Below are 112,486 nucleotides of genomic sequence, written 5' to 3' on the forward strand. Positions count from 1 at the left end.
CCGTGGCGGGCCTGCTTAACGGCGTTCACAAAGAAGTTACGCCCAAACCAGAACACCACCGGAATGGTAAGCGCCAGCATGATCCAGTTGCCGTAGGGCATTTTGTGGAAGAACATGCCAATGATGGCCACCGGAATAGACAAGGCCACTGCCCAGATGGTTTTATGCTTGATGGCGGCGTAGGCTTCCTGCTCGCGGGCCTCTTTGGCCTCTGGGGTGGCTTCCTCTTTCTGAATGAGCATGTCATAGCCCACGCTTTGTAACGCCTGCTGCAGTTTGTTGAGGTCTGTGCCCGGGGCGTACTCTACCAGCACCGTTTTGCCAGCGAAGTTGACGGCTGCGCTCTGCACACCGGGCTGGGCCTGGAGCATAGACTCCACGCTTCCGGCGCAGGCCGCACAGGTCATGCCCTCTACCGGGAAGGTATCTTTGATGGCTTTTTTATCTTTCTGTATCGTTTCCATTTTCAGTATGGATGAGTTTCAATTTCTATTACAAAGATACGGCCCGCAAGAGGCGGGGGCGTTACAGCTTTCTATGGCAAGGTTATATAATTTAAGCAAGGTGGTAGAAATGGACTGAAAGGGCAGTAGAGACAACCCTAAGTGATAGATTGCCCCACCTTATAAAAGAAGAAGCTCCCTCCTTGCCTTAAAGACACGTGAGAGAGCTTCTTCTAGTTTGGGCCTGTTTTGGGAAAAACGGGCTTAAAACGGTTATTCCACTTCTGAGGCGGCCGCCAGAATGGCGCTGAGGCTATCGGTTTTAGGGATAAGGTCCTGGCATACCTCCACGCATTGGCGGCAGACTTCGGCGCAGGCCTGGCAATGGTCATGGGCGTGGCGTTCACACTCAACGGCGCAGGCCTCACAGATCTCTACGCATTGGCGCACCACCAGGCGGGCATGCTCTGAGCCCTTGGAAAGAAAGGAAGCAGTAAGGCTGCAATAGTCGGCGCAGTCCAGGCTCAGGTGAATGCAGCGGGCCATCTTTTTGACATCTTCTTCCTGCAGACAGGCGGTGGCACAGTGGTCGCAGGCAGCAATACAGGCCAGCAACGCATCAATGGCGGGTTTATACTCAGTACGCATAAGACATGAAGGGTTGGTCCTTGTTTCTATACGCGGGTTGGCAAGAAGGGGATTGAACGTTTTAGGGGTGTTTTCCTAAAAACGGGCTCAAAACGGGATTAATGGTATTTCCCGTCTTCCAGGCAGGAATGGCCGTCTGGGCCGCGTTCTGTTTGCAGAGTCACGTGGTTTAATTGGAATTGCTCCCTTAGTTGGGTGCGCATCTGAGCTAACTGGTTTTCCTGGTACTGCTCGTCTACCACCAGGTGGGCGGTAAGGGCATTCTCGGTGCTGCTCATGGCCCAAACGTGCAGGTCATGGATTTCGGCCACGCTGGGCACGCTTTTGAGATAGCTCCTGATGGCCTCCAGATCCACGCCCTGCGGAACGGCATCCAGGGAAAGGTGCAAGGACTCCAGCAACAAGCCCCAGGTGCTCCAGACAATAATGGCCATGATCAAAAGACTGATCACCGCGTCTATCCAGAACCATTGGGTATAGTAAATCACCAGGCCAGCCACTACCACACCCAGACTCACCAGGGCGTCGGCGGCCATGTGCAGGTAGGCACCCTTCACGTTAATATCATGTTCCTTGTCTCTGAAGAAAAGCAGGGCGGTGGCGGCGTTGATGAAAATACCTACCCCGGAGACAATGGAGATTGCGGTTCCGTTAAGGGCCGGCGGCGCGCCCAGACGTTCAATGGCTTCCCAGCCAATGGCGCCCACGGCCAACAGCAATAGCACCGCGTTCAGCAAAGAAACCAGGGTGGTGCTTTTCCCGAAGCCGTAGGTAAAGCGGCCGGAAGGTTTGCGCTGCGAGATCTTAAGCGCGAAGAAGGCCAGCAGCAGACTGATCACATCTGTGAAATTGTGCCCCGCATCTGTGAGCAGCGCCAGGGAATTATACCACCAGCCAGCCCCGGCCTCTACCACTACAAACAGCACGTTCAGCCCTATGCCCACCAAAAAAGCGGTGTTCAGCCTACCCGAAGAAGGCAAGCCGTGGCTATGCCCGTGGGCACCGTGCGCGTGGGAATGTGAGTGGGTTTCTGCCATAGCTAATTAGAGAGTTGGGTTGTACGCAAGAATTGGTCTTTGGGCAAAGAAAAGATTCCCTGGCACGTGATGTGTTATATTATTCTGGCAGCAGTTAACAAGATTTAAGGGTAGGCCGGTGGAACAATAGGAATAGCCAAAAAAGAAACAGCCGGAATTACCGGCTGTTTCTTTTTTTGTGGGGGAAGGATCTTACGCTGCCAGAGAGCGGCAGGCCTCAGCGCAACGTCTGCAGGCCTCAGCACAGCGCTGGCAATGCTCATGGTGATGCTTACCGCACTCAGCGGCGCAGGCCTCGCATACCTCCACGCACTCGCGCAGCAGGTGCTTGCCGTGTTCTGAGCCGCGGGCCAGCAAGGTCATGGTCAGTTTGCAGATATCGGCGCAGTCGCGGTCCAGCATAATACAGCGGGCCATCATCTTTACGTCCTCTTCCTGCAGGCAGGCGGTGGCGCAGTGCTCACATTCTAAGATACACGCCATAAGGGCGTCAATGGCGGGGCGGTTTTGTGAATTGTGCATTTGGTCAGGTTTTAAATGGAACATGAAAAAGGCACATCCACACTCCAGAGTACCTTTGCTGCCCAGAAGAGTATTCTGTAGCAGGTACCTTGGTTTACGCCGTAAGCGGCCAGGCCGTTGTTATATAATTAGCAGCCCAGTTGTATAAAAGTTTAGGCTACGCCAGGTTGTCTAAAGGAAAGCGATTGATGGAAGGGTCTTTTTTATAGTCGGTCACCGAAACTCCGGTCACTTTCCTGAACTGGTTGGAGAGGTGCTGCACGCTGCTGTACTGCAGGCGGTGGGCAATCTCACTGAGGGTTAACTCCCCGTAGGAGATAAGTTCTTTCACCCGCTCAATCTTAAGCCGGATGAGGTATTTCTCCAGGGTGGTGCCCGTGTGCTGCGAGAACACCTTGCTCAAGTGCTGGTAAGACATGGCCAGTTTTTTAGACAGATACACTGAGGTGGTGATGGGCTGGTAGGCTTCCTCCAGTTGGTGCTGGTATTCCAGCAGGGTGGTCTTGATGCGTTCTGTGAGCTGCTCGTCTTTTTCCTGGAGCAGTTCAAAACCGTGGGCCTGCAGCGCGTCTGAGAGCCTGGGCACATCAACTTCCTGCGCAGAAGCCACGGTGGCCTCGCCCAGCTTTACCTCTTGTACGGTAAGGCCCTGGGCCGCCAATACCTTTGCCACGGTGGAAATGCAGCGGGGGCAAACCATGTTTTTGATATGAAGTTGCTGTTGCATAGCGATTATGAGAATAGGTGCCTGGGTGTTAAAATAACGAAGAAACCCCCAAAGAAGTGCACTTGGCGGTTGCCCCGACCTTAGGACTCCCGGGCGCGTACCCTGGGCGCATTTCTTTTTGCCCCTTTAGGTGCGCTTTTTGGTTTCTTGCCAGACAGGCGCATAAACACCCAGTTCACCGAAGGGATAATCACAAAGGCGGCGCCGGCCATCAGAATAAAAATGCCCAGGAACGTGTTGAACAGCCTGAAGATAAAATCATCGGGGAACCCGAAGGTGTATAATTGCAAGGCCATGGACAGCAGCATACTGATAAGGGCGGCCAGGAGCAGGTCGCGGCGCCAGTCCCGCTGGAAAGGGTGCCTTTTAACAGTCTTCGCCATCTCTAAGCCAATGATGCGGCGGTCCACTGGGGCACCATCTGTAAGAGTTCGGCCTGCAGGGCCACGCCATTGTCATCTTCAGAGCGTTGCAAAGATTGCTTGATAAAGTCTGTTAACGGCAGGTTCTGTTCCTTGAGCTCCAGCACAAACTTCTGTAGCACCTGCGGCCGTGGCCCCCATGAACCCAGTGGCTGGAGGGTCTCTGCCTGCAGGGCTATGAGCTTAGGAATGCTTTTGCCGCCGTTGGTAAGGTAGGCATCCATGACCTGGGGCTGCTCTGTGCGCAGAACCGTTTTGAGGGTTACCTTGTCAGTTTGCTCAGACAGGGCGGCCAATACCGGTAAATGGATAGCGGCGTCACCGCACCAACCTTCTGTGAGTACCAGCCAAAGCTGGGGCTGGGGCAGGTTTTGCAGCATGGCCACCAGGTCTGGGTTCAAGGGCGATTGGTAGGTGCGCTCCATAATGGCCAGGTTGTCTTTGGTGACTTTGGCCAGAAAGGCAGATTGCTCCAGACCGGTGGTTTTCTCCTGGGCCACTGCTTGGCGAACCAGGTCCAGGTACTGGAAGAAGGTGTGGCTTTGGGCAACTACCTCAGGGGTGACCACATTGGGTTTGGCTTCTTGCATAATTCTTGACGCGCTAACGTAAATTGGAGGATGGGCAAAGATACGGGAAAGCCCGCTTCTTGCCTAAAATCTAAATTTTAGGAAAAAACAAAAGACCCGGGCGTTTGCCGGGTCTTTTGCGAAAAACAGGCTTAAAACACCCGTGGTCTTCTTACAACTGTAGTTCGGTTATTCTTCTCTTTTGGCGTCTTTCACGTCATCTGCCAGGCTGGCATCTCCGCGATACCCTTCCAGGGTGCTGGCGTTGGGCTGGTTGTTTTTGAATTCTTTGTCAGAGCTATCTGCCCCGCGGGTGTCTGACCAATTGGCGTTAGAGCCCTGCGGACTTTTGGCTTCGGGGTCAAACTTGCCTTTCTTGGCGCCGGCTCCATGGCCTTCTCTGGAGGGAACGTTCTCGCCGCGGGTATTATCTGCGCCGCCGGCTACCGGGCCATCCTGAAACTTAGGTGGGTTTTTGCTGTCAATAGAACTGTCGTTGCCCGGGTGGTTAGGTCTGCCGCTTACCCCGGCCCCAGTGTTCTGGTTTTGGTTCTGGTTGTTGCCGCCCTGGTTCTGGCTGGCCTTGGGGTTTGATCTGGTTTCCGGGGAACCTTCATACGGCGGGTTGTTATTGTGCCGGTTACTGTTGTTAACGTTATCATTCTGGCTTTGGGCATCTTGCCAGCTATCATCTTGGTTTGGTCTATTTTGTTTAGGGCTGTTATCGCTTCCTTTGGTCATGGCTCTTTCTCCTTATGTTTAAATAGTTTGAAATAGTGCTTCTGCTCTGGCCACTGGCGCAGAGTACCCTCTTGTACGGTGACCATAAAGCTTTGGGTTAGCAGCGGTCTTATTTCTGCACCTAATACAGCAGGTTTGTTAGAATATGAACAACGCCTACGCGGTTAACTCAAAACCGAAGAAGCGCGTACTACCTGCTAAAAGGCAATTACCGTCCACTTGCCCAAACGGATTAAACAGAACCTACCACCATGAAAAAGCTATTAATAAGATGTAACCGCCTTGCCTTTACCCTACTGTTGGGCGTTGCCTTGGTCGCAGGGGCCAGCGCCTGCAGCACCGGTACAGATAAAGGAGAAGTGAACGTAGAGGAAAGCGACTTTAAAGATAAAAGCCCTACAGAGCACAACGCCGAAGGCACCTCAGATAACACCGAGGACGTGAAAAACGAGCGCAACCCTGCCAACCAGAAAATCTATGACCAGCAGCAGGAAAAAATGAGAAGCCGCAATGACAGCACCCAAGAGCAAGGGTTTGGGGCCGCAGGCAAAACACAGAACAACAAAGACCAACAGTAACCTTAATACTGTTTCATAGAAAAGCCTGCCCCTTGATGGGGCAGGCTTTTCTGTTTTGGGCCTGTTTTACTAAAAACGTGCTTAGAACAGTCTACCTGAAATAAAAGCCGTTGGGCAGAATACGTACCTGGAAAGAGTCAATGGCGGCTCCGCCGGTAGGTAAGTAACGCACCGCCCAGCCATTAGAGGTATAGCCGCCCACTCCCAGGTAGAGGGTTCCGGTTTCAGGGTCAATGCCCAGGCCGTAGGGGTCACGGTTCAGGAGGGCAGAAGTAGGCGCTGCGGTGGCGGTGGTAGACATGGTGTACACCTTGCCATTGTAGCTGTAGAACAACGTGTTTTTAGCGCTATTGATTACCAATTGCCCGGCACTGCTGGTTCCTGCGGGAAAGTTGAAGGTGGTAAGCGCGTTATTGTTGGCAGGGTCAATTTTAACCAACGCCCCGGGTCCCGAATAACCGCCTCTTAACACCCAGATCTTATTGTTGCCATCCAAAACCAGGTGTTTAGGGGCTTGCCCTACGGTTAGGGTGCTTTCCACTTCATCGGTGGCCGTATTGATAACTGAAACCGTATTGCCCTCGCTGTTTGCCACATAGAGTTTACCATTGTAGAGGAGCAGCCCTTCGGGCAGCAGGCCTACATTAATGGTTTTGGTGACGGTGTTGGTGGCCAGGTTCAGGACAGACACCCGGCCCGTGCCGTTGTACCCCTGGAAGCCATAGCCTACATATTCGGTGACGTAGGCTTTGGTAGCGTTAATGGCCGCCATGTACCTGGGGATTTTCAAGCCATTGATCACGCCCACTGAGGCAAAGGTGTTGGCATTCACTACCTCAATTTTCTCACTGTTGTTCACAGCTATATAGCCCTTGTCTCCTAGAAACAGAATAGATTGGCCGCCATCGCCTAGGGGGCGGCTGTTTACTTGCTTGAATAGCTCAGGGGTAAAGGTTTTGGCATCACGGGAGAGGTAGCTCACCTCTGAGGTAGGAGTGCCAAAACCGCCTTCGTTCAGGATGAAGACCCCTTTCTCATAGGCGCCTTTAGGGCCTTGGGTAGTTTCGTCCTCGTGGTCACAGGAAGTCAGGAAAAGACCTCCTATCAAGAGGAAGGGAAGATACTTTTTAAGCATGGGTACTTTCATAGTTGGTGATAAATAGAAAAAGACAACAAATTGAATTAAGGGTAAGCGGTCCATTTTAGGGCCAGGGAAAGGCTGAAGGTGCGGGGCGGCATGGCCCGGAACGCCATGGTCTGGTAAGTAGTATTGGTGATGTTCTGCACGTGCGCCATGAGCTGTGCCTCCGCCGTTCGCCAGGCGAAGGTCTTGCCCAGGCTGGCATTAGCCAGGGCGTAGGCAGGCAGCCAGTTGTTATTGTCATTGTCTGAGAACCGGCGGTCTGTGATGGTGGCGTCCAGTGAGAGCCACCAGGTCTGGAAGCGGGCTTCGGCCCAGCCGGCTACCTTGTGTTTGGGCACATAAAAAAGTTGGCGGTAGGTGAGCTGCGCCCGGGCGTCCGGCAATTTCTGCTGTGAGATGGTGTAGGCGTAGGCCGCCCCGGCAGACAAGGCTGTCCTCTCGGTTGCCTGATAGCGCCAGCGAGTCTCCAGCTCGGCCCCGTGCCCCTGCACGTTTTGCAGGTTGACCGGTTCTGAATAGCCGGCGGGGGCGGGTTGCCATTGAATCCAGTCCTTTACCCGCAGGCGGTACAGGGTGGCTTCCGTTGAGCCCGTCAGGCGAGATTGGTGGTAGCTATGCGCCACCCCGGCCTCATAGCCCCAACCGCTCTCGGGCCGAAGGCTGGGGTTGCCGCCCGGGCGCCAGAAGCGGTCATTGAGCGTAGGCACCCGGTAACTGCGGGATACATTGCCTTTGGCGGTAAGGGTATGCGCAGGGGTTTGCCAGATATGGTAATTGGCCCCTAAAGTGGGGGTAAGAGGCGGGTTAAAACCTTTCACCCAGGCTTGTCGCACATTCAGGCTCAGTTGAAGCCGGGGCAGTGGGTCATACCGAAGCCAACTGTAGACAGAGAATCGCTGCTCCTCAATGGCGCCATTGTACTCCTTCATATTGGCCTGGAATACCTGGGCTTCGGTGCCCAGTTGTAGAAGCAGGTTGGGCAGCAGGGCCCGTTCGTGTTCCAGTTGGCTTTGGTAGGTATGTACTTTTGACAGGGAGAGAAGGCCATCATCCTGGTAATCCAGGCGGTCTTTGAAGTAGGCCACCCGGGCGGTAGTGGTACCGCGGGCTATTTGGCCTTGCCATTCGCCCATGAGGCGCAAATTCTCATCATGCTGCCGGGCGTGGGTGTTGGCGCTGCCCATGGAAGGCTGAATCTGGCGCTCTGTCTTCACATACCATCCCCTCACAGAAACCCGCTGGTATTGGTTGATTTTATAGTGTACGTCCTGGGCCAGGCTGGTTTGCGAGAAAGCAGCGTTCTGCTGGGTTTCATAGGGCTGGCCAAATGCGGTAATGTTTTTGAACCGGAAATCATTGTCTGCCGCGGTGCGGGTGAAGGAAGAGGAAAGCGCCAGGCGACCATTGGAAAAAGCACCCTGGACCGCACTGCGGCGGTGCCCGAAACTACCAACTTCCTGCTGCACCTGCACCTGCCGGAGCGGCCGGAAAGAGGCGGGGTTTTCCAAAACCACAGTCCCGCCTACCGAGCCGCTTCCGTACAGGGCGCCACTAGGGCCGTGCTGCAGATGCACGTTTGTCTGAGCCGAAGGAGGCAACAGCGCAAAATCAGAGAGACCTAAAGTGGGGAGCGCAATATTGAACCCGTTCCAGAGCACGGCAGTGTGGCTGGCGGTGGTACCTCTGAATGCCACGGTGGCGGTCATGCCGTTGCCGTAGCTTTTAAGGTAGAGCGGGCTGCGCTGCTGCAGCACCTGGGCCAAGGTAATACCCGGCTGGCGTTGCAGTAAAAGGGAATCTACGGTTTGGGTGCGGGAGCCGGCGGCGTATTTGGCATACCGGTTGGCAGAAATAGTAACCCCCTGCAGTTGTACCGTATCTGGCAGAGTAGCCTGCGCAAATGCCCTTTGCGGAGCCAGAACCCCGGCGCAAATGCTTGCCAACGCGCATAAAATAAGATAACGTACCATAACCTCGGCCTGAAACAAAAGCAGAGGAGACCAGAAAGGGAGAAGATGAACGAAAACGCCAGCCCACCAAAGGGGCCACCATCCTTGCTGCTTTTTTTCCCGAAAGCCTCCAAGTGTGTATAAAGGATGTTGGCAGGTCTCCTGGCTCTCTTCTCCGGCCCGGCCTTCCCATCTGGCAAAGCAGACAGTGGCATGTGGTGGGCAGAATGGGTTTGAAGATAACAGTTGCGGGTACAGCTCAGGTATTACACCTGATTCCCTTTTAAGACCGTCTGGCAGAAAGCCGGGGCGGTCACCAATATCGGGGGCAAAGGTAAGGTAAGTTTGCAAAGGGCGCTACCTTGGCCTCAGGAAAATTAATTATTTCTGTTTTAAGCCTGTTTTAGCAAAAACAGGCTTAAAACAGCGTTAGTGTTGGGCGGGCCTGACCAAGGCATGCAACTTTTTATAACGGGCACTAGTTTTTAGCACTGTATTTGCGCTTACCGCTACATTACCATTTACCTCCTCCATGAAACAGATTTTGCTTACCGGCCTCCTTTGCCTCACCTTGCTGGCCTCTTCGCAGGCGCAGACCATCTCTAAGGTGAATTATGATGCCATTAAAAAGGCGGTTACCTCGTCTAAATCAAAGCTCTATTACCCTACGCTGCTCAAACGCTACCAGGCCAATGACACTCGCCTCACCTTAGAGGAATACAAGCACCTGTACTACGGCTGGACCTTCCAATCAGGCTACAACCCTTATAGGCCCAACGACAAGTCTGATGACCTGAACGAGATGCTGCTCTATGAGCGGTTCATGGACATTGTGACTACCGGCAACAAGATTCTGGCCGTAGACCCCTTTAACCTGGACGTACTTTACCTCATGCACATGGCCTATGGCGAGATGAACAAGAAGGTAGACAGCCAGAAATACCTCACCAAGTTTGAGGGCCTAATGGCCGCCATCAAGGCCAGCGGCAACGGGCGCTCGCCCCAGACAGCGGTGGTGCTCAACGCGCCCCGAGATGAGTACATGTTCCTGACGGTAGTAGGGTTAAGGCAGAAAGGTAGACCGCAGCTGCTGGAAAACAAATATGACCTAGTCAACCTACAGACGCCCAACAAGCTCAACCTAACCGAAGTCTATTTTAACATAGAGAAGGCCCTGGCCAAGAAAAGATAAGCGTCTTTAACCTTCGCACCTGGTCACTACAAATTGCTGGGCAGTGCGCTTGCATAAAGGGCATCCCGGCAATTTTTGCTTTCTTGCCGTTACGTCTAATCTTACTTGCTATCTATGAAAAAACTTCTGCTTTCAGTACTGGCCCTGGCGGCGGTTATGGTGGCTTGCCAACCAGGCCCGGGTAAAAAAGAAGATAACGGAGGGAGCGGAGAGAAGGCACAGGTGGCGCTTTGCGAATTCACCGCCACAGACTCGGCTATGGCCGCGAGTCGGTTAACCGGGAAGTGGGAGTTGAAAGGCGTGCAGACCAACTACATGGGCGCCCGTGATGATGAGTTTTTAACCGGCGAGCAGATCACTGAATCCTCTACCCTCATTTTCTTTGAGAACGGCGAGTTTGAGCAGTATGTGAACGGCAAGCGCCAGGGCGACCGGAAACCGTACAAGATTGTGGGCCAGAGCCTGACGCCGGTGGGCTATCAGTTCTGGTTCTGCGACGAGAAAACGCTGGTGCTCAACAATGTGGTCGCCGACGGGGCCACTGATGTCTACGTAAAACAATAGCTCTTTTGCGCCATGCAATTCCCCAAAAAACTCCCCGACGCTTTCTTCGCCCGCCCAGACGTGGTCACTATAGCGCAGGAATTGATTGGCAAATACTTCTTCACCAGCTTTGACGGTATTTTGACCGGCGGCATGGTGGTAGAGACTGAGGCCTACTCCGGAGAAAATGATGCCGCCTGCCACGCGCATTTAGGCCGCCGCACCAAACGCACCCAGATTATGTATGCCCATGGCGGCGTGGCCTACGTGTACCTCATTTACGGCATCTATTCCCTGTTCAATATTGTCACCAACACCGAAGGCTCCGCCGATGCCGTGCTCATTCGGGCGATTGAACCGACGGAGGGGTTAGAGGAAATGCAGCTTCGCCGAGGGCTTTCCAAAATAGAGCCCCGCCTTACCGCCGGCCCTGGCCTGGTCACGCAGGCCCTGGGCATTTCCACCCGCCACAACGGCACCCACCTGCAAGGCAACGAGATCTGGTTTGAGGACCGCGGCACCGTTATCCCGGAAAAAGAAATAGTCGCCGGCCCCCGGGTAGGGGTGGCCTATGCCGGCGCAGATGCCCTATTGCCCTGGCGCTTCAGCCTCAAAGGCAGCAAATGGGTAAGCAAGGCCCAGCCTAAGTATTAATTGTTGATGGTTAATTGCTGATGGTTGTCATGTGGTAATACCGCAATTATAGGCAGGTAGTGCATTCTCAAAAACAATCAGCAATCAACCATCAGCAATCAGCAATCAAACAACTTTCCGGCCCAGAATCAGGATGGGTTTGTTGTGCATATCCGTAGTGGCGAAAAGGTAATCCTCGCCGCCTTCCTTTAATTTTAGCTTCTCTCTGAGTTGGGCCACGGTCAGGGGATAATTACGCACCGTGATGTTGGCTTTTTTGCCGGGTAGCAGTTGGTGCAGTTCTTTGGCCGTAGCCTTGGGGCTGGCAGTGATCTCAAAAATACGCCCCGGAAACGCTGCCTGAAGTTCTGTGGACGTGTAAAGGTGGCTGTTGCGGTGCAGCTTCTGCACTTGGTATTCCTGTGATAGCCACTTGAAGGCACCCGCTTTCAGGAGCGCCGTGTTAGGTTCGTACAGATAGGTAAGCGGTTCAGGGGCGTACACGGCCGTGGCCTGCTCTTCTTGTAGTTTGGTAAAACTCACTTCCTGGGGCGCTTGGCCTGCCCGAAGGTTCACGGCGGTAAGCGCCGGTTCCAGGTTCTCCTCTGCCGTGATCAGATACAGCACTTCCTTCACTTCATTCTGCACAGCCACCACCCAAATGCGCTGCACGCCGGTCAGGTCTTGTAGGGCCAGGTCAATGTCCAACATGGGCGCCGTTTTGAGCAGGACCGCTTTGGCTTTTTGGAGCAGTAAAGGCAGGAGGCCCAGCACGTCTGGCTCGCAGTCCTGGAGCAGGTGCACCCGTTCCTGGCTCTGGCCCCGACGGGCGGGGTCCAGATAGATTACGTCTAAGGGGCTGGATAATTTCTCCAGGAAATCCTCGGCTTCGCCGGAAATCACCTGAATGTTCTGTACCCCCAGCTGCCGATAATTGTAGGTGACCACTTCTGCCAGCTCAGCTTGCCGCTCTACATAGGTCACCTGCCGGAAACGTTGGGCAAAGGCGTAGGCGTCCACCCCGAAGCCGCCGGTCAGATCGGCCAGGGATTCCCCGGAAAGCAATGAAGCCTTGTAGGCAGCCGTTAGGTCAGAGGAGCACTGCTCCACGGAGAGGTTGGCCGGGAACAGCAGGTCCAGGTTGGCGGCCCAGGCCGGTATTTTACCTTTTGCTTTTTGCCGGGCCTTAATCTGCTGGGCCAGTTTGGGCACGTCAATCTCGGGCCATTTCCGGGCCTGCAGCATCATTTTGGCGGGGTCAGCCGTCAGGTTTTCTTGAAGAAAAGTGCGTTCTGCAGGGGAGATAGGTTGGGCCATAGGTTGGGAAAGGTAAGCAGTGTTTTTGGTAGCGTCTGGTTTGGGGCTGTTTTTCTAAAAACACCTTTAAAACGCCCGTTAGGGATTGCGTTGAAGATGACAAACATATTGCGTACCTTTGCGGTTCTTCTGTAAAAACCTGAACTACAATGGTAGAAACGTATTTGAAGTACAAAGTAAAAGATATTTCCCTGGCCGAGTGGGGAAGGAAAGAGATTAAATTGGCCGAGGCCGAAATGCCGGGCCTGATGGCCATTCGTGAGGAGTTCGGTCCAAGCAAGCCATTGGCAGGTGCCCGCATTGCTGGCTGTCTGCACATGACTATCCAGACCGCGGTTCTTATTGAGACGCTGGTTGAACTGGGCGCCGAGGTGACCTGGTCTAGCTGTAACATTTTCTCTACTCAAGACCACGCTGCTGCTGCCATTGCCGCTGCCGGTATCTCTGTTTACGCCTGGAAAGGTATGAACGCAGAAGAATTTGACTGGTGCATTGAGCAGACCCTGTTCTTTGGTGAGGACCGCCAGCCCCTTAACATGATCCTGGACGATGGTGGTGACCTGACCAACATGGTGTTTGACCAGTACCCAGAGCTGGCCGCCGGTATCAAAGGTCTGTCTGAAGAGACTACCACCGGGGTGCACCGTCTGTACGAGCGTATGAAAAACGGCACTTTGTTGATGCCGGCTATCAACGTGAACGACTCCGTGACCAAGTCTAAGTTTGACAACAAATACGGCTGTAAAGAATCATTGGTAGACTCTATCAGAAGAGCCACTGACGTGATGATGGCCGGTAAAGTAGCCGTAGTAGCTGGTTATGGTGACGTAGGAAAAGGTTCTGCCGCTTCGTTGCGTGGTGCCGGTGCCCGCGTGATTGTAACCGAGATTGATCCTATCTGTGCATTGCAAGCCGCCATGGACGGTTTTGCCGTGAAGAAAATGGAGAACGCCATTCCTGAGGCTGACATTGTAGTGACCGCCACTGGTAACTTCAACATCATCCGGGCAGAGCATTTCCTGGCCCTGAAAGACAAAGCCATTGTCTGCAACATCGGGCACTTTGACAACGAGATTGACATGGCTTGGTTGAATGAGAACTACGGCCATACCAAAGACACCGTGAAACCGCAGGTAGACCTTTACACCCTGGAAGGCAAAGACATCATCATCCTGGCCGAAGGCCGTTTGGTGAATTTAGGTTGCGCCACTGGTCACCCATCTTTTGTGATGTCTAACTCTTTCTCTAACCAAACCCTTGCCCAGCTGGAGCTTTGGACCAACTCTCAGGCTTATGAGAACAAGGTCTATACCTTGCCTAAGCACCTGGATGAGAAAGTAGCCCGTCTGCACTTGTCTAAAATTGGCGTAGAACTGGAAGAACTGTCTGCTGAGCAAGCCGCCTACATTGGCGTAGAGGTGCAAGGACCATTCAAACCAGAGTACTACCGTTACTAATATTTCCGTTTCCGGGCCGTTTTCCGGAAAACATGGCTAAAACGCCCGGCTTCTGCAAAGGAGCCGGGCGTTTTGTTTATGGCCTGTCTAGTATTGTAGCCTTTTTTCAAGAGGTATAGGTGGTGACACAAATCAGTAGCAAACCCGTTTTGAGGCTGTTTGCCAAAAACAGGCTCAAAACGCAACGTTGAGAAACTAGTTCATCCGCGCATTCAACAAGGCAATAAGTTACAAAAAGAGCATTTGGGGAGGCTGTACTTTATCTTTCGGGCAAGGTTTTACCCAAATACTGACTAATCCCGTTTTCGCACCAAGTAGCCTTCTGGGCAATGGCGTCTGCCAGAATCTTGTCATTCTCAGCCAGGGAGGTGCGGGCGTTCTCGGGGTGGTAGAGGTGGTAGCCCACGCCGCCGAAGGGCAGGTTGCGGCGTTCTACCCCGGCGTTGAGCAGCCGGATGGCAAATTCGCTGTCTTCACGCCCCCAGCCGGTGATGTCCTCGTTGAAACCGTTCACTTTCAAAACATCACTCCGCCAGAAAGCCATGTTGCAGCCGCGTATAGCCTTGATGTCGGGTCGTTTCTTGGAGGCCAGTCTGGCTAGCACCCCGGAAGAGACGGCATTAAAGCGGTTGATGATCCCTTTGGAGAGAGGCGTGATGTGCCATTGCTTGGTCTGCAGAATCTGTTGGGTGATTTCTGGTTGTAGCAGGACCCGCTTGCCCTGGATAAAGGTTTTGTGGCGGGCCATGCGCTTGTGGCTCTTCACAAAGTCTGGGTGCAACACCATGTCGCCGTCAATGGAGAGGATATACTCGCCGGTGGCTAGGGCCATGGCTTTGTTCCGGATGGCCGCCAACCTGAAGCCCGTGTCCTCGTGCCAGCATTGGCGCAGCGGCACCGGGAAATCCTGCTGGAAACGCTCTATCAAAGCGCGGGTCTCCTCCCGGGAGCCGTCATCGGCAATGATTACCTCGGTGGGCAGTTCATGCTGCCGGGCCACGCTTTTCAGGACTACTTCCAGGGCCTGGGGCCAGTTGTAGGTGGAGATAATGAGGCTGGTGGTCATGCTGCGGTTGGCTTCGTGCAGTTTCAGGTATTTGTAGAAGGCGCCGTTGGCGTTAGAGGCCGAGATCAGGAAGCCCTCAAACCCGTACAGGAACCCCCGCTTGAGAAAATAATTCCTGAAAAAGGTCCAGGCCCCCTTGTAGGTGGCGGTGAACGTCGAGGATTGTTTTCTGAACCGGTTCTCCTGCGCAAACAGGGTAGTGTACTGGTTTAGTTTCTGCAGCAATTCGCCGGCGTTCTTAAAAGAATAGTGCTTTAATATGCCCGGTAGGGTTTCTACCGTTATAGAAGTAGTGATAATGCCTTCATGCACCTCGCGGTTGGTAAAGCCGGTGGTTTTGCGGTTGAACAGTCGCAGCACGTAATCGTTTTCCCAGCCGCAGGCGTTGATTAGCTTCTGGCCGTAGTAGTTATGGCGCAGGAACCGGTAGGCCTTGCCTTGCTGCAGCGGGTGCTGTAAGATGCTCTGCACCAGGGCCGGGGTAAGCACCTCGTCGCTGTCTATAGAGAGGATCCAGTCATGGGTGGCGTAGGAGGCGGCCAGGTTCTTGAGCGGCCCGAAGCCTATGAAAGGCGAGTGGAACACCTTCACGTTGGCAAATTGCCGCGCCACGGCCACCGTATCATCGGTGGAGCCGTTGTCCAGCAGGATGACCTCTGGGAAAGCGGCCAGCGCCGCCAGGCAACGCGGCAACAGGTCTTGGCTGTTCTTGGCAAGAATGGTGACGGAGATAGGCTGAGACATGCGGCGCTGAAGGTGAAATAAGAAGGAAGGCGCTTTAAAAAGCAGCCTTTCTGGGGGCAAGTGTAAACATCTGCCCAAATATTCGTACGTACCTATGTATATTTAATTTCTATATTTGCGTATAGGTACCTTTATCATAAGTGTAAAAGTACAAATTTAAGAGCAATGAGCGAACAGAGAGGGAACACAATGAGCAAAGAGGAAAAGGACGCCCGCTTTGAGGCGGAACTGATGCCAGTCATTTCCCCGCTCTACAACTTCGCCTTTCGTCTTACCCTGGACGAAGATGATGCTAATGACCTGGTGCAGGAGACCTATCTAAAGGCCTACCGCTTCTTTGATTATTTTGAACCCGGAACTAATGCCAAAGCCTGGCTGTTCCGCATCCTAAAGAACTCGTTCATAAACGACTTCCGGAAAAAGAGCAAACAACCCGCCAAAGTGGACTACTCTGAGGTGGAAGGTTACTACAATTCTGAAGACGTTGACGCCGAGGGAGATAGTTCTGGAGGAACCACAGACCTGCGCATGGAAAGTGTGCAGGACCTGATTGGTGATGAGGTGGCGGGAGCGCTCAACTCATTGCCGGTAGACTTCAGAACCGTAATCATCCTCTGTGATCTGGAAGGGTTTACCTATGAGGAAATGGCCAAAATCCTGGACATTCCCATTGGTACCGTGCGGAGCCGCTTACACCGGGCCCGGCACTTTCTGAAAGAGAAACTGGAGAAGTACGCAAAGACGATGGGTTATAATAGCTAACTGGAATTAAATATGATGGGAACTACTACAATGACAGACGAATTGATGGGCGACAACGCCAAAGGGGAGAGCCATGATCCGGATTGTGAGAAGGTGAAAGGCGTGTTTGAGAAGTGGCTGGAAGGTGCCGCTTCCAAAGAAGATGAGGCTTTTCTGGCCGAGCAGTCTGACGAATGCTCTCCGTGCTTTGAAAGCGTTGACAAACAACGGGTGTTTGTACAGTTCCTGAACGCATCACTACGTCGGCCCGGCACTCCGGCCACCCTAGCTGACGCCATTAAATCAAAGATCCACCAAACAGCTTAGTCATAAGCTTCCATACCTAGGATGCAAGGTAAAATCATTATCTTCTCGGCTCCCTCTGGGGCCGGCAAAACAACAATTGTCCGTCATTTAGTAAACGTTCTCCCAGAACTAAGTTTTTCTATCTCCGCCTGCACCCGCGACCGCCGCGGCCGGTCAGAAGTAAACGGCAAAGACTATTATTTCATCACCCCAGACGAGTTCCGTGAGAAGATCGTGAACGAGGAGTTTGTGGAGTGGGAAGAAGTGTATGAAGGCGCTTTTTACGGTACGCTCAAATCTGAGATAGAGCGTATCTGGGCCGAAGGCAAACACGCCATCCTGGACGTAGATGTAAAAGGAGGCCTGAGCGTGAAGCATTTTTATGGAGACCGCGCCCTTGCGGTTTTCGTGAAGCCGCCCTCTATTGAGGAACTCTCCAAGCGCTTGGTGGCCCGCAACACAGATTCGGCCTCCAGTATTTCCAGCCGTATTTTCAAGGCCAAGTTTGAACTGAGTTTTGAAGACCAGTTTGATGAGGTGATTGTGAACGAGAACCTGGAAGATGCCTTCGCCAAGGCAGAATCGCTGGTGCGCGGCTTCCTCAATGAGGTAGACGAGATAGTATAGCTATGCGGGTAGGCCTGCTTTTTGGTTCTTTCAATCCCATTCACGTGGGCCACTTGATCCTGGCCAACTACATGGCCACTAACACCACCCTAGATACGGTGTGGCTGGTGGTAAGCCCGCAGAACCCCTTCAAGCCCAGCAACAGCCTCTTACATGAGTTTGACCGCCTGCACATGGTGCGGCTGGCCATAGCCGATAACGCGGACTTGGGCGTCACGGACATTGAGTTCCGGATGCCCAAGCCCAGTTATACCATTGACACGCTCACCTATCTGCAGGAGAAGTACCCTACCTACCAGTTTGTGCTTATCATGGGCGAGGACAACCTCGCCACGTTCCATAAATGGAAGAACTATGAGCAGATTCTGGAGCGTAATGAAATTCTGGTGTACCCCAGGCCCGGCAGCGCACCTACGCCCCCTATCCTGCAAGGATACTCCAAGATAACCCTGGTGCCGGCGCCCCTGCTGGACATCTCCGCTACCTTCATCCGGAAATGCCTTAAAGAGGGCAAGTCTACCCGCTACCTGCTGCCCGAGGCGGTCCAGGACTACATACACGCCAAAAAGCTGTATCTGTAATAGGTACTGGCAGGCGCCTGCACTCTGGAAAATAACTGCCTTATTCCTATTTCCTGCTTTCTACACTTTTATCCCTAGGGCTTGCCCAGATGATGCTTTGCCATAGCGTGCCTTAGTGTCTTCTTTAAGGTGCTATACTTTATAAGTGGAATTTTGAGCTGGGCTAATCTATTCCTTCTCTTTCTGATCTGGACGGAAGTTTATTGTGAGAGAACCAGGGGCTATCGATTATCTCTAAGACCCTTTCAGGATAACCTGGGATTTTAGCTGGCTTTGCTAGATAAAGTCTCCTTGCTATTATCAGGCGCAAAGCCAACTTACTCTAGTCCTAGGACATGATAAGATAGATTTCTCTTCCCGAATTCCGGCTGTGGAAAATTCTTAATAACCTTAAGAGTCAACTTATCGTAAATACTAAGTTACCCTTTGGTTGTTATGAGAAAAATGCAAATTTAATCCGTATAAGTACTTGGTATACTCAACTAAGTACTGTAATTTGCTCTTCCTCCCAGATTAATCATCTGTCTTATTCTTAATAATGAGCGTCCTCCTATTTCAAGATACATACCTTTCTCTTTACCACGACGATACGTTGTCCTGCATTTACGCTGACTGGCACGGATTCCAAACATTGGCCTCTGTTCAGGAAGGATGTGAGCGGCTTTTGGAAGAGATGGTGCAGCACAATTGCCACAAAGTTCTGAATGACAATACCCGCGTGGAGGGCATCTGGTCCAGCGCCGCAGAATGGGTAGGAACAGACTGGTTCCCCCGCCTGCGACAAGCCGGTATGACCTGTTTTGCCTGGGTGTACTCGCCCAGTATGTTCAGTAGGCTGTCAGCAGATAAATCCTTGCGTTTTACTTATGACACCAGCGGCATAGAGGTGTTTGACAGCATTGAAGATGCCCGCAAATGGTTAGGAGCCATGCTGCTTAAATCTCAGAAATAATGGATGTCCTTGCCTAAAACAGAAAGCCCGCTCTTGGTAGAGCGGGCTTTCTGTTTTAGGGGTGTTTTTAGAAAAACGGGCTTAAAACGGCTTTTCTTAGATAGTCATGATTTCGGCCTCTTTCTTAGAAAGCAGCTCGTCTAGTTTCACAATGTACGCGTCAGTAAGCTTCTGCACTTTGGCTTCGGCGTCTTTCACGGCATCTTCAGAGGTGCCTTCTTTCTGCAGCTTTCTCAAAGACTCGTTCACATCCTTACGGATGTTACGCACGCGAATCTTGCCGCTCTCGGTTTCGTTTTTGGCTTGTTTCACCAATTCCCGGCGGCGCTCTTCGGTTAAAGCTGGAATATTGAGGCGTACGCCGTCGGCTTCCATGTTGGGGGCCAGACCCAGGTCACTGTTCTTGATGGCTTTGCCAATCTCAGCCACCATATTTTTTTCCCAGGGCTTGATCATAAGCGTACGGGCGTCTGGGGCCATTACGTTGGCTACCTGAGAGATAGGGGTGGGCGTGCCGTAATAATCTACGCGAAGGTCTTCTACCATGGAGGGGGAAGCTTTACCCGCTCTGATCTTAGTTAACTCCACGCTCGTGTGCTGCACCGATTTCTGCATGGATTCTTCGGCTTCGCTCAAATAAAAATTAATTTCTTCGGTCATTGGGTTTTCTGATTTAGAAAGATGACTAAATGGTACCGCCGCAGCAAATGCCAAAGGCGGCACTAATTTCTCACTTTATTCTGTAAAATCCACGGCCTGGGCCGCAGCTTCTGCTTACATAGATACCTGGGTGCCTATTTTCTCGCCGTTGATCAAGCGGGCCAGGTTGCCGCGGGTATTGATGTCAAACACCACAATAGGCAGGTTGTTTTCCTTGCAAAGGGTAAACGCGGTCATGTCCATAACGTTCAGGCCCTTTTCAAATACCTCTTCAAACGTAATGTCTGTGTACTTGGTGGCAGTGGGGTCTTTCTCTGGGTCTGCGGTGTAAATGCCGTCTACGCGGGTACCTTTCAAGACCACGTCTGCCTCAATCTCAATGGCGCGTAAGCTGGCGGCAGAGTCGGTGGTGAAGTAGGGGCTACCAATACCAGCTCCAAAAATCACCACGCGGCCTTTCTCCAGGTGACGCAGCGCCCGGCGCCGGATATAAGGCTCACATACCTGCTGGATATTGATGCCAGAAAGCAGACGGGTGTAAACGCCGGCTTTCTCCAGGGCGCTCTGCAAAGCCATGCTATTGATGACGGTGGCCAGCATACCCATGTAGTCTCCCTGCACGCGGTCCAACCCTACAGACTCGGCCTGCACACCCCTGAAAATGTTGCCTCCGCCAATCACCACGGCTACCTGGGCACCCAGGTCAATGGCAGATTTGATTTCTTCGGCGTATTGCACCAGCATGTTGGTATCAATGCCATACTGCTGCTCGCCCATCAAGGACTCTCCGCTGAGCTTCAATAGAATTCTTTTGAATCGCATGCTTCTTATAAAATGAAAAAGTTAATAACAGGTGTATGTATATGTTTTGGGCCTGTTTTGTGAAAAACAGGCCCAAAACGGAAATCTTTAAAAAACAATGAGAACTTGGTTCTTCTCTACGTTCTGCCTTACGTTTACCTTTACGGCGCTGACCACGCCGTCACCCGGAGACTTGATGATGTTCTCCATTTTCATGGCCTCCAGAATAAGGATAGGATCGCCTTTCTTTACTTCCTGGCCCGGCTCTACCTTCACCTCCAGAATAAGGCCCGGCATGGGGGCTTTGATGTCATTCACTTTCTGGACCAGGGCCTCGCCCATGCCCAGGCTTTCCAGCAGTAAGTCCATACGGTCCTGCACCTGCAGCGTATGCAGATTACCGTTCACCTTTATCTTAAAGGTTTTCGTCTCGGGGTTAGCCTCCACCAGTTCAGCGGTGTAGGATTTGCCGTCTTTGATAATATGAAAGGAAGTGGGGGTAAGCGGAAGAAGGTCCCAGGTAAAAGGCGTGTTATTGAGAAGGATTTGGTTTTTCTCTAGCACTACTTGCCACTGAGCAGTAGCTGATTTTACCTGTAGCATGTGGGCAGCGTTAATAAACGTAAATACCGTATGTGTGAATAAATTCACAACTTGAGTCCTCAAAGTTAATAAATCATTACATGAATCACATCGTTTCGCGCGGCTTCTTGCTTATTCTTGCCTGTGGCTCCCTCTGGGGATGTGCCGCAGAGAAACCGGCCGCCCCTGCAGTAGCCGCTGAACCGGTGGTGGCCACTCAAGACACTACTGGCTTAGCTACGGGGCCTTCCACCAGCAAAGGGCCTTATCAACCTTCGGCAGAACGCCTCATAGATTTGGTGCACACTACCTTAAAGGTGAAGTTTGACTGGGGTAAGCAGCATTTGCTGGGCGAAGCCACCCTTACGGTCAAACCCTACTTTTACCCCCAGGACTCAGTGGTGCTAGATGCGAAAGGCTTTGACCTGCACCAAGTCATGCTCCTGAAGGGAAAGCAGGCAACTCCCCTAAAATACGCTTATGACCAGAGCCACCTCACGCTCTACTTGGGCAAGCCTTATACCCGGCATGACACGTTGCAGGTTGTTATCTCCTACACCGCCAAACCCAATGATCTAAAGGTGAAGGGCAGCGATGCTATTCTAGCTGATAAAGGCTTGTACTTCATAAACCCGCTAGGCACCGAGAAAGACATGCCGCAACAGATCTGGACCCAAGGCGAGACGGAGGCTAACTCGGCCTGGTTCCCTACTATAGACAAGCCCAATGAGAAAATGACCCAGGACCTGTTCATCACCGTGGAGAATAGGTTCAAGACGCTTTCTAACGGCGTGCTAGTTTCAAGCCAAAATGAGAAAAACGGGCTTAAAACAGACCACTGGCGCATGACCAAGCCCCATGCTCCTTATCTGGTGATGATGGCCATTGGCGAGTACGCCGTGGTAAAGGGCACCTGGCGGAAGAAGGAAGTGAGCTATTGGGTAGAGCCGGCCTACGCGGGTACGGCCAAGGCTACCTTCGGGCGGACGCCCGCCATGTTGGAATTCTTTTCTAAGAAACTGGGAGTGACGTTCCCGTGGGAGAAGTACGCGCAGGTGGTGGTACGGGACTTTGTGTCTGGGGCTATGGAAAACACCACTGCCTCTACCTTTATGCAGGCCCTGCACCAGGACCGCCGCGAACTACTGGACAAGAACTGGGACCACATCATCGCGCATGAGCTCTTCCATCAATGGTTTGGGGATCTAGTCACTACAGAATCCTGGGCCAACTTGCCTTTGAATGAGTCCTTCGCGGATTACGCGGAGTACCTGTGGGCCGAACACCAGTATGGGCCTGATGAAGCCGCGCTTACCCACCAAACCGCGTTGCTGGAATACCTGGGGGAAGCCAGAACCAAACAGGAGCCCCTCATCCGATACCATTATCTGGACCGCGAAGATATGTTTGACAGCCACTCTTACGCCAAAGGCGGACGCGTGCTGCACATGCTCCGCAAGGAGGTGGGAGACGAGGCCTTCTTTGCGTCCCTGAAGTTCTACCTTACCCAGAACCAGTTTGGTACCACTGAGATTGATAAACTGAGGTTAGCCTTTGAGGAAATCACCGGCCGCGACCTTAAGCCCTTTTTCCAGCAATGGTTTCTGACCCCGGGTCACCCAGAACTGAAGGTAAGCCACCAATTCCAAAACGGAAACTTAAGGGTGCAAGTCACCCAAACCCAGGATATGGTGAGAAGCACGGTCTATCATTTCCCCTTGACGATTGCAATTGCACAGGGAGGAAAATGGAAAGAACAAGTAGTACGTGTAAGCCAGGCCAGCCAAACCTTTGACTTTCCTATGGCAGTGGCTCCGCAAACCGTGGTGCTGGACCCTCGGCAAGATCTTCTGGCCAAGGTTACCCATGATAAGACTATTCCAGAGTGGGCGGTCCAATTCATGACCAGTACTTCTTTCGCGGCGAAGGCTATGGCCCTGGAGGAGTTGAGAGACACCACCCATGTCCAGATAGAGCCTGTCTTATTAAAAGCACTGAAAGATCCCTTCTGGAAAATAAGGTCTACCGGTCTGGAAATGCTGATCACCACAGAGGCCATGCAACGACCCGAGGTGCAGGGCCAGATAGAGGAGATGGCGAAGGCAGATAAAAACAGTAACGTACGGGCTACAGCCATGTATGCGTTAAGTACGTTGCAAGGGCTGCCCAAGGAAATTATAGAAGGAGGGCTCCAAGACAGTTCCTACCAGGTGGTGAGTGCCGCCATCTTCGCCTGGAACCGGGGCAAGCATGACCAGGAGCGCCTGAAACCTTTCCTGACCTACAAAAATCCGGAGGTAGTGAACGCCTTGGCCGCCAGTTTTACAGATGCTCAACAAGAGGAGGTATATGACTGGTTTCTGGAAAACGCCCGCAAAATGAGGGGAAGTGACTTATATTACTTCATTCAGAGCTTTGGCGCCTTCCTTTTGAAAAAAAATATTGACCAGCAGGAGAGGGGTTGGCAAGCCTTGATAGCCATAGTAGAGCGGGAGCAGCAGGAACTAGTGAAACAGACAGCCTTTCAAATGCTTACGATCCTGGCAGAGACCCAGGAAAGGAAAGAAACCTTAGCGAGAATGGCTGAAAAAGACGAAAAACTGCAGCAAGTCTTGAGCACCCAAATGAAATGATTTGAAAAATATTTTGCGAAATGTTTGACACGGAACAAAAAGCCGTTAATTTTGCATCTCCTTAGAACGAAATCAGCGATTGAAGACGGAAAAAGGGTTCTTTGAATAAAGAATGGGGAGATTCCAGAGTGGCCAAATGGGACGGACTGTAACTCCGTTAGCGTAAGCTTTCGAAGGTTCGAATCCTTCTCTCCCCACTCACACATTGATCAGAAATGGAGGCTAGGTTACAGGTTGTCTCTTGAACGTTTCTGATAGTACCAGTAAACAAGCGGGAGTAGCTCAGCTGGTAGAGCGACAGCCTTCCAAGCTGTAGGTCGCGGGTTCGAACCTCGTCTCCCGCTCTTTGAAAGAATGATGCAGCGCAAGCTGCATCATTTCATTATGCCGACGTAGCTCAGGGGTAGAGTACTTCCTTGGTAAGGAAGGGGTCGTGGGTTCAATTCCCATCGTTGGCTCAAGCGGTAATTATTTTTTACACAATCAATACACCGTTTCACCCAAGAACTAAATACTTTCTAAAATGGCTAAAGAAAATTTTGATCGCTCCAAACCGCACGTAAACATCGGTACAATTGGGCACGTTGACCACGGCAAAACAACCTTGACTGCTGCTATTACTCAGGTTTTAGCGGGCAAAGGTCTAGCCGCAAAGAGAGATTTCTCTTCTATTGACAACGCTCCTGAAGAAAAAGAGCGTGGTATCACTATCAATACTTCTCACGTTGAGTATGCAACTGAGAAACGTCACTATGCGCACGTTGACTGCCCTGGTCACGCTGACTACGTGAAAAACATGGTTACTGGTGCTGCCCAGATGGACGGTGCTATCCTTGTAGTTGCTGCTACTGATGGTCCTATGCCTCAGACACGTGAGCACATCCTTTTGGCTCGTCAGGTAGGTGTTCCTGCTCTTGTTGTGTTCATGAACAAAGTGGACATGGTAGACGATCCAGAATTGTTAGAGCTTGTTGAAATGGAAATCAGAGAGCTTCTTTCTTTCTATGATTTCGATGGAGACAACATTCCAGTTATCCAGGGTTCGGCTCTTGGTGGCTTGAACGGCGACGAGAAATGGGTTAAAACCATTGAAGAATTGATGGATGCAGTTGATAACTACATTCCAATTCCTGCTCGTCTGACTGACCTTCCATTCTTGATGCCAGTTGAGGACGTGTTCTCTATCACTGGTCGTGGTACAGTAGCTACTGGCCGTATTGAGCGTGGTATCATCAACTCTGGTGAGCAAGTGGATATCTTGGGTATGGGTGCTGAAGGCTTGAAGTCTACAGTAACTGGTGTTGAGATGTTCCGTAAGATCCTTGACAGAGGTGAAGCTGGTGACAACGTAGGTCTGTTGCTTCGTGGTATTGAGAAAACTGATATCCGTCGTGGTATGGTTATCTGCAAGCCAGGTTCAGTAACTCCTCACTTGAAATTCAAAGCTGAAGTTTACGTTCTTTCTAAAGAAGAAGGTGGACGTCACACTCCATTCTTCAACAACTACCGTCCACAGTTCTACCTGAGAACTACAGACGTAACTGGCGTTATCACTTTGCCAGAAGGTGTTGAGATGGTTATGCCTGGTGATAACATCACTATCACTGTTGAGTTGATCAACAAAGTAGCGATGGAAAAAGGCTTACGTTTCGCTATCCGTGAGGGTGGTAGAACAGTAGGTGCTGGTCAGGTAACTGAAATCCTTGACTAATCTATAAAAATTTACAAGTCCGCCTTACTTAGTTGTAGGGCGGACTTGTTTTTTTATAAAAGAGTTAATACATTTGCACTCCATTTAGACGAATGGCGTGCATTTTTTTACGGGAGTAGCTCAATTGGTAGAGTAGTGGTCTCCAAAACCATTGGTTGTAGGTTCGAGTCCTACCTCCCGTGCATATAGAGTTAATAGCATCAGAATGGGAAAGCTGACAAAATTTTTCAATGACACAAAGGAAGAGATGCAACATAAAGTCTCTTGGCCAAGCTATGCAGAGCTTCAGAAAAGCTCTATCCTGGTTTTGGTTGGGTCACTGGTGTTTGCAGTAGTGGTAGGTGCTATGGATTTTGTGTACGACTCCACCCTGGAATGGTTCTATAACCAATTCTAATATAAGCTGGAGAAAATGGCAGATTTGAAATGGTATGTAGTGCGGGCTGTTTCCGGACAAGAGAAGAAAGCAAAGTCTTATCTTGAAAACGAAGTTGCCCGTCATAATCTAACGGAGATGGTGCCCCAGGTACTGATCCCGTCAGAGAAAGTGTACGAAATGCGGAACGGCAAAAAGCGCGTGAGAGAGCGTAGTTTTTTTCCGGGTTACGTGTTAGTGCATGCAGATATCTCCAATGGGGAGGTAGAGCACTTAATTACCAGTACCCCAGGAGTTATTGGATTCTTAGGCGCCGGAAACGGCAATACAGTAGCGAAACCTGTGCCTTTGCGCATGTCTGAAGTTAACCGCATCTTAGGAAAGGTAGACGAATCAGAAGAACAGGTGGAAACATTGGAGACGCCGTTCATTGTGGGTGAAACCGTGAAAGTAATGGATGGTCCGTTCAACGGATTCTCAGGTACTGTGGAAGAGGTGTTTGAAGAACGCCGGAAATTGAATGTAATGGTAAAGATCTTCGGGCGGAATACCCCGGTAGAACTGAATTACATGCAGGTAGAAAAAGAACAGTAGTAATAAATAATAATGGCAAAAGAAATAAAAGGTTATCTGAAACTTCAGGTAAAGGGAGGCGCCGCGAATCCAGCACCGCCGATTGGACCTGCACTTGGATCAAAAGGTCTTAACATCATGGAGTTCTGCAAGCAGTTCAATGCTAGAACCCAGGATAAGGCCGGCCAAGTATGCCCAGTGTTGATTACAATGTACACTGATAAGTCATTTGACTTTGTAATTAAGACTCCTCCCGCTCCAGTATTGTTGATGGATGCGGCGAAAATCAAATCTGGTTCTAAAGAGCCGAACCGTAATAAAGTAGGTTCAGTGACTTGGGAACAGATCAGAGAAATCGCTGAAATCAAAATGCCTGACCTGAACGCGTTCAAAGTTGAGGCCGCAATGAAATTGGTAGCTGGTACCGCGCGTAGCATGGGTATCACAGTAAAAGGAACGGCTCCTTGGAGTGAGTAATTAAAAAGCAAATGGCTAGAATTTCTAAAAACAGAAAAGCAGTCTTAGCGAAGTATGATGCTTCTAAAGAGTACTCTTTGTTAGATGCAGCAGGCGTAGTGAAAGAAATCACTTTCACCAAGTTTGATGCCTCCGTTGACATTGACGTACGCTTGGGCGTTGACCCGCGTAAGGCTGATCAAATGGTAAGAGGTGTAGTAACACTTCCCCACGGAACTGGTAAAGATGTACGTGTATTAGTGCTTTGCACTCCTGACAAAGAGGATGAAGCAAAGGCGGCTGGTGCAGACTACGTAGGTCTTGACGAGTACATCCAAAAGATTGAAAAAGGTTGGACTGATATTGATGTAATCATCACTATGCCAGCTGTAATGGCAAAAGTAGGTAGACTTGGTCGTATTTTAGGACCTCGTAACCTGATGCCTAACCCTAAAGCGGGTACTGTTACAACTGACGTTGCCAAAGCAGTGAGAGAAGTGAAAGCTGGTAAAATTGACTTTAAAGTTGACAAAACTGGTATCATTCACACTAGCATAGGAAAAGTATCCTTTGGGCCAGAGCAGATTGCTGCAAACGCTACCGAGGTTCTTGCAACCTTGAACCGTCTGAAGCCTTCTTCCGCTAAGGGAACTTATATCAAGAGCATCACATTGTCAAGTACAATGAGTCCTGGTGTAGTAGTTGACAAAAACTCAATTTAACGAGAAGAGATGACACGGGAAGAGAAAGAAATCATTGTACGTGACCTGAGCGAGAAATTAGCTCAAAACCCCTTTGTTTACATCACAGACGCTTCAGAATTGACGGTAGCTACTATCAACAGATTCAGAAGAATGTGCTTTGACAGAGGCATTGAGTACAAAGTGTATAAAAACACTCTGATACGTAAAGCATTTGATACTTTAGATGCAGATACTTCTGCCCTGGATGTAGCTTTGAAAGGTTCTTCTGGACTTTTATTTGAATCTACTACAGGTAACGCGCCAGCCAAGTTATTACTTGACTTCCGCAAGACTGGCGCTAAGAAGCCAGTTTTGAAAGGTGCTTATATTGACAGCAGCGTTTACATTGGTGAGGAGCAGCTGGAAACCTTAAGCAAAATCAAGTCTAAGGAAGAATTGGTGGGCGAAATCATTGGCTTACTACAATCACCTGCTAAAAACGTTATTTCTGCCCTTCAGAGCGGTGGTAATATCCTGGCCGGTTTGGTTAAAACATTATCAGAGAGAGAACAATAATATTTCAATTTTAAAACAACTTTTAATTACTAATAAAAATGGCAGATTTGAAAGCATTCGCTGAGCAGTTGGTTAACTTAACTGTAAAAGAGGTTAATGAACTTGCTACAATCCTTAAGGATGAGTATGGTATTGAGCCAGCAGCTGCTGCTCCTGTAATGATGGCAGGTGGTGCCGGTGGAGACGCTGGAGCCGCTGCAGAAGAGAAAACATCTTTTGATGTTATCCTTAAGTCAGCTGGTGCCTCTAAACTAGCGGTTGTAAAGCTGGTTAAAGAATTGACTGGTCTTGGTTTGAAAGAAGCAAAAGAACTGGTTGACGGTGCTCCTAAACCATTGAAAGAAGGTGTTGCGAAAGATGAAGCAGAGTCATTGAAGAAGCAACTGGAAGAAGCTGGTGCTGAAGTGGAGGTTAAGTAATCTCACATTCACCTTCCATTACCACTAAGGGTTAGACCTGGCAATTTCGTCAGGTCTTTTCCTGTTTGTACCTAGAAATGATTTTCTAGTAATTTCTGCCAGAGAAATAGCAATTTCCCGGCACGACAAAGTTTAAACGTAAAAATCAGACAACTTTGGCTACAAGTAAAACGACAGAGCGGATTAATTTTGCGTCCATCAAGTCGGTAATAGACTACCCAGACTTTCTGGACGTACAGCTACAGTCTTTCCAGGACTTTTTCCAGTTGGAAACCGCTGCCGAGAACCGCACGGAAGAAGGTCTTTTCAAAGTATTTGCTGAAAACTTCCCTATCTCTGACTCAAGAGAGAATTTCGTTCTGGAATTCGTAGATTATCACGTAGACCCACCCAAATATTCAGTTGATGAGTGTATTGACCGGGGGTTAACGTACTCAGTTCCATTAAAGGCAAAGCTTCGTTTGATCTGTAATGATACAGACAACGAGGATTTTGAAACTATAGAGCAGGAGGTTTTCTTAGGAAACATCCCGTATATGACCGAGAAAGGGTCTTTTGTGATCAATGGCGCAGAACGCGTGATTGTTTCACAGTTGCACCGCTCTCCAGGTGTGTTCTTTGCCCAAAGTAAACATACCAACGGTACCAAATTATATTCTGCAAGAATCATTCCTTTCAAAGGTTCCTGGATTGAATTCGCGACTGACGTGAACAACGTTATGTACGCGTACATTGACCGGAAGAAGAAATTCCCGGTTACCACCTTATTACGTGCTATTGGCTACGGAACTGATAAAGACATCTTGGACCTGTTTGGGTTGTCTGAAGAAGTGAAGGCTGATAAGAAAACCCTGAAAGGGGTGGTTGGCCGTAAGCTTGCCGCAAGGGTTCTTCGCACCTGGACAGAAGACTTCGTGGATGAGGATACTGGAGAAGTGGTATCTATTGACAGAAACGAAGTTCTGTTAGAGCGTGACTCAGAAGTAAGCGAAGATGATTTAGACGTGATCATTGATTCAGGAGTGAAATCAATCATCCTGCACCGTGAGAACGTTAACATCGCTGACTACAACATTATCTATAATACCCTACAGAAGGATAACTCCAACTCTGAGCAAGAAGCGGTAGAGCAAATCTACCGTCAGCTTAGAAATACCGAGGCTCCAGACGTAGAAACCGCTCGTGACATTATCCAGAAGTTGTTCTTCTCAGATAAGCGTTATGACTTAGGTGATGTTGGTCGTTATAGAATCAACAAGAAACTTGGCCTTGACAAAAACTGGGAAGCCAAAGTATTGACCAATGAGGACATTGTTCTAATTGTGAAGTACCTGATTGGTCTGATCAACTCAAGAGCTGTAGTAGATGATATTGACCACTTGAGCAACCGCCGGGTAAGAACCGTAGGGGAGCAGTTATATGCCCAATTTGGTGTAGGTCTTGCCCGTATGGCCAGAACCATCAAAGAGCGGATGAACGTGCGAGACAATGAAGAATTCAAACCAGTTGACTTGATCAACGCGCGTACGCTTTCTTCGGTGATCAACTCCTTCTTCGGAACCAACCAGTTGTCTCAATTCATGGACCAGACTAACCCGCTGGCTGAAATCACGCACAAGCGTAGAGTTTCTGCCCTGGGGCCAGGAGGTCTTTCCAGAGAGCGCGCCGGTTTTGAGGTACGTGACGTTCACTATACTCACTACGGTCGTCTATGTACTATTGAAACGCCAGAGGGACCAAACATCGGTCTGATCTCTTCTTTATGCGTACACGCCCGCGTGAACAGCATGGGCTTCATTGAAACCCCTTACCGCAATGTGGTAGACGGGAAAGTAGATATCACCTCTACCGTGAAGTACCTGACCGCAGAGGAAGAAGATACCCACCACATTGCCCAGGCCAACGCCATCATAGATGACAATGGAAACTTTGTGAATGACAAAGTAAAAGGCCGTTTTGAAGGTGACTTCCCAGTAGTAGAGCCAGAGCGCTATACCTATATGGACGTTGCCCCTAACCAGATTGTTTCCGTAGCGGCCTCTTTGATCCCGTTCCTGGAGCATGATGATGCGAACCGTGCCTTGATGGGATCAAACATGCAACGTCAGGCAGTTCCTTTGCTCAGACCACAGGCACCTATTGTAGGTACTGGTCTTGAACTGAGAGCAGCCCTTGACTCCAGAGCCTTGGTAAGAGCCGAAGGCGAAGGATACGTTCATTTTGTAGATGCAGACAAAATCATTATCCATTATGATTTGTCAGACGCACAGAAGCTGGTAAGCTTTGACGCGGAATATGTGACCTATGACCTGATCAAATTCCGTCGTACTAACCAGGATACTTGTATCAACCTCACCCCATTGGTGAAGAAGAACGAGCGGGTTACCAAAGGCCAGCCATTGTGCGAAGGATATGCCACCAACCAGGGAGAACTTGCCTTAGGTAGAAACCTGCAGGTAGCGTTCATGCCTTGGCAAGGATATAACTTTGAAGATGCGATTGTTATCTCTGAACGCGTAGTAAGAGATGATGTCTTTACCTCTATTCACATTGAGGAGTTCGAGCTGGAAGTTCGCGAGACCAAACGTGGGGAAGAAGAGTTAACCTCTGAAATCCCGAACGTAAGCGAGGAAGCCGTTCGTAACCTGGATGAAAACGGTATCATCCGTATTGGTGCCGAAGTGAAAGAAGGCGATATCCTGATTGGTAAAATCACTCCTAAGGGAGAGACGGATCCAACTCCGGAAGAGAAACTTCTTCGCGCCATCTTCGGTGACAAGGCCGGTGATGTGAAGGATGCCTCCTTGAAAGCGCCGCCATCCTTGAATGGAGTAGTAATTGAGACCAAACTGTTCTCTCGTCCTAAGAAAGATAAAAACCTGCGGGCCAAGTCTAAGAAAGAGGTAGAAGAACTGAAGGTGAAATACAACAGCGAACTCAAAGCCGTGAAGAACGTGATGATTGAGAAGCTGGTCGGCTTACTGGAAGGCAAGACTAGCCAGGGTGTCCGTCACCGTTTCGGAGATGAGATCCTGACCAAGGGTGCTAAGTTTGGTAAGAAGAATATCACAGACGCCCTTTTCCCTGACAAGAACCCTTATAAGGATGAAAGCAACTATGCCGTTCCGGAAGAGGTGAACATGTTCAAGGACCTGATTCTGGAAGGCTGGACCGCAGACGAGCAGACAAACCAAATGTTGCTGGAGTTGGTAAAGAATTACACCAAGCGCCGCAATATGATCTCTGCCCGCTTCAAGCGTGACCGCTTCACCCTAGAGGTAGGGGACGAGTTACCAGCCGGTATCGTGCAGTTAGCCAAAGTCTACATTGCCAAGAAGCGTAAGCTGAAAGTAGGGGATAAGATGGCAGGCCGTCACGGTAACAAGGGGGTAGTAGCCCGTATCGTGCGTGAGGAAGACATGCCGTTCCTGGAAGACGGAACACCAATGGACATCGTGTTGAACCCATTAGGGGTACCTTCCAGGATGAACATCGGTCAGATCTACGAAACAGTTCTAGGTTGGGCAGGTTTGAAGTTGGGACGCAAGTATGCCACCCCAATCTTTGACGGGGCCACTGAAGAGCAGGTATCTGCCGAATTGACCGAGGCAGGTGTACCACGTTACGGCCGTACCTACTTATATGATGGTTTAAGCGGAGACCGTTTTGACCAACCAATTACAGTAGGTGTGATTTACATGCTGAAACTTGGTCACTTAGTGGATGATAAAATGCACGCCCGTTCTATCGGACCATACTCGTTGATTACGCAGCAGCCATTGGGTGGTAAAGCCCAATTTGGTGGTCAGCGTTTCGGTGAGATGGAGGTGTGGGCGTTGGAGGCCTTCGGGGCTGCTAACGTATTGCAGGAAATCCTGACCGTTAAGTCTGATGACGTGATAGGTCGTGCCAAAGCCTACGAAGCCATTGTAAAAGGTGACGTATTGCCTAAGCCGAATATCCCAGAGTCTTTCAACGTGTTGATTCACGAACTCAGAGGCCTAGCCTTAGAGATTACGCTGGACTAATAAGCTGTTTTGGAGGAGATTTCAGGAAAACGTGCTCAAAACGCCCGTGCCTGGAATCTCCCTCTTACGCGTTAGAAAGGCCGCACAGTAAAAAGGAATTTTACATATCTAGCAACACATAAAATGGCGTTAGCAAGAAATAAAAAATTAATCCAGGACTTCTCTAAAGTTACCATCAGCCTGGCCTCTCCAGAATCAATTCTGGAAAGATCAAATGGTGAAGTAACCAAACCGGAAACCATCAACTACAGAACCTACAAGCCAGAGATGGGTGGTCTGTTCTGCGAGCGGATCTTCGGACCGGTGAAGGACTGGGAATGCCACTGCGGTAAATACAAGAGAATCCGTTACAAAGGGATTATCTGTGACCGTTGCGGGGTAGAAGTAACAGAGAAAAAAGTGCGTCGCGAGCGCATGGGCCATATTGAATTGGTAGTACCGGTAGCACACATCTGGTACTTCAAGTCATTGCCAAACAAAATTGGTTATCTGTTAGGCTTACCAACCAAGAAGCTTGACCAGATCATTTATTATGAGCGGTATGTAGTTATCCAGTCTGGTATTCTGGCAGAAGACGGCGTGAACGTGCTGGACTTCCTGACCGAGGATGAGTACCTGGACATGATTGACAAGTTGCCGCGCGAGAACCAGATGTTGGACAACCATGATCCAAACAAGTTCATCGCGAAGATGGGTGCCGAGGCGTTACAAATGTTACTGGAGCGCATCAACCTGGATGACCTGTCTTATGACCTGCGTTACTCTGCTGCCCATGAGACTTCTCAGCAGCGGAAAGCGGAGGCCCTCAAGCGCCTGCGTGTGGTAGAGGCTTTCCGTGACGCGGCTACCAGAATTGAGAACAAGCCTGAGTGGATGGTAATCCGCATGGTTCCTGTGATTCCACCAGAATTGCGTCCGTTGGTTCCCTTGGATGGTGGCCGTTTCGCTACCTCTGATTTGAACGACCTGTACCGTCGCGTGATCATCCGTAACAACCGTCTGAAGCGCCTGATCGAGATCAAAGCGCCAGAGGTAATTCTACGGAATGAGAAGCGTATGTTGCAGGAAGCCGTTGACTCCCTGTTTGACAACTCACGTAAAGTGAACGCGGTTCGTGCTGAAGGTAACCGTGCCTTGAAATCGCTTTCAGATATGCTGAAAGGTAAGCAAGGCCGTTTCCGCCAGAACTTACTTGGTAAGCGGGTTGACTACTCTGGCCGTTCGGTTATTGTAGTAGGACCTGAATTGAAACTGCACGAGTGTGGTCTACCTAAGAACATGGCCGCTGAGCTTTTCAAACCGTTCATCATCCGTAAGCTTATTGAGCGCGGTATTGTGAAAACGGTTAAGTCTGCCAAGAAAATTGTAGACAGAAAAGATCCAGTAGTTTGGGATATCCTGGAGAATGTGTTGAAAGGCCATCCAGTTCTGTTGAACCGGGCTCCTACGCTCCACAGACTTGGTATCCAGGCCTTCCAGCCTAAGCTGATTGAAGGAAAAGCGATTCAGCTGCACCCATTAGTAACCACAGCATTCAACGCCGACTTTGACGGTGACCAGATGGCGGTGCACGTTCCCCTAGGACCTGCTGCAATCCTAGAAGCCTCAACTTTGATGTTGGCCTCACACAATATCCTGAACCCTGCTAACGGTGCCCCAATTGCGGTACCTTCTCAGGACATGGTATTGGGTCTATACTATGTAACCAAAGGCAAGCGCACCACTGAGAATGAAGTCATTCAAGGGGAAGGCATGTCTTTCTACAGCGCTGAGGAAGTGATCATCGCCATCAATGAAGGCCGCTTATCTAAGCACGCCTTCATTAAGGTAAGAGCGAAGATATTAGATGAAAGCGGTGAACTGGTAACCAAGTTGATTGAAACTGTAGCCGGAAGGGTACTCTTCAACCAGTTTGTGCCAGAAGAAGTGGGTTACGTAGACGAATTATTGTCTAAGAAGAAATTGCAGCAGATTATCTCCCGCGTGTTCAAAGTAACAGGCATGGCGAGAACTGCGCAGTTCCTGGATGATATCAAAACCCTAGGGTTCCAGTCTGCCTACAAAGGCGGTCTGTCCATGGGCTTGGGTGACATCGTGATCCCGAAAGAAAAAGATATCCTGGTAGAGCAGGCCAAAAAAGATGTGGACGCTGTTTGGGCGAACTACTCTATGGGTCTGATCACGGATAACGAGCGTTACAACCAGGTAATTGATATCTGGACGCGTATCAACAACCAGATCACTGAAACGTTGATGTCTCGTCTTGAGAAAGACGACCAAGGCTTTAACTCCATCTTTATGATGATGCACTCCGGAGCCCGTGGTTCCAGAGAGCAGATCCGTCAGTTGGGTGGTATGCGGGGTCTGATGGCTAAGCCACAGAAATCGTTACAAGGTTCAGTAGGAGAGATCATTGAAAACCCAATTCTATCTAACTTCAAAGAAGGTCTGGATGTAATTGAGTATTTTATCTCTACCCACGGTGCTCGTAAAGGTCTTGCAGATACAGCCTTGAAAACGGCGGATGCGGGTTACCTGACCCGTCGTCTGGTGGACGTATCTCAGGACGTGATCGTGAACGAGGAAGACTGCGGAACTTTACGTGGTCTGGAAGTGAGCGCCCTTAAAGACAATGAGGACATTGTGGAATCACTGTCTGAGCGTATCCTAGGCCGCGTGAACGTGCATGACATCGTTGACCCAATGACCAATGCGGTTATCCTGGAGTCTGGCCATGAAATCACAGAGGAAGTAGCCAGAATCATTGAGAACACCGCCATTGAGAGTGTAGAGATCCGTTCCGTATTGACATGTGAGACCAAGCGCGGTATTTGTGCCAAGTGCTATGGCCGTAACTTGTCTACCGGACGAATGGTGCAGAAAGGGGAAGCAGTTGGGGTTATCGCGGCGCAGTCAATTGGCGAGCCTGGTACTCAGCTTACCCTCCGTACCTTCCACGTGGGTGGTACTGCCTCTAACATCGCGGTAGACGCGGCAATCCGTGCCAAATTTAACGGGGTAGTGGAGTTCGAGGACGTTCGGACTATTGACACAACCAACGCCGAAGGCGAGACTGTGAAGGTAGTAATGGGACGTTCTGGCGAGGTGAAAATCGTGGATCCAACCACTGGTAAGCTGTTAATCAGTAACCACGTACCTTATGGCTCTTTCCTGATTGTAAATGAAGGACAGACTGTTGCCAAAGGAGACGAACTGTGTAACTGGGATCCATACAATGCGGTTATCTTGTCTGAGTTTGACGGTACCATCGCCTACGAGTCTATTGTAGATGGTATCACCTTCCGTGAGGAATCAGATGAGCAGACAGGTCACCGTGAGAAAGTGATCATTGAAACCAAGGATAAAACCAAGAACCCGGCTATTGTTATTAACCCATTGAACGGCGAGCCTAAAACCTACAACATTCCAGTAGGGGCTCACTTAGCAGTGGAAGATGGACAAAAGATCAAAGCGGGTCAGATTATCTCTAAAATACCTCGTGCCATTGGTAAGACCCGTGATATTACGGGTGGTCTGCCACGCGTTACGGAGCTCTTTGAGGCACGTAACCCGTCAAACCCAGCGGTAGTGAGTGAGATTGACGGTGTAGTAACCTACGGTGGCGTGAAACGCGGTAACCGTGAGATCTACATTGAGTCTAAGGATGGGGTGAAGAAGAAGTACATGGTGCCTCTCTCCAAGCACATCCTGGTGCAGGATAATGACTTCGTACGGGCAGGTGTTCCATTATCAGACGGTGCCATCACGCCGAATGATATCCTGAACATCCAAGGTCCCGGCGCCGTGCAGGAATACCTGGTGAACGAGATTCAGGAGGTATACCGTCTGCAGGGTGTGAAGATCAACGACAAGCACATTGAGGTAGTGGTTCGTCAGATGATGCAGAAAGTGAACGTGCTTGACCCAGGTGATACCAGCTTCCTGGAAAACCAGACGGTTGACAAGGTAACGTTCATGGAAGAGAATGACATGATCATTGACATGAAAGTAGTGGAGGATGCAGGAGACTCAACCGCCATGAAACCAGGTATGATTGTGACCGCTCGCCGTCTGCGTGATGAGAACTCCAGCTTGAAGCGTCGTGACTTACGTCTGGTAACCGTGCGTGATGCACAGCCGGCCGTGTCAAGACCAACCTTGCAGGGTATTACACAAGCTTCTTTGGGTACGCAAAGCTTTATCTCGGCAGCTTCCTTCCAGGAAACAACCAAGGTATTGAGCGAGGCCGCTATCAAAGGAAAGGCAGACGAATTATTGGGCTTGAAAGAGAACGTAATCGTAGGTCACTTGATCCCAGCTGGTACAGGCTTACGCGAGTACACCAAAATCATTGTAGGCTCTAAGGATGAGTATGAAGCTCTTACTGCCAGCAGACAAGCAGGGTTGAAAGCAAAGCAAGGGGAACTGCAAGAGAAATAGAAAAATGGCTGCCGAAGAACAACAGGGACAGATCAACATAGAATTAACAGAGGAAATCGCGGAAGGCCAATATGCAAACCTGGCCATGATCGCGCATTCTCACAGTGAATTCGTGTTGGATTTTATCCGGCTCATGCCGGGCATCCCTAAGGCAAAAGTGAAATCAAGAGTGGTGATTACTCCAGAGCATGCCAAGCGTTTCTTGGCTGCTTTGGAGGAAAACATCCTAAAATATGAGCAAAGTTTTGGGGCCATAAAGCAGACGCCAGAGGCCCCAAGCTTTCCTCTAAATTTTGGGGGAACCATTGGCGAAGCCTAAGCCATTAATAATTAATGAATTAAAACTTTGAATTTGCAAAGTAGATTTTATACCTTTGCAAACCCATTTTTGAAGAGAAGAATCTATTTAAAAGTTTAGTAAATGCCTACTATACAACAATTAGTAAGAAAGGGAAGAGAAGCGCTAACATCAAAGTCGAAATCCCCAGCCCTTGACTCATGCCCACAGAGACGTGGCGTGTGCACACGCGTTTACACAACCACACCTAAGAAGCCTAACTCCGCTATGCGGAAAGTAGCTCGTGTGCGTTTGACAAACGGCAAAGAAGTCAATGCCTATATCCCGGGTGAAGGCCACAACCTACAGGAACACTCCATTGTGTTGATCAGAGGTGGTCGTGTGAAAGACTTACCAGGTGTAAGATATCACATCATTCGTGGTGCTTTGGATACAGCTGGTGTAAATGGCCGTCTGCAGTCCCGTTCTAAATACGGAGCTAAGCGTCCTAAACCAGGTCAACCAGCAGCAGCTGCAGGTAAAGGCGGTAAGAAAAAATAATTGAGTTAAGACAATGAGAAAAGCGAAACCAAAGAAGAGAATTCTTCTTCCTGATCCAAAATACAAAGAAACTCTGGTTACCCGTTTTGTAAACTACCTGATGGTAGACGGTAAAAAGAGCGTTGCATACAGGATTTTCTATGATGCCTGTGATTTAGTTGAGAAAAGAACTAAAGAAAGCGGATTAGAGACCTGGAAAAAAGCATTGAACAACATCATGCCAGGTGTAGAGGTGAAAAGCCGCCGCGTAGGTGGTGCCACTTTCCAGGTGCCTACTGAGGTTCGCCCTGACAGAAAGATCTCTCTTGGTATTAAATGGATGATCTCTTACGCTCGTAAAAGAGGAGAGAAAACCATGATGGATAAATTGGCCGGTGAGATTATTGCTGCCGCTAAAGGAGAAGGTGCTGCTGTGAAGAAGAAAGATGACACTCACAGAATGGCGGAAGCCAACAAAGCATTCTCACATTTCAGATTCTAAGAATGGCAAGGGATTTAAGATTTACAAGGAACATTGGTATTGCTGCGCACATTGATGCCGGTAAGACTACTACCACAGAACGTATTCTCTATTATACCGGAAAGTCACATAAGTTAGGGGAGGTACATGATGGTGCCGCTACTACAGACTGGATGGAGCAGGAGCAAGAAAGAGGTATCACCATTACTTCTGCTGCTGTAACGGTAGATTGGAAATACAGAGATCAAAATTACCATATCAACATCATTGATACTCCAGGTCACGTTGACTTTACCGTAGAGGTAAACCGTTCCCTGCGTGTATTAGACGGTCTGGTTTTCTTGTTTAGTGCAGTGGATGGTGTTGAGCCACAGTCTGAAACTAACTGGAGACTAGCTGACAACTACAAAGTTGCCCGTATTGGATTCGTTAATAAAATGGACCGTTCAGGCGCAGACTTCTTAGCAGTTTGTAAGCAAGTAAGAGAAATGCTGGGTAGCAATGCCGTAGCGTTACAGCTTCCAATTGGTGCAGAAGATAACTTTGAAGGTGTTGTTGACTTAGTAAACTTCAGAGGTATCAAATGGAATGAGCATGATAAAGGCATGACCTTTACCGAGGTTCCAATTCCAGATGATATGTTGGAGGAAGCAGAGGAGTACAGAGAGAAACTTCTGGAAGCTGTTGCTGACTATGACGATGCCCTGATGGAAAAATACTTTGAAGACCCAAGCAGCATCACAGAAGATGAAATTCTAGCTGCCTTGAGAAAAGCTACCATTGATATGGCCATTGTGCCTATGGTGTGTGGTTCTTCCTTCAAGAACAAGGGTGTTCAAACTATGTTGGACTACGTGATGGCTCTTATCCCTTCACCAATGGATAAGGAAAACATCATCGGTACCAACCCAGATACAGGGGAGGAAGTTTCCCGGAAGCCAAGTGAATCAGAGCCTTTTGCAGGCCTTGCCTTCAAGATCGCAACTGACCCTTACGTAGGTCGTCTTTGCTTTGTGCGTGCCTATTCAGGTGTGTTGGAGTCTGGATCTTACGTATACAATACCCGTTCAAATAACAAGGAGCGTATCTCCCGTATTTTCCAAATGCACGCCAACAAGCAGAACCAGATCGAAAGACTGTCTGCCGGTGACATTGGAGCGGTAGTAGGCTTTAAGGATATCAAAACTGGAGATACTCTGTGTGACCAAAACGCGAAAATCGTCTTGGAATCAATGGAGTTCCCAGAGCCAGTAATTGGATATGCTATTGAGCCTAAGACTCAGGCAGACTCTGATAAAATGGGTATGGCTATTGCTAAACTGATTGAAGAAGACCCTACGTTACAAGTAAACACTGACGAAGAAACCGGCCAGACTATCTTAAGAGGTATGGGCGAACTTCACCTGGAAATCATTATTGACCGGATGAAGCGTGAATTCAAGGTTGAATTGAACCAAGGTGCTCCTCAAGTAGCTTATAAGGAAACCATCACCAAAATGGTGGAACACCGCGAGGTTTACAAGAAGCAGTCAGGTGGCCGTGGTAAATTTGCTGACATCGTGTTCAACATGGGACCACGGGAAGATGGCAAGCAAGGCCTGGAGTTTGAGAACGCAATTGTAGGTGGTGTGATTCCAAGAGAATTTATCCCAGCTATCCAGAAAGGATTTGAAGAAGCTATGAAGAACGGTATTTTGGCCGGCTTCCCAGTAGATTCAATGAAAGTGCGTTTATTCCACGGTTCTTTCCACGACGTTGACTCTGACTCTCTGTCATTTGAATTAGCGGCCCGCCAAGGCTTTAAAGAAGCAGGTAAGCAATGTGCCCCTAAACTTCTTGAGCCGATCATGGCAGTAGACGTAGTGACTCCAGATGAGTACACCGGACCAGTAACAGGTGACTTGAACAGAAGAAGAGGCTTGATGAAGGGTATGGATACCAAAGGAACCTCAACTGTAGTGAAAGCAGATGTTCCATTATCAGAGCTTTTCGGTTACGTGACAGACTTACGTACCATTACTTCTGGTAGAGCTACTGCTTCCTTGACCTTCTCTCATTATGAGCAAGTGCCTCAGAACTTGGCAGACGGAATCATCGCAAAAATTAAAGGTACTTCGAAATAGTTGAAATAGAATGAATCAAAAGATCAGAATCAAACTGAAATCTTACGATCACAATCTGGTAGATAAATCATCAGAGAAAATCGTGAAAGCGGTAAAAGCAACTGGTGCGATCGTAAGTGGTCCAATTCCATTGCCAACTGAAAAAGACATCTTCACTGTTTTGCGTTCACCACACGTGAACAAGAAAGCCAGAGAGCAGTTCCAGCTTTGCACCTACAAGAGATTGGTAGACATTTATTCTACTTCCTCTAAAACGGTAGATGCTTTGATGAAGCTTGAATTGCCTAGCGGCGTTGACGTAGAAATCAAAGTTTGATAAGTTAGAAAAGCTAAGAAAGGGAGAAGGCAACTTCTCCCTTTTTTTATATCGTTTCTGTTTTAAGCCTGTTTTTTTGAAAAACAGGCTTAAAACAGATTACAATTAGGAAGGAAACAATCCTTCCAATTGGAGACTGGTACTATCATTTAAAAGGAGTATTTCGTTTTGGGCACGTTTTACAAAAAACGCCTTTAAAACAGAATAGCCAGAAGAATTATTGAAAGGTAATATCCGAAATTAAGAAGAGAGCCAAAGAGGTAGTAAGGTTTATTGCTTAAATACCTTACTATCTGAAAACAAATAATTTAGGATAGCTTGTAAAATAAAAATTAAATATAGAACTTTGCACTCCCGAAAAATGAACCCATTTAGCGGCTAAATAATTAATTGTTTAAATAAAAAAGTAGAATGCCTGGAATTATCGGTAAGAAAATCGGAATGACAAGCCTCTTCACTCCTGAAGGGAAGAGCGTGGCCTGTACTTTGATTCAAGCAGGACCATGCGTAGTAACTCAGGTTAAGACGCAAGAAACAGACGGCTATACCGCCGTTCAGCTTGGGTACGGAGAGAAGAAAGTGAAAAGAGTAAGCAAGGCGCTTGCTGGTCACTTCGCGAAAGCCAACACCACTGCTAAGAAAAAATTAGTAGAGTTCAGACTGGAAGATGTAGCTTCTTTCTCTTTAGGAGATGAGGTAAATGTAAACCTGTTTGAGGAAGGTGAATTCGTAGATGTAGTAGGTACTTCAAAAGGTAAAGGCTTCCAAGGGGTTGTAAAGCGTTACAACTTTGCTGGTGTGGGTGGACAAACTCACGGTCAGCACAACAGAGCCCGTCACCCTGGTTCCATTGGTGCCTGTTCATGGCCTTCCAGAGTATTCAAAGGAATGCGCATGGCTGGTAGAATGGGTGGAGACCGAGTGAAGGTTCAAAACCTGCGCATTCTGCGAGTGATGCCTGAGCAAAACGTATTAGTAGTTAGCGGATCTATCCCTGGTGCTAAAAATTCATTTATTGTAGTTGAGAAATAAGATGGAGCTATCAGTTTTCAATAGTAAAGGTGAAGATACTGGAAGGAAAGTAACCCTTCCAGAATCGGTGTTTGGCATTGAGCCAAATGAGCACGCAATGTATCTTGATGTTAAGCAGTACTTGGCTAACCAACGCCAAGGTACGCACAAGTCAAAAGAGCGTGCAGAGGTAGCTGGTTCAACTAAAAAGATAAAGCGTCAAAAGGGAACAGGAGGAGCAAGAGCTGGTTCTATGAAGTCTCCTGTGTTTATTGGTGGTGGCCGTGTATTCGGACCAAAACCAAGAAACTATAGCTTCAAATTGAATAAGAAGTTAAAGGCTTTGGCAAGACTTTCTGCCCTTTCAACATTAGCCAAAGATGAGCGTCTGGTTTTGGTAGATAACCTGAACATTGATTCTCCAAAAACAAAGAGCTTCGCTTCAGTTTTAGCCGGCCTGAAAGTTGGACAGAGAAAGACATTGGTAGTTACCAAAGAGGTAAACGATAATGTGGTTCTTTCTAGCAGAAACATGGCAAAGGTAAAAGTGTCTACTCCAGGAGCTTTAACAACATATGATTTGTTGAACGCTGACAAAGTAGTTTGTTTGGAAGAGTCTCTTTCTGTTTTTGAAGAAATTTACGCAACGAAATAATGAGTATCCTGAAAAGACCATTATTGACCGAGAAGCTTACTGCTTTGAACGAAGTAGGTAAATATGCTTTTGAAGTTGATAGAAAAGCAAATAAGATTGAGATCAAAAAAGCGATCCAATCACGTTACGGGGTAACAGTAGAGAAAATTTCTACTATGAGAACCCAGGGAAAATTAAAGTCCCGCAATACCAAATCTGGTGTTGTAACAGGACGTACGGCATCCTCTAAGAAGGCGATTGTCACTTTGAAAGAAGGGGAAGTAATCGATTTCTATAGCGGTATCTAAGCAAATAAAAGAATGGCATTAAGAAAACTAAGACCAACAACACCAGGTCAAAGATTTAGAATTGCGCCAGCCTTCACTGAAATAACGAAGAGCGAGCCAGAGAAATCTTTGTTGGCATCCAAGAAAAAATCTGGTGGACGCAACAATTCAGGGCGAATGACCATGCGCTATACAGGCGGTGGGCACAAGCAAAGATTCCGTATCATTGATTTCAAAAGAACCAAGTTCGGAGTTCCTGCAACTGTTAAAGCGATTGAGTACGATCCAAATAGAACAGCGCGGATTGCCCTGTTGTACTATGCAGATGGTGAGAAGACCTACATCATTGCACCTGCAGGCTTGGCAGTAGATGCAACGGTAGTGTCAGGACCAGGAGTAGCCCCAGAGGTAGGTAATGCGTTGCCACTTTCTGATATTCCACTAGGTACTATTGTTCACAACATTGAGTTAGCGCCTGGTCAAGGTGCCGTACTGGCAAGAAGCGCAGGTGCTTATGCTCAGTTGGTAGCCCGTGAAGGCCGCTACGCCACCCTGAAGTTACCTTCCGGTGAGATGAGAATGGTATTGGTAAACTGTATGGCCACTGTAGGCACAGTTTCTAATGCCGACCATATGAACGTGAAGCTTGGAAAAGCTGGCCGTAGCAGATGGATGGGTATCAGACCAAGAGTAAGAGGTGTCGCCATGAACCCTGTCGATCACCCAATGGGTGGTGGTGAAGGTAAGTCTTCAGGCGGTCACCCAAGATCACGTAATGGTCTTTACGCCAAAGGTCAAAAGACCAGAAACAAAAATAAATTCTCTGAGAACCTGATTGTTAATAGAAGGAAGAAATAAGTAATGGCAAGATCATTAAAAAAAGGGCCTTATATTGACTTCAGGCTCGATAGAAAAGTGCAGACAATGGATGAGTCTGGAAAGAAGTCAGTGATCAAAACCTGGTCACGTCGTTCCATGATCTCTCCAGATTTCGTTGGTCATACGTTTGCTGTCCATAACGGGAATAAATTCATCCCTGTGTATGTAACAGAAAACATGGTAGGTCACAAACTAGGCGAATTCGCTCCTACCCGAAACTTCAGAGGCCATATTGCTAAGAAAGATAAAGGTAAAAGATAATGGAAGCGGTTGCTAAATTAAACAATGTACCAAGCTCACCGCGTAAGATGAGATTGGTAGCGGACATGATCCGTGGTAAAAGAGTTACCCAAGCATTAGGGTTACTTAAGTTTACTGCAAATGCAGGCGCTCCAAAGTTGGAGAAACTTCTTTTATCTGCTTTATCTAACTGGCAAGCAGCTAACGAAGATGCCCGCATTGAAGATGCTAATCTATTTATCAAAGAGATTAGAGTAGATGAAGGAAAGATGCTGAAGCGCTTACGTCCTGCTCCCCAGGGCCGTGGCCACAGGATCAGAAAGAGATCTAACCACGTAACCCTTGTGATTGATTCAAAAGTGGAAGTGGAGACAGTTGCAACATCTACCTCTAACGAAGCCAAATAGTTAAAATGGGACAAAAAGTTAATCCAGTAGGCCTAAGACTAGGTATTGTTAAAGGCTGGGACTCTAATTGGTTCGGAGGAAAGGATTTCGCAGATAAGCTGATTGAAGACGAGAAAATCCGTAAATACATCCTTGCCCGTATTCCAAAAGGAGGTATTTCCAAAATCATCATTGAGAGAACCCTTAAGAGAATCACCATCACCATTAACACAGCCCGTCCAGGCGTGGTAATTGGAAAAGGTGGCCAAGAAGTTGATAAAATTAAGGAAGAGCTGAAGAAGATCACCAGCAAGGATGTTCAGATCAATATTTTTGAGATCAAACGCCCTGAGTTGGATGCCAAATTGGTAGGAGAGTCAGTAGCACAGCAGTTGCAGGCCCGTATCTCTTTCAGAAGAGCTATGAAGCAAGCCATTGCTTCTGCCATCAGAGTTGGTGCCGAAGGTATCAAGATCCAAGTTTCAGGCCGCCTTGGTGGTGCTGAGATGGCCCGTACCGAGCATTACAAAGAAGGACGTACTCCTCTGCATACTTTGCGTGCTGATATTGATTATGCATTATCAGAAGCTCAGACCGTGTACGGTAAACTGGGTATCAAAGTGTGGATCTTCAAAGGAGAGGTTTTTGGAAAGCGTGACTTATCTCCTAATGCTGGTCAACAAAGTGGTGGTCAATCTGCTGGTCCTCGCAACGAAAGAAGTGAGAGAAGTGGAAATGATCGCGGCGATCGTAGAGACAACAACCGCAACAAACGTCCTGGTGATGGAAACCAGAAGCGTAGCGGTGGTGGCCCTAACAAGCGCAAGTAGTTGTTCAACCTTTAGGTAATTTAAGAAATGTTACAGCCAAAACGGACTAAATATAGAAAGATGCAGAAAGGCCGGGTAACCGGTCTTGCTCACAGAGGAAGCACAATCTCCTTTGGTTCTTTCGCCATTAAATCATTAGAAGCCTCCTGGATCACTAGCCGTCAAATTGAAGCGGCCCGTATCGCGATGACTCGTGCTATGAAACGTGAAGGCCAGGTTTGGATTCGTATTTTCCCTGACAAGCCTATCACCAAAAAGCCTGCAGAGGTTCGGATGGGTAAGGGTAAAGGATCTCCGGAGTACTGGGTAGCCGTAGTGAAACCTGGTACAATTATGTTTGAATCTGATGGAGTATCTCTAGAAGTAGCTCAAGAGTCGTTGCGACTGGCTGCTCAGAAGCTACCAGTTAGAACTAAATTTGTAGTACGTAGAGATTACGTTGAGAAATAGTCATGAAGCAATCAGAAATTAAAGCTCTTTCACTGAATGAAGTGAAAGAGCAACTTACCGCTGAGAGAAACAACCTGCAGAACCTGAAGTTCGCGCATGCTATTTCTCCTCTTGAGAATCCAATCAGAATTAAGCATACAAGAAAAACCATCGCCAGACTAGAGACGCAATTGCGTTCTTTAGAGCTCAATGGCTAAATAGAAAAACCATGGAGACGAGAAATCTAAGAAAAGAAAAAACTGGACGCGTGGTAAGTAACAAGATGGACAAGTCCATCACCGTTATGGTAGAAAGCAAAGTGAAACACCCTATTTACGGGAAATTTGTTTCCAAGTCCAAGAAGTTCATGGCCCATGACGAGAACAATGACTGCGGTATCGGTGATACTGTCCGCATCATGGAAACCCGTCCTTTGAGCAAGAACAAGTGCTGGCGCTTAATTGAAATCGTAGAAAGAGCTAAATAAGATGATACAACAAGAATCAAGACTTACTGTTGCTGATAACAGCGGAGCAAAAGAGGTTCTGTGCATCCGGGTACTGGGTGGAACAGGCAAGAAATACGCCTCTGTGGGTGATAAAATTGTTGTTACCGTAAAATCTGCTCTTTCTTCCGGCAACGTTAAGAAGGGAACTGTTACCAAGGCGGTAATTGTTCGGACCAAGAAAGAAGTTCGTCGTAAAGACGGATCTTATATTCGTTTTGATGATAATGCTGCGGTATTATTGAACAACAACGATGAGCCACGTGGTACGCGTATCTTCGGGCCGGTTGCCCGCGAGTTGCGTGAAAGACAGTTTATGAAAATTGTTTCTTTGGCTCCTGAAGTATTATAAACACGAGAAGAGATAACAAGATGTCTAAACATAAACTTCATGTGAAGAAAGGTGATACCGTAAAGGTAATCGCTGGTGATGATAAGGGTAAAACTGGAACAGTTACCTCTGTGCTTACAGAAAAGCAGAAGGTGGTAATTGAAGGCTTAAACCTGGTATCTAAACACCAAAAGCCAAGCGCTAAAAACCCTAACGGAGGAATCGTTAAGCAAGAGGCACCTATCCACGCCAGCAATGTGATGTTGGTAGAGCCGGCTACTAATGAAGCTACCCGTTCAGGAAAGAAGCTTAACAATGATGGTAAGCTACAACGTTATTCCAAAAAAACTGGAAACTTAATCTAACATGGCAGCTAGACTAAAAGATAAGTATACAAAAGAGATCGTTCCTGCATTGAAAGATAAATTTCAATACAAGAGCATCATGCAAGTGCCAAAGATTACAAAAATCAGCATTAACAGAGGTATTGGTAATGCGGTGGCTGATAAGAAACTGGTAGATATTGGAGTAGACGAGCTCACAATCATTGCAGGACAGAAAGCGGTTCAAACCAAAGCTAAAAACTCTATCTCTAACTTTAAGTTGAGAGAAGGTATGCCAATTGGGGCCCGTGTTACTTTGCGTGGCGAGAGAATGTACGAGTTCCTTGACCGTTTGGTAACTGTTGCTCTTCCAAGGGTACGTGACTTTAAAGGTATCAATGATAAAGGATTTGACGGACGTGGTAACTACACCTTAGGGGTTAAAGAGCAAATCATTTTCCCTGAGATCAGCATTGATAAAATCAAGTCAATCGCGGGTATGGATATTACTTTCGTTACTACCGCTTCTACAGATGAAGAAAGCCTGGAGTTATTGAGAGCTTTTGGTTTACCTTTCGCAAATTTAAAGAAATAAGAAAATGGCTAAAGAATCAGCAAAAGCAAGAGAGCTCAAAAGACAAAAGTTAGTAGCGAAATATGCTGCTAAAAGAGCTCAGTTAAAAGCTGCTGGCGATTATGAAGCTCTAGATAAATTGCCTAAAGACGCCTCACCCGTACGTTTGCACAACAGATGTAAATTGACCGGAAGACCAAGAGGTTATATGAGGAAGTTTGGTATCTCTCGCGTTACGTTCAGAGAGATGGCTTCTGCCGGCAAGATTCCTGGGGTAACGAAGGCTAGTTGGTAATTATTACTCCTATCATTATTATAGTTAGGAAAACATTAGTATCTTTGCGGCTCCTTAAAAAGAGCGGAATCTAAAATTATAGTCTAATGCATTCAGATCCGATAGCAGATTATTTAACTAGACTACGGAATGCCATCAAGGCAAATCACCGGGTAGTTGAAATTCCGGCTAGCAAAATAAAGAAAGAATTAACCAAGGTTCTCTACGAGAAAGGTTATATTCAAAGTTACAAGTTCGATGATAGTTCAGTTCAGGGCAGCATTAAAATCGCCTTGAAGTATGATCCAGCTACTAAGCAGTCTGCTATCGTGAAGCTTGAAAGAGTCAGTAAGCCGGGACTCCGTAAGTATGTGCATCTTGATGAGATGCCACGTGTGTTGAATGGTTATGGTGTAGCCATCCTTTCAACCTCCAAAGGTGTCATCACAAACAAAGAGGCAGTTGGCCTTAATGTGGGTGGTGAAGTATTATGTTATGTGTATTAATTAAGTAGAGATGTCACGGATAGGAAAACTGCCCATCACGCTCCCACAAGGTGTTGAGGTGTTGGTAAACCAGGATAACCTGGTAACAGTGAAAGGACCTAAAGGAACACTTACTGCTCAAGTTGATACTGATATCAGTGTAACTTTGGAAGATGGCGTTCTTACTGTAACACGTCCTACTGAACAGAAACGTCACAAAGCCCTTCATGGGTTATACCGTTCTATTATCAATAACATGATAATTGGTGTAAGCACCGGTTATAAAATGTCTCTTGAATTAGTTGGGGTAGGTTTTAAAGCTACTACGGTTGGACAAAACCTGGAATTAGCCCTGGGATATTCACACAATATCTACGTGGGTCTTCCTCCTGAAATCTCTGCAAATGCAGTGACTGAAAAAGGTAAAGCTCCAGTTATCCACTTAGAAGGAATTGATAAGCAGTTGATTGGTCAGGTTGCCGCTAAAATCCGCTCGTTACGTAAAGTGGAGCCTTACAAAGGTAAAGGTATCCGTTTCGTGGGTGAGGTTGTTAGAAGAAAAGCTGGTAAAACTGCTTCTAAATAAGAAAGAAAATGGCATTCGATAAAGCAAAAAGAAGACTGAGAATCCGTCGCAGTATCCGTAATAAGGTTTCTGGAACGGCTCAGCGTCCACGTCTGTCTGTCTTCAGAAGCAATAAGTTTATTTATGCGCAGCTGATTGATGATGTGAATGGAGTAACATTAGCAAGTTCTTCATCTGCTACCACTGAAGGAACTACCTCTTCTACCAAGATTGAGTCTTCTTCTTCTGTAGGTCGTGATATAGCAGCAAAAGCCCTGGAAAACGGTATTACTGAAGTAGTATTTGACAGAGGTGGATACCTGTATCACGGTAGAGTTAAATCATTAGCAGAAGGAGCCCGTGAAGCGGGTCTTAAATTCTAAGAACATGTCTAAATTAAATATCAGAAGCATCAAAGCAAGCGAAATCGAGCTGAAAGAGCGCGTAGTAGCTATCAACCGGGTTGCCAAAGTGGTAAAGGGCGGTAGAAGATTTAGCTTCTCTGCCATTGTGGTAGTTGGTGATGGTAATGGTGTGGTTGGCTATGGCTTAGGTAAGGCCAATGAGGTAACTGATGCAATTGCCAAAGGGATTGATGATGCAAAGAAGAATTTGGTGCGTGTACCTATGTACAAGCACACTATTCCTCACCCTATGGAAGGTAAATTCTCTGGAGGTTTTGTGTTGATCAAACCTGCCGCCCCAGGTACAGGTGTACTAGCCGGTGGTGCTATGCGTGCCGTGTTGGAAAGCGCCGGTATCAAAGACGTGTTAGCAAAGTCTAAAGGCTCTTCTAACCCGCACAACGTGGTGAAAGCAACTTTTGACGCATTGTCAAAACTGCGTGATCCATTGGTAGTTGCGCAGCAACGTGGAATCAGTTTACAACGCGTATTCAACGGGTAATCATGGCAAGTGTAGAAATCACCCAAATCCAAAGTATTATTGACCGTCCTGAAAGACAGAAAAGAACCATGAAGGCTCTTGGTCTTGGTAAAATCAATAAGACGGTTACAAAGGAGTTAACCCCTCAAATTGCTGGAATGGTTAACCGAGTACAACATTTAGTATCTATTAAGGAGGTCTAAAATGAACTTAAGTAATTTAAAACCTGCAGAAGGTTCTACAAAGAACCGGAAAAGAATTGGTCGTGGTACCGGTTCTGGTAGAGGTGGTACTTCTACCCGCGGACATAAAGGAGCTAAATCTCGCTCAGGTTATTCATCTAAAGCAGGTTTTGAAGGTGGTCAGATGCCTTTGGTACGCCGAGTTCCTAAATTCGGTTTTAAGAACATTAACCGCGTTGAGTATACTGCTGTTAACCTTGACGTACTCCAGAGCCTGAGCGCTAAGTCTGGATCTAATGTTATTGACTTTGCTGTTCTTCGTGAAAACGGGTTGGCTTCTAAAAATGACAATATCAAGATCCTGGGAAGAGGAGAATTAACAGCTGCAATTGAAGTGCATGCCCATGCATTCTCTCAGACTGCAGTTGAAGCAATTGAAAAAGCAGGCGGCAAGGTTGTGACTCTGTAACAGATGAAGAAGCTGATTACTACGATTAAGAATATTTTTGCGATTGAAGATTTGCGAGTTAGAATCCTAAACACTTTAGGATTCATCGCAATTTTCAGATTAGGTTCCTATGTGGTTCTTCCCGGTATTGATCCAAATCAATTGAAGGGGAGTTCGCAAGGAATTTTAGGTCTTCTTGATGCATTTCTAGGGGGAGCATTTAGCAATGCTTCCATCTTTGCGTTAGGCATCATGCCCTATATTTCTGCTTCCATCGTTTTACAGCTTCTAACCATTGCGGTTCCTTATTTCCAGAAATTGCAGAAAGAGGGAGAGTCTGGCCGTAAGAAAATCAACCAATATACCAGGGTGTTAACAATCGTTATCACGCTGGCTCAATCTGTTGGTTTCTTAGCTACCATAAATGCTGCGGCTATTAGCCCGGCGGTCGCTGGTCCTCTTTTCACTATTTCTTCCATGATTATCCTTACTGCAGGAACAATGTTCTGTATGTGGTTAGGAGAGAAAATCACCGATAAAGGGATCGGTAACGGTATTTCCATGTTAATCATGATTGGTATCGTTTCTCGTTTACCTGGTGCACTGGCGGGGGAAGCCTTGGCTTTGGGCTTAGGAAAATCCCTGATCTTCATCATTGAATTACTAGTTCTGTTCTTTGTGGTGATGAGTGTGGTAATGCTTACCCAAGCCATCAGAAGAATTCCAGTACAATATGCCAAGCAGGTAGGAGGCAGTGCTTCCTTACAAGCAGGTCAGCGTCAATTCATTCCTTTAAAAGTGAATGCTGCGGGTGTAATGCCTATCATCTTTGCTCAGTCATTGATGTTCTTACCTGGTATGATTGCCTCATTTTGGAGAAACGAAAGTGATATGGCCAATGAAATTGGTAACGTCTTTTCTGACTACACCTCTTGGCAGTATAATCTTTCGTTTGCTGTATTGATTATCGTTTTCACTTTCTTCTATACAGCCATTAGTGTTAACCCAAATCAAATCTCTGATGATTTGAAGCGGAGCGGTGGTTTTGTACCAGGCGTGAAACCAGGTATTGCTACCTCTGAATATATTGATGAGATTTTAACCCGCATCACCTTTCCTGGTGCCTTGTTCCTAGCGGTGGTGGCAATCTTGCCTTCTATTGCAATGTTATTTGGCATAACCAGAGAGTTTGCAGCCTTCTTTGGAGGAACATCACTTATCATTTTGGTAGGCGTAGTTTTAGATACATTGAACCAAATAGAAAGCTATTTGTTAATGCGTCATTACGACGGAATGATGAAATCTGGAAAACTCAGAGGGAGATCAAAAAATATAGCCGTTGCTTCTTAAGGAATGATTATTTACAAAACGGAAGAAGAAATTGAGCTTATAAGAAAAAGTGCTAACATCCTCAGCCAGGTGCACGGTGAAATAGCCAAGCACGTGGTAGAGGGTGTTACAACCTTAAAGTTGGATTCCGTTGCTGATGAGTTTATAAAGGACCATGGCGGAATTCCCTCCTTTAAAGGATATAATGGATTTGAGCATAGCTTGTGCATCAGCTTAAATTCTGCCGTAGTTCATGGCATACCAAGTAAATATTCTCTGCAATCTGGAGATATAGTATCTATAGATTGCGGAGTTTTTTTTCAAGGTTTCCACAGTGATAGTGCCTTTACCCACGCTGTAGGGGAAGTAGAGCCTGAAGTAAAGGAATTACTTTTACGTACCAGGGAATCACTGAACAAAGGTATTGAGCAAGCTGTAGCCGGTTCCCGAGTTGGTGATATTGGTTTTGCCATTCAATCTCACGTGGAGCAGTTTGGGTACGGTGTAGTGAGAGAGCTAGTTGGTCATGGAGTTGGCCGTAGTTTACATGAAGGCCCTGAAGTTCCTAATTATGGAAAAAGAGGGCAAGGAATGAAATTACAGGAAGGTTTGGTGCTGGCTATTGAACCAATGGTTAATTTAGGATCCAGACACGTGGTTCAAGAGAACGACGGGTGGACCATAAGAACCAGAGATAAAAAACCTTCTGCGCATTTTGAACACACTGTTGTGGTGAGAAAAGGAAAAGCTGAGATTTTAACAACTTTTGATTACATAGATAAAGCACTAAATTAATACATGGCTAAACAGTCTTCCATCGAACAAGACGGTACCATCATTGAGGCACTATCCAATGCAATGTTTCGGGTAGAATTAGAAAATGGCCATCAGGTTATTGCTCACATTTCCGGAAAGATGCGGATGCACTACATCAAAATCCTTCCTGGCGATAGAGTAAAATTGGAAATGTCTCCTTACGACCTTAGTAAAGGTAGAATTGTTTACAGATACAAATAAGCAGATGAAAGTAAAAGCGTCAGTTAAGAAGCGCAGTGAAGACTGCAAGGTGATCAGACGTAAAGGCAAGCTTTACGTGATCAACAAAAAGAATCCACGTTATAAACAAAGACAAGGTTAATTATTAAAACATGGCTAGAATAGCAGGAGTTGATATTCCAGATAACAAAAGAGGCGAAATTGCCTTGACGTACATTTATGGCATCGGCCGTAAATTGTCACAGTCTATTTTGGTGAAGGCTGGGGTGGATCTTGACACAAAAGTTAAGGATTGGACAGAAGAGCAGGCGGGTGAAATCCGTAACGTAATTGCTTCTGAGATCAAAGTTGAAGGTGTTCTTCGTTCTGAAGTACAATTGCACATCAAGCGTTTGATGGACATCGGTAGCTACCGCGGTTTACGTCACAGAAAAGGTTTACCAGTTAGAGGTCAGAGAACCAAGAACAACTCTAGAACTCGTAAGGGTAAGCGTAAAACTGTTGCAAATAAGAAGAAGGCATCTAAATAATTAAACGACAATGGCTCAGAAAAGAAAAGACAAAGCCAAGAAGCGCGTGGTTGTGGTGGAGCCTGTTGGTCAGGTACACATCAAAGCTTCTTTCAATAATATTATCATCTCTGTTACTAACAACAATGGCCAGGTTATTTCCTGGGCTTCTGCTGGTAAAATGGGATTCAAAGGGTCTAAGAAAAATACTCCTTATGCTGCTCAAATGGCGGCCGCCGATTGCGGTAAAGTTGCCTATGAAGCTGGTATGAGAAAGGCTGAAGTGTTTGTAAAGGGCCCAGGAGCTGGACGTGAGTCAGCTATCCGGACTATGCAAAATGTGGGTATCGAAGTTACTTCTATCAAAGACGTGACTCCGCTTCCTCACAACGGATGCCGTCCTCCAAAGCGCAGAAGAGTTTAAGGATCATATTTAGTAGTAGAACATGGCAAGATATACAGGCCCTAAGAGTAAAATCTCTAGAAGATATAACGAACCAATTTTTGGACCAAGCAAAGCCCTAGCAAAAAAGGCTTATGGTCCAGGTCAACATGGCCGTGGTCGTAGAAAAAAGCAATCTGAGTATGCTATCCAGTTGATGGAAAAGCAGAAAGCCAAATACATCTATGGTGTATTGGAGAGACAATTTGCTAATTTGTTTGATAAAGCTGCCCGTAAGAGCGGTATTACCGGTGAGAACTTATTAGGCCTTCTTGAGGCTAGATTAGATAACACTGTTTACCGTTTAGGTATTGCTCCAACAAGACGTGCTGCACGTCAGTTGGTTAACCACAACCACATTCAGGTTAACGGTGGGGTTGTTAACATTGCTTCTTACACCCTGCGTCCTGGTGATGTAGTAAGTGTACGCGAGAAGTCTAAGTCATTAGAAGCTATTACTACCAGCTTGTCTGCTCGTAATGCCCGTCAATTCACCTGGTTAGAGTGGGATGCCAACCTGATGGCTGGTAAATTCATCGCTCCTCCTCAGCGTGATCAGATCCCTGAGAAAATTCAGGAGCAGCTGATTGTCGAGCTTTACTCTAAGTAATGAGTTCTAATTTTAAGTGTCAACCTTAAACCAGCAATCATGTCAATATTAGCCTTTCAAATGCCAGAGAAAGTCGTGATGGAGAAATCCGATGACTTTAATGGGCAGTTTGAATTTAAGCCGCTAGAAAAGGGCTATGGTGTTACCATTGGGAATGCGCTGAGAAGAATTCTTCTCTCCTCATTGGAAGGCTTTGCCATCTCCAGCATCCGTATTCCTAGTGTGCTCCATGAGTTCTCTACCATTGAAGGTGTGGTTGAAGATGTCTCTGAGATTATCCTGAACCTGAAAATGGTTCGCTTCAAGAAGATTGGTGACCTGGTTGATGATAAGATCACTGTAAGCATCAGTAAACAAGATACCTTTACGGCCGGAGATATTAACAAATTCTCTGGTTCGTTTCAGGTTTTGAACCCTGACCTGGTGATTTGTCACCTTGATCCTGAAGCCTCTTTTGAAATTGAAATGACCATTCAAAAAGGAAGAGGGTATGTACCTGCAGAGGAGAATAAGCCAGTAGACCAAGTGTTCGGGCAGATTTCTATTGATGCTATTTTCACTCCTGTAAAGAATGTGAAATTCAGCGTTGAGAACACTCGGGTAGAGCAGAAGACGGACTACGAGCGCCTTTTGCTTGAAATTACCACAGACGGATCAATTCACCCGGAAGATGCCTTGAAAGGTGCTGCCAATATCTTGATCCAGCACTTTATGCTTTTCTCTGACAACACCATGACTTTTGAAACAGTGAAACCTGAAGAGGAAGAAGCTGTAGACGAAGAAATGCTGCACATGAGAAAAGTGCTGAAGACCCCTCTGCATGACATGGATCTTTCAGTACGTGCCTATAACTGCTTAAAGGCAGCAGATATCAGAACTCTGGGAGATTTAGTTCAGTTGGATCTTTCTGATATGATGAAATTCCGTAACTTTGGCAAGAAGTCTCTCACTGAGTTGGAAAACCTGGTGGCAGAGAAAGGCCTTAACTTCGGGATGGATATCTCCAAGTACAAATTAGAAGAAGATTAGTAATCCTACGGCATAATTCCCGATCCCGTAAAGGTTGATCGACGGTATGCACGTGCACAATCAATTAAATGAGACACGGTAAAAAAAACAATCACTTAGGTAGGACTGCTTCCCACCGCGCCGCTATGTTGTCTAACATGGCCGCTTCGCTTATTCTTCACAAACGTTTAGTTACTACGGTAGCCAAAGCCAAAGCCCTACGTAAGTATGCTGAGCCTTTGCTGACAAAAGGTAAAAGCGATACCACCCACTCTCGCCGTACTGTATTTGCTTACTTACAAAGCAAAGAAGCCGTGAAAGAGTTGTTTGATGGAATCGCCGCTAAAATCGCTGGTCGTCCTGGTGGATACACCCGTATCATCAAAACCGGAACTCGTTTAGGTGATAACGCTGAAATGTGTATCATTGAGTTAGTGGACTACAACGAAGATCTGCTTTCTACAAAAGGTGCTGAAGGTGCTGGCAAAGCCAAAACCAGACGTCGCTCTTCCGGTAAGAAGAAAGAAGGTGCTGCTCAGGCAGATGCTTCTACTCCAGCCGCTGAAGGTGCTGCTCCTGCTGAGAATGTGGATACTCCAGCAGCTGAATAACGAAAATGCAATAATTTATGAAAAGGGATACGAGATTACTCGTATCCCTTTTTTATTTTTGCTACATATTTAATTAGAATGAAGATTCATACAACAACTGATGCAGTATTGGTGCTGGAAGACGGCACCTTCTTCCGGGGCAAGAGCTTAGGGAAAATTGGTACCTCTGGTGGGGAAATCTGTTTCAATACAGGAATGACCGGATACCAGGAAATTTTCACTGATCCTTCTTATTATGGGCAGGTTGTCATTACCACCGTAGCGCACGTGGGTAATTATGGCGTACAGCCAGAAGAGGTTGAATCTAATAACATCCAGATCAAGGGGCTTATCTGCAAAGAGTTCTCGCACCACTTCTCCAGAAAGACCGCTGAGGGTTCTCTTCAGGAATACTTTGAAAAGGCCGGTATTGTAGGGATCTGCGAGATTGATACCCGTGAACTGGTGCGGTACATTCGGGACAAAGGCGTGATGAATTGTATCATTTCCTCTGAGGTATTGGACGTGCCAGCTCTGCAACAGCAATTGAATCAGATCCCTTCCATGGACGGTTTGGAGCTTTCCTCCAAAGTCTCTACCACTTCCGAGTATGATTTGCCCGCGGCTGAAAAGCGTTTCAAAGTAGCTGTTCTGGATTTAGGGGTTAAGCGCAATATCCTGAACAACCTTACTAACAGAGGCTGTGAATGCCGGGTATTCCCTTACGGTACTTCTTTTGAGGAAATGGAAGCCTGGGGCCCAGACGGGTATTTCATCTCCAATGGCCCCGGTGACCCAGCAGTTACTACTGAGGCCATGAACAGCGTGGAGCAGATCCTGAAGGTGGAAAGACCTATGTTTGGTATTTGCATGGGTCACCAGATCCTGGCGCAGGCCAACGGTATTCCTACCTATAAAATGCACAACGGCCATAGAGGCTTGAACCACCCAGTGAAAAACCTGGTGACGGGCCGTAGTGAAATCACCTCCCAGAACCATGGGTTTGCGGTAGACGCAGAGGCGGTTAAAAACAACCCCAACGTAGAGGTCACCCACATTAACCTGAATGATAACACCATTGAGGGAATCAGGATCAAGAATAAACCAGCGTTCTCTGTGCAGTACCACCCTGAGTCTTCCCCGGGGCCGCATGACTCTGAGTACCTGTTTGACCTCTTTGTGGAGCTAATGGAAAAAGACAAGAAGAATTCATAAACAAAATAGAATACTATGAGCTTAATTGAAGATATCAAAGCCCGTCAGATTTTTGACTCCCGTGGTAACCCAACCGTAGAGGTAGATGTGATTACGCAAAACGGTATAGTAGGCCGCGCCGCTGTTCCTTCCGGGGCTTCTACCGGTAAGCACGAAGCCGTAGAACTGCGTGACAATGATAAAAGCATGTACATGGGCAAAGGTGTTTTGCAGGCCGTGCAAAACGTGAACACCATCATTGCCGATGAACTGGTAGGTTTCTCTGTGTTTGAGCAGAGCCTGCTGGATAAGTTCATGATTGAGATTGACGGCACTCCTAACAAAGCCAAATTAGGTGCTAATGCCATTTTAGGTGTTTCCCTGGCTGCTGCTAAGGCCGCTGCCAAAGAAGCAGGTCAGTCTTTGTACCGTTACGTAGGTGGTGTAAACGCCAATACCCTGCCGGTGCCAATGATGAACATTTTGAACGGTGGTAGCCATGCAGACAATTCCATAGACTTCCAGGAGTTCATGGTAATGCCTGTGGGTGCATCTTCTTTCTCTGAGGCGCTTCGTTGGGGGACTGAGGTATTCCATCACCTCAAAGAAGTTCTGAAGAAAAAAGGCATGTCTACTAACGTAGGCGATGAAGGTGGTTTTGCCCCTAATATTGGGTCTAACCAGGAAGCCATTGAGGTAGTATTGCAGGCCATTGAAGCCGCGGGCTACAGACCAGGTGAGGATTTCATGATTGCCATGGATGCCGCCGCTTCTGAGTTCTATGACGCCTCTACCGGCCATTACCACTTCAAGAAATCTACCGGTGATAAACTGACGTCTTCTGAGATGGTAAACTTCTGGACCGACTGGTCTAAGAAATACCCCATCATCTCTATTGAAGACGGTATGGATGAAGACGACTGGACCGGCTGGAAAGCCTTAACAGATTCTATTGGCAGCACGACGCAGCTGGTAGGAGATGACTTGTTCGTGACCAACGTGAAGCGTCTGCAGCAAGGCATTGACCAGCAGACTGCCAATGCCATCCTGATCAAGGTAAACCAGATTGGTACCTTAACTGAAACCATTGACGCTATTAATCTAGGTCGCAGAAACGGCTATAAGAGCATCATGAGCCACCGTTCCGGAGAGACTGAAGACAACACCATCGCTGACTTAGCAGTGGCTTTGAACTGCGGTCAAATCAAGACAGGTTCAGCTTCGCGCTCAGACAGAATGGCCAAGTACAACCAGTTGCTCCGTATTGAGGAAGAACTGGGTGAGGTTGCCTACTTCCCGGGCAGAAAGATGTAAATAGCAGGGAGGCCATTCTAAATTGGATTCTGTTTTGGGCCTGTTTTAAAGAAAATGGGCTTAAAACGAAATTTCAAGAATAGATGCCTTCTGGTATAGATACCTTCTGGAAACTTTGTAAATTCATGGCGGCAAGCGAGAGCTTGCCGCCATTTTTATGTAGTTTACCCCATGTTGGCACGCGTACCCAAATTTTTCAGAAGCTTTTATTTTCTCACTACCCTGGCGTTTCTGGTCTGGATGTCTTTCTTTGACTCCAATGATTTCCTGACCCAGTTCCAAACCAGTCGCAAACTCTCCATCCTGGAAGAGGAGCGGGACTATTATGTAGAGAAGATTGCCGAAGTGCAGAAAGATCGCCGTGAGCTGATGAGTAATCCCCAGTTGCTGGAGAAATTCGCGCGGGAGAAATACCTCATGAAGAAACCCACTGAAGACCTTTACCTGATTGTAGTAAAAGAGGAGGAGGAAAAGTAATTCCTTCTTACCCATAAACGCAGAACGCGCAGCTCTACCAAGGGCTGCGCGTTCTGCGTTTATGGGCTAGGCGTTTTGAGGCCGATTTTAGAAAAACGGCCTCAAAACAGGTTATTCAATTTTCTTGCCGGTCATGGCTTGTTTAATGGAGATCTGCATCACCCGCTCCGCAAAGGGGCTGGTTTGTTCCTCCAAAATGTCTACCGCTTTCAGGATAGTGTCTTTATCGCCAGAAGGCAGAGCATCTTTCAGGTTCTGCAGGTTCTGGTGGGTTAGGGCTATTTCCTCAGGGGTGAGGTGCTCTGCGTTTTTCTGCACAAAACGTTCTACTTGGTAGATCATTTGCTCACCAGTGGTACGGGCCTCAATGACCATGCGGGTGTTCACGTCTTCGCGGGCGTGGGTGATGGAATCCATGAGCATCTGCTCTACTTGGGCATCCGTTAAGCCGTACTGGGGTTTCACTTCCACTTCCTGGCGCACACCAGAGCGCAGTTCAATGGCCTCTACTTTTAGAATGCCATCGGCGTTCAGGATAAAGTTCACGTCTACCTTCGGGAAGCCGGCGGGCATGGCCGGTATGCCTTTCAGGTCAAACTCAGCCAGCTTACGGTTTTCCTTTACCAGGTCACGCTCGCCTTGGTACACACTTATCTTCATGTTCACCTGCCCGTCTACCGAGGTGGTGTACTGCCGCCCGGCTTTGGTAGGAATCTTGGAGTTACGCGGAATAATGGAGTCCATGAGGCCGCCCATGGTTTCAATGCCCAAGGTGAGCGGGGTCACGTCCAGCAGCAGAATGTCTTTGCGGTTGCCGGCCAGCACATCTGCCTGAATGGCGGCGCCCAGGGCCACCACTTCATCTGGGTTCAAAGAGTTGTTGGCCGGTTGCCCGAAGAAATCGCTTACGGTTTGGTACACCAGGGGCACCCGGGTAGACCCACCCACCAGAATAACGGTGTCTATCTGCTCTGGCTGCAGGCCCGCATCTTGCAACGCCCGCTGGCAAGAGGCCATGGTACGGTCTATAATAGGCGTGCTAAGGGTCTCAAAGGTGTGCCGGTCTAAAGTCAGGTCAAAGTCTCCTAACTGGGTGCTGAAGGTGTCCTGGTTACTGAGGGTTTTCTTGGCTTCCTCGGCTTGGAGGCGCAGTGCCTGAGACAAATTGGCGTCCTGTGCGACCAGGTCGGTCAGCAAGGTATTCTGCAGCAACCAATGGTTGATGATGGCGCGGTCCAGGTCATCGCCGCCCAGGTAGGTGTCACCATTGGTGGAAAGGACCTCAAAAATGCCTTGGTGAATGCGCAGGATGGAAATATCAAAGGTGCCACCACCCAAGTCATAGACGGCTATGGTGCGTTCCTCGGTCTGGTCCAGGCCAATACCGTAGGCCAAGGAAGCCGCCGTGGGTTCATTCACAATACGCAGTACCTCTAGCCCTGCCAGTTTGCCGGCGTCACGGGTGGCTTGGCGTTGGGAGTCATTGAAGTAGGCGGGTACGGTGATCACGGCCCGGTTCACCGGGGTTTTGAGAGCATGCTCGGCACGGGCCTTCAGTTCTTTCAGAATCTCGGCGCTTAGCTCAATAGGCGAGTAGAATTTATCCTGCACGCGTATTTTCACCAGCCCTTCAGAGTTGTCGTCAATGATCTTATACCCGAAGTTCTCTTTGTGTTCCCCCAGATCCTGGTACGATTTGCCCAGCAGGCGCTTTACTGAGTAGATGGTGTTGGCCGGGTCGGAGATCAGGTACTCTTTGGCGGCATCGCCTATGAGAACCTCGCCGTTGGCGGCAAAGTGCACCACTGAGGGGACAATGCTACCCAAGCCCTGGTCATTAATGGCAATAGGCACATGGTCTTCTGGGTGCATGTACGCAACCAAGCTGTTGGTGGTACCCAGGTCAATGCCCACAATCACTTCTTCCTTTTGAATGGAAGCCGTGGTTAAGTTTATAGATATTTTAGCCATGCTGTCTTTTTTTAGAGGGCGCCCGCAGGCTTCCCGGCGCAAAAGTACGAAGAATTAGCCTGTTAACAGGAGTACGGTTTCCTACAGGATAGGTAAGCGGAGAATTTCGCGCTGGAAAGAGAACGCCAGGACAGATAGGCCACGGACTCTGCCGCAAGGTGGAAAGGAGGCGCGAGGCGTTTTAGGCCCGTTTTTGTAAAAACGTGCCTAAAACGCTACTCGCAGCCCAGCAGTTGTGTAGACCCAATGGGCGCGCCGGGAGGAAGCTCTTTATGCAATTGCGGTTTGGCCTCCAGAGGTTTTTTCATGCGGTCCAGGGCCAGCAGGGCATTTGCTTTTATAGCCTGATCAGAAGACTTGGCGGTTTTTTTGGCTTGTTTCTCTAAGTGTTGAAGGTGCAGATGCGCGGCAGCCCGGGCTGGGTAGGCGGCGTTTTCATTCTGGGAAAGAGCCAGTAAGTGGGTAAGTACTAACTGCTGGGTTAATAGTTGCACTTGGCCGGCCAATCCAGAAGCGGGTTTATCGCCCCAGGTTTGGGAAATGATCTGATCCAATACCTCGTCCAGCCCCAGTTTACTGCCGCGGGCTTTCAACTCAACCAGACGTGCCGCACGCTCAGGGTGGAACAGGAAAGACAGCGTGAAATCTGCCGAAGCCTCTGCCGCCGCCAAGGGGTCAAAGGTAAGCCCGGTGCGTTTGTCAAACAGTTCCCGCGTGGGCGACCAACCTGCCGGACGGGGCGGAATAGCGGCGATGATCTTTTCGGGCAGGGCCAGGACCGTTGGTTGCAAGGTGGCCAGCAGGGCGTCCAGGGCTTTTTGCTGCTCCGTATCAGAAACCAGTTCAGTCACCAATTGCCCATCGCCGCGCGAGGCGTAGGTGTAGTTCACGCCGCCCACCACTTTGGCGGCCGCTTCTACCTGGTAGCGGTGATAATTGTAGATGGGCACCAGCGCATCTTCCAGCATGGCCATCGGCACGCCGGGTTTAATGTTGTTTATCCCAAAGCGGTCCAGAGCTTTCTGCCTTACAGCCAGCACGTGCCGGAGCTCCTCGGCGGCGTTGGCGCCGTTGTCCCAGAGATGGGCCTGGGGGTGGGCGCCACCGGGCGCGCGGGCATCGCGGTCTGAGATGAACTGCAGGCCCCGGGCATGGCCCTGGCGCAGCAATTGGTCTAAGGCCAGTTTTTCATGGGTACCGGTAGGGAAATGCTGGTAGCCATAGGTCACGGCCAGTTTGTCCCAGTCGCCAATGCCCACAGCGTAGGCGTTAGAGAGATCTAGCTCGCCGGCGGAAGTCAGGTTGACGGTGGGGTGGGGATAATCCATGACCGAGGCGCGGTTATTTACGCTGGCGGCGTAATTGTGCATAATGCCCAGCGTGTGGCCCAGCTCATGCGCTGACAGCTGCCGAAGCCTCGCCAGCGCCAGCTTCATCATCTCGGGGTTAGCGGGTTTGCCTTCTTCATAGGGCGCCAGTAACCCTTCGGCAATCAGGAAATCCTGGCGCACGCGCAAAGAGCCCAGGCTCACGTGGCCCTTGATGATTTCGCCGGTGCGTGGATCAGTGACGGAGGCGCCGTAGCTCCAGCCTCGCGTGCTGCGGTGTACCCACTGAATGACGTTGTAGCGCACGTCCATGGGGTCTGCCTCTACGGGCAGAATCTCCATCCTGAAGGCGTCTTTGTAGCCGGCGGCGTCAAAGGCCTGCGCCCACCAGCGGGCACCTTCCAGCAGGGCGGTTCTGATAGGTTCAGGGGCGGCGTGGTCAACGTAATACACAATGGGTTTCACGGCCTCAGACACGGGCGCGGCCGGGTTCTTCTTCTGGAGCCGGTGCCGGGCAATAAACCGTTTGGTAATAGGTTCATCCACAGGTGTACTGAAATCCATGTACTCTATCCCGAAGAAACCGGCCCGCGGGTCCATGGCCCTAGGGGTGTAGTTGCTGTCTGGTAATTGAATAAATGAATGGTGTTGCCGTAGGGTAATGGCTTGCGCCGAAGGCGTGACGCTGCGCACAAAATTGCCGGCGTCATCACCACCGGTAAACGTAAGCGTGGCCTCAAATTCTGAGTTCTGCGGGAAGTTCTTGGTGCGCGGCAAATACATCACAGACCGGGCAGGGTCTAACCGGTAGGTGCCCTGGCGCGACCGCCGGATGCTGCCTACCACATCATGGGCGTCACGCAGCAGAAACTCGGTGGCATCAACCAGCACCTTGCCGCCTTCCGTGGCCTCTACCTTGAAACCCCACAACACAGACTGCGCGAAGGATTGGGCCACGGCCTGTTCCTCGGCGGGGTTTCCGTTCATGGCGCGGTAGCGTTGGTTGGGTTCTATAAGCAGCACCTTAGGTCCTACCTTCTGGAAATACACCACATGCTCGCCGCCCAACTGCCCGCGGTCTAGCCCAATATCATTGGAGCCCAACCCGGCCGCCAGCGAGTTCACGTACAGGAACGGCTGATCCAGCTTGTCAATCTCCAGCAGAATACGGCCGGTGGCCTCGTCCCAGTAGAAGGGGAAGTAGCCGTTGTATTTCTGCATGCTGGCGGTTTTAGTGGCCAGGCCGGCTGGTTTGTTTTGGGCCTGGAGGTGGGTGATGGCCAGAAGGACGAAAAGAAAGGGGAGGAGCGTTTTGCGCATGTTTTGGAAAAGTAAGCCTAAAACGGAATATGCCGGATAAGGTAGTCAATTATGAACATAGGGGCAAGGCTATGTTTAAGCGGCAGCCACGCCTTTGCTTTTGGAAGGCGCTGAGAACGTGGGATATTAAATATTAGAATAAATATATATTTACGACGAAATTGATGTGAACCTCTGTCTTTCTCTTGTTTCAAATGCCGCTCGTCCAGACCTCCTCGTCTATCAATACCAGAAAACACTCCTGGCTGGCCATTTTTGCCGGCTACCTGGTCTTGGCCCTTACCTACCACGCCGCCGAGTACGCCATGCGGTTCCACCAGCATATTCCTTTGTTTCTGGGTTTGATGCTGGCCGTTTTGCCGGTAGGCTATTTGGTGGCCCGGCTCCAGGGCTTCAGGGGCCTGAAAGCCTGGGGGCTGCAGTTAAATAAGAAATATGCGCTTCTGCTGGGCTTGGGCCTGGGGCTGGGCTTGCTGGTAAATGGTCTGGCTTTTGCCGTACGGCTCTGGATGGGTATTGAGGTAGTGACCTTGGTTCCGGAGGTTTCAACGTTGGTTAGCCAGATCTTGATTTTTGCGGCCGGCACCTTTCTGCCTTCTCTGGCAGAGGATATTCTGACCAGAGGCTACCTGTTCGGGCACCTTCAGGGCAGGTTAAGCAGGTGGGGCTTTGTACTGGTGTCTTCAACGGTTTACGTCCTGAACCATGTCTATTCCCTGAATGACGGTTTCCCTAGCCTGGCTTATCTGTTTGCGCTAGGCATTATGCTGGCTATACCGTTGGTCTATACCAAAAACCTGTGGTACACCGTGGGCGCGCACTGGGCCGGCAACATCGTGTACCGCGTGGGGCAGGATGTTCTTACCGTAAAAGAAGGACCGTCTGCGTTTTCAGGCACGTGGGAACTCACCTTCTTTGTGCTTCTGTTGGCGGCGATCAATTACGGGGTAAGTAAAAGGATAGGCAGAAGGCTGCGTGTGCGGTAGCAGAAAAGGCGTTTTAGGCCTGTTTTTCTAAAAAGTGGGCTTAAAACAGCAGCGGCCCCTTTCTCCAGAAAGGGGCCGCTGCTGTTTAGAAAATGGATAAGGCTGGGTGGGTGATACCCTCCGTTTTACAAAACCTCTATTCCCACCACCTCTTTGATCTTATAGTAATTTTTGGCCGAAGGAATGAAAACCTCAATTTCCTGCCAGGTGAGTTTCAACTTTTTGTTCGTGAATTTTTTGGAGTCGGTGATGAAGCCCTCTGAGCCCGGGAACTGTCTGAGCCAGATGAAAGACTTTTCATTATTGGTATTATCCGTGAGCACAAAGTAGTTGAAATCCTTGGTGTCAATGCGTTTTAAAGTGCCTTCAGTAGCTCCGGTAGTTACCCCTGCGTTGTTGCTCTGGGCCATTTTCATGGAGAGACCAATGAAGGGTTGGCAATTATCCTTAAAGAGATTCTTGCCCACCTCTTCGCCTAATTTCCGCATGGCCACCTGGTCTGAGATATTGAGGTTTCTCTCTTCTGCTAACTGAATTACTAGATTCAACTCTTTAGAAAAGCAATCCATGAAAGCCTTTTCGGCGCTGGGCTTATCTGTTAGTTTCTCCAGGTCAACCTTGCCTATGCAGCCGCATAAATTATCTGAGATTTTTCTTTCAGTGGCACTAAGCGTGACTTGCCCGTTGGCGAAGGATAAAAGGGAACAGTAAAAGAAAGTAAGGAGTAAAAGTTTTTTCATGTAAATGGTGAATAGATAGAATATTGAGTTAATACTATAAAGGTAGGTAAGATTATAGAACTGTTTGTGATGGGGAAGCGCTAAAAGTCCGTTTCGGGGCTGTTTTTCCAAAAACAGCCCCGAAACAGCTCTACCTACAAAGTCACGCCAAACTTTTCGCCCAAGCCCTCCAAATCCTTCACCACCGGCGGCAACAACGGAATGCCGTCTACCATCCGCTGTTCGGTGAAGAGGCGCTCTAGGTCGCCGGGGATGAGCACCTGGTGGCCTTCCTTGGCTTTAGAGCTCCGGAACCGAGTAATCCAGTTGTCCATGTGCTGCTTGAAGTCATCGGCGGGCCGGAAGGCGTCTACGCGCATGGCCCCGAAGAAGTGCCCGATGCCTTCGCCCACCGGGTCTGCGGGCGGGGCCAGGAAGCTCACGAACGGCGGCACCCACGGCCCATAGTTGGCCCCCGATAGCACCGCCGAAAAAATGTCTACCACGGCACCTAGCGCATAGCCTTTGTGGCTGCCGGTGTCGCCGCCCAGCGGAAGCAGGGCCCCGCCGTCTTTTAGTTCATTGGGGTTGGTGGAAGGCGAGCCGTCCAGGGCCTGAATCCAGCCATGCGGGGCCTCCAGGTTCTTGCGCTGCAGCATCTCCAGCTTGCCGTTGGCGGCGGTGGTGGTGGCTAAATCGGCCACGAAGGGCGGTTGGTCTTTGGCCGGAATAGCCACGGCAATGGGGTTGGTGCCCAACAGGCGTTCCAAGCTATACGTAGGGGCTACCAATGGGCTGGCGTTGGTCATGGCCATGCCAATCATGTCATGCTCCAGGGCCTTCATGGCGTGGTACCCGGCTATCCCGAAGTGGTTGGAGTTCTTAACCGCCACCCAGCCGCTGCCGGCAATCTTTGCTTTCTCAATGGCAATCTGCATGGCTTTGGGCGCCACTACCAGACCCAGGCCGCCGTCACCGTCTACGGTGGCGGTGCTGAGGGTTTCGTGCACAATGCGCACGGTGGGCGTGGCGTTGATGCGGCCGGCTTCCCAAAGGCGCACGTAGCCAATCAGGCGGGCCACGCCGTGGGAGTCCACGCCCCTTATATCAGCGGAAAGCAGGGTCTCGGTGGCGGTTTGGGCATCTTCGGGCGGGCAGCCCATGGCCAGGAAAATCTGACGGGAGAAATCAAAAAGTCGTTGGTAGGAATACATGCGCAAATTCTGAAAGTGACGGCCAAAGGTACGGGAAACCCAGAGAAAGATTACTGCGGAAATGTTTCCTTTGTGCTATCTTCCGGCATCGCCCCACCTAAACCCTCCGTTATGAAATCCCTCCCGTATTGCCTTTGCCTTTTGATCAGCTGTTTTGGGCACGTTTTTCCAATTTCGGCCCAAAAGCAGACCTCTATCACCACTGATGTAAAAGCCGTCACTGTGTTCCTGAATAGGGCGCAGGTCACCAATACCGGTAAAACCACCGTAGAGCCCGGCGTGACCGAACTGGTGCTGGAAGGTTTGCCTACCCAATTGGACGAGCGCAGCGTGCAGGTAAACCCTACGGGCAGCATTACCTTGCTTTCAGTGCGCTATGAGCAGAATTTTATGCAGAACGCCACCAAACCCAAAGACCTGGAACGGCTGGAAGATTCCCTGGAGAGCTACAATGGCCGCATCAGGTCGCTCAACGACCAGCGCGAGGTACTCCAGAAGGAAGAGGCCTTATTACAGGCCAACCAAAATGTAGGCGGCACAGATGCCGGTATCACCGCCGCCCGCCTCAAAGAGGTAGCCGACTTTTACCGTACGCGCTTATTGGCTATTAAAAAAGAAATTCAACTAGTAGACGCACGGCAGGCCATTCTGCGTGACCGCCAGAACCAGTTTAACAGCCAGGTAAACCAATTCCGCCGCACCCAGCAGGCCAATAACCGCGTGATTGTGGCGGTGCAGGCATCGGCACGCGCGCAAGTAGGGCTGGAAGTTTCTTATATGGTGTTCAATGCTGGCTGGGAACCTATCTATGACCTACGGGCCAGCGGTAGCCAGGGGCCAGTGCAACTTCAATACAAAGCCAACGTGCGCCAGAATACCGGCGTGAACTGGAACAACGTGCAACTCACCCTAGCCACCACCAACCCCGCTGAAGGTGCTCAAAAGCCGGAACTGGATCCGCAACGGATTAGCATTTTGCAGCAGCCGCCTGTTAAATTGAGAGGAAAGTCCACCGCCTCGATGGTGAAAATGGAGGATGATAATCAATCGTTAAATGAAGTGGTGGTGGTAGGGTATGGCGCACAGAAAGCCAAAAGTACTTCTGATTTCACCCAAGCCGTAGCCACCACTCTCGCCGCTGAATTCAAAATCGGGATTCCGTTCAGTGTGCCGTCAGACGGGAAGCCGCACACCGTAGACATCCAGCAGCACAGCCTTACTACCTCCTACGCCCACATGGCCGTGCCCAAACTGGACCCCACCGCTTTTCTGGTGGCCTACCTCACCAACTGGGAGAACCTGAAGCTCTTGCCCGGGCAAGCCAACGTATTCCTGGCCGGCACCTTTACCGGTAAATCCTTCCTTAACCCGGAGCAGACCCGCGACACGCTTACCCTTTCCCTGGGCCGGGACCAGAACATGGTGGTGCAGCGCGAGCGGATGAAGGATTACCAGAAACGCTCCACCTTGGGCAGCAACGTCAAAGAGCAGTTCGGCTACGAAATCAGCCTCCGCAACACCAAAGCCCAACCGGTGACCATTACCATAGAAGACCAGATTCCGGTAAGCACTACCTCAGAGATTGAAGTAGAAGACCTGGATACCAACGGCGGAAAGCTAGATAAGGAAACCGGGAAGGTGACCTGGCAGGTGGCCTTGAAACCGAATGAGACGGTGAAGCGCACGCTTAAGTATGTGGTGAAGTACCCTAAGAATAAGCAAGTAGCGGGGATTTAAGTTTTATGCTTTTGCCCTAGCAGGGTTTGGATAAGGAATTTGCTTTTGCCTTGGAGAGTAGTTATGCTGGTGTTGGAGTTCCTAAGGGCCAATAACCTAGACTGCCTCTCCTTGGCTATAAACGTGTGCACGACTTTCCGCCTGCTGCTGGCGTGGTGTCTGCTGTTGCCTTAAGTCCTTATGCTGTATTGTTTCATGGTTTCCCTCCGAGCGCTCACGGCCGCGAGGCCCTGTCTTTCCCCTCGCACTGCCCTTGCGGCCGAGTTGTAGTCTATTCTTAGTTAAGCCACTGCAGGGCCACAAGCGAGGCGCTCGAAGTAAAGACTGGAATCGGGCAATGCGTGTTGGTAATTGTAGTTGAGTTATTGGCGTTTTGGGCACGTTTTCCCAAAAACAGCCCCGAAACGCACTGCAGCCTCACAAACCGCAATATCCTTTACAAAACGCTGACTCCCCCCTTGAGGGGGCGAAGGGGGTGTTTACACCAGCAGACATTTCCCTGGTTCAAGTTTCCAACTTGGACCTATCATTTCGGGAAGTTTCCAACTTCCCTGAGGCCTAGGCCTCACTTTACGCATATCGTCCCCTTTGAAGGGGGTAGGGGGATGACTACTACTGCACATCAAACCAATTTCCTGACCATTCCTAAAAACACCTCAAAACCACTTCAAAACCAGTCTTACCACCCTCCCAAATCCTTCACCCCAAGCAACCAACATCCTTAATTCTGCATCTTCCTGGTAAATACCTCCCGGATCGTTTTTTCTGGAACGGAATTTGCCTTTCTTTTGAATATTGGAAAATGCTAATATTATGAAAGCACACCTACTCTCGTTTTTCCTGGTATCGCTGCTTCTTTGGAGCAGCCAGGCCGGGGCCCAGTCTAAGGTGCTCTATGAGCAGAACAGACTGGAGACGCTCACTTTGTCCAGTTTTGAAAACGCAGAGTTGGCCGCTATTGCCACTGACCTGGGGAAAACCAATACCCACCGTTCTGGTAAGTTGCTGCTGCCCTTAGAGTTTGACCAACAGGAAAAGATAACCCGCGAGGGCGATTTGCTACTCCTGCGGGTGGGCGTTAAAAACATGCGGGTGCGGGAGCAAGTACTTTACCGCGACTTTGATTTCGCCGATCTATTAACCCCTACCGTACTGTTTGCCAAGGTGCAGTTGCTGGGCAAAGAAGACAAAATCTTGCAGACCATTGAGGTTTCTAACAAGGCCATCGGTCAGGACGGTTCTTCGGTGTTGGTGCAAACCTCCGTGAGAGATACCTCTGGGTTTGACGGGTTCAAGCTGCGGGTAGTAGAAAAGAAACTGTCTTTTTCTTCTGACAACCGAAGCGCCGTCCAGCAGCGCATTGCCCAGATCAAACGCTACTATGACACAGATGCACGCCTGGCCCAACTCTCCCGCGACCTGCAGACCATCAACCCCAATGACATTGACCACTTGGGCCAGCAAATAGACCGGTTCAAGGAAATGGAGCACGCCCTGCACCGCCTGTTAGACAACCGCCTGGACCGCGAGCTGGACCTGAACCGCCATGACCCTATCCAGCTGAAACGCAGGGGAAATGACCTGAAAAACCGGTTCGGGGAGCGTCGTCTGGCCCTTGACCAGATGTGGGCCCGACTACCCGAAATATTTTACACCCGCGGGCTGGAACTGACTATGAACGGAAACGCCCGCGCTGGCCGTGAGTTCTTTGAACGATCGCTGCAAGCAAACCCGGCTTTTGCGCCCTCGCATCTGCAACTGGCCCGCCTTGATTTTAAGGAAGGCTATTTGAAAGAAGCCAGCCAGCGCACCCGCGAGCTGTTAAACCGCATGCAAGTAGATCCTGAAACCCACCGTTTTGGTCAGGAACTGGCCCTTGACATTCAGAATGCCTACGTCCGCCAGGGCGAACAGCTCAACAACCAAGGCAAGTACCGCCAGGCTCTGGAGCAGTTTGAACAAGCCCGTGATTTTTGCCGCGGCATTTCCAGCTTTCGTTGCCGGTCAGAACTCTGGGAAGAGGGCATTGCCTTCGCCAAAAGCGGCATCTATGACAACCTGCTGCGCGATGGACGCCAGGCCTTGAACCAGAAAAACCTGGGTCAGGCCGAAAAGCTGGCCAAAGAGGCCCAGCAGTATGCCCGCAACAACAAAACCGCCATTGACTCAGATGCCGCCGCTGTTACCTTGCTGCGCGAGGTGCAGCAACAGGTGTATTTAAACCACATGGCAGATGGGCGCGGGGCTTTGCAGCGCAGCCAGTTCAAAGCCGCGTTGCAGGCCTTTGAGCAGGGCAAGAGCCTGGCCAGTGATTTCAATTTAACGGTACAGCCAGACGCAGATCACTTGCTTCGGCAGGCGGCCCGTCCGGTTATCCTGGAAATGATTGCCCAGGGGCAGTCACAGGCCAACGCCAACCAATTGGCCCAGGCCCGCACCGTGGCAGGCCAGATCACCAACCTGCAGATACGGTATGGGCTCATCAATGACAAGGTGTTGGACGGCAAGTTCAGGGACCTGAACAAAGGAATCTTCTCGCAGGAATGCGCCAACGCACAAGCGGCCTATGATCAGCATTATCAGCGGTCTCTGCAGTACAGCCAGGAGCGCAACTTCCCCCAGGCGGCTGCAGAACTGGACCTAGCCCTGGCGTCAGCGAAAGTGAACGGCGGCTGTGCCATCTCGCCGGCTACCGCCGAGGTGGAACTAACCCGCATTGACGCCCCCGCCCATTACCAGGAACTGCTGCAGAAAGCCAATAGCCTCATCAGCCAGAACAACATGCCCGAAGCGGTGAAAATTTACCAGGAGGCTGGCTGGTATTTTGAGGCTAGGGAAGTTTCGCGGTTCGGGCTGAGCCATGCGCCCTTGCTCACCTATACCTTAGGGCAAGAAAACAAAGGCTTCGTGGTGGAGGTGGCTAAGCATGCCGCTGCTTCAGGAGATGCCACCGGTGCTATTGCCTTAGTCAAACGCCTGGCAACCCTGAAATACAGCACCTATAACCTGAACCAGCTGCAAGAACACATTGGTGAGCAGCTGGCCATCAGAGACGCCCAGGCTAATCCCCAAGCCAATTACAAAGCCCAGGCAGAAACCTACACCAACGGCTCCAAAGACCTCAAGAAACTGCGGAAAGCCTACGAGAAGAAATTCAAGAAATTGACCTAACACCTAAAGCAAAAACGCCTCCTTAGATTATGGGGAGGCGTTTTGCTTTTAAGAGGTGGGGGTAAAGCGCAGAAGTATTGGTGATTGTCCCTAAGGGACCTAACAACCGCGGGTGGTTTTAAAGCGGGAGTGGATGCAATTCCGGTTGCTCCAAAGACCTCGAAGTGTGCGTAGCTCCTACGAGTGTCTCTGCCTATACCTTATTGCTGCAGCAACTCCGCCAACATCCCTTCTTTTAAAGCATACGCAGACACCCGTATTTTCTCCAAGTTATACTTCTCCAGAGTCCAGTCAATAGCTGTTACGGCTACCACAATCATATCTACCCGCATGGCCAGCATACCGGGAATAGCCAGACGCTCCTGGCGGGTTTTTCGGGTGAGTTCCTTGAATTGCCGCTGAAAATTGGAAAGAGCCAGGGTCAAGTCTGGAGAGCCATCTGGGTCCCGGGCCAAACCCTGGGCCGCCAGGTCCATATCTACCAGGGTGTCAAAAGTGCCAGAGGAGCCAATCAACACCTCAGGTTGGTGTTGCAGCACGGCGGCTGTAAGCTTCTGTAGGTGGTCTTGCAGATAATGCCGGATGGCTTTTATTTGAGCCGGAGTAATGGGTTGTTCCTGGTCGGGGTAGAATTGGTCCAGCAGGCGCTGTGCCCCAATCTCAAAGCTTTTTTTCCAGAGAATGCCCCTGTCAGAACCTATAATGAATTCCACGCTGCCGCCGCCAATGTCCATGACCAAGGCTGGTTTGGCTCCAATCTCCATGGCCTGCTGAACACCTTTGAAAATAAGTTCGGCCTCGCGGGCACCAGAGATGATCTCTACCTCAATGCCCGTTTGATCTCTGATGGCCTGTACCACTTCGGGCCCGTTTTTAGCATTGCGCAGGGCACTGGTGGCAGTGGCTTTTACGACGTCTACCTGGTGTTGGTCCATGGTGGCCTTGAATTCCTGCAGGGCTTTCAGGCCGCGTTCACGGGCCTCTGGCGTGATCTCCCCTTTGCTAATACCTCCTTCGCCCAGCTTTACCGGAACTTTGGTTTTGTACAGTGTCTGCTGCGCGCCATCTGGGTCAAGGGCGACAATAAGCAGGTGAAAGGTATTTGTTCCAAGGTCTATAAGAGCGTATCGGCGGGACATCTATAAGTAGGAATTAAGAATTAGGAGTATACGACTGGTGAATAAAGGTTATACCCAGTTGTTTCCTCTTAGTTTTAGAATTAGTACAGCTAAAATAAAATGGAAAACCAGAATGCAAAAAGCTGTCATTTTTAACCTTTTTTTATTTCCCGCCTTATCCAAAATAATTCCATAGAATGGAAATTGAAGAATGGCGAGAATCATAAATGGAATGGTGATAGTGCGAAGAAAAAGAATTGAAACTAAACCAACTGGGAATAAGGTAATAGCTGGTTCATACCAGCCATGCCCACCACCTGCAAGAGCCATGGCCATTATCAGCAGCAGTGGGGTGATCATAGAAAGTCTTATGGTCCATTTCAGGGACATCTCTACTCTTTTCTTTCTTTCAAGTTTTACTTCTCAGAACTGAATCTAAAGAACGTGCCCAGTGGCAATTTGCGTTTTCCGCGGTCCTCCAGATAAAGTTCGCCCAGTTCTTCGTTCTGCACAGTCTTCCCGAATGAACCTCTGACAAGGTTGTCTAGGATGAGGGCCGAGTAGCCCAAAGAGTAAAGGTTGATGACGAAGAAATTGTTCTCGTGGTCCAGCAGTTGGGAGCAGAGTTTGATGAGTTCGTTGATCTGCTCTTCCAGGAGCCATTTCTCGCCGTCGGGGCCGCGGCCGTAGGCGGGTGGGTCCAGGATAATGCCCTGGTATTTATTGCCGCGTTTTACCTCGCGGCGGGCGTATTTCATGGCGTCTTCCACCAGCCAGCGTATGTTATCCAGGTTACTGGCTTCCATGTTTTCGCGGGCCCAGAAGTTTACTTGTTTCACACTGTCCAAGTGCGTGACATCGGCACCGCCGGCGTTGGCCGCCAGAGACGCGCCGCCTGTGTAGGCAAACATGTTCAATACCTTGGGTTTGCCGGGCAACGCTCGGGTGCGGTTATAGATAAACTGCCAGTTGGGGTCCTGCTCGGGGAACAAACCCACGTGCTTGAACGAAGACAATCCTAGTCTAAAACGCAGTTTCAGATCATGGTACCGGTAGTTAATAAACCACTGCTCGGCCATGCCTTTCTTGAGGGTCCACTGACCTTTCTCAGCGTTTCCTTTTTCGCGCCGGAACGTGGCTTGTGCCAGGCGGTCCCACTCCTGGTCAGAGAGGTGTTTGTCCCAGGCGGCCTGGGGCTCTGGGCGGGCCAGCACGTAGTCGCCAAAACGCTCCAGCTTCTCAAAGTTGCCGCAGTCTATCAGTTCATAATCGGTCCAGGCGCTGGTGGTCAGGAAAGAATACATAGGGTCATGGGTGGTGAAGGGACAAAGGTACGGTTTTGCGGCGTGCCCTGCAGTCCAAACCTTTCTACTGCAAAAGAAAAGAATGCGTTTTGAGCCCGTTTTCTGTAAATTAGGCCTAAAACAGCAGCGAAGGGCCAAGGCGCAAGTTGGGATTACGCGTAAAAATTTGTTACTTTTCAAGTTCGTACTGGCAACGCTGCCGCCGTTAAGCAGCCGTAACGCACCATGAATCTTACTTTCTATAAATACCAGGGCACCGGCAATGACTTTGTGGTGCTGGACAACCTCAACCACGAAATCAGCCTCACGCAGGAGCAGGTGGCCTTTCTCTGCGACCGTCGCAAAGGCGTGGGTGCCGACGGCCTGATGCTGCTCCAACCCAAGGAGGGCTATGATTTTGAGATGGTATACTACAACGCCGATGGCCGCGTGGGCTCTATGTGCGGGAATGGCGGGCGCTGCCTGGTGGCCTTTGCGCAGTTTCTGGGGGTGGTAGATAATGAAGCGTATTTCATTGCCTCAGACGGGCCGCACCAGGCCCACCTGAAAGACGGTCTGGTGCACCTGCAGATGAAAGACGTAGACGCCATTGAAGACCTGGAAGAAGCCTGTTTTATGAATACCGGCTCGCCGCATTACGTCAAGCAGGTAGAGGCGCTGGCAGACCTGAACGTGTTTGCCCAAGGCCGGGCCATCCGGTACTCAGACCGCTTCAAGGCCGAAGGGACCAACGTGAATTTTGTAGAGCATTTGCCCCATAATAAACTGTCTGTGCGCACCTATGAGCGCGGCGTGGAAGACGAGACGTTTTCTTGCGGTACCGGCGTAACCGCCTGCGCCCTGGCCGCTAGCCGGGCTGGGTATGAAAGCCCAGTGTCTGTGCATGTGCTGGGCGGCGAACTGCAGGTAAGCTTTGAGAAAGAAGGCGCCGGCTTTAAAGACGTGTTCCTTATTGGCCCGGCGGTGCAGGTGTTCAAAGGCGAAATCACGCTGTAAAACTCTATTCCCCACCTTCCAGAAACCCAATGGCCGTCCCTTCCTGTTCGCTGATAGTAGCTACCTATAACTGGCCCGCCGCCCTAAACCTTTGCCTGCAAAGCGTAGCCCGGCAGACGGTGCTGCCCAAAGAGGTTTTGATAGCCGATGACGGGTCTAGGGAAGAGACCAGGCACTTAGTGGAGCGCTTGCAGAAAGACTTTCCGGTGCCCTTGATCCATGTATGGCAACCAGACAACGGGTTCCAGAAAACCAAGATCCTGAACCAGGCCATCGCCCGCGCCAAAGAGCCTTACATAGTGCAGGTAGACGGTGATGTGATTCTGCATCCCAAGTTTATCAAAGACCATCTAACGGTAGCCTCCCCGGGCCGTTTTCTGGCCGGAGGCCGAATCAATCTCTCCGAGGAAAACACCAAAGAAGTGCTGGCCAACTCCACCGTTTTCTTCGGGTTGAAGGAGATCCTAAAAACCAGTAATCTGTTCAACGGCCTGCGCAGCGGTTTCCTGCGCCGCCTGCTGGCCGACCGCTATAAACTCAAGGGCAAAAACAAGTACTACGCCAAGGGCTGCAACATGTCTTTCTGGCGCGAAGATTTGCTGCGCGTGAACGGCTATAATGAAAGCTATACCGGCTGGGGCCCCGAGGACAGTGAACTGGCCGCCCGGCTCATGAATGCGGGCATCAAAAAAAGGTCTTTGAAAATGGGTGGCGTGCAATACCACCTGCACCATACCTATGTAGACGCCAGCCGCAAAGCCATCAATGAAGAACTGCTGCGCACCACTATCCAGACCAATATCACCTACTGCGCGCAAGGTGTAGATCAGTACCTGTAACGGCCTTACATCTACCGTATCTGTGTTTGGCGTTTTAAAGGTGTTTTTCTAAAAACAGGCTTAAAACGGGTTTGCGACTTCGGCGGTAAAATCATGAAAGCAGCCTCGGTTTTCATGGTGATAGAATGAAATCCACTAGCTTGCAACCGGGCAGTGAATGTAACCGTTTCCAAGGCCCGTTTTCCAACGCAAAATCATGCTGCACACAGACCGAATTTACCTGCGCGCCCCAGAGCCTACAGACCTTGACTTTCTCTACCTTTTTGAGAATGACACGGTGCTCTGGCCCGTCAGTTTATCGGTGGCGCCTTTCTCCCGAGACGCGCTTCGGCAGTACTTAGAAAATGCTTCGCTTGATATTTATGCCGCCCGGCAACTCAGGCTCATGGTCTGCCTGCAGGAGGAAGCAACCGTTATTGGCACCATAGATTTGTTTGACTTTGAGCCGCTGCACCAACGGGCCGGTATCGGCATTGCTCTAACGCCCAACTATCAGGGCAAAGGCTACGGTCAGGAAGTGCTGCAGCTCCTGGAAACTTACTGTGCGCAGGTGCTGCAGATGCACCAATTGTATTGTTCTGTTACCCAGTCAAATAGCAGTAGCCTGCGTCTGTTCAGGGGAGCAGGATACCAGGAAATTGGGATAAGAAAAGAATGGCTGAAGACGCCGGGAGGCTGGCAAGATGTGGTGGAGTTCCAGAAGCTCCTTTCTTGGAACGACTGAGTTATTTTCCAAGTTGCATTATTCCCAGCAAGAATGCGGCAATTGGTTTATTTCTCGTTTTTAGTGCGCATTAATACGGTATTTCTCATATCCGGTCTGGTTTGTTGCGCATGTTGCATTAGAATATAGCCTTTTTCTAGAATTCACCGTATGCTAGGTTAAATATAAAAAGAGAGGCCTTCACGCTTCTTTTTTGTTGAACCCACACTTCATAACCGGCTTTCGTATATGTCTGAATTTGATTCTGATTTCATCCCCGGCGGGGGAGGAAACTTCTTGTCGTCTGAACCAGAGGTAACAACTTCTACTGCGTACATTTCTTCTGTAACCAATACCCCAAAGGTGACCCCTAATCCTACTTCAGAAAGTAGCCTGGAGGCATTTCTTTCCTCCGTCTCAAGTATTGTTTGTTTCTCCCACCTGCGTTGGGATTTTGTCTACCAGCGCCCGCAGCATTTGCTGTCACGTTTCGCCAAACACACCCACCTTTACTTTTTTGAGGAGCCGGTGTTTACAGATAATGCTATTCCGCGCTTGGAGACCCATGAGCGCGAGAACGGTCGCCTCACACTCATAGTGGCGCAACTGCCGCACGGCCTTACCCCAGAAGAATCAGACGCCAAACAGATTGAGCTGCTCAATGAGTTTATGGCTGCGCAAGACCTGGACAACACGGTATTCTGGTACTATACGCCCATGGCCCTGGAGATTTCCCGCCACTTCACGCCAGCCTTAACCGTGTTTGACTGCATGGATGAACTTTCGGCCTTCAAATTTGCGCCGCCCAGGTTACTGGAACTGGAAACCGAGATGATGGAAAAAGCCGATGTGGTTTTCACTGGTGGGCAAAGCCTTTATGAAGCCAAAAAGCACAGACATGCCCAAATCCACGCCTTCCCCAGCAGCATAGACAAGGCGCATTTTGCGCAGGCCCGCCAACCCCAGACTGAGCCCGCTGACCAGGCTAATATCCCATACCCGCGCATGGGCTTCTTTGGCGTGGTAGATGAGCGCTTTGACATTGAGTTGCTGCGTGAGGTTGCCACCGCGCGCCCAGAGTGGCAGTTCGTGATCATTGGGCCCGTAGTGAAAATTGACCCGGCCATTTTGCCTAACAGCGCCAACATCCATTACCTGGGCGGAAAGTCTTACCAGGAACTACCTGCCTACCTGGCTGGCTGGGATGTGGCCATGCTGCTGTTCGCGCACAATGAGTCTACTAAGTTCATCAGCCCCACCAAAACGCCTGAGTACCTGGCGGCCGGTAAACCGGTAGTGTCTACCTCTATCAGAGACGTGGTACGTCCATACGGCGAGCAGAACCTGGTGCAGATAGCAGACGGCGCCCAAGCCTTTGAGGCGGCCCTGGAAAAAGCTCTTCTGCAGAAAGAGGACAAAAACTGGATGGCGCGTACAGATGAATTTCTGGCCGGTGTATCCTGGGATAAGACCTGGCAGAGCATGGTACGCCATATGCAGAACATCCACCGGGAGAAAAAGGGGAACGCCTAAGTAAGGGAATCCCAGATAGAAGAAAGACTGGAAAAGTAACGATATAAAATTCACAGACTATGTTTGATTACCTGATTGTAGGGGCCGGTTTTGCCGGCAGTGTACTGGCCGAGCGCCTGGCTACTTATTCCAATAAAAAAGTATTGATTATTGATAAGCGTTCGCACATTGCGGGCAACGCCTATGACCATTATAACGAGGATGGCATTCTCGTGCACAAGTACGGTCCGCACATCTTCCACACCAACTCCAAAGAGGTGTTTGAGTACCTGGGTCAGTTCACCGAGTGGCGCCCATATGAGCACCGCGTACTGGCCAGCGTTGACGGTCAACAAGTGCCTATGCCCATTAACCTGGACACCATCAACAAACTGTATGGCTTAAGCCTTACCTCTTTTGAGCTGGATGAGTGGTTTGAGTCGGTGGCCGAAACCGTGCCCGTGATCAAGACCTCAGAAGACGTGGTGGTGAGCAAAGTGGGCCGTGAGTTGTATGACAAGTTCTTCAAGAACTATACCCGCAAGCAGTGGGGCATGGACCCGTCTGAGCTGGACAAGTCGGTGACCTCACGGGTACCTACCCGCACCAACCGCGATGACCGCTATTTTACAGACACTTACCAGGCCATGCCGTTGCACGGCTTTACTAAGATGTTTGAGAAAATGCTGGACCATCCCAATATCAAGGTCATGCTCAACACAGACTACCATGAGATCATTGACATGATTCCGTTCAAGGAGATGATTTACACCGGTCCGGTAGATGAGTACTTTGACTTTAAATATGGCAAGCTGCCGTACCGTTCCCTGGAGTTCAAGCATGAGACCGTGAACAAGGAAGTATTCCAGCCGGTGGCCGTGGTGAACTACCCCAATGAGCAGTTGTACACCCGCGTGACGGAGTTTAAATACCTGACCGGGCAGCAGCACCCCAAAACAAGCCTGGTGTATGAATTCCCTAAAGCCGAGGGAGATCCATATTACCCCGTGCCAAGACCTGAGAACGCCGAGCTGTACAACCAATACAAAAAACTGGCAGACAGCACCCCGGGCGTGCATTTTGTGGGCAGATTGGCTACCTACAAATACTACAACATGGACCAGGTAGTGGCTCAGGCCCTTACCCTGCACAAGAAGTTAACCGAGAAAGATAAAGTGCGAGTGACAGTGGTAGATGGCCAGGATGTCTTGCCCAAAGTGGTGCGCGAGGCTTTAAATGGAAGTTCCACCAAAGTGAGCACGAATGGCAAACATTAACCTTTGGGGCGGCGTTGAGTGTACCGTAAACCGGGTAGGGGAACAGTACTTTGATCAGCTAGCCCAAAGTGGACATACGCACCGTCTAACCGACCTGGACCTGTTCGCGGGTTTGGGTATCCAGAAGATACGGTACCCGGTTCTTTGGGAGCATGTGGCCCCTGAAGACCCTACCCAATACAACTGGACCTGGGCCACCGAGCGACTTAATAAGCTCCGTGCCCTCAACATAGAACCTATAGTGGGGCTGCTGCATCATGGCAGCGGCCCGCGCTATACCAACCTCCTGGACCCTGAGTTTCCGCAGAAATTTGCCGCCTACGCCAAAGCGGTGGCGCAACAGTTTCCGTGGGTCACTCAGTACACTCCCATCAACGAGCCGCTCACTACGGCCCGGTTCAGTGCCCTCTACGGTTTGTGGTACCCGCATGCCAAAGATGACGCCTCCTTTGCCCGGGCACTCATGAACCAGATCAACGGCACGCGTCTGGCCATGCAGGCCATTAGAGAGGTGAACCCCAACGCCCTTCTGGTCCAGACCGATGACCTGGGCTATTCCCACAGCACCTCCACCATGCAATACCAGGCAGACTTTGAGAACCACCGCCGGTGGCTCACCTGGGATCTGCTGTGCGGCAAGGTAGACCAACAGCACCCGCTCTGGAATTATCTGCGCTGGGCCAAGGTGCCCGAGGAAGAGTTGCTGGAAATGGTAGCAAATCCTTGTCTGCCTGATGTCATCGGAATTAATTACTATGTAACCAGTGAGCGCTACCTGGACGAACACATCATTGATTACCCCTGGCATACGCACGGGCAGAACCACCGTCACCGCTACGCAGATGTAGAGGCCATACGGGTACCAGACGCCATGCCTTTGGGTATCCAGAACATTCTGGCCCAGGTGTGCGAGCGCTATGATCTGCCAGTAGCCGTTACCGAGGCCCACTTGTGCTGCACCCGTGAGGAGCAGATGCGCTGGCTGGCCGAGGTCTGGGATGCGGCCGTATTCTTGAAAAACCAAGGCAAAAACGTGTTGGCCGTCACCGCTTGGTCCCTGCTGGGGGCCTTTGACTGGAATAGCCTCTTAACCGAGCAGCGCGGCCACTATGAACTGGGCGTGTTTGATATTAGAACCGGCACCCCTGAACCCACCGCCGCGGCTACCCTGCTGCAAACGCTGGTGAAGGGTGGTGAGCGGCACCCGGTACTGGAAATTGACGGCTGGTGGAAACGCACCTGCCGCAGTATCTATCCGCCGGTACCGGAAACCTCTGAAAGCTGGAACCTGATGACCAACCTACAAACACCAGAAGATCAGCCCCAGCTTAAGCCGCTCCTGATCACCGGAGCCACCGGAACGCTGGGTCGTGCCTTCGGGCGAATCTGCGATGCCCGCGGTATTCCGTATGTGCTGTTGAACCGCCAGGAGATGGATATTGCTAACCAGGCCTCGGTAGAGGAGGCGTTGCAGCAGTATCGGCCGTGGGCCGTCATCAATACCGCCGGTTTTGTACGCGTAGATGACGCAGAGCGTGAGCAGGAAGCCTGTTACCGTGAAAACACCGACGGGCCGGCTACACTAGCCAAGGCCTGCCAGGCAGTTGACTGTAAACTGGTAACCTTTTCCTCAGACTTGGTCTTTGACGGGGCTAAACAAACCCCTTACCTGGAAGCAGATACCCCTAACCCGCTCAATGTTTATGGCCACAGCAAAGCGCAGGTAGAAATGCAAGTGCTGGAAATACTACCCCAAGCCCTGGTGATCAGGACCAGCGCCTTCTTTGGGCCCTGGGATGAGCATAACTTTGTGTACCATGCCCTGCGGGCGATGGCGCATGAGGAGCCGTTCCAGGTTGCGGAAGACCTGTCCATTTCGCCCACCTTCGTGCCTGATCTGGTGAATACCACGCTGGATTTGTTGATAGATGAAGAAAGTGGCATTTGGCACGTGGCCAACCAGGGTTCTTATACCTGGGCCGAATTGGCAGAACTGGCGGCCAACCTGGCAGGCATCAACGCCGAGCCCTGGTTACAACGGGTGCCGCAGACATTCTTTAACTGGCCTGCTGCCAGACCAAGCTATACCGTGCTGGAGACCAATAAAAGAGCTGTGCTACCTTCCGTAGAGGACGCCCTGCTGCGTTACCTGCACACGCATGAATTTTCATTCCGGCCGGTTTTTGCAAACCAGCCAGAAGAAGTGGAGGAAGAAAACCTTATCTCCGCCCGGGGAGCGTAGTCATTTTTCTGCTATACCCGTTTTGGGCCCGTTTTTGCGAAAACAGGCTCAAAACGGGTTTTTCTTTTGCCTGTCTCCCAATCTCCAGCGCACGTCTTTCTAGTTCATTCCATCCCTTGCCCGGTATCTGTTTTAAGCTCGTTTTTAGGAAAACAGGCTTAAAACAGAAGTCCGGCAAGGGAGGGCTGGATATTTTTCTAAAATTTTAGGCTTTATCTGCCATCCCGTCAGGCATGGGGCACTAATGCAGGGATGGTATTGTTTTGGCTAGATAGAAAATTGTCGGAAAAACCGCGTATTTTTGAAATTGAATCAAGTACATCTTAAATAGTAGTTTATGTTTGACTTTTTTGGGAAGACGGTCGCCAAGATTTTCGGAACCAAGTCGGATCGGGATATCAAGGGCGTGATGCCGTATGTGGGACTCATCAACCAGGAGTTTGCCAAATTGGCCACCCTCACAGATGACCAACTCCGGAACCGTACGCAAGAGGTGCAAGCCGCCATTGCCGCCCGTCTCAAACCCATTGATGATAAAATAGCCGCGCTCCACCTGCGCATTGAGAACGAGCAGGATCTGGACATCGCCCAGAAAGAGGAGATCTTTGTGGAGATTGATGAGCTGGAGAAGGAGCGCAACAAAGACCTGGAAGTGGTGCTCATGGAAGTGCTGCCCGAGGCCTTTGCCATTGTCAAGGAAACCGCCCGTCGTTTCAAAGAAAATGGTCAACTGACTGTTACCGCCACTGACCTGGACCACACCTTCGCGGCCCGCAAACCCAACGTGCAGATCAATGGTGACCAGGCCGTTTGGGCCAACCGCTGGAATGCCGCCGGTACTGAGGTAGTCTGGGACATGCTCCACTATGATGTGCAGCTGATTGGTGGTATTGTGTTGCACCAGGGCAAGATTGCCGAGATGGCCACAGGGGAGGGAAAAACGTTAGTAGCTACCTTACCTGCCTTCTTGAACGCCCTGGCCAAACGCGGCGTGCACGTGGTAACCGTGAACGACTACCTGGCCAAGCGTGACTCTGAGTGGATGGCGCCTTTGTTTGAGTTCCATGGTATCACCATTGACTGTATAGACAAACACCAGCCTAATACAGACGCCCGCCGCCAGGCCTATCTGGCAGATATCACCTACGGTACCAACAACGAGTTCGGGTTTGACTACCTGCGCGACAACATGTCCCGTGAGCCGGGTGAGCTGGTGCAGCGCAAGCACCACTACGCCATGGTGGATGAGGTAGACTCCGTGTTGATTGACGATGCCCGTACTCCGTTGATTATTTCCGGCCCTGTGCCGCGAGGCGATGAGCATGAGTTCTACGTGTTGAAACCGCGTGTGGCTGCCCTGGTAGAAAATCAGCGCAAGCTGGTGGGAAACTACCTGGTGGAAGCCAAGCGCCTGATCAAAGAGGGAAATGACAAAGAAGGCGGTCTGGCCTTGTTCAGAGCCTTTAGAGGTCTTCCTAAAAACAAGCCGTTGATCAAATTCCTGAGCGAGACCGGCGTGCGCCAGATCTTGCTTAAGACCGAGGCGTTCTACCTGCAGGATCACTCCCGCCAGATGCCAGAGGCCGATGCGCCCCTGTACTTCACCATTGACGAGAAGCATAACCAGATTGAACTCACCGAGAAAGGCATTGACCTGATCACCGGCCAGGGTGAAGACCCGAACCTATTCATCTTGCCAGATATCGGAACCGAGATCGCCAATATTGAAAACCATAAGGAACTGTCTGCGGAGGACAAACTGCACCAGAAAGAGCACCTGATCCAGGAGTACCAGGACAAGTCGCAGCGCGTGCACACCATCAACCAGTTACTTAAGGCCTATACCCTGTTTGAGAAGGACACCGAGTACATCGTGACTGATGACCACAAGGTGAAGATCGTAGATGAGCAGACGGGCCGCGTAATGGAAGGTCGCCGGTACTCAGACGGCTTGCACCAGGCCATTGAAGCCAAGGAAAACGTGCGCGTGGAAGACGCCACCCAAACCTACGCTACGGTTACTTTGCAGAACTACTTCCGGATGTACCACAAGCTGGCCGGTATGACCGGTACGGCAGAGACCGAAGCCGGTGAGTTCTGGGAGATTTACAAGCTGGATGTGGTAGTAATCCCTACCAATCGTGTAGCCCAACGTAAAGACGAGCACGACAAGGTTTACAAGACCATTAGGGAGAAATACAACGCCGTTGCCGAAGAGATCCAGGAACTGACCAAAGCCGGGCGTCCGGTGCTGGTAGGTACCACTTCGGTGGAGATTTCTGAATTGGTAAGCCGTATGCTCAAGATACGCGGTATTCCGCACCAGGTCTTGAACGCCAAGCAACACCAGCGTGAGGCTGAGATTGTAGCCGAAGCCGGTAAGCCGAGCACCGTGACCATTGCCACCAACATGGCCGGCCGTGGTACGGATATTAAACTTACCCCGGAATCTAAAGCCGCCGGCGGATTGGCCATTATTGGTACCGAGCGCCATGAGTCGCGCCGGGTAGACCGCCAGTTGCGTGGTCGTTCAGGCCGCCAGGGTGACCCGGGATCTTCGCAGTTCTTCGTGTCTCTGGAAGACAGCTTAATGCGTCTGTTCGGTTCTGACCGTATTGCCCGCTTAATGGATAGAATGGGTCTGGAGGAAGGCGAAGTGATTCAGCACTCCATGATTACCAACTCCATTGAGAGAGCCCAGAAGAAAGTAGAGGAAAACAACTTCGGGACGCGTAAGCGCCTGTTGGAGTATGATGACGTGATGAACGCCCAGCGCGAGGTGGTGTACAAACGCCGCCGCAACGCCCTCTACGGGGAGCGTCTGGAGCTGGACATCTGGAACATGATCTATGACACCGCAGAGGACATTGTACAGACCTACAAAGCCACCGGTAACCATGAGGACTTCCTGCTGCACATCATTAGAGTGTACGGGTTCAACTCCACTATCACGGCGGCAGAACTGACCGGGCAATCGGTAGACGTGCTCATGGACCGTCTTTACAATGAAGCCCTGGACTTCTACCTGGCTAAGAGTCACCAGATCATGGAGCAGTCTGCCCCTATCATGGCAGATATCTACCAGAACCGCGGGCCAATGATTGAGAACATTGCCGTACCGTTCACAGACGGCCGCAAGCAGATCACCGCCGTAGCCAACCTGGAGAAAGTAGTGAACAGCCATGGCAAAGAGCTAATCAAGACCGTAGAGAAAGTGATCACGCTGGCCACCATTGACCAGGCCTGGACTCAGCACCTGCGCGAGATGGATGACCTGAAGCAAAGCGTGCAGAATGCCGTGTACGAGCAGAAAGATCCGTTGTTGATTTACAAGTTTGAGTCTTTTGAGTTGTTCAAACGCATGATCAGCAAGGTGAACGAGGAGACTGTTTCCTTCCTGTTCAAGGCAGATTTACCCGTGCAGCAGGAGCAACCGGTACCGGTGCAGGAAGCCCGCCAGACGCAGGCCCCCAGACCACCGCGCTTGCATGAGCAGAAGGAAGAAGTACACTCTACCTTAGAGGAAACTATTCCGGATATGCCGCAGCAGGCCCCGGCCCAAAAGCAGGCCCCCGTACGCGTGGAGAAAACAGCCGGCCGTAATGACAAGGTAAGCGTGCAGTACATGGACGGCCGCGTGCTCAAAGACGTGAAGTTCAAGAACGTAGAAAACGACTTGCTTAATAACCGTTGCATCATCATTGAAGATTAACGTGCAAATAGAGCCGGAACAGAGCCTGGCGCCGTACATTGACCATACGGTGCTCAGGCCTGATACCACCCAGGCCATGGTGGAACAACTGTGCCAGGAGGCAGCTGAGCACCACTTTGCGGCGGTGTGCGTGCCCCCCTGTTTTGTAAAGCAGGCCGTGGCCGCTTTGCAGGACACCGGCGTGGAGATTGCCACCGTGATAGGTTTTCCGCTGGGGTATCAGTTAGCCAAAGTGAAGTTCTTTGAGGCCCACCAGGCCTTAACGGAAGGCGCCACCGAGATTGACGTGGTCATGAACATTGCAGCCTTCAAGTCTGGCAAGCATGAAGAAGTCATGTCTGAGCTGCAGGAGCTAAGCACCCTGTGCCACTTCAAAAACGCCATCCTGAAGGTGATTATTGAAACCGCCTTGCTGTCACCGGAGGAGATCGTGCAGGCCTGTCACCTATGCGTAGAGGCCGAGGCTGACTTTGTGAAAACCTCTACCGGTTTTGCCGCCAGCGGTGCCAAGGTGGAAGACATTCTTTTGATGCGGTCTACCCTGCCAACCCACATCAGGATCAAGGCCTCGGGCGGAATCAAAACCAAGGACGCCGCCCTTGCGTTGGTGAAGGCGGGAGCAGACCGGATAGGAACATCCTCCGGCGTTTCATTGCTATGAGATTGACACAGATGACCTATAGATTTTTTACCATCCTGTGCCTGGGCGCCATGATGAGCTGTGCCGCTACCAGCGGGGGAACTACTGGTGGCACCAGAACCACGCCCGCAGAAACCAAAGCGACAGAGAAAGGCGGTACGGCCACCCTCATAGACACCAAAAAATACCTGCCTACATTCCCTGCGGCTTCGGCTGGAGGAGCTGCTCCTGTGGCTATGACGGTGCCCACGCATCACGTGCGCAACCAGGTCAACCTGCTTATGGATAGCGTAGTACAGGTGAACAAAAACATCAGGTACGCGGCCGGTTATCGCATTCTGGCCTACACGGGCAATGAGCGCAAAGCGGCCATGGACCTTAGAAACAACATTATCCAGCGCCTGCCAGAGGAGAAGGACTACCTTACCTACAAACAGCCTACTTACCAACTCAAGATAGGGGACTTCCTGACCCGCGTGGAAGCACACGCGGCCTTGATGAAAATCAAGGACTTGTTGCCTAACGCCCTTTTGGTACCCGAGACTGTGAATATTCCTAAGTAGGCCAATTAGTCTTTACCCGGTTGAAAAATCTCTTCCGCCGTTTCAGAGCCGTTTTCCCAAAAACAGCCTTGAAGCGGCGGTTTTCTTTTAGTTGAAATCGGCGGCGGTGATGGTGAGCGAGTAAGTGGCTTCATAGCTCTTCTCTTTGCGGTATTGCCAGTTCCTAGAGGCCGTGAAATCAGTTTTGGGGTTAGAGAACTGCCGGGTTCCGGTTACAAACAGGCTTTTGAAGTAAGACATACGGGGCTTAGCCTTCTCAAAATCGAAAACCATGCCTTCATCCGTAGACCCACTTCGGCTCCAGACGGTCATGGATTGGCCCGGGGAGATGACACTTTCCAGGATGGGGTTGCCGGTGAGTTGCACCGCTGCCGCGTCTAGTTCCAGCCGCACCTGCAGGTTTTCTGTAGTGTCATTCTTTATCTTGTAGGTATAGTGCGGCTCCTTGTCTGGCCAAAGAAGGTCGCAGCCAGAAAATACCAACGTGAATGTGCAAGCCACGGCCAGGAGCAGGAACTGTTTTTTACGGGAAGAAGACATGCCAGGTAGAGATTAAGCTTTTACATAACAGGCGCAGCGTACCGGCCTATGCCAAAAAGTGCCTTTGGTTAGTAGGCTATACGTAAGCCTGCTATAACGTTTGTCCTTTCCGCCCTTGGCTGTTTTGGGCCTGTTTTCCCAAAAACAGGCCCAAAACAGCAGAAATTTTTTCTAGTTACCTTTGCCTTTCAGCTTAACCTAGTTCCCATGCAAGACCTTTCCCGCCGCATTCAGGCCCTGGCCAGTCAGTATGCCCATGACACGGTGGCCACGCGCCATCACCTGCACCAGTACCCTGAGCTTTCCTTTCAGGAGCATGAGACCTCGGCCTACGTGTTTCAGAAGCTGCAGGAATATGGCCTGCAACCGGAACGCATGACGGAGACGGGCATAGTGGCACTGGTCAAAGGCCGTAACCCAGAGAAAGCCACTACCGCCCTGCGCGCCGACCTGGACGCTCTGCCTATTCTGGAAACAAATGAGGTGGCCTACAAGTCAAAACGGGAAGGGGTGATGCATGCCTGCGGCCATGACGTGCACACGTCTTCGCTGCTTACCACGGCCCGCATTCTGCAGGAACTACGCCATGAGTTTGAAGGCACCGTCAAGCTTATTTTCCAACCCGGTGAGGAGAAATTCCCCGGGGGAGCGTCTTTGATGATCAAGGAGGGAGTGTTGGAGAACCCGGCACCCGCCAGTATCATGGGGCAGCACGTGTTTCCTTTGCTGTCGGCGGGTAAGGTAGGGTTCCGGTCTGGCATGTACATGGCCAGTGCAGATGAGATTTACGTGACCGTGAAGGGCAAAGGCGGCCACGGCGGCTTGCCCGAGCAACTGGTAGACCCGGTCCTCATGACAGCGCATTTGCTGGTGGCCCTGCAGCAGATTGTCAGCCGACGCGCCAATCCCAAGATTCCCTCGGTGCTGTCCTTCGGGAAGGTGATAGCAGAGGGCGCCACCAACGTGATACCCGGGGAGGTAAAACTGGAGGGTACTTTCAGAACCATGGATGAAAACTGGCGGGCCGAAGCCAAAGTGCTGATGAAAAAGCTAGCCGAAGGCCTTTGCGAAAGCATGGGCGGCTCCTGCGAGTTCACCATCATGGATGGTTATCCATTCCTGAAGAATGACCCGGCCCTGGTGGCCCGGGCCCGGGCTGCGGCAGAAACCTATCTGGGCACTGAGAATGTAGTGGACCTGGATATGTGGATGGCCGCTGAAGACTTTGCCTATTACTCCCAGATTACCCCCGCCTGCTTCTACCGGTTAGGCACCCGCAATGAAGCGCAAGGCATTACTTCAGGCGTGCACACACCCACCTTTAACATAGATGAAGACGCCCTGGAAGTAGGCAGCGGCCTCATGGCGTGGCTAGCTATTCAGGAATTGCAGGTGCTTGCCTCAGAATAAAACCCCATCCATCTGCTATTCTAAAAGGACCTTGTAGGCAGACTTAAAAGAGGGAATGTAGCTACTACTGTTTAGGCTTCTCTGGAAGATAAAAAGCGTTTCGGGCCTGTTTTTGGAAAAACAGGCCCGAAACGCTTTTCTCGTTTTTTACCTAAATGCCTAGCTCTACCTGAAGCCTCAGAATCCAGGCGTCTTGGGTGTCATGGGCAATGGGCAGGAAATCCTTGGTTTGGTAGGTGAGGTCAGACTGTAGTTTGATGCGGTGCCAGCGCAGGTAATAGTTGGCCGCCAGCGTGTACTGCTTGGTTTGCTGCACCAGCTTTTCTACCGCTGCGTTGGGCGTGATCACCGAGTAACGGCCGGCCAATTCAAAATGACTGGGGAATTGGTAGCTCAGTTGCCCGTTGTAGCCATGGCCGGCAAACACGAAATCAGTCTCGTTGTCTTCGGTGGGTTTTGTGAAAACGGGGGTACCGGCCGTGCGGCGGTTAAATTCATGGTAGGTGGCCCAGCCGTTGTACTTGAACACCATATCTGCTATGAGCGACTGCAGGTCAGTGAAGCCGGGCAAGGGGCGCCCAATCTGGCCGCCGGATCGGTAGGCGTTGTCATTCTCAGAAAAGGAAACCCCCACCGACAGCTTAGGCGTAGGCTCCCGGACCCAGTCGCCTTCAAAATAGTCACCGCCCATGGTGAATTCCCCGAAGGGAAGGGCCTCTACGCGGCCGGTATAGGCCACCCCAGAGCCTTTAATGGGAGAGGCGTTGCGGCCATCGCCGTTAGAAATGGCGGCCTGCAGATGGATAGGCATGTTGCCGAGCTGGTTTTTATAGAAAGCGAAAAGGCCAAAATCGCGGTCCAGGGTGAACGTGGCGTTGACAATAGAGCGGTCTACAAACTGCTGTTCGCCGGAGGAAATTACCCGTTGCCGGTTGCCGGGCAGTTTGCTTTGGCCCAGACCTATCTTCAGGTTGGGGGTGAACTGGTAAAAGACAATGGCATCTCTGATGATCTGTGGGTGCTCGGAGTTTTCCAGGTCCATGTCGCCGGGCGAAAAGCCCAACTGCAGGGAATAGGTAAGTTTCTTGCTGATCAGAAAGCCAGAGGAACGCAGCCGCAGCCGCTTGATGTAACCGCCATGCGAGGCCAGACCCAGGTCGCTGCCAGATTGGGTCTGGAAATCGGCCCGGTTCTGCATCCTGAACCTGAGGCTGATGCCAGCCGAGGTGTCCCGGGCCAGGATCCTGATCCCCTCCTTCTGGTCCAAAACCACATCGGCGTAGTTTTGCTGATGGTCTTGGGCGAAGGTAGGTAGGCCAATTATGCAGAAACAGATCAAGGCAAGGAAAACGTGTTTTTTCATAGGGGTAGAGGAATTGGTAATGGGTAAGGCGTTGCTTTTGACTTGGCCAGGCATGCAGGGTTTTAGGTTATAGGAGGCAGTGGCGTAAAAATGAAAGGCAAGAAGGTCAGCAAAACCGGAAAGAAACTGAAATGAGGAATTACCTTTTGGTTGAGCACAAGCCAAGAGACAGCTAATTTACCCAGAAAGTAGGAAGGAAGAAGTAATGCAAGACAAAATGGCTGATTTTTAAAAAATAGCCTGGTGATTATAAGACGTAATGGCTGAATTTTAGGGATGGTATAGATTTTATAGCATAAGAGGTAGCCAATTGATATACACCTAACATTATAAAAAGAATGACTCTTATAAACCAATCACCCACTTTGAACCACAGACCACTAGCGTTCCAGCAGTTGTTAGACGGCCTTTTCCAGGACCAATTGCCCACCAGCCGTAAAGGACAAGGCTTTACCCCAGCTGTAGACCTTTGGGAAACCCAAGCCGGGTATGAACTAGAGATGGCCTTACCGGGCCTTAAAAAAGAAGAGCTAAGCGTAGAGTTTCAGGAAGGCGTGTTAACCGTTAGCGGCACACGGGCTCTTGAGAAAACAGACCAGGAAAGAAAATACCACCGGGTAGAAAACCTATACGGGGCCTTTAAGCGCTCTTTCAAATTGCCCGAGCACGTAGACGGAAGCGCCATTGAGGCCCAATTGGAGAATGGGGTATTACGGCTGTCAATACCTAAGGTAGCGGAGAAAGTAATGAAGCGCCAAATCACCGTAAAGTAACCAGGCCAAACTGCCAAGTGTTAAAAGGAGTCTGTTGGGCTCCTTTTTGGCTTGGTCTTTGTTTACTTTAACATACTAGTTTTACTATTTTAGCGTTTCTTCCGTAACAATTAAGAAACAGACTGTAAGACAGATAAACCAATTTATTTATTAACTTTTTAGCTTACCTGAAATATGAAAACGAAACAAGTAATGTTTGGTTTGTTGCTTTCTGCTTTGGTAGGCGGAGGGGTGGGCGTTGGTAGTTACAAACTACTGGAAGATGATGCGCCTGCCGCTGGGCAGCAATTACCAAATACCAACGTGCGCTATACCAGTGATATGCGCACCTCTACCGTTACCGTGCCAGAAGGCATCAACTTTGTAACCTCCGCTGAACTGGTGACTCCTGCCGTGGTGCACGTCACCACTGAGTACAACGTGCAGGCTAGCCGTGGGCAAAGCCAGATCAATCCATTTCTGCGTGATTTCTTCGGAGATGATTTTGAAGGATACCAGCAACGTCCGCAGGGGCCGGCCCAGGGCTCAGGCTCAGGGGTGATTATTGCCTCTAACGGCTACATTGTGACTAACAACCACGTAATTGACCGCGCTGATAAGATTCAGGTAATCCTGGATGACAAACGCACCTTTGAGGCTACTTTGGTGGGTACAGACCCTAACACAGACATTGCCCTCTTAAAAATTGGGGCAGAAAACCTGCCGGCCCTTCGCTACGGCAACTCAGATAATGTGCGCGTAGGCGAATGGGTGCTGGCGGTAGGTAACCCCTTCAACCTGAACTCTACCGTAACAGCCGGTATTGTAAGTGCCAAAGGTCGTAACGTGGGTATTCTGCAGGCCGCCGGTAACATGAGCGTAGAGTCTTTCATTCAGACAGACGCCGCCGTGAACCCTGGTAACAGTGGGGGCGCCCTGGTAAACCTGAACGGAGACCTGGTGGGTATTAACACCGCCATCGCCTCGCAGACGGGTACTTTCTCTGGCTATTCTTTTGCGGTGCCTTCTTCTATTGTGAGCAAGGTAGTAGATGACCTGCTAAAATACGGCGAGGTACAGCGCGCGCTCCTAGGCGTGCAGATGCAAGAAGTTGACGCCGAGCTGGCCAAAGACAAGAACCTGAAAACCCTGAATGGGGTGTACGTAGCTGAGTTCTCTGAAGGTAGTGCCGCCAAGGCCGCCGGACTGGAGAAAGGTGACGTGATCACCGAGATCAACGGCGTGAAGATTAACACCGGTGCCCAATTGCAAGAACAGGTGACCCGTTACCGTCCTGGTGATAAGATCAAGGTGAGTTACCTGCGCGGCGGATCCAGTAAAACGGCCAACGTTACCCTGCGTAACTCTAACGGCAGCACTGAGATTGTGAAACGTGACCCTAAGGCCAGCAGATCCTTAACCATAGACGGTGCCAAGTTTGAGGCAGCCAGCAAACAGGATCTGAACAAACTGGACTTGACCGGTGGGGTGAGAATCAATGGAGTGCAGGGAAGCGCCTTCGCCGAAACCGGCATGCGGGATGGCTTCATTATTACCAGCATTGACAAGAACCCTATGAATACGCCAGAAGACGTGCAGAAGGTCCTGAAAACTACCAGACGGGGCGGACTCCTGATTGAAGGGGTGTACCCAGACGGCCGGAGAGCTTATTACGCCATTGGCCGCTAGTTTTTGCCTAACTTTAGAAAAACAGGCCTAAAACGGCTTTAAGAAAAGCTCCTGCCATTGGCGGGAGCTTTTTGTTTTTGTATCTTACCAGAAAGGCCTATACTAGGGCTTTTATTCGCATTTACGTCCAGAATTAAACCTATTACCCCTATGCACCACACTATTTCAGATATATTGTCTTCCCTGGGCATTCAGGAGACCAATGCCGCCTTTAGCACCGGTTTGAACTGGGGCGCAGGCAGCAGCGGTCAGACCCGGGCTATCCATTCCCCCACCAACGGCAAATTGATTGCCCAGGTGACCATGGCCTCTGAGCAGGACTATGAACAAGTGATCACTACCGCCCAACAGGCATTTCAGGAGTGGCGTACCTGGCCGTCGCCTAAGCGTGGCGAAGTGGTGCGGCAGATAGGGCAGAAGCTGCGCGAGCACAAGCGGGCCCTGGGTACCCTGGTGAGCTATGAGATGGGCAAGATTATGCAGGAAGGCCTGGGCGAGGTACAGGAGATGATTGACATCTGTGACTTCGCGGTAGGGCTTTCACGGCAACTGCACGGCTATACCATGCACTCAGAGCGGCCTACGCACCGCATGTATGAGCAGTACCACCCGCTAGGCATTGTGGGCGTTATCTCGGCGTTCAACTTCCCAGTGGCCGTGTGGAGCTGGAACGCCATGCTGGCCGCCATCTGCGGCGATGTGGTGGTTTGGAAACCTTCAGAGAAAACCCCACTTACGGCGGTGGCCTGCCAGCACATTATCCAGGAAGTGCTTAAGCAGAACCACGTGCCCGAAGGCGTCTTCAACATGATCATAGGCGATGCCTCCATCGGCAGCAAAATGGCCCATGATGAGCGCGTGCCCCTGATCTCTGCCACCGGTTCTACCCGCATGGGCAAGAAGGTAGGAGAGGCCGTAGGCGCCCGCTTGGGCAAATCACTGCTGGAGTTGGGCGGTAACAACGCCATCATCCTAACCCAGAACGCTGACCTGGAAATGGCGCTACGGGCCGTGGTATTTGGCGCGGTAGGCACCGCCGGCCAGCGCTGCACCTCTACCCGCCGCTTGATCATCCATGACAGCATCTATGACGAGGTAAAAGAGCGCCTGCTCAAAATCTATCCTAAACTGCCTATTGGTGATCCTCTCAAAGAGGAAATCCTAGTAGGGCCGCTAATTGACAAAGACGCCGTAACTGCGTTTCTCAAGGCGCTGGAGGAAGTACAGAAAGAAGGAGGAGAACTGCTGACCGGCGGAAAAGTGCTGGAGGGCGAGGAATACGCCACCGGAACCTACGTAACCCCGGCCATTGTAGAGGCCCAGAACCATTACCACATGGTGCAGGAAGAGACGTTTGCGCCCATTCTGTACCTGATCAAATACAGCGGCGAGGTAGAAGAGGCTATTGCCATCCAGAACGGGGTGCGCCAGGGCTTGTCTTCGTCCATCTTCTCCACTAACCTGCTGGAAACCGAAGCCTTCCTGAGCCACTGGGGTTCTGACTGCGGCATTGCCAACGTGAACATTGGTACCTCGGGCGCCGAGATTGGCGGGGCCTTTGGCGGGGAGAAAGACACCGGTGGCGGACGTGAGTCGGGATCAGATGCGTGGCGTTTTTATATGCGCCGGCAAACGAATACCATCAACTTTGGGCGGGAGTTGCCGCTGGCCCAGGGCATTCGGTTTGAGTTTTAGGCTGCGGCAGGCTTGGTCTTCGGTATCCTGAAATCCGTAAACATATGGTCAGGGTCTTTGTTGTGTAAACGAGAGTACGTTCTTTGAGTACCCACTAGTTCAAATCACCCAACCCATGGATTCTTCCATTAAACAAGCGCAAAAGCAAGGCGAACGCTACGCCGTCAAAGCCACCCTAGTCACAGAACTGGGCCTGGCCCTGCTGTCCTTTACCCTGCTGCTGCTGGCCACCCATTCGGCCCAGGTTTTCTGGGACATTATCACCTACCTGGGGGCTGTGAATGTGGCGGTGTTTGTGGTGGCGAGTGTGCTGTTTGCCTATCTGGTGGGCCGAAATGCCGGCGTAAAGATTTTGGTGAAGAAAAGGCGGTATGCCTGGGTAGGCCTGTTTTCTGGGTTGAAGGTGGTGTTTTTCTCTACCTTGGTTTGCGTGGCAACGGCCCTGCTGGTGCAGTCGGTCATGGGTCCCCTGGAGCTGGGCTGGCTGGTGGACTTTATCATGAAGCCTTTCGCCTGGGTTGCCTTGCTGTGTCTGGTGCCGGTGGCGCTGGCTGGCATCTGGTACGGATACACGTTACGTAGAAGCACTGAACGCCCGTAAGAAAATACAAAGCTTAAATAAGAAGAAAGCCTCCCGGTCTGCATGGCCGGGAGGCTTCTTACGTTTTGAGGGTGTTTTGGCCAAAACAGGCTTAAAACGGAATGGCGTGCGCTGCGTTAATTTCCTAAAGCCCGTTCTTCTTCTTACCTTTTCTCCTGTACCAGCCCTTACGCCATGTCTGCCCACGCCCGCCTTGCTGCCTTCCAGAAATTGATTACTAACCCCATCAAGTTCCGGCTATTCCTGTTCAAGAACCTGCCCATGGCCTACCTGGCGGGCATACGCGTGAAAAGCCTCACGGAGCAACAGGCGCAGGTCACCATCTCCTACGGCTACCTTACCAAGAACCCGTTTAAGTCTATCTACTTTGCCTGCCTCTCTATGGCCGCCGAGATGGCCTCTGGCGTGCTTTCCATGATGTACCTATACCAGGCCAACCCCTCGGTATCTATGCTGGTGGTAAGCCTGGAAGCCGATTTCAGCAAGAAGGCGGTGGGCACGGTTACGTTCACCTGTCAGGATGGCGATGCTATTGCCGCGGCCGTACTTCAAACCCAGGAAACCGGACAGCCTACCAGCGTGCAGGCCCTTAGCGTGGGCCACAATGCGAACGGCGAGGAAGTGGCTCGCTTCCGGGTGACCTGGTCATACAAGGCCAGAACGGCAAAGGCCTAACTCTTGCGGCTGGTTTTCTTCAGGAACTGCTTTACTTCTTTCTGGAACTGGGCATTCTGCTCCAGGTAAATCACGTGCCCGCCCGGCATGGAAACCACGGTTTGGTTCGGGAATTTAAAGCTTTGGTAGTGGTTGGGTCCAATGGAGAAATCCTGTTGCCCGGCAATGACCAACACCGGCATTTTTAGGTATCTAGAAACCTCGGTGAAATCCTGGAAGTACTCTGGGTAAGTAGACCAGGACTGCCCGAAGCTGTAGTTCTGGGGACGTTTGGCGTCTTCCTGGTTCATTTTCTCCAAGCCTTCTGATGTGGTGTACATGAGTTGGTGGTAGGCGTTCTTCTCGTTCAGGGCATTGATAATATCCATGAAACGGTCAAAGATGGGGCGTTTGGTATCCAGGAAAGGAGCGGGGTCAGCGGGCTTGAGAATCTCCAGGCCCTTGTCTATCTGCACCTGCGCCGAGGCCTTCAGGTTTAGCGTGGCGCTCAGCAACACCATGCGGGAAACCGTCTTCGGGAAATAATAGGCGTACTCCGTGGCCAGAATGCCGCCGAAGGAGTGGGCCAGCACCGTCCAGGCAGGGAACCCAAGCTGTTGCCGCACCTCGTCAAAATCAAGGACAGTTCGCCTTAGGCTATAGTTGCCGGACGGGGCTTTCCCGGAACGGCCCGAGCCCCGCTGATCTACATAAATCATCTGCAGAGAATCTTCCAGGGTATTCAAACCCAGTACCTCAAACGAGTGGCTCCAGGCACCGGGTCCGCCATGGATGAACAGGCACGGTTTGCCCTTACCAGATACCTTCACATACAGCTCGGTTCCGTCACTCATGGTCAGGCGCAGTTCGCGTGGGGCGTTAGCGGCAGTGGTTACCTGGGCTTGGGCAAAGCCTCCGCAAATAACCAGTAACAGCAGCAGAAAAAAGGAGCGGATCTTCATGGCTTTTAAATTTTGTGCGAAATTGGTAAAAATCTTGAATAAATAAAGAAAAGTAAGGTTCAACGGAAAATTTCGGAACCTGGTGCAACCCTTGCCTTTTCGGCTTGTCTTTAGAGTAGAAATTAGGGAACAAGCGTGTGGGTCTGCAGACTCAAAAAGGGGTTGGTGTTGTTCCAGTTGGGTTGCTGTAAGTGAAGTGCATCATGATGAGGCTTAAAAAGTAACAATTTGGAGACGCTGGAATATACTGACGTAAACGCGCAGGTGGTAGCCCGATGTAAGGAGGGGGACCGAAAGGCGCAGTATGAGCTCTATAAGCTCTACAGTAAATCTATGTTCAACGTGAGCATGCGCATCACCAATGATTACACAGAGGCCGAAGACGTCTTGCAGGAATCGTTTCTGAGCGCGTTTAGGGAACTGCACTCCTTCAAAGGCGATGCCACCTTTGGCAGCTGGCTTAAGCGCATTGTCATTAACAAGGCGATTACCAAAGTGCGCAGCCGGCGCCTGCAGGTAGTGCCCATGGAGGAGCACCAGGATTTTGCCGAGGAGGCCCCTGACTATGACCAGGAGGAAATGGACTACAAGGTGGACTGCATCAAGAAAGCTATTCAGGCATTGCCAGACGGTTACCGGGTGGTGCTCACGCTGTACCTGCTGGAAGGCTATGACCACGGCGAGATAGCCGAGGTGCTGGGCATAAGTGAAGCCACCTCCAAATCACAGTACAGCCGGGCCCGCAAGAAATTGCTGACCCTCATGAAAGAAGAAACGTTTCTTGCCTGATTTCTAAAAAACGAACCTAAAACAGAAAGCCAAAAGCTTTAACAGCCATGAGTGACAAACTAAAAGACTTTGTACAGGCCCATAGAGAGGAATTTGACTCTTTCACGCCCCGCCCAGATCTGTGGCAGGACATAGCCGCCGAGCTTCCAGCAGGGCAGACCGCCCCGCAAGAGGCATCTGCCCCTGAAGCCAAGGTCTTCTCCCTGAACTGGAACACCGCTTGGCGTTATGCCGCCGCCGTGGCCCTGTTGGTAACGGCGGCCTTTGTCTTGCGCTACCTAAGCGTAAACAACGGCCAACCATCTGCGCCTTTGGCCGCCAACGGCCAGCCCGTGACCCTGGAGAAGATAGCCCCTGAGCTGCGCCAGATGGAAACGCGGTACGTGCAGGTGATTGAGAAAAAAGAGTCCAAACTAAAGGCCATGGGCGCCGAGGTACAGTTTGCCGAGCTGGATTCTGCCTACAATGAACTCAAAAAAGAGCTTTACACCACCCCCAACAAAGAAGTGCTGCTACAGGCCATGGGCGACAACCTTAAAATGAGGATAGCCCTGCTCAACCAACAATTGGAGGTAGTGGAACATAAAAACAGTGATAAAAAATTGCGTGCGCTATGAAACTACCCATATCTAAATTGCTGGTTTTCCTGAGCTTCTGGGCGGCGGTTCCTGCCGTACAGGGCCAAACGGTGAAACAGAAGGCCGTCTGTGAAGAGGCGGTAAAGGAACACCTAAGAATAAATCTAAGCGAGCTGGAAGCCGGCTCCCTGAAGCTTGCCTTGGAGTCTTTGCCAGCCGTAAACCAAGAATTGGCGGTTCTGGCAGCCAATGGCAAAGTAATTACCCTGCAGCATTTGGCGCCGCTGGCTTCCTTGCCGCCCCTCCCAGAAATTCCGCTGCAAACCGGTCCTGCCAAATCCATGGAGGCAGACCCTAACGCCCAGCCGCCTTTCTCCACCACCAAAGTGAAGAAGATTGACCGCTCCTTTAAAGTAGACCGCTCAGATAAGCTGGCCATTGAAAACCAGTTTGGTAGGGTAGAGGTGCAGACCTGGGGCAAGAATGAGATGGCCGTAGAGGTGACCATTATCTCGCGCGCCGCCACTGAGGAAAAAGCCCAGGAGATTCTGGACAAGATCAACGTGCGGGTAAACGAAGACCGCGGCAACAACCTTATCTCGTTTACCACAGAGCGCGAACCCATGCAGATTCGCTCTAGCAGCGAGAAGGCCTTTGAGATCAACTATCTGGTGAAAATGCCAAAGGCCAACCCCTTAAGGGTAAGCAACAAATACGGCACGGTGCAGGTGCCAGACCTGGATGGCCCCACTGAGTTAGAGGTGAAGTATGGCACACTTACGGCTGGCCGGCTCAACAACGCCAGAAATAATGTGCAGTTGGCCTACAGCGGGGGAGAGTGCCAGGTAGACTACATGAAAGGCGGCGACCTGAACGTGAAATATTCCCGCCTTCGCCTTACCGCCGCCGATGACATCAAGACCAGCACCGGTTACAGCAGCATCACTATTGACAAGGTAGAGACCCTTACTATTGAGAGCCGCTATGACACCAGGTTTTCCTTGGGCAGCGTGGGGCAGATTACCGGTAACGGAAGCTACTCGGGCATCAAGATTGGTAGTCTCAAAGAATCGGCAAGCCTTAACATGAAATACTGCTCTGGGTTTGAGATCGCCAACGTGGCGCCTAGCTTCAAAAACCTGAACCTCACCGCCGGTTACACCGGTATGGCCCTGGGCTTCGCCGATAATTCGGCCTTCAACTTTGAGGTGGAGACGCAGTACGGCAGCCTTAAAATGGACCAGGACCTGGCCAGTTTCAGCTTTAAGGAAGTAAGGAACACTTCCAGTTCTTACAAAGGCAAATATGGCAAGTCCTCGCCTAGAGGTACGGTAAACGTCAACAGCCGCTACGGTAGCGTGGCTTTCAGGTAAGAAAAGTATAGGTTTAATAATAGGGAAAGAGCGGGCCGCAAATGGCCCGCTTTTTTTATACGGCTGTTTTTAGGCTATTTTTGTAAAAACAGGCCCAAAACGTGCTGCCATGGAAAATATACCCAATTCCCCTATTCATGCCTCCCAGGCGCCTGCCCCGGTGGGCTTGTACCCGCATGCCCGCAAGGTAGGCAACCTGCTGTTTCTCTCAGGCGTGGGGCCCAGGGTGAAAGGCGAGCAACAGATTCCCGGCGTCACCCTGGATGCAGATGGCCACATTGCAAGCTATGACATAGAGGCGCAGTGCCACTCAGTGTTCAAAAACGTACGGACCATTCTGGAGGAGGCCGGCTCTGCCTGGGAAAACCTGGTGGACGTGACCGTGTTCCTGACCAACATGAAGGCAGATTTCCAGACCTACAACCGGCTGTACGCCGAGTATTTCAAAGACTGCCAGCCCTGTCGTACCACGGTAGGGGTAAATGCCCTGCCTACGCCCATTGCCATTGAACTCAAGTGCATTGCCACTATCTAGGTGAAAATTAGTGCCGTGCCGCAATAACTTCCGTAGGTTTGCCTCTAAATAAGAGAGACTTTCTGTTTTGAGGGTGTTTTTAGGAAAATGGCCCCGAAACAGAACCTAACGTACCCAGCCAGAGAGCCCTACTTTGTCTACCTTTTTTGAAGCTTTTCCGCCCTTACTACTTCTATGCAAAATACCCCAGAGTTGCTGTTTGCTGAGCGCCAGCAGCGCTTTTTCGCCGCCGAAGAACGGCAAGCCCTTACTTACCGCTGGGTGGGTTGGCTGCGCCTTGCTTTTTTTGTAGGGGCTGCGGTAGGTGGCGCTGCCTTGTTGTATTACGGGCATGCCATAGCCGGGCTCTCGGTGCTTTTTGGTGGGTATTTCATTTTTGCGGCCCTTATCCATTGGCACAACAAGATTGAATACGCCCGCAAGCACCAACTGTACCTGGGCCTGATCAACCGCGCCGAGCAGGAACGGCTCCAAGGCGATTTGAAAGACCTGCCCAACGGTGCCCAGTTTGAGGAGCCCAGCCATTACTACGCCGCCGACCTGGATGTTTTCGGGCATAATTCCCTCTTTCAGTTGCTCAACCGGGCCGTGACCCTTTTAGGCCAGCAGCGCCTAGCCGAATGGCTGAAAACCCCGGCCCCGGCCCCGGAGATTTTGGCCCGCCAGGAAGCCGTGGCCGAGCTGGTGCCCGATCTTGAATGGCGCCAGAACCTGCAGGCCCGCGCCATGCACCACCACCGCAAAACCCAGCAACTACCCCAGCCCTTTTTACTTTGGCTGCGCCAACCCAATTTTTTCAAGGGCAAAGCCTGGCTGGTTGTAGCTACGTTTCTGCTGCCTTTGCTTACGCTGGCGGCCCTTGTATACTGGATAGAAGGCCACTCGCATTACCCGTTCCTGGCATTGGTGGTGGTACAGTTTCTGGTGGCGGTGAAATTCCAGCGCCAGCGCGATGAGTATTATGAGGAAAGCAGCGGCATGTATGAGACCCTGCGCAGTTACACAGACATGCTGGTGCACATTGAGGGCCGGTCTTTCCAGAGCGCGCGGGCCCGGCAGCTGCAGCAGGAGCTGAACATAGACGCCAAACCTGCCTCTGAGCACGTGCGGCAACTGGCTTCCATCATTCAGTACTTATCGGCCCGCCTTAACACCTACCTCAACTTTATCCTCAACCACGTGCTCATGTGGGACTTTATCTGGATGTGGCGCCTGGAACGCTGGAAACGCTCTATGTCTGGCAGCATTGGCCAGGTTTTGAACGCCGCCGCCGAGTTTGAGGCCCTGGCCAGCCTGGCGGCTTATCAGTTTGCCAACCCAGACTACGCCGTGCCGCACATCAGCCAGGAACCTTTCCTGTTTGAGGCCCAGGAGGTAAGCCACCCGCTTATCTTCAGCGCCAGCCGCAAGGCTAATAGCATTTCCTTTCAGGGGGCGGGGCACACGGTTTTGATTACGGGGTCCAACATGTCGGGTAAGAGTACCTTTCTGCGGGCAGTAGGGGTGAACATGGTGCTGGCGTTTACCGGGGCGGCCGTCTGCGCCCGGAAGCTGGCTGTTTATCCAGCGCTGGTCTATACCAGCATGCGCACCGAAGACAACCTGGCCGAGAACACCTCTTCCTTCTACGCCGAACTCAAACGCCTGAAGATTCTCATAGACCTGACGGCCACGGGGCAGCCTGTGTATTTCTTCCTGGATGAGATCCTGAAGGGCACCAATTCCCATGACCGGCATGAGGGGGCCATGGCCCTGATCAGGCAGCTGCATCAGCGGCAGGCGGCGGGGTTTGTGTCTACCCATGACCTGGAACTGGGCAATATGGAACAGGAGTTGCCGGGTTCGGTGGAGAACTTCAGTTTCAACAGTTACTTTGAAGACGGGCAACTGCGCTTTGACTATACCCTGCGGCCAGGCATCTGCCAGAGCTTTAACGCCAGCCAGCTCATGCGGCAGATGGGCATAGAGATGTAGTTTAGGGCTGTTTTTGAAAAAACGCCCCTAAAACTGCTTTATTGGTTATTCGCCCATGCGTAGGTCCTGTTATCTTTGTCTTTTTCTTTTACCAATTTTCCCTATTAGCCCATGCGTATTGTCGCTGATATTCCCCATCCTGAAATAAAGATCACCCTGCTTTCCTGGAACGACAAGTACCTGCTTAAACTGGAGTTGGGCCCATTTGAACAGACTTACAAAGTAAGTGAGATGGAAGTAACGGGAGGGGATGAAGAAGTGAAAAAATGGTTGGACGAGCCTTTCCTGGAGGCAAGCATTGAGCTGTTTCTGGCCATGCGTAAAAACCTGCATGAGGCCCGCCGCCGTCACGATTTCTAGGGAGTAATCCGTATTTATACTTATTTTTCTCCCAGCCTATGGAAAATGCCTGGGAGAACTTGCAAAAGCAAAAACCTTGTCCTACTTTCAATGCAAGACAGACAACAAGTGACTATTCTATAATTCACGGTGCCGTTAATTGGGGTTGCGGTGCATGTCTCTTACAGCTATATGCAGATAGGATTAAGCAAACATATAAAGATTTCCTATCGGGCAGATATGCAAACGGTCATTATCCGTTGGCAACAGCCTGTCACTTTCACAGAGTTTAAGATAAACTGCCTGGCCATTCTGGCGTTGGCCAAAGAAAACAGCGCCAACTCCTGGCTGCTGGATTGTAGGTCTAAAGGGGAAATTACCCAACAGGAGAGTGACTGGCTTACCCATGAATTCTATCCCAAAGCCATTGAGCAGGTAGCGTCCCAGTTGGTGGTGGCCTGGTTATTGACCCCCCGCCAAATGCAGCGCCTCACAGAAGGAGCCTCTCTTTCGGCGGTGACCCTGGATAATCCCGTTATCCGGAGAAAAGCCTTCATGACCGAGCAAGATGCCGTGAAATGGCTGGAGGAATCTTTGGCAGAATTGGAGCAGAAGAACATTCCGCGGCGGTCCTAGAACCAGTATCCCTTCTTTTTCTTTCTTGACTTCCTGGTTTTGGCCCTGGGCTACGCCTTCTTGAATTGTGGCCGTTTTCCTTTTTCCTGCCCGACTCTTGGGCCTATCCTTCCTCTACTTTCTTTTTAGCTGTTGTCAAAGCTGAAGGCGTTTTAGGCCTGTTTTTCATAAAATAGGCTCAAAACGCAAATGCCTGGCACCTTGCTTTGGGAAGAAGTCCTTTCCATTACCTTTGCAACGGCTAAGAATACTGCTGCTACCTAAGTGGTATAACCAAACAGGGGCGGGCACTTGCGGTACTCCCTTGTCTAACCCGTAAACCGTTCGCACGTTATGCTCAAAATTCTAGTTCTTCTGGGTCTGCTAATTTCCTGGCAGGCCTCGGCCCAGTTGGGTACTTTGAAAGAGAGCCTGATCACCAAAAGTAAATTACTGGGCCAGGAGGTGGCCTACTCGGTGTACCTACCCGCCGATTATGATCACTCTAACCGGCGGTATCCGGTCCTCTATTTGCTGCATGGGTACTCTGATGATGAAACCGGTTGGGCGCAGTTTGGGGAAGCCCACCTAATTGCGGGGCGCATGATGCAGACTGGTGAGGTTCCGCCAATGATTATTGTCATGCCAGATGCGGGGGTAACCTGGTACCTGAACAGCCAGGACGGGAAAGTGCGGTATGAAGATTTCTTTACCCAGGAGTTCATCCCGCACATTGACGGCAAGTTCAGAACCCGAAACGCCAAAGAGTTCAGGGCTATTGCCGGGCTTTCCATGGGCGGATACGGGGCTCTGCTCATGGCGTTGAAACACCCTTCGCTTTTTGCCGCCGCTGCGCCCCTCAGTGCCGCCGTCTGGACAGATGACCATTTCAAAAGCATGGAAGACGCCTCCTTTAATCGGTTTTTCGGCAATATTTTTGGGCCTAACCCTTCCGGAGAGTCGCGCCTGAATGCGCACTGGTACCAAAACTCGGTCCTGAAACTGGTGGAAACTACTCCCTTGGAGTCACTTAAAAAAATACGCTTTTACATTGACTGCGGCGATGATGACTTTCTGATCAAAGGTAACATGGCCCTGCACTCCGCTATGATAGACAAGAAAGTGCCGCATGAATTCAGGGTGCGTGACGGCGGCCATACCTGGACCTATTGGCGGACAGCCCTCCCAGAAGTACTCCGGTTCGTGGGCGAAAGCTTCCATAGGTAAAGAGGGAACACATTTATAAGTAGAGGAGCCAAGAGGCGTTTAGGGCCTGTTTTCTTAAAAACAGGCCCTAAACGCCTCTTGTTTGTTTCTGAACTGGGCTGGACCTGTGGGCAGTGCGGAATAGAAAATCTTATATACCAAAAACACAGTATAAGTAAGCAAACCAGGTACGCACCTGCCGGGCAGGGGCGTGTATTATTTTCTACCTACGCACTATGATTCAAGTAAACGAACTTACCCTAAACATACCAGATACCACCAAGCCCCGCGTGGTGATCATTGGAGGCGGATTTGGAGGAGTGAATTTGACAAAAAAACTTAAGGGGAAAGAATTTCAGGTGGTCATGTTTGACCGCCAGAATTACCACGGCTTCTGGCCCCTGCTTTACCAGGTGGCTACCGCCGGACTGGAACCCGATGCCATTGCGGAGCCCTTACGGAAGCTATTTGACAAGGAGTATGAGGACTTTCATTTCCGGCAGGTGCGCGTGACGGGCATTAACCCGGTTACCAAGACGGTTTCTACGGTAGTGGGCGATATCTCCTATGATTTTTTAGTTATAGCCACCGGCACCAAGCCCAACTATTTTGGCAATGAACAGATAAAGAAATACGCCTTTCCGTTGAAGGAAATACCTGAGGCCCTGAATCTTAGAAGCCAACTGCTTCAGTCTTTTGAACAGGCTAATATGATCACAGACCCAGAGCTTCGCCAAAGCCTCCTGAACTTTGTGATTGTGGGCGGCGGGCCTACCGGGGTAGAACTGGCGGGTGCCTTGGCAGAAATGCGCCGGCACGTATTGCCCAATGATTACCCTGGCATGGATTTCAGTAAGATGAACATTCTATTGGTAGAAGGCATGGACCGCGTGTTGCCACCCATGGACCCCAAATCAAGCCAGAAGACCCGTGAATACCTGGAGGAGATTGGCATCGTGCTAAAGCTTAATACGTTGGTGGAGTCTTATGACGGCCAGACAGTTACCTTTAAAGGAGGAGAGCAGATCAAAACCAATACTTTAATATGGGCGGCAGGCGTTTCTGGGGCCCAGATTCCCGGGCTTCCGCCCGAAGCAAGTGAGCGGGGCAGGTACCTGGTGAACCAATATAACCAGGTGGTAGGCTTCCCAGATATTTTTGCCATTGGAGATATTGCGCTCATGCGGTCTGAGAAATTCCCGAAAGGCCACCCGGGTGTAGCGCAGCCCGCTATCCAACAGGGAAGGCATTTAGCCAAGAACCTCTATCGCATCCTCAGGAAGGAATCTCTGGAGCCGTTTGAGTATTTTGACAAAGGCTCACTGGCTATTATTGGACGTAACCGGGCGGTGGCAGATTTACCCAAGAACCTGCACCTTAGCGGTTTTATTGCCTGGATTGCCTGGCTCTTTGTCCATATCTATTATCTGATTGGGTTTAGGAACAAACTGGTGGTTTTGAGTAACTGGGTTTATAAGTTCTTTACCTATGAGAACGGAACCCGTATTATCATCAGGCCTTTCATCAGACAAGATGATGTGGCCGGGCAGGCGTTCGTGAAGAAGTATGACGTAGATTAAAGCTATTCCTTCTTACCAGATAGTATTAACTATAAAGGAGGTAGCACTAAAAGGAGATTAGAAATTAAACAACCGAGCTCGCCCTCACTGCTATACTTAAGGTATAGCGGTGAGGGCGAGCCTTTTAAGGAGAAACCGAGATAGGAGGAGAGGGGCTGTAGGTATTATTTTCCAATGCCATCATTTGATAGTTCATCCTATTCCTGAGGGAATTCTTTAAACTTTTTGGGCAGGTTAGTAGCGCTCGGCTTGCCAAATGTTAAATATCAGTTCTTATTACATCTAGCGAATAAAAACTTGAACTTTACTGTTTTAAAAAAGCTTACCTTTGTAACAATCCCCCCTCTACTACCTAACTACTTACTTTTAAGTAATCTTTGATTATTTAGGTAGAATATAAAAAATTAGTAAAATATTTAAATAAAATTCTGTAAGTTCGGTACATAAATACTCGGCTCCTGTAGATTTTGGATCATATTTAAGGTGATTTGGCTTATTTGAATTTTATAAGACACCACTGAGACCAAAAGATGGTTTTGGATATGAAATTTCTGTTTGTTAACACGTTGACCTATAAGTTTTTAGTAAAAGTGTTTCTGGCAGATAATCCCTCTTTTGGCCTTTATCATCCTTTTTAGATTGCAGTAGATTGTAGTGCCACTTTTAGAATAGTTTATTTATAAAGTTTGTTTGTAAACCAATAAATTTCAAAGCCATGAAAGAAAAAGCCACCTTTCTAAGTTACATCTCAGCTGAGAAAAGATTGAGAAAAGAGCAATTGAAGAATAAGAACGCTGCCAAGTCTGGCAACCAACCTTCTGCCTCTGAAAAGCCTCATCCTTCTGACAATTTTTCAGTAGCCCAAGCTTCTTATAATTTCTAGAAGCAGACTAGAGCGGCGTGGCCGACGCTCATGGCGAAAGTTTCCTGCCTTTCCGCGTACGTAGAGGTGTACTTAGCCAAATGATCTAACTTTCTCTGTCTTACTAAAGGTGGCCTTTGGATAAGGCAGAAGCTGTATATCGCTGGAGATAACAAACAACCTGATACCTGTAGGCATTGCCCTATAATAAGAAACCCCGCGGTGTTGACCGCGGGGTTTCTTATTATAGGTACTGTTGTAAGCAGGATTACTTATCCAATAGCAACACGCTTGAACTCAGTTACCGTCATGCCTTTGTTGGCGTTGTCCAGCAACTTGGCAATAGTCAAGGAAGGATCCTTCACAAACTCTTGGTTCAACAGGGTGCTTTCTTTGTAGAATTTGTTCAGCTTGCCTTGGGCAATTTTCTCCAGCATTTCTTCTGGCTTGCCTTCGGCACGGGCCTGCTCTTTTCCAATCTCAATTTCACGCTGGATGGTGTTGGCATCAACTCCGTCTTTGTCAACGGCAATTGGTTTCATAGCAGCAATTTGCATGGCTACGTCTTTGCCCAGGTCAGATACTTCTTTGCCGCCAGTATTGGTCAAACCAACCAATACCCCTAATTTACCATTAGAGTGGTTGTAGGCTACTACTTTCTCAGCTTTGATAGTCTCATAAGAAACTACGTCAATTTTCTCGCCAATCTTACCCATCAGGTCAGTGATGTGGTCTTGCAGCGAACGGCCATCTGCCTGAAGCGTAGCCAGTAAGTCTTCTTTAGAGCCAGAGGTGTTGGCAACGGCAGCAGCCAGAACGGTTTGCGCCAGGTTTTTGAAGTCTTCTACTTTAGATACAGGCTCAGTTTCGCAGGCAAGTGCTACCACTTTCCCTACGGTACCGTCTGCGTTTACGTTGGTTAACACCGCGCCTTCAGAAGTGGCATTGTCAGCACGCTTGCTGGCAATCTTCTGACCTTGCTTGCGGAGAATATCTTTGGCGGTTTCAAAATCACCATTCGCCTCGGTAAGGGCTTTTTTGCAATCCATCATACCTGCGCCAGTTTCCTGACGAAGTCTGTTTACATCTTGTGCTGTAATAGCCATTGTTCTTTTATTAAGAAATACGGATAATAAGATTCAATAGGAGGGTGCGGCTTAAGGGAAAGCGGCACCGTTTGCGTTAAAAAGAAACTGAACACTAGTGGCTATGCTTCCTAATGTTCAGTTTCCTTTACAGTGCGCTTAAGAGATGAGAAGCTTATTCAGCCTCAATTTTCTCCTGGATGCCTTCTTCTTCTGAACGTTTTCTGTCAGAATCTTCTTTGTCAACCTTACGCTCAGAAAGACCTTCTTCAATGGCTTTGCCAATCAAGGAAGTGATCAACGCGATAGATTTAGAAGCATCATCATTTGCCGGGATTGGGAAGTCTACCAACTCTGGGTTAGAGTTAGTATCTACAATCGCAAATACGGGCAAGTTCAGCTTTTGGGCTTCTTTGATAGCGATAGACTCACGCTTCACGTCTACAATGAACAAAGCAGCTGGGAGACGAGACAGGTCAGAGATACCACCTAACACACGGTCAAGTTTCTCACGCTCACGAGACAACATCAAACGCTCACGCTTTGCCATGGCGGCGTACGCAGTGTTTTCTTTTACCATTTTGTCAATAGTTGACATTTTCTTCAAAGACTTACGAACAGTCTGGAAGTTAGTCAACATACCACCCAACCAACGGTCAGTCACATAAGGCATCTTCAGGCGCTTGGCCTCTTCTGCTACTATGTCCTGGGCTTGTTTTTTAGTGGCGACAAACAAAATCTTGCGGCCAGACTTAGCAATCTGCTTAATAGCGGAGATAGCCTCATCCAGGGAAACCAAGGTTTTGTTCAGGTCAATAATGTGGATACCGTTTTTCTCCATGAAAATGTATGGAGCCATTTTAGGATCCCATTTTCTGGTAAGGTGACCAAAGTGTACACCGGCGTCCAGTAATTCTTTATATGTGGTATTAGCCATGATATTTTTACAGCTGATAAAATATTAACGTTTAGAGAACTGGAAGGAACGACGGGCTTTGCGCTTACCGAATTTCTTACGCTCCACCATACGGGGGTCACGCGTTAAGAAACCTTCTTTTTTCAGGGCTGGACGGGTCTCAGCGTTTTCTTCCACCAAAGCCTTGGTGATAGCCAAACGAAGGGCTTCTGCCTGACCGGCAACGCCACCGCCTTTGATATTCGCCTTGATGTCGTATTTGCCAACCGCGTCAATCAGCGACAATGGCTGCTGAACGATGGTTTGCAATACTTCACTAGGGAAGTATTCCTTGATATCTCTATCGTTAATAGTGATATTCCCTTGCCCTGACGTCATGTAAATGCGCGCCACCGAGGTTTTTCTTCTACCAGATGTATTGAGAATTTCCATTAAATATGTCTAGATTATTATTTTGTAAGTTTTACTTGAACTGGCTGTTGCGCCTCATGCGGATGCTCCACACCTGGGTACACAAACAGGTTTCTGAATTGCTCACGGCCCAGACGGGTTCTTGGCAACATACCTCTTACCGCACGCTCTACTAATAAAGTAGAAGATTTGGCTTTCAACTCACGGGGAGTAAACGTGCGCTGACCACCTGGGTATCCAGTGTGTGTCACGAAGGTTTTCTTATCCCACTTCTTACCGGTCATACGAACTTTGTCCGCATTGATCACGATCACGCTATCGCCGCAGTCAGCGTTAGGAGTGAAAGAAGGCTTGTTTTTGCCGCGAAGAATCATGGCAATCTGAGAGGCCACACGGCCAAGGGTTGAGTCTCCGGCGTCTATCACTACCCAGCCTCTATTTGCGGCCGCCTTATTAACTGATAGCGTCTTATAACTTAAATGGTCCATTGTAAATGGTTAATGGGTGAAAAAATAAAGTATCTCTACTTTGAAAAATGGTCACAAAGATAGGAGTAATTTTTTGCAGGTGCAACCTCCAGTTTAGATTATTCCCTTGAAAATCATATGATTTCAGAAGGGAAGCGGCTGTTGGCTATTTTCTTCCTCTGTTATTGAGGCTAGTGCCGTTATTAATAGCCCTGCCGTGTTGGTTGTTTTTCTGACGCCGTTGGTGTTTATAGGGGCCGATGACCCAGACTGCCCCTAGTTATAAACTTGTGCACGCCTTTCCGCCTGCTGCTGGCGTGGCGTCTGCTTTAGCCTTAAGTCCTTATGCCTGGTTGTTGCATGGTTTCCCTCCGAGCGCTCACGGCCGCGGGGCCCCGTCTTTCCCCCTCGCACTGCCCTTGCGGCCGAGTTGCAGTTATCTTTTAGTTAAGCCCCTGCAGGGCCACAAGCGAGGCGCTCGAGGTAAAGACTGGAACGGCGGGAATGCGTGGGAAGGTAATTAGTGTAAGAGGTTGTTGGTGTTTTCGACACGTTTTCTCGAAAACAGGCTCAGAACGCACTATTGCCTCACAATCCGCAATAACCCTTTACTAAACGCAGACTCTCCCCTTGAGGATTGCCCGAACGAGAGTTCGAGGCAGCGAGCGCAGCTCTGAAGAGGGGTGTTTACATCAGCAGATATCTCCCTGGTTCAAGTTTTCAACTTGGACCCAGGGCCTCACCCAAGCATATCGTCCCCCTTTGAAGGGGGTAGGGGGATGACCACTCTTGCAGATTAACCCAACTATTTTGAGCCTGCTTTTACAAAAACAGGCCTAAAATGCATTTACTGCTCTCCGTCTCCAACCAGATTACCCGTTCTTTCTCAACAGTTTCACCAATACCTCAAAATCCTTAGGGTATTCTGCAGTAACCAAGATAAGTTCGCCGTTCAACAAGGTAAAGCCTAATTGGGAAGAATGCAGGGCGAAGCGTTTGATGACAGGTTGTTCCTCGGTGTCTTTGGCCAGGTTAAACTTGCGCTTGAGACTGGAAAGGTACAGGGGCTCGCCACCGTACATCACGTCCTGCACAATTGGGGCTTTCAGGAACATTAAGTGCAGCCTGATTTGGTGCATACGGCCGGTGATAGGACGGCATTCCAGCAGGGTATGGCGGCCGTATTTCTCCAGGGTGGTGAAGTAGGTCTGGGCAGGTTTTCCTTTGTAGGCGAGTTTGGCAATGCCTTTCAGGCCGGGCTGGATGGCGCGGTCCACCAGTAGGTCCTGGAACTCATGGCTGCCCCAGGCCACGGCGTGGTAAATCTTCTGTACCTGGCGGTTCTCAAACTGCATGGAAAGGTGTCGGTACGCTTCGGGGTTCTTGGCGATGGCCAGACAGCCCGAGGTCTCCTTGTCCAAACGATGGCAGGCCTGGGCATCGTCATGATACTGGCGGGCCAGGGTGAGAAGGTTAGTGGCGTTGAAAGAACGGTCTTCCAGGGTAGACAGGAACGGGGGCTTGTTGACCACGATAAAGTCTTCGTTCTCAAAAATTATAAGGTCGCGGAAAGCGGGTAATTTCATAAATACAGGTACGTGAAGCCGGGTCTGCCGGTCTGTTTTGCGGCCGTTTTTGTAAAAACAGGCTTAAAACAGACAACAATCCTAAATCTGCCGCAATTTACCTAAATTATTTGGGGTATCTGTTTAGAGGGCCTTCGGGGCGAAATGACCGGAAGCGGATGGCGCCTTTGATAACTTAAACCGGAGCGTGGTGCCTTGGCCTACCTCACTTCTAATGGCAATGGTAGATTTATGGGCCTCCAGAATGTGTTTGGCAATGGCCAGCCCCAGACCAGAACCGCCGCCAGAGGTATCGCGGGAGCGGCTTTTGTCAATGCGGTAAAAACGCTCAAAAATGCGCGAAAGGTGTTCTTTAGGAATACCCGGGCCATCGTCCCGCACGGTAACCGCGGTCTTCTTGCGGGTATCTTGGAGCGAAACCCAGATGTTGCCGTTGGCCGTTCCGTATTTAATGGCATTGTCCATGAAATTAATCAGCACCTGCTTAATGCGGCTTCTGTCCCCTAGCACCAGGTGGGTCTCTTTAGGTGGGTTGAGCAAGTGGAGCGTCATGTTCCTGGACTGGGCTTTCTTCTCCAACTGCTCAAACACTTCCTGGGCCAGGTCATTTATGTCAAAGGGAGCGGTTTTCATCTGAATTACGCCGTTCTCCAGCTGGGTGATGGTGATCAGGTCCTGCACCAGGGTGTCAAGGCTGTCCAGGCTTTTGGCGGCTTTCTGCAGGAACTTGTCGCGCACGCGCTCATCATCCATGGCCCCGTCCAGGAGGGTATGGATAAAGCCTTGGGCCGCGAAGATGGGGGTCTTGAGTTCATGGGAGACATCGGCCAGGAATTCGCGGCGCATGGCCTGCAGGCGCTTGAGCTCCTCAATCTCCTTCTGGTTGCGCTCCGCCATGAGGTAAATCTCATCTTTAATGCGCTTGAGCGGGTCTGACCTAAATAGGAATTTGTTGCTCATGCGCTTGAAATCCTGGCGCTTGAACTGCTCCATGCCGGCGTAAATGTTGTTGATTTCCTTAAAGATCAGGGCCTCATAGGAGAAGTATACCAGCAGAAAGCACGCCGAGAAGGTAAGCGCCAGGGCCAGTACCTGTTGCTTGAACCCCAACTGGGGCGAAATAAACAGGTAGGCGGCTATGATACCGGCCACCAGTACCGAGATGAGAATGGCAATACCCTGGGAGCTGAGCCTTACTTTGTAGCCTTCAGGCTTAGTCTGTGTTGAATTTGTAGCCAACGCCTTTAATAGTCTTTATCTGGTCTTCGCCTATTTTCTCACGTACCTTTCTAATGTGCACATCTACCGTACGCGGAATCACAAACACGTCATTGCCCCACACGTTATTAAGCAATTCATCACGGCTGAACACCTTGTTGGGGGTGGCCGCCAGAAACGCCAGCAACTCAAACTCTTTCTTGGGTAGCGTGATTTTCTGCTCTCCTTTGGTAACGTTGAAACTGGTGCGGTCAATACGCAGGTCGCCAATCTCAATGGTAGCCACTTGTTCAGGGGTCTGGCTGGTGTCGCGGCGCTTGAAGGCCGCCAACCGGCTTATAAGCGCCCGGGGTTTTATGGGCTTCACAATAAAGTCATCGGCCCCAGCCTCAAAGGCGGCTACCTCAGAAAACTCCTCACTGCGGGCGGTCAAAAACAGAATGTGGGTGTCTTTGAACTTGGGGTTTTCCCGCAGGTGCCGGCAGGCGGTAATGCCGTCCATGACGGGCATCATCACATCCAGCAGGATAATGTCTGGGTTGAATTTCCGGGCAATGTCCAGGGCTTTCTGCCCGTTTTCGCCGTGCGCTACCTCATAGCCCTCTTTCTCCAGGTTGTATTGCAATAATTCTACAATGTCTGGGTCATCATCTACTACCAGAATCTTGTATTTAGCCGGTGTCTGCATAAAGAAGGCGGTTAGTAAGGATTATAAAACCAAAGGAAATCTCTTATTGACAGGCCAAAGATACACATTGCATGTTACCAGAATGTTATGTGTTGTTTTTACGCCCGCCCCGAAAACCTGGCCCTGCAAAATGTAAACGGTTAGGGGACAGGCTGTACAGAAATGGCCCAGAAACAGGAAACCCTGAAAGGCCAATAAAGCTTTTCAGGGTTTCCTGTCTTAGTCTTGAGGTTCAAGGTCAGCCCTTAATCCGCTCAATATTGCCGGTGGCGAAGTGATAGGAAATTTCTGTCGTGCCTATTTTTCTGATTCTGCCAGATAAGTCATAGTCTATGTCATCGTCTCCAATTCCATTCATGCGGCCGTGGCTATCGTATGAAATTTCAGCGTTCCCTACTTTGCTTATTCTGCCCTGCAAGTCATAAGAAACCTCCAGGTTGTTTACCTGCTCAATTCTTTGCTGCGCGTCATAAGACAAGGTACCCTGGCCATTGATCACGTAGGTGATGATAGTGCCTTTCTGGGAAAGCAAAAGGCTTATACCAGATTTAGTGATGGAAAAGGCGGGGCTGAAATCCTGCACAGGAGGATTGGTGCCGTAATTCTTGGCGGTGCTCTTGCCAGCGATTAGAAAGAAGACAGCAAGGGCCAGCGCGAAAAGGTAGGTTTTTCTCATAGGGCAAGGGTTAGGGTAAGTGTTCTTTGGTTTAGAAGCAATTACCGCACCACATTCAGTTTACCTTGCAGGCCAGAGTACTTGTAAAGGTCTACTTTTATGGCACCCACAAACATTTTCGCTTCAAACATAACCGGTACTTTGTTCACGTCATCAGAGAGGTAGACCGTGATGGCGTCTTCGCCGTCAAACAATTTGTTAGAGGGCATGCGCGGTACC

Annotated in this window: 118 protein-coding genes, 4 tRNA genes and 1 riboswitch (2 of these 123 only partly in view); of the genes, 88 read left to right on the forward strand and 34 right to left on the reverse strand. The window is 50.0% G+C overall.

Translation table 11 applies throughout. The features are described 5' to 3' along the window. From ACYVJQ_RS02865 to ACYVJQ_RS02900, 8 genes are all read right to left on the reverse strand, one after another. A protein-coding gene (locus ACYVJQ_RS02865) for a heavy metal translocating P-type ATPase (protein WP_460891566.1) crosses the window boundary here: on the reverse strand, positions 1-464 show its beginning. It extends 1,774 nt beyond the left edge of the window; the window shows 464 of its 2,238 coding nt (coding positions 1-464); the start codon lies at positions 462-464; the stop codon falls past the left edge of the window. A gap of 252 nt (positions 465-716) precedes the next feature. Next, a complete protein-coding gene (locus tag ACYVJQ_RS02870) occupies positions 717-1,091 on the reverse strand; it encodes a four-helix bundle copper-binding protein (protein WP_460891567.1) in 375 nt (124 codons plus the stop codon). Positions 1,092-1,189: 98 nt separating this feature from the next. After that, positions 1,190-2,128 carry a cation diffusion facilitator family transporter gene (locus tag ACYVJQ_RS02875; protein WP_460891568.1) on the reverse strand — a complete coding sequence of 313 codons (939 nt, stop codon included), beginning with the start codon at positions 2,126-2,128 and terminating at the stop codon, positions 1,190-1,192. 192 nt (positions 2,129-2,320) lie between these two features. Beyond that, positions 2,321-2,650: a four-helix bundle copper-binding protein gene (locus ACYVJQ_RS02880; RefSeq protein WP_460891569.1), complete on the reverse strand. Its 330-nt coding sequence runs from the start codon at positions 2,648-2,650 to the stop codon at positions 2,321-2,323. Positions 2,651-2,807: 157 nt separating this feature from the next. Further along, complete coding sequence (locus tag ACYVJQ_RS02885) at positions 2,808-3,377, reverse strand: helix-turn-helix domain-containing protein (protein ID WP_460891570.1); 570 nt, start codon at positions 3,375-3,377, stop codon at positions 2,808-2,810. Positions 3,378-3,457: 80 nt separating this feature from the next. Beyond that, complete coding sequence (locus tag ACYVJQ_RS02890; protein WP_460891571.1) at positions 3,458-3,760, reverse strand: hypothetical protein; 303 nt, start codon at positions 3,758-3,760, stop codon at positions 3,458-3,460. A gap of 2 nt (positions 3,761-3,762) precedes the next feature. Then, positions 3,763-4,389 (reverse strand): thioredoxin family protein, encoded by a 627-nt coding sequence (locus tag ACYVJQ_RS02895; protein WP_460891572.1) that lies wholly within the window; start codon positions 4,387-4,389, stop codon positions 3,763-3,765. 168 nt (positions 4,390-4,557) lie between these two features. Continuing rightward, a complete protein-coding gene (locus tag ACYVJQ_RS02900; protein WP_460891573.1) occupies positions 4,558-5,109 on the reverse strand; it encodes a hypothetical protein in 552 nt (183 codons plus the stop codon). 251 nt (positions 5,110-5,360) lie between these two features. Here ACYVJQ_RS02900 and ACYVJQ_RS02905 point away from each other — a divergent pair, with 251 nt between their 5' ends. After that, complete coding sequence (locus ACYVJQ_RS02905; RefSeq protein ID WP_460891574.1) at positions 5,361-5,687, forward strand: hypothetical protein; 327 nt, start codon at positions 5,361-5,363, stop codon at positions 5,685-5,687. Positions 5,688-5,778: 91 nt separating this feature from the next. Here ACYVJQ_RS02905 and ACYVJQ_RS02910 read toward each other — a convergent pair whose 3' ends face one another. Beyond that, complete coding sequence (locus tag ACYVJQ_RS02910) at positions 5,779-6,822, reverse strand: YncE family protein (protein ID WP_460891575.1); 1,044 nt, start codon at positions 6,820-6,822, stop codon at positions 5,779-5,781. Positions 6,823-6,869: 47 nt separating this feature from the next. Beyond that, on the reverse strand, positions 6,870-8,801 hold the full coding sequence (locus tag ACYVJQ_RS02915) for a TonB-dependent receptor (RefSeq protein ID WP_460891576.1): 1,932 nt from the start codon (positions 8,799-8,801) through the stop codon (positions 6,870-6,872). A 114-nt stretch (positions 8,802-8,915) separates the two neighbouring features. After that, a riboswitch (cobalamin riboswitch) is annotated at positions 8,916-9,116 on the reverse strand. A gap of 196 nt (positions 9,117-9,312) precedes the next feature. Between ACYVJQ_RS02915 and ACYVJQ_RS02920 the strand changes: the two genes are divergently transcribed. The 3 genes from ACYVJQ_RS02920 (at position 9,313) to ACYVJQ_RS02930 (ending at position 11,169) form a co-directional block, all read left to right on the forward strand. Then, entirely contained in the window at positions 9,313-9,972 is a 660-nt protein-coding gene (locus tag ACYVJQ_RS02920; protein WP_460891577.1) for a DUF4919 domain-containing protein, read from the forward strand. Between the two features lie 114 nt (positions 9,973-10,086). Continuing rightward, positions 10,087-10,536, forward strand: a complete 450-nt coding sequence (locus ACYVJQ_RS02925; protein ID WP_460891578.1) for a hypothetical protein — start codon at positions 10,087-10,089, stop codon at positions 10,534-10,536. Between the two features lie 12 nt (positions 10,537-10,548). Next, positions 10,549-11,169, forward strand: coding sequence for a DNA-3-methyladenine glycosylase (locus ACYVJQ_RS02930; RefSeq protein WP_460891579.1), 621 nt, complete (start codon positions 10,549-10,551; stop codon positions 11,167-11,169). 105 nt (positions 11,170-11,274) lie between these two features. Here the strand turns inward: ACYVJQ_RS02930 and ACYVJQ_RS02935 are convergent, their stop codons facing one another. Continuing rightward, positions 11,275-12,465, reverse strand: a complete 1,191-nt coding sequence (locus ACYVJQ_RS02935; protein WP_460891580.1) for a THUMP-like domain-containing protein — start codon at positions 12,463-12,465, stop codon at positions 11,275-11,277. Positions 12,466-12,614: 149 nt separating this feature from the next. Here ACYVJQ_RS02935 and ahcY point away from each other — a divergent pair, with 149 nt between their 5' ends. After that, complete coding sequence (gene ahcY / locus ACYVJQ_RS02940) at positions 12,615-13,922, forward strand: adenosylhomocysteinase (RefSeq protein WP_460891581.1); 1,308 nt, start codon at positions 12,615-12,617, stop codon at positions 13,920-13,922. Between the two features lie 259 nt (positions 13,923-14,181). Here the strand turns inward: ahcY and ACYVJQ_RS02945 are convergent, their stop codons facing one another. Beyond that, positions 14,182-15,732, reverse strand: coding sequence for a glycosyltransferase family 2 protein (locus ACYVJQ_RS02945; protein WP_460891582.1), 1,551 nt, complete (start codon positions 15,730-15,732; stop codon positions 14,182-14,184). A 165-nt stretch (positions 15,733-15,897) separates the two neighbouring features. Here ACYVJQ_RS02945 and ACYVJQ_RS02950 point away from each other — a divergent pair, with 165 nt between their 5' ends. The 5 genes from ACYVJQ_RS02950 to ACYVJQ_RS02970 all read left to right on the forward strand — a co-directional run bounded on the left by ACYVJQ_RS02950 (position 15,898) and on the right by ACYVJQ_RS02970 (position 18,939). Further along, complete coding sequence (locus ACYVJQ_RS02950) at positions 15,898-16,494, forward strand: sigma-70 family RNA polymerase sigma factor (protein WP_048919276.1); 597 nt, start codon at positions 15,898-15,900, stop codon at positions 16,492-16,494. Between the two features lie 12 nt (positions 16,495-16,506). Continuing rightward, the gene (locus ACYVJQ_RS02955) at positions 16,507-16,800 is read left to right on the forward strand and encodes a hypothetical protein (protein ID WP_460891583.1); all 294 of its coding nucleotides are present in this window, start codon (positions 16,507-16,509) and stop codon (positions 16,798-16,800) included. Between the two features lie 21 nt (positions 16,801-16,821). Continuing rightward, positions 16,822-17,406 carry a guanylate kinase gene (gene gmk, locus ACYVJQ_RS02960; RefSeq protein WP_460891584.1) on the forward strand — a complete coding sequence of 195 codons (585 nt, stop codon included), beginning with the start codon at positions 16,822-16,824 and terminating at the stop codon, positions 17,404-17,406. Between the two features lie 2 nt (positions 17,407-17,408). Further along, positions 17,409-17,987 carry a nicotinate (nicotinamide) nucleotide adenylyltransferase gene (gene nadD / locus ACYVJQ_RS02965; RefSeq protein ID WP_460891585.1) on the forward strand — a complete coding sequence of 193 codons (579 nt, stop codon included), beginning with the start codon at positions 17,409-17,411 and terminating at the stop codon, positions 17,985-17,987. A 631-nt stretch (positions 17,988-18,618) separates the two neighbouring features. Then, the gene (locus ACYVJQ_RS02970) at positions 18,619-18,939 is read left to right on the forward strand and encodes a hypothetical protein (RefSeq protein ID WP_460891586.1); all 321 of its coding nucleotides are present in this window, start codon (positions 18,619-18,621) and stop codon (positions 18,937-18,939) included. Between the two features lie 96 nt (positions 18,940-19,035). Here ACYVJQ_RS02970 and frr read toward each other — a convergent pair whose 3' ends face one another. The 3 genes from frr to ACYVJQ_RS02985 form a co-directional block, all read right to left on the reverse strand. Continuing rightward, entirely contained in the window at positions 19,036-19,599 is a 564-nt protein-coding gene (gene frr, locus ACYVJQ_RS02975; protein ID WP_460891587.1) for a ribosome recycling factor, read from the reverse strand. Between the two features lie 114 nt (positions 19,600-19,713). Continuing rightward, positions 19,714-20,421: a UMP kinase gene (pyrH, locus tag ACYVJQ_RS02980; protein WP_048919282.1), complete on the reverse strand. Its 708-nt coding sequence runs from the start codon at positions 20,419-20,421 to the stop codon at positions 19,714-19,716. 87 nt (positions 20,422-20,508) lie between these two features. Further along, positions 20,509-21,003: a biotin/lipoyl-containing protein gene (locus ACYVJQ_RS02985; protein ID WP_460891588.1), complete on the reverse strand. Its 495-nt coding sequence runs from the start codon at positions 21,001-21,003 to the stop codon at positions 20,509-20,511. Between the two features lie 80 nt (positions 21,004-21,083). On the opposite strand from ACYVJQ_RS02985, the gene ACYVJQ_RS02990 reads away from it, so the two are divergent. From ACYVJQ_RS02990 to ACYVJQ_RS03240, 51 genes are all read left to right on the forward strand, one after another. Beyond that, a complete protein-coding gene (locus ACYVJQ_RS02990; protein WP_460891589.1) occupies positions 21,084-23,615 on the forward strand; it encodes a M1 family aminopeptidase in 2,532 nt (843 codons plus the stop codon). Positions 23,616-23,729: 114 nt separating this feature from the next. Then, positions 23,730-23,812: transfer RNA gene (locus ACYVJQ_RS02995), tRNA-Tyr, on the forward strand. Positions 23,813-23,886: 74 nt separating this feature from the next. Next, a tRNA-Gly gene (locus tag ACYVJQ_RS03000) sits at positions 23,887-23,959 on the forward strand. A 42-nt stretch (positions 23,960-24,001) separates the two neighbouring features. Then, positions 24,002-24,073: transfer RNA gene (locus ACYVJQ_RS03005), tRNA-Thr, on the forward strand. A gap of 65 nt (positions 24,074-24,138) precedes the next feature. Further along, positions 24,139-25,326, forward strand: a complete 1,188-nt coding sequence (gene tuf / locus ACYVJQ_RS03010) for an elongation factor Tu (protein ID WP_460891590.1) — start codon at positions 24,139-24,141, stop codon at positions 25,324-25,326. Positions 25,327-25,435: 109 nt separating this feature from the next. Next, positions 25,436-25,508 (forward strand) — tRNA-Trp (locus ACYVJQ_RS03015). Between the two features lie 23 nt (positions 25,509-25,531). Further along, on the forward strand, positions 25,532-25,723 hold the full coding sequence (secE, locus tag ACYVJQ_RS03020) for a preprotein translocase subunit SecE (RefSeq protein ID WP_460891591.1): 192 nt from the start codon (positions 25,532-25,534) through the stop codon (positions 25,721-25,723). Positions 25,724-25,738: 15 nt separating this feature from the next. Beyond that, positions 25,739-26,296 (forward strand): transcription termination/antitermination protein NusG, encoded by a 558-nt coding sequence (nusG, locus tag ACYVJQ_RS03025; RefSeq protein WP_048919287.1) that lies wholly within the window; start codon positions 25,739-25,741, stop codon positions 26,294-26,296. Between the two features lie 12 nt (positions 26,297-26,308). Beyond that, positions 26,309-26,752, forward strand: coding sequence for a 50S ribosomal protein L11 (gene rplK, locus ACYVJQ_RS03030; protein ID WP_460891592.1), 444 nt, complete (start codon positions 26,309-26,311; stop codon positions 26,750-26,752). Between the two features lie 11 nt (positions 26,753-26,763). Next, the gene (rplA, locus tag ACYVJQ_RS03035) at positions 26,764-27,453 is read left to right on the forward strand and encodes a 50S ribosomal protein L1 (protein ID WP_460891593.1); all 690 of its coding nucleotides are present in this window, start codon (positions 26,764-26,766) and stop codon (positions 27,451-27,453) included. A gap of 9 nt (positions 27,454-27,462) precedes the next feature. Next, positions 27,463-27,990 (forward strand): 50S ribosomal protein L10, encoded by a 528-nt coding sequence (gene rplJ, locus ACYVJQ_RS03040; protein ID WP_460891594.1) that lies wholly within the window; start codon positions 27,463-27,465, stop codon positions 27,988-27,990. Positions 27,991-28,028: 38 nt separating this feature from the next. After that, on the forward strand, positions 28,029-28,409 hold the full coding sequence (rplL, locus tag ACYVJQ_RS03045) for a 50S ribosomal protein L7/L12 (RefSeq protein ID WP_460891595.1): 381 nt from the start codon (positions 28,029-28,031) through the stop codon (positions 28,407-28,409). Positions 28,410-28,564: 155 nt separating this feature from the next. After that, the gene (rpoB, locus tag ACYVJQ_RS03050) at positions 28,565-32,437 is read left to right on the forward strand and encodes a DNA-directed RNA polymerase subunit beta (protein ID WP_460891596.1); all 3,873 of its coding nucleotides are present in this window, start codon (positions 28,565-28,567) and stop codon (positions 32,435-32,437) included. Between the two features lie 123 nt (positions 32,438-32,560). Further along, positions 32,561-36,877 (forward strand): DNA-directed RNA polymerase subunit beta', encoded by a 4,317-nt coding sequence (gene rpoC / locus ACYVJQ_RS03055; protein ID WP_460891597.1) that lies wholly within the window; start codon positions 32,561-32,563, stop codon positions 36,875-36,877. Between the two features lie 4 nt (positions 36,878-36,881). Beyond that, complete coding sequence (locus ACYVJQ_RS03060; RefSeq protein WP_460891598.1) at positions 36,882-37,196, forward strand: DUF3467 domain-containing protein; 315 nt, start codon at positions 36,882-36,884, stop codon at positions 37,194-37,196. A 102-nt stretch (positions 37,197-37,298) separates the two neighbouring features. Next, positions 37,299-37,715, forward strand: a complete 417-nt coding sequence (gene rpsL / locus ACYVJQ_RS03065) for a 30S ribosomal protein S12 (protein WP_048919295.1) — start codon at positions 37,299-37,301, stop codon at positions 37,713-37,715. A 13-nt stretch (positions 37,716-37,728) separates the two neighbouring features. Then, positions 37,729-38,196 carry a 30S ribosomal protein S7 gene (rpsG, locus tag ACYVJQ_RS03070; protein WP_048919296.1) on the forward strand — a complete coding sequence of 156 codons (468 nt, stop codon included), beginning with the start codon at positions 37,729-37,731 and terminating at the stop codon, positions 38,194-38,196. A 2-nt stretch (positions 38,197-38,198) separates the two neighbouring features. Then, positions 38,199-40,298: an elongation factor G gene (gene fusA / locus ACYVJQ_RS03075; protein ID WP_460891599.1), complete on the forward strand. Its 2,100-nt coding sequence runs from the start codon at positions 38,199-38,201 to the stop codon at positions 40,296-40,298. A gap of 10 nt (positions 40,299-40,308) precedes the next feature. Continuing rightward, the gene (gene rpsJ, locus ACYVJQ_RS03080; RefSeq protein ID WP_048919298.1) at positions 40,309-40,614 is read left to right on the forward strand and encodes a 30S ribosomal protein S10; all 306 of its coding nucleotides are present in this window, start codon (positions 40,309-40,311) and stop codon (positions 40,612-40,614) included. Between the two features lie 411 nt (positions 40,615-41,025). Continuing rightward, positions 41,026-41,646 (forward strand): 50S ribosomal protein L3, encoded by a 621-nt coding sequence (gene rplC / locus ACYVJQ_RS03085; RefSeq protein WP_460891600.1) that lies wholly within the window; start codon positions 41,026-41,028, stop codon positions 41,644-41,646. Between the two features lies 1 nt (position 41,647). Further along, positions 41,648-42,280 carry a 50S ribosomal protein L4 gene (gene rplD, locus ACYVJQ_RS03090; RefSeq protein WP_460893581.1) on the forward strand — a complete coding sequence of 211 codons (633 nt, stop codon included), beginning with the start codon at positions 41,648-41,650 and terminating at the stop codon, positions 42,278-42,280. Then, positions 42,280-42,567: a 50S ribosomal protein L23 gene (gene rplW / locus ACYVJQ_RS03095; RefSeq protein WP_048919301.1), complete on the forward strand. Its 288-nt coding sequence runs from the start codon at positions 42,280-42,282 to the stop codon at positions 42,565-42,567. Before rplD ends, rplW begins: the two co-directional genes overlap by 1 nt. A 12-nt stretch (positions 42,568-42,579) precedes the next feature. Next, complete coding sequence (gene rplB, locus ACYVJQ_RS03100; RefSeq protein WP_460891601.1) at positions 42,580-43,404, forward strand: 50S ribosomal protein L2; 825 nt, start codon at positions 42,580-42,582, stop codon at positions 43,402-43,404. A 3-nt stretch (positions 43,405-43,407) separates the two neighbouring features. Then, entirely contained in the window at positions 43,408-43,686 is a 279-nt protein-coding gene (gene rpsS / locus ACYVJQ_RS03105; RefSeq protein ID WP_460891602.1) for a 30S ribosomal protein S19, read from the forward strand. Then, positions 43,686-44,072, forward strand: a complete 387-nt coding sequence (gene rplV, locus ACYVJQ_RS03110) for a 50S ribosomal protein L22 (protein WP_460891603.1) — start codon at positions 43,686-43,688, stop codon at positions 44,070-44,072. The genes rpsS and rplV overlap by 1 nt, the downstream gene beginning before the upstream one ends. 5 nt (positions 44,073-44,077) lie before the next feature. Further along, the gene (gene rpsC, locus ACYVJQ_RS03115; protein WP_460891604.1) at positions 44,078-44,881 is read left to right on the forward strand and encodes a 30S ribosomal protein S3; all 804 of its coding nucleotides are present in this window, start codon (positions 44,078-44,080) and stop codon (positions 44,879-44,881) included. 27 nt (positions 44,882-44,908) lie between these two features. Then, complete coding sequence (gene rplP / locus ACYVJQ_RS03120) at positions 44,909-45,331, forward strand: 50S ribosomal protein L16 (protein ID WP_048919306.1); 423 nt, start codon at positions 44,909-44,911, stop codon at positions 45,329-45,331. Between the two features lie 2 nt (positions 45,332-45,333). Next, entirely contained in the window at positions 45,334-45,528 is a 195-nt protein-coding gene (rpmC, locus tag ACYVJQ_RS03125; RefSeq protein WP_048919307.1) for a 50S ribosomal protein L29, read from the forward strand. Positions 45,529-45,539: 11 nt separating this feature from the next. Continuing rightward, positions 45,540-45,797 carry a 30S ribosomal protein S17 gene (gene rpsQ / locus ACYVJQ_RS03130; RefSeq protein ID WP_460891605.1) on the forward strand — a complete coding sequence of 86 codons (258 nt, stop codon included), beginning with the start codon at positions 45,540-45,542 and terminating at the stop codon, positions 45,795-45,797. Position 45,798: 1 nt separating this feature from the next. After that, positions 45,799-46,167, forward strand: a complete 369-nt coding sequence (gene rplN, locus ACYVJQ_RS03135; RefSeq protein WP_048919309.1) for a 50S ribosomal protein L14 — start codon at positions 45,799-45,801, stop codon at positions 46,165-46,167. A gap of 20 nt (positions 46,168-46,187) precedes the next feature. After that, positions 46,188-46,511 (forward strand): 50S ribosomal protein L24, encoded by a 324-nt coding sequence (gene rplX, locus ACYVJQ_RS03140; protein WP_048919310.1) that lies wholly within the window; start codon positions 46,188-46,190, stop codon positions 46,509-46,511. Position 46,512: 1 nt separating this feature from the next. Further along, entirely contained in the window at positions 46,513-47,064 is a 552-nt protein-coding gene (rplE, locus tag ACYVJQ_RS03145) for a 50S ribosomal protein L5 (protein WP_460891606.1), read from the forward strand. A gap of 4 nt (positions 47,065-47,068) precedes the next feature. Then, positions 47,069-47,338: a 30S ribosomal protein S14 gene (gene rpsN / locus ACYVJQ_RS03150; protein ID WP_048919312.1), complete on the forward strand. Its 270-nt coding sequence runs from the start codon at positions 47,069-47,071 to the stop codon at positions 47,336-47,338. Between the two features lie 86 nt (positions 47,339-47,424). Further along, positions 47,425-47,823 carry a 30S ribosomal protein S8 gene (gene rpsH / locus ACYVJQ_RS03155; RefSeq protein WP_460891607.1) on the forward strand — a complete coding sequence of 133 codons (399 nt, stop codon included), beginning with the start codon at positions 47,425-47,427 and terminating at the stop codon, positions 47,821-47,823. Positions 47,824-47,833: 10 nt separating this feature from the next. Then, positions 47,834-48,388, forward strand: coding sequence for a 50S ribosomal protein L6 (gene rplF, locus ACYVJQ_RS03160; protein ID WP_460891608.1), 555 nt, complete (start codon positions 47,834-47,836; stop codon positions 48,386-48,388). Between the two features lie 8 nt (positions 48,389-48,396). After that, a complete protein-coding gene (gene rplR / locus ACYVJQ_RS03165) occupies positions 48,397-48,750 on the forward strand; it encodes a 50S ribosomal protein L18 (protein ID WP_460891609.1) in 354 nt (117 codons plus the stop codon). A gap of 4 nt (positions 48,751-48,754) precedes the next feature. Further along, positions 48,755-49,273 carry a 30S ribosomal protein S5 gene (rpsE, locus tag ACYVJQ_RS03170; RefSeq protein ID WP_460891610.1) on the forward strand — a complete coding sequence of 173 codons (519 nt, stop codon included), beginning with the start codon at positions 48,755-48,757 and terminating at the stop codon, positions 49,271-49,273. A gap of 2 nt (positions 49,274-49,275) precedes the next feature. After that, entirely contained in the window at positions 49,276-49,455 is a 180-nt protein-coding gene (rpmD, locus tag ACYVJQ_RS03175; protein WP_048919317.1) for a 50S ribosomal protein L30, read from the forward strand. Position 49,456: 1 nt separating this feature from the next. Continuing rightward, positions 49,457-49,903, forward strand: a complete 447-nt coding sequence (gene rplO, locus ACYVJQ_RS03180; RefSeq protein WP_460891611.1) for a 50S ribosomal protein L15 — start codon at positions 49,457-49,459, stop codon at positions 49,901-49,903. A gap of 3 nt (positions 49,904-49,906) precedes the next feature. Continuing rightward, on the forward strand, positions 49,907-51,232 hold the full coding sequence (secY, locus tag ACYVJQ_RS03185) for a preprotein translocase subunit SecY (protein ID WP_460891612.1): 1,326 nt from the start codon (positions 49,907-49,909) through the stop codon (positions 51,230-51,232). Between the two features lie 3 nt (positions 51,233-51,235). Then, entirely contained in the window at positions 51,236-52,006 is a 771-nt protein-coding gene (map, locus tag ACYVJQ_RS03190) for a type I methionyl aminopeptidase (RefSeq protein WP_460891613.1), read from the forward strand. Positions 52,007-52,009: 3 nt separating this feature from the next. Further along, positions 52,010-52,228, forward strand: coding sequence for a translation initiation factor IF-1 (infA, locus tag ACYVJQ_RS03195; RefSeq protein WP_048919321.1), 219 nt, complete (start codon positions 52,010-52,012; stop codon positions 52,226-52,228). A gap of 4 nt (positions 52,229-52,232) precedes the next feature. Continuing rightward, a complete protein-coding gene (gene ykgO / locus ACYVJQ_RS03200; protein WP_071885446.1) occupies positions 52,233-52,349 on the forward strand; it encodes a type B 50S ribosomal protein L36 in 117 nt (38 codons plus the stop codon). A 10-nt stretch (positions 52,350-52,359) separates the two neighbouring features. Continuing rightward, positions 52,360-52,737 carry a 30S ribosomal protein S13 gene (gene rpsM / locus ACYVJQ_RS03205; RefSeq protein ID WP_048919322.1) on the forward strand — a complete coding sequence of 126 codons (378 nt, stop codon included), beginning with the start codon at positions 52,360-52,362 and terminating at the stop codon, positions 52,735-52,737. A 10-nt stretch (positions 52,738-52,747) separates the two neighbouring features. Next, positions 52,748-53,140, forward strand: a complete 393-nt coding sequence (gene rpsK / locus ACYVJQ_RS03210; protein ID WP_123127710.1) for a 30S ribosomal protein S11 — start codon at positions 52,748-52,750, stop codon at positions 53,138-53,140. 22 nt (positions 53,141-53,162) lie between these two features. Next, complete coding sequence (gene rpsD / locus ACYVJQ_RS03215) at positions 53,163-53,768, forward strand: 30S ribosomal protein S4 (protein WP_460891614.1); 606 nt, start codon at positions 53,163-53,165, stop codon at positions 53,766-53,768. 39 nt (positions 53,769-53,807) lie between these two features. Continuing rightward, a complete protein-coding gene (locus ACYVJQ_RS03220; protein ID WP_460891615.1) occupies positions 53,808-54,797 on the forward strand; it encodes a DNA-directed RNA polymerase subunit alpha in 990 nt (329 codons plus the stop codon). A gap of 68 nt (positions 54,798-54,865) precedes the next feature. Continuing rightward, positions 54,866-55,387, forward strand: a complete 522-nt coding sequence (gene rplQ, locus ACYVJQ_RS03225; RefSeq protein ID WP_460891616.1) for a 50S ribosomal protein L17 — start codon at positions 54,866-54,868, stop codon at positions 55,385-55,387. 78 nt (positions 55,388-55,465) lie between these two features. After that, a complete protein-coding gene (carA, locus tag ACYVJQ_RS03230) occupies positions 55,466-56,581 on the forward strand; it encodes a glutamine-hydrolyzing carbamoyl-phosphate synthase small subunit (protein WP_460891617.1) in 1,116 nt (371 codons plus the stop codon). Between the two features lie 15 nt (positions 56,582-56,596). Further along, positions 56,597-57,874 carry a phosphopyruvate hydratase gene (gene eno, locus ACYVJQ_RS03235; RefSeq protein ID WP_460891618.1) on the forward strand — a complete coding sequence of 426 codons (1,278 nt, stop codon included), beginning with the start codon at positions 56,597-56,599 and terminating at the stop codon, positions 57,872-57,874. Positions 57,875-58,045: 171 nt separating this feature from the next. Next, the gene (locus tag ACYVJQ_RS03240) at positions 58,046-58,351 is read left to right on the forward strand and encodes an FtsB family cell division protein (RefSeq protein WP_460891619.1); all 306 of its coding nucleotides are present in this window, start codon (positions 58,046-58,048) and stop codon (positions 58,349-58,351) included. Positions 58,352-58,462: 111 nt separating this feature from the next. Here the strand turns inward: ACYVJQ_RS03240 and hscA are convergent, their stop codons facing one another. Together hscA and ACYVJQ_RS03250 are read right to left on the reverse strand one after the other, a co-directional pair. Beyond that, positions 58,463-60,322, reverse strand: a complete 1,860-nt coding sequence (hscA, locus tag ACYVJQ_RS03245; RefSeq protein WP_460891620.1) for a Fe-S protein assembly chaperone HscA — start codon at positions 60,320-60,322, stop codon at positions 58,463-58,465. A gap of 215 nt (positions 60,323-60,537) precedes the next feature. Next, positions 60,538-62,970: a zinc-dependent metalloprotease gene (locus tag ACYVJQ_RS03250; RefSeq protein ID WP_460891621.1), complete on the reverse strand. Its 2,433-nt coding sequence runs from the start codon at positions 62,968-62,970 to the stop codon at positions 60,538-60,540. A gap of 194 nt (positions 62,971-63,164) precedes the next feature. On the opposite strand from ACYVJQ_RS03250, the gene ACYVJQ_RS03255 reads away from it, so the two are divergent. Beyond that, positions 63,165-63,956 carry a lysostaphin resistance A-like protein gene (locus tag ACYVJQ_RS03255; protein ID WP_460891622.1) on the forward strand — a complete coding sequence of 264 codons (792 nt, stop codon included), beginning with the start codon at positions 63,165-63,167 and terminating at the stop codon, positions 63,954-63,956. A gap of 125 nt (positions 63,957-64,081) precedes the next feature. On the opposite strand, the gene ACYVJQ_RS03260 is transcribed toward ACYVJQ_RS03255, so the two are convergent. Both ACYVJQ_RS03260 and ACYVJQ_RS03265 read right to left on the reverse strand, forming a co-directional pair. Then, positions 64,082-64,696, reverse strand: a complete 615-nt coding sequence (locus ACYVJQ_RS03260) for a hypothetical protein (protein WP_460891623.1) — start codon at positions 64,694-64,696, stop codon at positions 64,082-64,084. Positions 64,697-64,830: 134 nt separating this feature from the next. Beyond that, positions 64,831-65,889, reverse strand: coding sequence for an Ldh family oxidoreductase (locus ACYVJQ_RS03265; RefSeq protein ID WP_460891624.1), 1,059 nt, complete (start codon positions 65,887-65,889; stop codon positions 64,831-64,833). Positions 65,890-66,000: 111 nt separating this feature from the next. Between ACYVJQ_RS03265 and ACYVJQ_RS03270 the strand changes: the two genes are divergently transcribed. Together ACYVJQ_RS03270 and ACYVJQ_RS03275 are read left to right on the forward strand one after the other, a co-directional pair. Continuing rightward, positions 66,001-67,626 carry a DUF4139 domain-containing protein gene (locus ACYVJQ_RS03270; RefSeq protein WP_460891625.1) on the forward strand — a complete coding sequence of 542 codons (1,626 nt, stop codon included), beginning with the start codon at positions 66,001-66,003 and terminating at the stop codon, positions 67,624-67,626. A gap of 813 nt (positions 67,627-68,439) precedes the next feature. Further along, positions 68,440-70,797 (forward strand): tetratricopeptide repeat protein, encoded by a 2,358-nt coding sequence (locus ACYVJQ_RS03275; protein WP_460891626.1) that lies wholly within the window; start codon positions 68,440-68,442, stop codon positions 70,795-70,797. A 200-nt stretch (positions 70,798-70,997) separates the two neighbouring features. Here ACYVJQ_RS03275 and ACYVJQ_RS03280 read toward each other — a convergent pair whose 3' ends face one another. Genes ACYVJQ_RS03280 through ACYVJQ_RS03290 form a run of 3 tightly spaced genes read right to left on the reverse strand, consistent with a single transcriptional unit; the run spans position 70,998 to position 73,219 of the window. Further along, on the reverse strand, positions 70,998-71,936 hold the full coding sequence (locus tag ACYVJQ_RS03280) for a Ppx/GppA phosphatase family protein (RefSeq protein WP_460891627.1): 939 nt from the start codon (positions 71,934-71,936) through the stop codon (positions 70,998-71,000). A gap of 48 nt (positions 71,937-71,984) precedes the next feature. Then, positions 71,985-72,275 (reverse strand): hypothetical protein, encoded by a 291-nt coding sequence (locus tag ACYVJQ_RS03285; protein ID WP_460891628.1) that lies wholly within the window; start codon positions 72,273-72,275, stop codon positions 71,985-71,987. 56 nt (positions 72,276-72,331) lie between these two features. Then, entirely contained in the window at positions 72,332-73,219 is an 888-nt protein-coding gene (locus ACYVJQ_RS03290) for a class I SAM-dependent methyltransferase (protein WP_460891629.1), read from the reverse strand. A 225-nt stretch (positions 73,220-73,444) separates the two neighbouring features. On the opposite strand from ACYVJQ_RS03290, the gene dapF reads away from it, so the two are divergent. From dapF to ACYVJQ_RS03335, 9 genes are all read left to right on the forward strand, one after another. Then, positions 73,445-74,215 carry a diaminopimelate epimerase gene (gene dapF / locus ACYVJQ_RS03295; protein ID WP_460891630.1) on the forward strand — a complete coding sequence of 257 codons (771 nt, stop codon included), beginning with the start codon at positions 73,445-73,447 and terminating at the stop codon, positions 74,213-74,215. A gap of 29 nt (positions 74,216-74,244) precedes the next feature. After that, the gene (locus ACYVJQ_RS03300) at positions 74,245-75,054 is read left to right on the forward strand and encodes a glycosyltransferase family 2 protein (protein WP_460891631.1); all 810 of its coding nucleotides are present in this window, start codon (positions 74,245-74,247) and stop codon (positions 75,052-75,054) included. Between the two features lie 196 nt (positions 75,055-75,250). Then, on the forward strand, positions 75,251-75,778 hold the full coding sequence (locus ACYVJQ_RS03305; protein ID WP_460891632.1) for a GNAT family N-acetyltransferase: 528 nt from the start codon (positions 75,251-75,253) through the stop codon (positions 75,776-75,778). A gap of 228 nt (positions 75,779-76,006) precedes the next feature. Further along, a complete protein-coding gene (locus ACYVJQ_RS03310; protein WP_460891633.1) occupies positions 76,007-77,290 on the forward strand; it encodes a glycosyltransferase family 1 protein in 1,284 nt (427 codons plus the stop codon). Between the two features lie 59 nt (positions 77,291-77,349). Further along, a complete protein-coding gene (gene glf / locus ACYVJQ_RS03315) occupies positions 77,350-78,546 on the forward strand; it encodes a UDP-galactopyranose mutase (protein ID WP_460891634.1) in 1,197 nt (398 codons plus the stop codon). Then, positions 78,533-80,788, forward strand: coding sequence for a family 1 glycosylhydrolase (locus ACYVJQ_RS03320; RefSeq protein ID WP_460891635.1), 2,256 nt, complete (start codon positions 78,533-78,535; stop codon positions 80,786-80,788). The genes glf and ACYVJQ_RS03320 overlap by 14 nt, the downstream gene beginning before the upstream one ends. 337 nt (positions 80,789-81,125) lie before the next feature. Continuing rightward, on the forward strand, positions 81,126-84,500 hold the full coding sequence (gene secA, locus ACYVJQ_RS03325; RefSeq protein WP_460891636.1) for a preprotein translocase subunit SecA: 3,375 nt from the start codon (positions 81,126-81,128) through the stop codon (positions 84,498-84,500). A gap of 1 nt (position 84,501) precedes the next feature. Beyond that, on the forward strand, positions 84,502-85,161 hold the full coding sequence (gene deoC, locus ACYVJQ_RS03330) for a deoxyribose-phosphate aldolase (RefSeq protein WP_460891637.1): 660 nt from the start codon (positions 84,502-84,504) through the stop codon (positions 85,159-85,161). Positions 85,162-85,172: 11 nt separating this feature from the next. Further along, positions 85,173-85,703, forward strand: a complete 531-nt coding sequence (locus ACYVJQ_RS03335) for a sporulation protein (RefSeq protein WP_460891638.1) — start codon at positions 85,173-85,175, stop codon at positions 85,701-85,703. Positions 85,704-85,790: 87 nt separating this feature from the next. Here the strand turns inward: ACYVJQ_RS03335 and ACYVJQ_RS03340 are convergent, their stop codons facing one another. Then, entirely contained in the window at positions 85,791-86,243 is a 453-nt protein-coding gene (locus tag ACYVJQ_RS03340) for a hypothetical protein (protein ID WP_460891639.1), read from the reverse strand. A gap of 207 nt (positions 86,244-86,450) precedes the next feature. On the opposite strand from ACYVJQ_RS03340, the gene ACYVJQ_RS03345 reads away from it, so the two are divergent. Continuing rightward, entirely contained in the window at positions 86,451-87,653 is a 1,203-nt protein-coding gene (locus tag ACYVJQ_RS03345; RefSeq protein WP_460891640.1) for a M20 metallopeptidase family protein, read from the forward strand. Between the two features lie 151 nt (positions 87,654-87,804). Here the strand turns inward: ACYVJQ_RS03345 and ACYVJQ_RS03350 are convergent, their stop codons facing one another. Then, positions 87,805-89,070 carry a porin gene (locus ACYVJQ_RS03350; protein WP_460891641.1) on the reverse strand — a complete coding sequence of 422 codons (1,266 nt, stop codon included), beginning with the start codon at positions 89,068-89,070 and terminating at the stop codon, positions 87,805-87,807. 311 nt (positions 89,071-89,381) lie between these two features. Between ACYVJQ_RS03350 and ACYVJQ_RS03355 the strand changes: the two genes are divergently transcribed. The 5 genes from ACYVJQ_RS03355 to ACYVJQ_RS03375 all read left to right on the forward strand — a co-directional run bounded on the left by ACYVJQ_RS03355 (position 89,382) and on the right by ACYVJQ_RS03375 (position 94,428). Continuing rightward, entirely contained in the window at positions 89,382-89,789 is a 408-nt protein-coding gene (locus tag ACYVJQ_RS03355; protein WP_460891642.1) for an Hsp20/alpha crystallin family protein, read from the forward strand. 174 nt (positions 89,790-89,963) lie between these two features. Next, positions 89,964-91,457, forward strand: coding sequence for a Do family serine endopeptidase (locus tag ACYVJQ_RS03360; RefSeq protein ID WP_460891643.1), 1,494 nt, complete (start codon positions 89,964-89,966; stop codon positions 91,455-91,457). A 150-nt stretch (positions 91,458-91,607) separates the two neighbouring features. Continuing rightward, the gene (gene amaB / locus ACYVJQ_RS03365; RefSeq protein ID WP_460891644.1) at positions 91,608-93,152 is read left to right on the forward strand and encodes an L-piperidine-6-carboxylate dehydrogenase; all 1,545 of its coding nucleotides are present in this window, start codon (positions 91,608-91,610) and stop codon (positions 93,150-93,152) included. A gap of 115 nt (positions 93,153-93,267) precedes the next feature. Then, positions 93,268-93,753, forward strand: coding sequence for a hypothetical protein (locus ACYVJQ_RS03370; protein ID WP_460891645.1), 486 nt, complete (start codon positions 93,268-93,270; stop codon positions 93,751-93,753). A 174-nt stretch (positions 93,754-93,927) separates the two neighbouring features. Then, positions 93,928-94,428 (forward strand): DUF4442 domain-containing protein, encoded by a 501-nt coding sequence (locus ACYVJQ_RS03375; protein ID WP_460891646.1) that lies wholly within the window; start codon positions 93,928-93,930, stop codon positions 94,426-94,428. Here ACYVJQ_RS03375 and ACYVJQ_RS03380 read toward each other — a convergent pair. Next, positions 94,425-95,369 (reverse strand): alpha/beta fold hydrolase, encoded by a 945-nt coding sequence (locus ACYVJQ_RS03380; RefSeq protein ID WP_460891647.1) that lies wholly within the window; start codon positions 95,367-95,369, stop codon positions 94,425-94,427. The genes ACYVJQ_RS03375 and ACYVJQ_RS03380 overlap by 4 nt on opposite strands. 228 nt (positions 95,370-95,597) lie before the next feature. On the opposite strand from ACYVJQ_RS03380, the gene ACYVJQ_RS03385 reads away from it, so the two are divergent. The 9 genes from ACYVJQ_RS03385 to ACYVJQ_RS03425 all read left to right on the forward strand — a co-directional run bounded on the left by ACYVJQ_RS03385 (position 95,598) and on the right by ACYVJQ_RS03425 (position 104,358). Next, positions 95,598-96,158, forward strand: coding sequence for an RNA polymerase sigma factor (locus ACYVJQ_RS03385; protein WP_460891648.1), 561 nt, complete (start codon positions 95,598-95,600; stop codon positions 96,156-96,158). 47 nt (positions 96,159-96,205) lie between these two features. Then, positions 96,206-96,775, forward strand: coding sequence for a hypothetical protein (locus ACYVJQ_RS03390; protein ID WP_460891649.1), 570 nt, complete (start codon positions 96,206-96,208; stop codon positions 96,773-96,775). Continuing rightward, positions 96,772-98,109 (forward strand): DUF4097 family beta strand repeat-containing protein, encoded by a 1,338-nt coding sequence (locus tag ACYVJQ_RS03395; protein ID WP_460891650.1) that lies wholly within the window; start codon positions 96,772-96,774, stop codon positions 98,107-98,109. The genes ACYVJQ_RS03390 and ACYVJQ_RS03395 overlap by 4 nt, the downstream gene beginning before the upstream one ends. 109 nt (positions 98,110-98,218) lie before the next feature. After that, positions 98,219-98,644: a RidA family protein gene (locus ACYVJQ_RS03400; RefSeq protein ID WP_460891651.1), complete on the forward strand. Its 426-nt coding sequence runs from the start codon at positions 98,219-98,221 to the stop codon at positions 98,642-98,644. A gap of 174 nt (positions 98,645-98,818) precedes the next feature. Further along, positions 98,819-100,618, forward strand: a complete 1,800-nt coding sequence (locus tag ACYVJQ_RS03405) for a MutS-related protein (RefSeq protein WP_460891652.1) — start codon at positions 98,819-98,821, stop codon at positions 100,616-100,618. A 111-nt stretch (positions 100,619-100,729) separates the two neighbouring features. Then, positions 100,730-100,978 carry a hypothetical protein gene (locus tag ACYVJQ_RS03410; protein WP_460891653.1) on the forward strand — a complete coding sequence of 83 codons (249 nt, stop codon included), beginning with the start codon at positions 100,730-100,732 and terminating at the stop codon, positions 100,976-100,978. A gap of 171 nt (positions 100,979-101,149) precedes the next feature. After that, entirely contained in the window at positions 101,150-101,593 is a 444-nt protein-coding gene (locus tag ACYVJQ_RS03415) for a hypothetical protein (RefSeq protein WP_460891654.1), read from the forward strand. A 333-nt stretch (positions 101,594-101,926) separates the two neighbouring features. Next, positions 101,927-102,799 (forward strand): alpha/beta hydrolase, encoded by an 873-nt coding sequence (locus ACYVJQ_RS03420; protein WP_460891655.1) that lies wholly within the window; start codon positions 101,927-101,929, stop codon positions 102,797-102,799. Positions 102,800-103,014: 215 nt separating this feature from the next. Then, the gene (locus ACYVJQ_RS03425; protein ID WP_460891656.1) at positions 103,015-104,358 is read left to right on the forward strand and encodes an NAD(P)/FAD-dependent oxidoreductase; all 1,344 of its coding nucleotides are present in this window, start codon (positions 103,015-103,017) and stop codon (positions 104,356-104,358) included. A 1,134-nt stretch (positions 104,359-105,492) separates the two neighbouring features. Here the strand turns inward: ACYVJQ_RS03425 and tsf are convergent. The 9 genes from tsf to ACYVJQ_RS03470 all read right to left on the reverse strand — a co-directional run. Continuing rightward, the gene (gene tsf / locus ACYVJQ_RS03430; protein WP_460891657.1) at positions 105,493-106,326 is read right to left on the reverse strand and encodes a translation elongation factor Ts; all 834 of its coding nucleotides are present in this window, start codon (positions 106,324-106,326) and stop codon (positions 105,493-105,495) included. A gap of 154 nt (positions 106,327-106,480) precedes the next feature. Then, on the reverse strand, positions 106,481-107,242 hold the full coding sequence (rpsB, locus tag ACYVJQ_RS03435) for a 30S ribosomal protein S2 (protein ID WP_460891658.1): 762 nt from the start codon (positions 107,240-107,242) through the stop codon (positions 106,481-106,483). A 24-nt stretch (positions 107,243-107,266) separates the two neighbouring features. Further along, positions 107,267-107,653, reverse strand: a complete 387-nt coding sequence (gene rpsI, locus ACYVJQ_RS03440; protein ID WP_048919361.1) for a 30S ribosomal protein S9 — start codon at positions 107,651-107,653, stop codon at positions 107,267-107,269. Between the two features lie 17 nt (positions 107,654-107,670). Next, complete coding sequence (gene rplM / locus ACYVJQ_RS03445; protein WP_460891659.1) at positions 107,671-108,120, reverse strand: 50S ribosomal protein L13; 450 nt, start codon at positions 108,118-108,120, stop codon at positions 107,671-107,673. 851 nt (positions 108,121-108,971) lie between these two features. Beyond that, on the reverse strand, positions 108,972-109,685 hold the full coding sequence (locus ACYVJQ_RS03450; RefSeq protein WP_460891660.1) for an RluA family pseudouridine synthase: 714 nt from the start codon (positions 109,683-109,685) through the stop codon (positions 108,972-108,974). Positions 109,686-109,808: 123 nt separating this feature from the next. After that, a complete protein-coding gene (locus tag ACYVJQ_RS03455; RefSeq protein ID WP_460891661.1) occupies positions 109,809-110,924 on the reverse strand; it encodes a sensor histidine kinase in 1,116 nt (371 codons plus the stop codon). Further along, positions 110,899-111,591 (reverse strand): response regulator transcription factor, encoded by a 693-nt coding sequence (locus tag ACYVJQ_RS03460; protein WP_460891662.1) that lies wholly within the window; start codon positions 111,589-111,591, stop codon positions 110,899-110,901. Before ACYVJQ_RS03460 ends, ACYVJQ_RS03455 begins: the two co-directional genes overlap by 26 nt. A gap of 238 nt (positions 111,592-111,829) precedes the next feature. After that, positions 111,830-112,267, reverse strand: coding sequence for a hypothetical protein (locus ACYVJQ_RS03465; protein WP_460891663.1), 438 nt, complete (start codon positions 112,265-112,267; stop codon positions 111,830-111,832). A gap of 41 nt (positions 112,268-112,308) precedes the next feature. Further along, positions 112,309-112,486, reverse strand: the final stretch of a protein-coding gene (locus tag ACYVJQ_RS03470; RefSeq protein ID WP_460891664.1) for a DUF3108 domain-containing protein. 632 nt of this gene lie beyond the right edge of the window; the window shows 178 of its 810 coding nt (coding positions 633-810); its start codon lies beyond the right edge, outside the window — the gene reads right to left on this strand; it ends in the stop codon at positions 112,309-112,311.

The sequence above is a fragment of the Rufibacter soli genome, from assembly GCF_054781795.1.

Bases quoted from the DNA above. Each gene is read 5' to 3' on its own strand.
- ACYVJQ_RS03400 (WP_460891651.1), top strand. From the start codon at position 98,219: ATGGAAAATATACCCAATTCCCCTATTCATGCCTCCCAGGCGCCTGCC.
- rpsM (WP_048919322.1), top strand. From the start codon at position 52,360: ATGGCTAGAATAGCAGGAGTTGATATTCCAGATAACAAAAGAGGCGAA.
- ACYVJQ_RS02880 (WP_460891569.1), bottom strand. From the start codon at position 2,650: ATGCACAATTCACAAAACCGCCCCGCCATTGACGCCCTTATGGCGTGT.
- ACYVJQ_RS03240 (WP_460891619.1), top strand. From the start codon at position 58,046: ATGTTGGCACGCGTACCCAAATTTTTCAGAAGCTTTTATTTTCTCACT.
- nusG (WP_048919287.1), top strand. From the start codon at position 25,739: ATGGCAGATTTGAAATGGTATGTAGTGCGGGCTGTTTCCGGACAAGAG.
- rplR (WP_460891609.1), top strand. From the start codon at position 48,397: ATGGCATTCGATAAAGCAAAAAGAAGACTGAGAATCCGTCGCAGTATC.
- ACYVJQ_RS02900 (WP_460891573.1), bottom strand. From the start codon at position 5,109: ATGACCAAAGGAAGCGATAACAGCCCTAAACAAAATAGACCAAACCAA.
- ykgO (WP_071885446.1), top strand. From the start codon at position 52,233: ATGAAAGTAAAAGCGTCAGTTAAGAAGCGCAGTGAAGACTGCAAGGTG.
- rpsS (WP_460891602.1), top strand. From the start codon at position 43,408: ATGGCAAGATCATTAAAAAAAGGGCCTTATATTGACTTCAGGCTCGAT.
- gmk (WP_460891584.1), top strand. From the start codon at position 16,822: ATGCAAGGTAAAATCATTATCTTCTCGGCTCCCTCTGGGGCCGGCAAA.
- rplJ (WP_460891594.1), top strand. From the start codon at position 27,463: ATGACACGGGAAGAGAAAGAAATCATTGTACGTGACCTGAGCGAGAAA.
- ACYVJQ_RS03320 (WP_460891635.1), top strand. From the start codon at position 78,533: ATGGCAAACATTAACCTTTGGGGCGGCGTTGAGTGTACCGTAAACCGG.
- rpsN (WP_048919312.1), top strand. From the start codon at position 47,069: ATGGCTAAAGAATCAGCAAAAGCAAGAGAGCTCAAAAGACAAAAGTTA.
- rplM (WP_460891659.1), bottom strand. From the start codon at position 108,120: ATGGACCATTTAAGTTATAAGACGCTATCAGTTAATAAGGCGGCCGCA.
- ACYVJQ_RS03375 (WP_460891646.1), top strand. From the start codon at position 93,928: ATGTCTGCCCACGCCCGCCTTGCTGCCTTCCAGAAATTGATTACTAAC.
- ACYVJQ_RS03280 (WP_460891627.1), bottom strand. From the start codon at position 71,936: ATGTCCCGCCGATACGCTCTTATAGACCTTGGAACAAATACCTTTCAC.
- rplQ (WP_460891616.1), top strand. From the start codon at position 54,866: ATGAGACACGGTAAAAAAAACAATCACTTAGGTAGGACTGCTTCCCAC.
- rpsI (WP_048919361.1), bottom strand. From the start codon at position 107,653: ATGGAAATTCTCAATACATCTGGTAGAAGAAAAACCTCGGTGGCGCGC.
- rplB (WP_460891601.1), top strand. From the start codon at position 42,580: ATGGCATTAAGAAAACTAAGACCAACAACACCAGGTCAAAGATTTAGA.
- rpsD (WP_460891614.1), top strand. From the start codon at position 53,163: ATGGCAAGATATACAGGCCCTAAGAGTAAAATCTCTAGAAGATATAAC.
- ACYVJQ_RS02875 (WP_460891568.1), bottom strand. From the start codon at position 2,128: ATGGCAGAAACCCACTCACATTCCCACGCGCACGGTGCCCACGGGCAT.
- ACYVJQ_RS03060 (WP_460891598.1), top strand. From the start codon at position 36,882: ATGGCTGCCGAAGAACAACAGGGACAGATCAACATAGAATTAACAGAG.
- rpsE (WP_460891610.1), top strand. From the start codon at position 48,755: ATGTCTAAATTAAATATCAGAAGCATCAAAGCAAGCGAAATCGAGCTG.
- rpsB (WP_460891658.1), bottom strand. From the start codon at position 107,242: ATGGCTAATACCACATATAAAGAATTACTGGACGCCGGTGTACACTTT.
- rpmC (WP_048919307.1), top strand. From the start codon at position 45,334: ATGAAGCAATCAGAAATTAAAGCTCTTTCACTGAATGAAGTGAAAGAG.
- ACYVJQ_RS03380 (WP_460891647.1), bottom strand. From the start codon at position 95,369: ATGAAGATCCGCTCCTTTTTTCTGCTGCTGTTACTGGTTATTTGCGGA.
- ACYVJQ_RS02915 (WP_460891576.1), bottom strand. From the start codon at position 8,801: ATGGTACGTTATCTTATTTTATGCGCGTTGGCAAGCATTTGCGCCGGG.
- ACYVJQ_RS03285 (WP_460891628.1), bottom strand. From the start codon at position 72,275: ATGATCACCCCACTGCTGCTGATAATGGCCATGGCTCTTGCAGGTGGT.
- tsf (WP_460891657.1), bottom strand. From the start codon at position 106,326: ATGGCTATTACAGCACAAGATGTAAACAGACTTCGTCAGGAAACTGGC.
- ACYVJQ_RS03275 (WP_460891626.1), top strand. From the start codon at position 68,440: ATGAAAGCACACCTACTCTCGTTTTTCCTGGTATCGCTGCTTCTTTGG.
- ACYVJQ_RS03395 (WP_460891650.1), top strand. From the start codon at position 96,772: ATGAAACTACCCATATCTAAATTGCTGGTTTTCCTGAGCTTCTGGGCG.
- rplL (WP_460891595.1), top strand. From the start codon at position 28,029: ATGGCAGATTTGAAAGCATTCGCTGAGCAGTTGGTTAACTTAACTGTA.
- map (WP_460891613.1), top strand. From the start codon at position 51,236: ATGATTATTTACAAAACGGAAGAAGAAATTGAGCTTATAAGAAAAAGT.
- rplE (WP_460891606.1), top strand. From the start codon at position 46,513: ATGGCAGCTAGACTAAAAGATAAGTATACAAAAGAGATCGTTCCTGCA.
- rpoC (WP_460891597.1), top strand. From the start codon at position 32,561: ATGGCGTTAGCAAGAAATAAAAAATTAATCCAGGACTTCTCTAAAGTT.
- ACYVJQ_RS02930 (WP_460891579.1), top strand. From the start codon at position 10,549: ATGCAATTCCCCAAAAAACTCCCCGACGCTTTCTTCGCCCGCCCAGAC.
- ACYVJQ_RS03415 (WP_460891654.1), top strand. From the start codon at position 101,150: ATGCAGATAGGATTAAGCAAACATATAAAGATTTCCTATCGGGCAGAT.
- secA (WP_460891636.1), top strand. From the start codon at position 81,126: ATGTTTGACTTTTTTGGGAAGACGGTCGCCAAGATTTTCGGAACCAAG.
- rplK (WP_460891592.1), top strand. From the start codon at position 26,309: ATGGCAAAAGAAATAAAAGGTTATCTGAAACTTCAGGTAAAGGGAGGC.
- rpsQ (WP_460891605.1), top strand. From the start codon at position 45,540: ATGGAGACGAGAAATCTAAGAAAAGAAAAAACTGGACGCGTGGTAAGT.
- ACYVJQ_RS03410 (WP_460891653.1), top strand. From the start codon at position 100,730: ATGCGTATTGTCGCTGATATTCCCCATCCTGAAATAAAGATCACCCTG.
- ACYVJQ_RS03310 (WP_460891633.1), top strand. From the start codon at position 76,007: ATGTCTGAATTTGATTCTGATTTCATCCCCGGCGGGGGAGGAAACTTC.
- ACYVJQ_RS03305 (WP_460891632.1), top strand. From the start codon at position 75,251: ATGCTGCACACAGACCGAATTTACCTGCGCGCCCCAGAGCCTACAGAC.
- ACYVJQ_RS03360 (WP_460891643.1), top strand. From the start codon at position 89,964: ATGAAAACGAAACAAGTAATGTTTGGTTTGTTGCTTTCTGCTTTGGTA.
- secY (WP_460891612.1), top strand. From the start codon at position 49,907: ATGAAGAAGCTGATTACTACGATTAAGAATATTTTTGCGATTGAAGAT.
- ACYVJQ_RS03390 (WP_460891649.1), top strand. From the start codon at position 96,206: ATGAGTGACAAACTAAAAGACTTTGTACAGGCCCATAGAGAGGAATTT.
- ACYVJQ_RS02925 (WP_460891578.1), top strand. From the start codon at position 10,087: ATGAAAAAACTTCTGCTTTCAGTACTGGCCCTGGCGGCGGTTATGGTG.
- ACYVJQ_RS02910 (WP_460891575.1), bottom strand. From the start codon at position 6,822: ATGCTTAAAAAGTATCTTCCCTTCCTCTTGATAGGAGGTCTTTTCCTG.
- rpmD (WP_048919317.1), top strand. From the start codon at position 49,276: ATGGCAAGTGTAGAAATCACCCAAATCCAAAGTATTATTGACCGTCCT.
- eno (WP_460891618.1), top strand. From the start codon at position 56,597: ATGAGCTTAATTGAAGATATCAAAGCCCGTCAGATTTTTGACTCCCGT.
- ACYVJQ_RS02985 (WP_460891588.1), bottom strand. From the start codon at position 21,003: ATGCTACAGGTAAAATCAGCTACTGCTCAGTGGCAAGTAGTGCTAGAG.
- ACYVJQ_RS02950 (WP_048919276.1), top strand. From the start codon at position 15,898: ATGAGCGAACAGAGAGGGAACACAATGAGCAAAGAGGAAAAGGACGCC.
- ACYVJQ_RS03465 (WP_460891663.1), bottom strand. From the start codon at position 112,267: ATGAGAAAAACCTACCTTTTCGCGCTGGCCCTTGCTGTCTTCTTTCTA.
- ACYVJQ_RS03405 (WP_460891652.1), top strand. From the start codon at position 98,819: ATGCAAAATACCCCAGAGTTGCTGTTTGCTGAGCGCCAGCAGCGCTTT.
- dapF (WP_460891630.1), top strand. From the start codon at position 73,445: ATGAATCTTACTTTCTATAAATACCAGGGCACCGGCAATGACTTTGTG.
- hscA (WP_460891620.1), bottom strand. From the start codon at position 60,322: ATGGCTAAAATATCTATAAACTTAACCACGGCTTCCATTCAAAAGGAA.
- ACYVJQ_RS03250 (WP_460891621.1), bottom strand. From the start codon at position 62,970: ATGCGCAAAACGCTCCTCCCCTTTCTTTTCGTCCTTCTGGCCATCACC.
- glf (WP_460891634.1), top strand. From the start codon at position 77,350: ATGTTTGATTACCTGATTGTAGGGGCCGGTTTTGCCGGCAGTGTACTG.
- pyrH (WP_048919282.1), bottom strand. From the start codon at position 20,421: ATGCGATTCAAAAGAATTCTATTGAAGCTCAGCGGAGAGTCCTTGATG.
- ACYVJQ_RS03450 (WP_460891660.1), bottom strand. From the start codon at position 109,685: ATGAAATTACCCGCTTTCCGCGACCTTATAATTTTTGAGAACGAAGAC.
- ACYVJQ_RS02885 (WP_460891570.1), bottom strand. From the start codon at position 3,377: ATGCAACAGCAACTTCATATCAAAAACATGGTTTGCCCCCGCTGCATT.
- rpsJ (WP_048919298.1), top strand. From the start codon at position 40,309: ATGAATCAAAAGATCAGAATCAAACTGAAATCTTACGATCACAATCTG.
- ACYVJQ_RS02935 (WP_460891580.1), bottom strand. From the start codon at position 12,465: ATGGCCCAACCTATCTCCCCTGCAGAACGCACTTTTCTTCAAGAAAAC.
- ahcY (WP_460891581.1), top strand. From the start codon at position 12,615: ATGGTAGAAACGTATTTGAAGTACAAAGTAAAAGATATTTCCCTGGCC.
- rplC (WP_460891600.1), top strand. From the start codon at position 41,026: ATGCCTGGAATTATCGGTAAGAAAATCGGAATGACAAGCCTCTTCACT.
- rplD (WP_460893581.1), top strand. From the start codon at position 41,648: ATGGAGCTATCAGTTTTCAATAGTAAAGGTGAAGATACTGGAAGGAAA.
- ACYVJQ_RS02945 (WP_460891582.1), bottom strand. From the start codon at position 15,732: ATGTCTCAGCCTATCTCCGTCACCATTCTTGCCAAGAACAGCCAAGAC.
- ACYVJQ_RS02895 (WP_460891572.1), bottom strand. From the start codon at position 4,389: ATGCAAGAAGCCAAACCCAATGTGGTCACCCCTGAGGTAGTTGCCCAA.
- rplO (WP_460891611.1), top strand. From the start codon at position 49,457: ATGAACTTAAGTAATTTAAAACCTGCAGAAGGTTCTACAAAGAACCGG.
- amaB (WP_460891644.1), top strand. From the start codon at position 91,608: ATGCACCACACTATTTCAGATATATTGTCTTCCCTGGGCATTCAGGAG.
- ACYVJQ_RS03370 (WP_460891645.1), top strand. From the start codon at position 93,268: ATGGATTCTTCCATTAAACAAGCGCAAAAGCAAGGCGAACGCTACGCC.
- ACYVJQ_RS03420 (WP_460891655.1), top strand. From the start codon at position 101,927: ATGCTCAAAATTCTAGTTCTTCTGGGTCTGCTAATTTCCTGGCAGGCC.
- ACYVJQ_RS02905 (WP_460891574.1), top strand. From the start codon at position 5,361: ATGAAAAAGCTATTAATAAGATGTAACCGCCTTGCCTTTACCCTACTG.
- ACYVJQ_RS03350 (WP_460891641.1), bottom strand. From the start codon at position 89,070: ATGCCTGGCCAAGTCAAAAGCAACGCCTTACCCATTACCAATTCCTCT.
- rplP (WP_048919306.1), top strand. From the start codon at position 44,909: ATGTTACAGCCAAAACGGACTAAATATAGAAAGATGCAGAAAGGCCGG.
- ACYVJQ_RS02990 (WP_460891589.1), top strand. From the start codon at position 21,084: ATGAATCACATCGTTTCGCGCGGCTTCTTGCTTATTCTTGCCTGTGGC.
- rpsC (WP_460891604.1), top strand. From the start codon at position 44,078: ATGGGACAAAAAGTTAATCCAGTAGGCCTAAGACTAGGTATTGTTAAA.
- fusA (WP_460891599.1), top strand. From the start codon at position 38,199: ATGGCAAGGGATTTAAGATTTACAAGGAACATTGGTATTGCTGCGCAC.
- infA (WP_048919321.1), top strand. From the start codon at position 52,010: ATGGCTAAACAGTCTTCCATCGAACAAGACGGTACCATCATTGAGGCA.
- secE (WP_460891591.1), top strand. From the start codon at position 25,532: ATGGGAAAGCTGACAAAATTTTTCAATGACACAAAGGAAGAGATGCAA.
- ACYVJQ_RS02955 (WP_460891583.1), top strand. From the start codon at position 16,507: ATGATGGGAACTACTACAATGACAGACGAATTGATGGGCGACAACGCC.
- rplA (WP_460891593.1), top strand. From the start codon at position 26,764: ATGGCTAGAATTTCTAAAAACAGAAAAGCAGTCTTAGCGAAGTATGAT.
- ACYVJQ_RS03270 (WP_460891625.1), top strand. From the start codon at position 66,001: ATGAAATCCCTCCCGTATTGCCTTTGCCTTTTGATCAGCTGTTTTGGG.
- ACYVJQ_RS02870 (WP_460891567.1), bottom strand. From the start codon at position 1,091: ATGCGTACTGAGTATAAACCCGCCATTGATGCGTTGCTGGCCTGTATT.
- rplX (WP_048919310.1), top strand. From the start codon at position 46,188: ATGTCTAAACATAAACTTCATGTGAAGAAAGGTGATACCGTAAAGGTA.
- ACYVJQ_RS03425 (WP_460891656.1), top strand. From the start codon at position 103,015: ATGATTCAAGTAAACGAACTTACCCTAAACATACCAGATACCACCAAG.
- ACYVJQ_RS03255 (WP_460891622.1), top strand. From the start codon at position 63,165: ATGCCGCTCGTCCAGACCTCCTCGTCTATCAATACCAGAAAACACTCC.
- ACYVJQ_RS03220 (WP_460891615.1), top strand. From the start codon at position 53,808: ATGTCAATATTAGCCTTTCAAATGCCAGAGAAAGTCGTGATGGAGAAA.
- ACYVJQ_RS03260 (WP_460891623.1), bottom strand. From the start codon at position 64,696: ATGAAAAAACTTTTACTCCTTACTTTCTTTTACTGTTCCCTTTTATCC.
- carA (WP_460891617.1), top strand. From the start codon at position 55,466: ATGAAGATTCATACAACAACTGATGCAGTATTGGTGCTGGAAGACGGC.
- rplV (WP_460891603.1), top strand. From the start codon at position 43,686: ATGGAAGCGGTTGCTAAATTAAACAATGTACCAAGCTCACCGCGTAAG.
- tuf (WP_460891590.1), top strand. From the start codon at position 24,139: ATGGCTAAAGAAAATTTTGATCGCTCCAAACCGCACGTAAACATCGGT.
- rpsG (WP_048919296.1), top strand. From the start codon at position 37,729: ATGAGAAAAGCGAAACCAAAGAAGAGAATTCTTCTTCCTGATCCAAAA.
- rpsL (WP_048919295.1), top strand. From the start codon at position 37,299: ATGCCTACTATACAACAATTAGTAAGAAAGGGAAGAGAAGCGCTAACA.
- rpsH (WP_460891607.1), top strand. From the start codon at position 47,425: ATGCATTCAGATCCGATAGCAGATTATTTAACTAGACTACGGAATGCC.
- ACYVJQ_RS03345 (WP_460891640.1), top strand. From the start codon at position 86,451: ATGCAAGACCTTTCCCGCCGCATTCAGGCCCTGGCCAGTCAGTATGCC.
- nadD (WP_460891585.1), top strand. From the start codon at position 17,409: ATGCGGGTAGGCCTGCTTTTTGGTTCTTTCAATCCCATTCACGTGGGC.
- rplN (WP_048919309.1), top strand. From the start codon at position 45,799: ATGATACAACAAGAATCAAGACTTACTGTTGCTGATAACAGCGGAGCA.
- frr (WP_460891587.1), bottom strand. From the start codon at position 19,599: ATGACCGAAGAAATTAATTTTTATTTGAGCGAAGCCGAAGAATCCATG.
- ACYVJQ_RS03340 (WP_460891639.1), bottom strand. From the start codon at position 86,243: ATGTCTTCTTCCCGTAAAAAACAGTTCCTGCTCCTGGCCGTGGCTTGC.
- ACYVJQ_RS03335 (WP_460891638.1), top strand. From the start codon at position 85,173: ATGACCTATAGATTTTTTACCATCCTGTGCCTGGGCGCCATGATGAGC.
- ACYVJQ_RS03460 (WP_460891662.1), bottom strand. From the start codon at position 111,591: ATGCAGACACCGGCTAAATACAAGATTCTGGTAGTAGATGATGACCCA.
- rplW (WP_048919301.1), top strand. From the start codon at position 42,280: ATGAGTATCCTGAAAAGACCATTATTGACCGAGAAGCTTACTGCTTTG.
- rpsK (WP_123127710.1), top strand. From the start codon at position 52,748: ATGGCTCAGAAAAGAAAAGACAAAGCCAAGAAGCGCGTGGTTGTGGTG.
- ACYVJQ_RS03290 (WP_460891629.1), bottom strand. From the start codon at position 73,219: ATGTATTCTTTCCTGACCACCAGCGCCTGGACCGATTATGAACTGATA.
- ACYVJQ_RS03300 (WP_460891631.1), top strand. From the start codon at position 74,245: ATGGCCGTCCCTTCCTGTTCGCTGATAGTAGCTACCTATAACTGGCCC.
- ACYVJQ_RS02890 (WP_460891571.1), bottom strand. From the start codon at position 3,760: ATGGCGAAGACTGTTAAAAGGCACCCTTTCCAGCGGGACTGGCGCCGC.
- ACYVJQ_RS03265 (WP_460891624.1), bottom strand. From the start codon at position 65,889: ATGTATTCCTACCAACGACTTTTTGATTTCTCCCGTCAGATTTTCCTG.
- rplF (WP_460891608.1), top strand. From the start codon at position 47,834: ATGTCACGGATAGGAAAACTGCCCATCACGCTCCCACAAGGTGTTGAG.
- ACYVJQ_RS02920 (WP_460891577.1), top strand. From the start codon at position 9,313: ATGAAACAGATTTTGCTTACCGGCCTCCTTTGCCTCACCTTGCTGGCC.